Source organism: Amphritea atlantica, assembly GCF_018860855.1.
GTDB lineage: Bacteria > Pseudomonadota > Gammaproteobacteria > Pseudomonadales > Balneatricaceae > Amphritea > Amphritea atlantica_A.
The window spans coordinates 115,344-230,686 of record NZ_JAHKQE010000023.1 but is presented as its reverse complement, the minus strand read 5'-3'; the positions used below and the strand labels follow the sequence as shown (position 1 = coordinate 230,686).

Below are 115,343 nucleotides of genomic sequence, written 5' to 3'. Positions count from 1 at the left end.
CGTGCTGCGGCAGTAAACAAAGCAGTTAGTTTTTGCTTTCGTTCAGCGCGCTTTTCAGCAATGCGTGTTTGTTCCATTTCATAAGCCATACGCATAAAGTATTCACGCTCAGACTCAGGACGGTTTTGCATCTGTTTGTTGTAAAGGTCGATATAGTAGTAAGTAGTTAACATGGTTTTATTCCAATTAATGCACTAATTTAGTGCTTTTTAGATGCGGTCATATTGGCTTTGCATCTTGTTAGGTCGTTTTTGAGTACGCGCGCAGATTATCTAGAAAGTGAGTCTCTGACAAAGTATAGTTTTTCACCTTTATGATGAGTTTTTCTAATCTATTGTGGAAGTTGTTGATTAAGTAATAGCTTTGGATCTACCGGTTTTAAAGCAATCGTTAATATTTTGGTTAATTATTGTGCTGAGTATTATTTTTAGGTGACTTTTTCTATTTTTGCACTAAGTTAGTGCTTCATTTTTTTGTTTATCAGCTAAGACTGGTTTTTTGACTGAGTTTGAGCTTTAGGCTGAGTGCTTGCTCGGTATGCTCGGTAAAAGTGCAGAGAAGACCTCAACGAGGTTGAGGTCGGTTTTGTATTTTTAGATGACGGGCTAGTTATGCCAGCTGACATCCGTGGTGAGAATATAGCCTACGCCATAAATGGTTTTGATAATTTCAGGGTTTTTCGGGTCCTGTTCAACTTTTTTGCGTACTCGGGACATTCTGACATCAATGCTACGGTCAAATGGTCCGGTGCTATCGCCCATTAATTGGTCGCGAGACAGTATCGTTTTGGGGGTTTTCAGTAGCTTTATCAGTAGTTCATGTTCCGCGGAGCTGAGTTCAGCTTGGCGTCCGTCGGTGCGGGTTAGGCTTAATGTTTTGGGATCGTAACTTAGGTTGGCAAACCGAGCGGTACGGGTTTCGTTTTTGGCTTGCGTTTCGGTATTGGTAATACGGCGGACTAAGCTGTTAACCCGTGCAACCAGCTCGCGAGGAATAAAGGGTTTAACAATATAATCATCAGCGCCAAGCTCCAGCCCTAGCACCTTGTCAGGTACGCTGTTGCGCCCAGATAGTATCATGATGCCAATGCTATGTAGCTCGCAGAGCTGCTTAACCAGCTCCATGCCATCCATATCGGGAAGGCCTAGGTCAATGATGCAGAGTACCGGTGGTCGGGTACGTATGGCGTGGCAAGCTTGTGCACCGGTGGTAAAACTACGAACATGATAACCAAACTGCTCGAGCTCTTGGCTGACTAGTTGGCAGATATCTTTTTCGTCATCAATGACGTAGATGATTTTATGGTTACTCACATATGTCTCCGTCTTTCGAAAAGAGGGCTGGGTTGCCGGACGGCCCACTTATCATGTCGATTATCTCTTTTCACTATCTTGAAACTCCTTTTTCAAGGCGGCTAAGTCAAAGGGCTTGTTTAATAAAGAGAAAGCCGGATTAATCGGTTTCTCTCTGCTTTGAGAATAGGAATATCCACTGATCAGAATGATCCTGCAATGACTATTTTGTTGGAATAACCAGTTAGCTAGTTCAATACCATCAAGGTCGCCAGGTAACATCACATCCGATACGAGACCATAGAGTGATGGCAGCAAGGGGATTAGACGCTTAGCTTCTTCGCCGCTATGGGTATCAATGACATCAAAATTCAGCGTTATCAGTTGTTGTCGCACAATCGAACGGACATCAGGGTCATCTTCTACTAAGCAGATTAGCTTGCGGTGATCACTTGGCAATGGCTGAACGTTATCATTGTGTTGCTGCAAGGGGGTCGCTTCTGTTGCCTTTTTGGCTGGCAGTAATAGTCTGATGCAGACACCTTGGTCGGTATTATTTTGAATAGTGATATAGCCTTGTGACTGTTTAACAAAGCCGTAAACCATACTGAGGCCTAGACCTGAGCCTGCGCCGTTGGTTTTACTGGTAAAGAAGGGTTCAAAGCACTGTGCGAGTGCTTGATCAGTGAAGCCCGATCCGCTATCGCTAATGCGTATTTCACAATACTGTCCGGGTTGCACCGGTTCATCCATGATCAGACGATCTGTTACCTCGAGGTGTTGTGTTATGAAACTAAGTTTACCGCCTTCAGGCATCGCGTCACGGGCATTAAAGGCGAGATTAACCAGAGCATCTTCGAGTCGGCCAGGATCGGCAAACGGCCACCACTCAGCGGTATTATTATGTAGCTGAATAGTGATGTTCTCTGGCAACGAGTTGGCCAGTAGCTCGATAGTATCAGAGAGTAGTTGCTCAAGGTCGATCAGCATAGGTGACAGCGGTTGTCGCCGTGAGAACGATAGCAGTCGGCTAGTGATATCTGCGCCTCGGCGAGTTGCTCGAATGGCGGGCTCAAGATAGTGGTGCAGTTGATCATCATCGGCATAACGATCACCAACGGAGTACAGGTTGCCGAGAATAATGGTTAGCAGATTGTTGAAATCATGGGCTAATCCGCCAGCCATCTGACCGACGGCATTCATCCGTTGGGCTTCATTTAATTGTCGTTCGGCATCTTTTTCGGATGTGATATCAAAGGTCAAAATAAGGATGCCGTTAACGGTATTGGCCTGATTAAAGCAAGGAATCAGAATCCGTTTGCAGATCACCGGTTGTTGGTCATAGCTTTCGCTATATTCACCGGTACTGGGTTGGCCCTGCTGTGCTTTGTTTAGCTGCCATTGGATGTCGGTGAAACGAGTCTTACTCATCACCTCGACTAACGACCTGTTCATCATAGAGGCTTTGTTTTGTTGATAAGTCTCGGCAAATAATTGGTTTACAAACAAAATATTGAGTTGCGGGTCGAGATAGGCAATCTGAGCTGGCAGGGCATCTAGAATCTGTCGTTGGCGCTGTTCTGATTCGCTGAGTGCTTCTTTCGCTTGAGTCATTGAGGTGGAGGCGAGCATGAGCTGTTGGTTTTTCTCGGCCAGTGCGTGGGTGCGTTGGGCCACTTTGCTGTCAAGGTTATTGATCGAATCCCGTAAGCGTTCCACCATAGTATCGAAGGCATGGGCTAACACGCCGACTTCATCATCACGCCGAATACCGCTGGTGGCGGATAAATCGCCGTCGGATACCCGTACTGCTGTGTCTGCCAGCCGTTTAATCGGTTGGCTAATCCACTGGCTGAATAGAAACATCAACAGGAGTGCGATAAACAGTGCGATCACGGCGATGGTGATAATACGTCCAGCGAGTAATTCAGCGCTACTGCGCAGTTCATCGACATAGACTGAGGAGCAAATGTACCAGTCAAAACCGGGCAGGTAGCGTACCAACGAGAGCTTTTCATATTGATAGTTGCCGGGATCGTCAGGCCTGTCCCATTTGTAGTACAACTCTTTACCTGTATCCGCCACCCGAATTAAGTCTTTGGCAATCGCATTGCCGGTGACTGGATTAATTAATTCTGGAAAGTTGCTCCCGGCGATATTGGCATTGGGGTGGATGAGCATATTGGTTTTGGCATCAAAGACGAATAGATAGCCGGTTGAGGCAATTTTAATCTCTTGGATACCTTCGCGCAGCTCTTTTAGGGTTTCATCACGAATGCGCTGGATATCAGCATCCAGATCATCGAGATAGACTCCTGAACCGATGACAAAGCCCCATTGTGGATAGTTTTTTACAAATGAAATCTTCTCTAGTGGCTTCTGCGAATCGAAACGATTCCAGGGGTACTGATAAAAGCCTTCACCCTGTTTTAATGCTCGGTTGATCACCTCATGCACTTCTGAGGTGCCATTATTGTGGCGAATGTTGGCGGTATCTTGGCCTTGATAGCGAGGGTCAGGGTGGGAGATTAAAATACCGTTATAGTCAGCCACCCAGATATAGTCATTATTGCCATATTTGAAGTTTCTCAACTGTTCAAGGACATATGTGCGCGCTTGCTGTTCGCTCATGCCGCGGTCAATGGCTTGCTGTAATGAACTGGCAAAAAAAGAACCGGCGAGGCCGACGACCGTTTGCAAGCGTTTCTTGTGAGACTCGAGTGCTTGGGTTCGATATTTTTTGGTATCGGCATACATCTTGTTGGCGAGAGAGAACACGCTATTAAGGGCAATACCACTCGCGTTGCGTTCAATATCAAAGACTTTTTGCTTAATCATCGGTACGGAGTAAACATAGACCGCGGTAAAAATCATGGAGATGATGAGCAGCAGCGTGATAAAGAATCGCTGCATTAATTTAGATCTGAAAAGCATATCAAGTCATCTAGTGGGTTGTTTTTATAGTGTCATCATTCTCATTGACGTAAGTCGATGACTGTATTGTTACATTTCGTTATATTTCAGACAAATTACAGCAATATTTGAGGGCTCTACTATGACTGAAACACAGAAAAAATACTGTGATATATAACAATAATAATGCTGACCGATAAGCAAAGGTCGAAAGAGAGCAAAGATCCTCCCTATTTCTTCAGAATGATTGTCATGCCGAACGTCGCCGTTCAGGTCTAGTCATGATCTTCTGTTTTTGGATCCAGCTCCTGTAGTTTCGTGTAATTTATCCTTCCCGTTATAGCTGTATCGGTTTAATTCATTATTGCTAGATTTAACCGAAATGAGCTGCTTTAGGTTCATTCAATACTTTATCAAAGTGCGAGCTAGGTTGCCGATGGGTAGCCGGTCGATAAGTAAGTACAGGGAGTAACAATGTCTGAACAATTTAACGTTTATAACCAGTCACTCGAGCAGAATCAGGCGAACTTTGTTGCCTTGAGTCCGCTGAGTTTTCTTGAGCGTACCGCAAAAATATACCCTAACCGTCCGGCAACGGTATATGGCGATGTGTCTCGAAGCTGGGCAGAAACGTATCAACGTTGTTGTCAGTTAGCGAGTGCACTGAAGAAACGAGGCATTGGCCGAGGCGATACCGTTTCTATTATTGCACCTAATCTCCCCGAACATTTTGAATCCCATTTTGGGGTGCCAATGAGTGGGGCGGTACTCAACTCTATTAATACCCGATTGGATTCAGAAGCGATTGCCTTTGTGCTGCAGCATGCTGAAACTAAAGTGCTGATCACCGAACGTGAATTTTCTGGCGTGGTGAAAAAAGCGTTAAAAATGATCGGTAAAAAAATTCTGGTGATTGATATTGATGATCCGACCTATGAGGAAGGTGAGTTGATTGGGGAAATGACCTATGAAGCCTTTTTGTCCGAAGGTGATGCGAGCTTTACCGGCTTGAAGCCAGACACTGAATGGGATGCGATCACACTAAACTATACCTCAGGTACGACTGGTGATCCAAAAGGGGTGGTTTATCATCATCGCGGCGCCTATCTGAATGCCGTTAGTAATATTGTTTCTTGGGATATGGGTAAGCATCCTGTGTATCTGTGGACCTTGCCGATGTTCCATTGTAATGGCTGGTGCTTCCCTTGGACTATAGCGGCGGCTGCCGGAACCAGTGTGAGTTTACGTCATGTGCGGGCGGATAAGATTTTTGAGCAGATTAAAGCGCAGCAGGTTAACCATTTCTGTGGTGCACCCATCGTGTTGAATATGTTGAATTCGGCACCTGAAGAGATGAAAGCTGGGATTGATCATCAGGTTAAAGTGATGGTGGCAGGGGCTGCGCCACCGGCGTCTGTGATTCAGGGGATGGAAGAACTTGGTTTTAAAGTCACCCATGTGTATGGATTAACCGAAACTTATGGCCCATCCGTATTATGCGCTTGGCATGAAGAATGGGATGAATATGATGAAGAGAAAAAGGCGCGCCTGAAATCTAGACAGGGGGTGCGTGCACCGATGTTGGATGGTTTGATGGTGGCTGATCCGGATACATTGCAGCCGGTGCCACAGGATGGTGAAACCATTGGTGAAATCTTTATGCAAGGCAACCTAGTCATGAAAGGCTATCTGAAAAACCCATCGACAACGGATGAGGCATTTAAAGGCGGTTGGTTCCATTCGGGCGATCTAGCGGTGTGGCATGCGGATGGCTATATCGAAATTAAAGACCGTTCGAAGGATGTCATCATCTCGGGTGGTGAAAATATCTCCAGTATTGAGATTGAAGATGTCTTGTATCGCCATCCAAAAATTCAGGATGCGGCGGTGGTCGCTCGGCCTGATGAGAAATGGGGCGAAACCCCTTGTGCGTTTATTACCACCAGTGAAGGAGAAACGGTGACCGAACAAGAGATTATCGATTTCTGTCGCGAGAATATGGCACACTTTAAAACGCCAAAACGGGTGGTTGTGGGTGACCTACCAAAAACCTCTACCGGTAAAATTCAGAAGTTTTTATTGCGAAACAAGGCTAAAGATCTGCAATAATTATTGAGTCATATTAGGGGGGAGTCGCTCTTTACCTCCCCCTAAACAGTCAGACGGGATAAAAATAATGAAAATCGTCGTCATACTAACACCTAATGCGAGCGGTGGCGTTGCTTGTCGGCTATTGAGTCCGCAGGCACAGGCTAGCATTAATGAAGCGCTTAAGCTGCAACGCAGTGGACAAGCCTCTGTTGTAGAAATTGTCGTAATAGGACAGCCGCTAGATGATTCAGAAAGACTAAGATTACTGCATCAAGGGGTGACTTACCGCTATATTCAAGCGGGTGAGCGAAAGCCAGATGCGATGGAACTTGCTGAGCTATGCGTTGATATTGTTCGCATCGACACCCCTGATCTTATGTTTGTTGCGCATGGAGGCGTGGATGATCAATGTCCGTTGGCTCAGCTTCTGGCCGAGTTATTAGCATTTAGACAGGCCCATCATGAGTTGAGTGATGATCGCGATGACCGAACCTTGGTGATTCGTGAAATCGGTAGTGGCATGCAGACGGTTTGTTTATCGGCATTACCTTCTATCGATAATATACCGACCTATTCACGGATTTAGTGGGTTGTGTCGTGGTTGGCGGATTGAGAAATGACTTGAAAGCGGTGGGTGAATAGTTTTATTGTGGTTCTAGCGCCTTATCGTTGTGGCTTCTGTTCTGGCGAAGATGAGAGGTTGCTTGGGTACACTTTATCTTATTGTGCATCGGCGCAATTTTTTTGTTGTATGGATCGGATAAAAAAACCGATTCTGCTCTTTAACAGAACCGGTCGGAAATATTGATTCGCAGGGTAGGAACCAACTCGCTATCAACAGACCAAAACGTTATTGGTCAGCTTAGGGTGCAATAGATTATGGTTTCTCGCGGCTGATTTGGCGATAGCATTTAGAGTCAGTGTTTTGTTCTAATCGGACAGTCAGTACTTAAGCATATTAATGACGAGTATCAATGTTGATTACCGGCTGAGGTGTAGACTTATTGTTAGCCTTTTGATTTACGATAGGTGCTAGGGGAGATGCCTGTCCAGTGCTTAAAGGCCCGAGTGAAGGCGGCCGATTCGGCAAACCCCAGCATCCTAGCAATACGGGAGATCGGCAAGTTAGGCTGGCTGAGCAGGTGAATTGCCTCGTCTCGGCGCACACTGTCTTTAAGCTCTTGAAAGCTGGTGCCCTCTTCATCGAGCTTACGACGCAGAGTTCGGGTGGTGGTGTGAATCTGGCCGGCAATATCTTCCATGCTGGTATCGGCCATAGAGTCGGAACTTTCTAGATAATCGATCACTTTACGGGTGTAAACTGGATAATAAGATTGTCGCTTAAACCAATCTAAGGGTGCCCGACGCAGATAGCTACTGAGGTTCTGTTGGGTTTGTACCACCGGCGCACTGAGAATTGAACGGTCGAATGAAAAGCTATTCTCAGGTTGATCATAGATCGCAGGGCAGGGGAACATCAGGCGATATTCCTCAAAGTGGGCTGGTTTTGAGTGACGAAAAGTTACCTGTTTAAGCGGGATGCGCTGGCCAATCATCCAACTAGGGAATCGATGCCAGAGTAACAGTAGAAAATCGAGCAATGCAAAATCGGGGTCTTTGCTTGGGTCTGTCAATGTTAGCGTAAAGGTAGCGGTGTCACCTGACTCCGTAAAACTTAGGTGAGAGGCCGGTACCACTAGGTTGTAAAAGTGAACCGCATGCTTATATACCTCTCTAAGGTTAGTGCTGTGGATCACGAGTTTGGCCATCACCCCGAATACTCCATTACGAGAGGGTTGGCTACCGAGGCAGATATAATCATCATCGCCGTGCCGTTGAATAGCCTGTACTAGTCGGCTCAGCTGCATAGGTGTGATGCGGACTTCCTGGTTGCTCAACAGTTCGCGGTTGAGACCAGATTCCAGCATCAGCTGTTGCTCATTAAGGCCCTTTAAGCGGGCGCCTTTGAGCATGGCATTGGCAAAATGGATTGAAACTGAATGGTGGCTATAGCTCATCTCAAGAGTCCGGCATCATTGTGATGACTGTCCTATAATGGTTTTGTTTTTCCGATATTAACAGACTTGTCCGAAATTGAACGGGTGTATGTGTCCGAAAATATCAAATTTAAGGCTTTTTTTGTTATTGTTGTTATTAGCTTGCAGAGGCAAACTAGAACGCAATAAAACCTCAACATAAACAGTGAGTGCTATGAAAATACTTGTCCCGGTAAAACGTGTAATCGACTACAACGTTAAAGTACGTGTTAAGTCAGATAACAGCGATGTTGATCTGGCAAATGTTAAAATGGCGATGAACCCATTCTGTGAAATCGCAGTTGAACAAGCCGTTCGCCTGAAAGAAGCAGGTGTCGCGAGTGAAGTGATTGTTGTTTCTATGGGCGATAAGAGCTGCCAGGAACAGATTCGTACCGCCTTGGCACTGGGTGCTGACCGTGGTATTCAGATCGAAACCGATACCTTACCTGACTCACTATCAGCGGCTAAGTTACTCAAAGCTCTGGTACAGGAAGAGCAACCACAGCTGGTGATTATGGGCAAACAGTCCATTGACACGGATAACAACCAGACCGGTCAGATGCTGGCCGCGTTGTTGGATTATCCACAGGGCACTTTTGTGTCTGAAATGAGTGTTGAAGGCGATAAGGTGCAAATTACCCGTGAAATCGATGGTGGTTTACAAACCCTTGAACTGGATCTACCCGCGATTGTAACAGTTGACCTGCGCCTGAATGATCCTCGTTATGCTTCATTGCCGAACATTATGAAAGCTAAGCGCAAGCCATTGGCGGTCAAAACTCCCGCTGATCTGGGTGTTGAACTGAACAATAAAGTGACTCTGGTCGCGGTTAACCCGCCAGAAGAGCGTCAAGCAGGTATTAAAGTGGCCTCGGTATCGGAGCTGGTAGATAAGCTGAAAAACGAAGCGAAGGTTCTTTAAGGAGACGACTGATGACTATTCTGGTAATTGCAGAACACGATAACGTAGCACTTAAGCCTGCTACTCTGAACACCCTAGCGGCAGCACAGCAAATTGGTGGTGATATTGAATTGCTGGTGGCGGGTTTCAACTGTCAATCCGTAGCTGATGAAGCGGCCGCGATTCCGTCAGTAACTAAAGTATTGTTTGCCGATAACGCCGTTTATGAACATGAGCTGGCTGAAAATATGAGCAAACTGATTGTGGCGCTGGTGAGTGGTCACAGTCATATTTTGGCTCCGGCAACAACAAACGGTAAAAACTATCTACCACGGGTAGCAGCACTGTTGGATGTTAACCAGCTGTCGGAGGTGGTTGCTGTTGAATCTGCCGATACTTTCCAGCGTCCTATCTATGCCGGTAATGCGATTGCAACCGTTAAAACCGATGATGTTGTTAAACTGCTGACCATTCGTGGCACTGCATTTGATGCGGTTGTTGCTGAAGGCGGTAGTGCGACGATTGAAGCCGTTTCTGAAGTGTGTGATAACAGTAATGTCCGTTTTGTTAAAGAGGAGTTGGCCAAATCTGATCGTCCTGAGTTGACTACGGCATCGGTGATTGTTGCGGGTGGCCGAGGCATGGGTAACGCTGAAAACTTCGAGATGCTTTATGGTCTGGCAGATAAGCTGGGCGGTGCTGTGGGTGCATCCCGTGCGGCCGTTGATGCGGGCTTTGTACCTAACGATCTGCAAGTGGGTCAAACCGGTAAAGTGGTTGCGCCGGATCTGTATATCGCGGTCGGTATCTCCGGTGCTATCCAGCATTTGGCGGGAATGAAAGATTCAAAAGTAATAGTGGCAATCAACAAAGATGAAGAAGCGCCAATCTTCTCTGTTGCTGATTATGGACTGGTAGCCGATCTGTTTGATGCGCTGCCGGAATTGACTGCTCAGATCTGAAAAATGGAAAATACAGGTAACGATCATGAATGATTATAAGCACCCCCTTACCGACGTCGAATTTGTACTGAATGAACTGGTTAAGTTTGATGAGCTTTGTGCTGCAGCCGGACTAGAAGATGTTAACACCGAACTGGCTTCCGTGGTTTTGACCGAAGCCGGTAAGCTCGGCACGGGCGTTTTAGCACCGCTCAACCGCACCGGTGATGAAGTTCACCCCGTGATTGTTGATAACGGTGTGAAAGAGACAAAGGGTTTCGCCGACGCCTATCAGGCGTATGTTGAGGGGGGCTGGGCCACACTAACGGCGGCCGAAGAGTTTGGTGGACAAAATCTACCTAATGTTTTGGGTACCGCTGTCAATGAAGTGTGGCAGACCTGTAATTTATCGTTTGCACTCTGCCCGCTGTTAAGTCAGGGGGCGATTGAATCAATCAGCCATCACGGTAGTGATGAGTTGAAAGAGCATTTTCTGCCAAAATTGGTGAGCGGTGAATGGACCGGCACCATGAACCTGACCGAAGCGGGTGCGGGTACTGATCTGGCGGCTGTGAGTACTAAAGCGGTAGCCAATGGCGATCATTATTTGATTACCGGTCAGAAGATCTTTATCACCTGGGGCGATCATCAGATGACAGATAATGTTATCCATCTGGTGCTGGCACGCCTGCCAGGTGCTCCAGCTGGGGTGAAGGGTATTTCGCTGTTTATCGTGCCTAAGTTCCTGTTGGATGAAAATGGTAACCCGGCTGATCGTAACGATGTTTATGCGGTATCGTTGGAACACAAAATGGGTATCCATGGTAGCCCTACCTGCGTCATGAGCTTCGGCGATAACGGTGGTGCTGTGGGTTATCTAGTGGGTGAAGAGCATAACGGCCTCGCGTATATGTTTACCATGATGAATCATGCCCGTCAGGGCGTTGGTTTGCAGGGTCTCGGTGTATCTGAAGCCGCTTATCAACTAGCGGTACAGTTTGCTAAAGATCGTATCCAGGGCACCAAAAAAGACGGTAGTCGTTATCCTATTATCCGTTTTGCCGATGTTCGTCGGATGCTGATGCAGATGAAATCCGGTACTGAAGCGATGCGGGCGCTATGTCTTGTGGCAGCCGCTGAAGCTGACCGGAAAAATACGGCACGGCAGGAACTATTGACGCCCATCGTTAAAGGTTGGGTGACCGAATTTGCTCAAGAATTAACCTCGCTGGGTATTCAGATTCACGGCGGTATGGGCTTTATCGAAGAAACCGGTGCCGCTCAGTATTATCGTGATGCCCGTATTCTGCCAATTTACGAAGGTACTACTGCGGTTCAAGCACTCGATTTGGTCGGCCGTAAAACGCTGATGAATGGTGGTGAGTCACTGCAGTCACTCTTGGATGAAATGGCCGTTGATATCAGCGCTTTTGAAACGCTAGGTGGTGATTTTTCACTGGCAGCGGAACAATGCCGCACTTCACTCAATAATGGTATTGCTGCTCGCCAATGGTTGCTGGATACTAAAGCGGATCGAAACGCATCGGCGAGTGCCTGTGTTAACTTTATGATGCTGTTTGGTTTCCTTTGCGGTGGTTGGCTGATGGCGAAGAGCGCGGTACAGGCACAGGCTAAACTGACGGCTGGCGAAGGCGATCCTAAGTTTTTACAAGCTAAGCTGATCAGTGCGCGGTTCTATTGTGAACATATGATGCCACGTACCCAGTCCTATCTCGCTTCTGTTATTGCCGGTGGCGAGAGTATTATGGCGCTGGACGAAGAGCTGTTTTAATACCGGTAATCGAGGATAAGAATAATGCAAAGAGAATCGATGGAGTTTGATGTCGTCATCGTCGGTGCCGGACCGGCCGGATTGTCGACCGCCTGTCGCCTGATGCAACAGGCGAATGAGGCTGGCCAAGAGCTGATGGTCTGCGTGGTTGAAAAAAGCGCAGAAGTTGGCGGACATATTCTATCCGGTGCGGTGATCGAATCTCGCGCGTTGGATGAGTTGTTCCCTGATTGGAAAGAGCAGGGCGCGCCGTTGAAAACGGAAGTCACTGAAGATCAGGTTTACCTGCTTCGTGATGCTGAAAAAGCGATTAAACTGCCAAACTTAGTTGTGCCAAAAACAATGCACAACCATGGTAACTATATCGCTAGTGTCGCGAATCTTAGCCGTTGGTTGGGTGAGCAAGCGGAACAGTTAGGTGTAGAGATATTCCCAGGTTTCCCTGCGTCTCATATCATCTATGGTGATGATGGCCAAGTGGCCGGTATTGGTACCGGTGATATGGGCTTAGATGCTAATGGTGAAAAGAAAGATACCTATATGCCGGGTATGGATCTATTAGCCAAGTACACTATTTTCTCTGAAGGTTGCCGTGGTCATCTAGGTAAAGAGCTGTTAGCTAAGTTCGAGCTAGATAAAGATGCTGATGCGCAGCATTACGGTATCGGCATCAAAGAGTTGTGGGATGTCCCCGCTGACAAACATCAGCCTGGTTTGGTGTTACACGGTGCGGGTTGGCCGTTGTCCGAAGCGAATGCTGGCGGTGGTTTCTTCCTCTATCACGCGGAAGACTGTCAGGTGATGCTAGGTTTGATTACCGATTTGAACTATTCAAATCCACATCTGAGCCCGTTCGATGAGTTTCAGCGGGCCAAGCACCATCCAGTCATCGCTCAGTATTTGGAAGGCGGTAAGCGGGTCTCTTATGGCGCTCGAGCCATTACCAAGGGTGGCTTTAATGCGCTGCCTAAGATGAGCATGCCTGGCGGTTTATTGCTGGGTTGTGATGCGGGTACACTGAACTTTGCCAAGATCAAAGGCACGCATACTGCGATGAAAACGGGTATGATCGCTGCTGAAACAATTTTTGCGGCGTTAACCAGTGGCGATGAGGGTGGTAAAGATCTAACCGCTTACGGTGAGAACTTTAAAAATTCATGGGTTTATGAAGAGTTGTATCGCAGCCGTAACTTCGGTCCTGCGCTACACAAATACGGCACCTTTATTGGTGGTGCTGTTAACTTCATTGATCAGAACCTCTTTGGTTTGCCGTTCACACTGCGTGATAATCATGAAGATTATGCACAGATGAAGTTAGCTTCTGAATGTGCCCCTATTGTCTATCCTAAGCCTGATGGTGTGTTGAGTTTTGATAAGCCTTCCTCGGTGTTCCTATCGAATACCAATCATGAGGAAAACCAGCCTTGTCATCTTAAGTTGAAAGACAGCACTATTCCGTTGATGCAAAACCTGCCGAAGTTCGATGAGCCGGCGCAGCGTTATTGTCCAGCGGGTGTGTATGAGATAGTCGATGATGCTGCGGGTGAAAAGGTATTCCAGATTAACAGTCAGAACTGTGTTCACTGTAAAACCTGTGATATCAAAGACCCTGCTCAGAACATCACCTGGGTGACACCGGAAGGTGGCGGTGGGCCGAATTATCCTAATATGTAAGTGCATCTAACATGATAACGGGGCTATACGCCCCGTTTTTTTGTCTGGATTATAGTGAGTCTCGCTTTATGTCAGTAACAGACAAGGCAGAGGTTCATATAAAAAGTGCCGCATTTATTATATGAACCCAAGGGGCATCGTCAAAATAGTATGGTGAAACTCTTCACTGATGGGGTGAAAGTTAATGCCGGCTGTGAATATTCAGTCTCCTAATGGCCGCCCCAGCGCTATCGCTTGCATTGTTTTCAGGCCATCTCTAGCCTAGAGTTTCCATTTTTTTCCTTGCTATTGAGGTTGAGTCTGCGTAAATTTCCATTTCGATTATCTGTTCCCGTGCGTTAATTTAATATTTAGCGGGTGACTCTATTCAGCTTTGTTTCAGCTAACGGGGTTAGGCTCAGATTCCCGCTCTGTTAATGATGGGTTTCGGCTGATTGGCCAGAAAGCAGTATAATTATCGTTTAACTATTAGTTAGAGGCAGACAGTGGCGAAAAGGCTTTTATGGGTAATCTGTATGTTGGCGGTGATGACCGCACAGCTATACAATGCCGCCTTCGCGATGCCGATGCAACATACTACGATGTCTGCGCAAACCTCTGATACGGTTATGAGTCATGCTCAATATGATGAGCCTGACGAGATGATGAATTGCTGTCAGCCGTTGGCAAATAATGGTGATAGCGGTTGTCATAGTGCTGATCTTAACTGTGACAGCCAAAGTCACTGTGCCCAATCCCATTGCCTTAGCTCGATTGGCGTTGCCGCTAATCAATATCTCTTTTCCCTCGATGCTGCGACGACAACGGTGGTGGCTGCCGCTGAGTTAATGCTGCCGCAGAATCGTGGTTCTTTATACCGTCCTCCTATATCCCACTAATACAGACGCCGTTAATCCGGCAATTGGTTAGCGGGAGATCTCCGTCAATGATGAGTTAACACTGTTACTTGTTCTGCAGGCTATCAGCTTTTCATCAATCTCCCGCTCTGTATGGAACCTGTCAGTGATTACGTTATGTGATACTGATCTGTGTGGGTGTATCTATGTCACCAGTTTTATTTCTATTTAAATCACCTGATGCAAGGGTGGTTTCGACGCCGTTTGGGGCCGCTTTAACGCGTTTTGGTTGTTTAATTAAGCCCTGTTTACTCATCCTGTGTTTACTTGGTTTGTCCAGTTCATTGACTGTAGCCGTGGCAGAAGAGCAACCGTTAACCTTAACGAAGGCGCTAAGTGTCGCGTTGCAGCATGACCCTTGGTTAACCGGTAGCCAACTGACGCAGCAGGTGGCAGAGGCGCGAGCTGAAGCGTCCTATCAATTACCTGACCCTAAATTTTCCTTTGCATTAGCCAGTTTACCGACCGATAGCTTTGCGATTGATCAGGAAGCGATGACCCAGTTGGTTGTAGGGGTTTCGCAGATCTATCCCCGAGGCGATAGCCGCCGTCTAAAACGGCAACAAGGTTATCAGCAAAGTGCGCGGCAGCCGTTATTGCGCCGGGAACGTGAAGCCAAGCTAACATTGACGGTAACGCAGTTGTGGTTGGATGCTTATCGGGCGAGGGAGAGTATTAAGCTGATTGAGCAGAACCGAGGATTGTTTGATCAATTAGTGGATATCTCGATGGCGAGTTATACCTCTGCTTTGGGGCAAACTCGACAACAGGATTTGATACAGGCTCAGTTAGAGCAGCTTCGGGTCTCTGATCGCTTGACTGAGCTACGGCAAAAGCAGGATATGAGCGAACAGCAATTGTTGGCCTTGTTACTACCGCTGGACGTCTTCGATTCGGCGACGTTGCCTGTGTCTGGTTATAGCGAAACACTGCCGCAACTACTGACTGTTGAACACGCGGCATTACTGTCACAGCCGTTGTCGAATCAAGCGTTAGCGAGCTACCTTGTGCATCATCCATTGGTGCAAGCGTTGGAGCAAAGCATTAGTGTGGCCGGCACCGCGGTACAGTTGGCAAAGCAGCAATATAAGCCCGAATGGGGCCTCAGCGCGAGTTATGGTTATCGTGCCGATAGTGCGGATGGCATTGATCGAGCGGATCTATTCAGTGCTGGTGTGACGGTGAGTCTGCCGTTGTTTTCATCGGTCGGGCAGGATCATGAGGTGGTTGCCGCGACCGCCCAGCAGGAAAAGATACGTACCGATCGAAGTCTTATGATTCGACAAATGATCGCTTCTTTTCGTTCGGTTCAAGCGCAGCTCACCCAGCTGGATCAACGTCAGCAGTTATATCGTCAGCAACTTCTACCTCAGGTTAACCGTCAGGCACAGGCGGCACGGAAAGCTTATGAATCGGATAATGGCAGTTTTGCCGAAATGATCCGTGCGCGCATCAGTGCGCTTAACACGCAAATTGATTACCTCGAGATTCAGGTCGCACGGCAGCAGCAAATTGCTCAGCTTAATTATGTACTAACAACAACCTCGACGTTATCACAAACCGTATCTGGCTACGCATTAGATAATCCGCAGCTCAAACACACAGGAGTGACACCATGAACGGCACCGCTAAAAATGTTGGATTAATCGTGCTGGGCGTCGCGGTCGGTGTCGCAATCGCCGGTTTAGGGCTTAGTGATAATAATATGGCCGCTTTGAGTGGGTCTGCGGTTTCCGCTGCGCAGGTTGATGAGAATCCTGAACCGCTATATTGGGTGGCGCCGATGGATGCGAATTACCGACGGGACAAGCCGGGCTTGTCCCCGATGGGGATGGATCTTGTACCGGTTTACGCCTCTGAAAATAATGGCGTCGATGCAGGGCCGGGCACGATATCGGTGTCACCGGAAGTGGTTAATAATCTTGGGGTTAGAACCGCCGTGGCGTCACGACAGTTGATGCAGTTTGAGGTGCGTACCGTAGGGTATGTGGGCTATAACCAAGATGACATTAGTCTTGTTCACCCCCGTGTTGAAGGTTGGGTGGAGAAGGTTTATATCAAGGCAGAAGGTGATCCGGTGGTTCAGGGGCAACCCCTGTATGACCTCTATTCGCCCACCTTGGTGAATGCTCAAGAGGAGTATCTGTTTGCCTTGTCGCAGGGTCATCGGGCATTGATTCGTGCTGCCGAGCAGCGGTTAGCGGCACTGCAGTTACCGCCGCAAGCATTAGCGGTCCTTAAACAGACTCGCCGAGTCAGTCAAACGGTGACCTATTATGCGCCGCAAAGTGGCGTGGTGGATAATCTGGCGTTACGGCAGGGAGGGTTTATTAAGCCGGGACTGACGTTGCTGTCGATTGCGGCACTGGATGAAGTCTGGCTCGAGGCAGAAGTGTTTGAGCGTCAAGCAAGCTTAATCTCGATTGGCCAAGGGGTCTCTATACAGCTGGATTTCCTGCCCGGAGAGCAGCGTGAAGGGGTTGTGGATTATATTTATCCCACGCTGGATGCTAAAACGCGCACGCTTAGAGTGCGTATGCGATTTGCCAATCAGGACGGTAAGCTGAAACCGAATATGTTTGCTGAAGTGGTGATTCATAAACAAGCCGAGCAAGCATCACTGACGGTTCCTAAAGAGGCGTTAATCCGTGGCGCTGATAGTAACCGGTTAGTACTGGCGCTAGGAGAGGGACGTTTTAAGTCGGTTAACGTTAAGGTCGGTCGCAGCAATGGTCAGCAGGTTGAAATTTTGTCTGGGGTTCAGGAGGGTGAGCAGGTCGTCACATCGGCACAGTTTTTGTTGGACTCTGAGTCGGGTAAAACGTCTGACTTTAAGCGTATGCATATTCCTCCAACGGCTGCTGATAGCATGACGATGAGCGATATGAGCATGGATGACATGAGCATGGACAGCATGAGCATGGATGCAGTTGAACAGCAGGATAAGCCTATCGACTCTATGGGGCCCGTTATGATCCCCGCGCCTATGAACGCTACGCCTATGAGTATGCCTATGCCCAAGTCTAGGCCAAATTCGCAGCAGGATTCGTCAGATGCGGGTCATGCTGATGCAGGTTTATCTAATCCTGTCGCTATTGAAGCTTTAGAAACCCAAACCTTATGGATTGCAAGGCAGGTTCAGAGTGACAGTGAAGCACAGGCGCTAGTAACAGCCATATCGAATCATCGGTACGCTCTCCACTCCAAGGTGATCTTATGATTGAGTCGATTATTCGCTGGTCAGTTGGCAATCGTTTCTTTGTACTCTTGGCTGCCGTGGTATTGGTGGGCGGTGGGTTATTTTCGTTGAAGAATACGCCGGTGGATGCAATTCCTGATCTGTCGGATGTTCAGGTGATTATTAAAACCAGTTATCCAGGGCAAGCACCGCAGGTGGTTGAGGATCAGGTGACCTATCCGTTAACCACCGCCATGCTGTCCGTACCCGGTGCCGAAACGGTGCGCGGTTACTCTTTTTTTGGTGACTCTTATGTCTATGTGATCTTTGATGAAGACACCGATATGTATTGGGCGCGCAGTCGGGTGTTGGAATATCTGAGCCAGGTGGCTCCTTCATTACCTGCGAATGCCCGACCTCAGTTGGGGCCGGATGCGACCGGTGTTGGCTGGGTTTATCTCTATGCGCTAGTGGATAAAACTGGGCAGCAGGACATCAGTCAGTTACGCAGCTTACAGGACTGGTTCCTTAAGTATGAGTTGCAAACGGTGCCCGGCGTGTCAGAAGTTGCCTCTATCGGCGGCATGGTGAAGCAGTATCAGGTACGGGTGGATCCCGACAAGTTACGGGCTTTTAATATGCCGTTATCACATATTCAAAATGCTATTCGCCGAGCCAATCAGGAGGTCGGTGCTTCGGTGGTGGAGATGGCTGAGGCTGAATATATGGTGCGGGCGACCGGCTACATTCAGGGCGAGGAGGATCTAGGTAATATTCCTCTCGGTCTTAATGAGAATGGCACGCCGATACTGTTACAACATGTGGCGGATATTGGTGTGGGGCCTCAGATGCGTCGAGGGGTGGCGGAGCTTAATGGTGAAGGTGAAGTGGTCGGCGGCGTAGTGGTGATGCGTTTTGGTGAGAACGCACAGCAAACTATCGACGGAGTTAAAGCGAAACTAGAGACCTTAAAGCAAGGGTTGCCGGACGGTGTTGAAGTCGTAACCGTCTATGATCGTTCTGGGCTGATCGACCGAGCAGTTGAGAATCTTTGGCATAAGTTACTCGAAGAATTCATTGTGGTGGCGCTGGTGTGCGTGGTTTTTCTGTTTCATGTGCGTTCATCGCTGGTGGCTATTATTACCCTCCCTGTGGGTATTTTAACGGCGTTTATCATTATGAATGCCCAAGGTATTAACGCCAATATTATGTCATTGGGTGGTATCGCGATTGCCATTGGGGCGATGATTGATGGGGCGATTGTGATGATCGAGAATATGCACAAGCATATGGAGCGAACGCCGCTGACGAAAGAGAACCGATGGCAGGTGGTTGCTGCATCCGCCAGTGAGGTCGGGCCGGCACTGTTTTTTAGTCTGTTGATTATCACCGTGAGTTTTGTCCCAGTATTTACCTTGGAAGCTCAAGAAGGGCGGATGTTTGCACCGTTGGCCTTTACTAAAACCTATGCGATGGCGGCGTCGGCTGCGTTGGCGATCACCTTAGTGCCGGTGCTGATGGGGTATTTTATTCGCGGTAAGGTGTTGCCTGAGCATAAAAATCCGGTAAACCGTTTGCTGACTGCGATCTATATGCCGACGCTGCGTAAAGTGCTTAGCTTTCCCAAACTGACGTTGGGGTTCGCGTTATTGGTGCTACTGGCGGGCTTATGGCCATTGGATAAGCTGGGCAGTGAGTTTATGCCACCACTGGATGAAGGTGATCTGATGTATATGCCGACCACCTACCCGGGTATCTCTATCGGGCAGGCGCGTCAGTTGTTGCAACAGACCGATAAGCTGATAAAAACAGTGCCTGAAGTTGCCACGGTCTTTGGCAAAGTGGGACGGGCTGATAGTGCCACTGATCCTGCGCCACTCACCATGATAGAAACCTTTATTCAGCTAAAGCCACAAGATCAGTGGCGGGAAGGGTTAACGAGCGAAGATCTTCGCAAAGAACTCGATAACTTGGTTAAGCTGCCGGGGGTGACGAATGCCTGGGTGATGCCGATTAAAACTCGCATCGATATGCTGGCAACGGGTATCAAAACGCCGGTAGGTATTAAGATTGCCGGACCTGACTTGCAGCAGATTCAGCAGATTGGTCAGCAGTTGGAAAGCATTCTTAAGGATGTACCGGGTACCGCTTCGGTGTACTCCGAACGGGTCGCCGGCGGACGCTATATTAAGGTGGATATTCAGCGTCAGCGTGCTGCGCGTTACGGCCTTAATATCGCCGATGTTCAGCAGGTGGTGGCGTCTGCGATCGGTGGTGTCAATGTCTCGCAAACGATCGAAGGGTTAGAGCGTTATCCAATTAATGTCCGTTATCCACAAGACTATCGGGATTCTCCTGAGCAATTGGCGTTACTGCCTATTGTTACACCGATGGGGCAACGTGTGCCGTTGGGCGATGTCGCCAATATCTATATCGAGGATGGCCCACCGGGGATAAAGAGTGAAAATGCCCGTTTGAACGGCTGGACCTTTATCGATATTGAAGGGGTGGATATTGGGCGTTACGTGGCCAATGCGCAGCAGGTGGTGGCTGATCAGCTGATCTTGCCGGCAGGTTATTCGGTTGCTTGGGCCGGACAATATGAATATATGCAGCGTGCCAAAGAAAAGCTGACGTATGTAGTGCCGTTGACCTTGTCGATTATCGTTTTCCTGTTGTTTCTTAATTTTCGCAATGTTGTCGAAGTGAGCATCATTATGGGAACACTGCCGCTGGCGATGGTTGGTAGTGTCTGGCTGATGTATCTAGAGGGCTTTAATTTCTCGGTGGCGGTGGGCGTTGGCTTCATTGCTTTGGCTGGGGTGGCTGTCGAGATCGGCGTGATCATGCTGGTCTATCTGAATCAGGCTTATCAGCAGATGTTGACGCAGTGTGAAAAGCAGGGAGTTACTCCCAGAGAAGAGGCTTTACGTCATGCGGTATTGCAAGGCGCAGGGTTACGTGTCCGTCCGGTGATGATGACGGCTGTCGCGATCATTGTTGGCTTACTGCCGATTCTCTACGGCACGGGGACCGGCTCAGAGGTGATGAGCCGTATTGCAGCGCCGATGGTTGGCGGTATGGTCAGCGCGGTATTGTTGACCTTACTGGTGCTGCCCGCGGTGTATTTCTTGTGGCGCAAACGTGGTCTTGCCCGCTTGGCGTCCGAACAGTAATGCTGTACTCGGTTGGGAGAGAAGAGTCTCTCCCACCAATGTCATGATAATCAGTGAGAGATGAATATGAAACTGAATAAAGCGGTGCTTGTCGGCACCTTAGGTGCGATTGTTTTAAGCGCAGGTGTTATGACTGGCGTTATGGCGGATGAGAGCAGCCATGGCCATGATGACTCGATGGCTCAGCAGGGGATGCCTGAGAGCGGGATGTCTCATGAGATGATGGATAGTCAGATGGGACAGCATCAAATGTTCCTAGAGAAAAAAGATATTGATGGCTATACCGTTAGCTTTCATGTGATGGCCGCTGAGGAAGGTATGAGCCACGGAGGGTCACACAATCTAATGATCAGAATCGATCGGGATGGTGCGTTGGTCAACGGTGTGCAGGTTAACTCTAAAGTGATTTTCCCGGATGGCTCACAGCAGACTAAACTGCTGATGACGATGGGGGAATGGCAGATGGCGGGTTATGACCTGAAGGCCAGCGGTAAGCATCAACTGATGGTGCTGTTTAAAACCGCCGACGGTAAAAAACATTTCGGTGGGCTGTATTACGGTCAATAGATGATTGGTACAAGGGCCCCATAGGCGGCCACTTTGCTCTATCTGTTTGGCAATGCATAGACTGCTAGAAGCTAAGGATTGAGCTAACGATAGCGAAGTGGGCGTTTAACACGGAAGTGGGTGAAATAACGCATGTATTGCCTAGCCATATATGACACATCAGAGTAAGCAATATAACTGTCTAGCTTGAAAATTTTCCCATGTAGCCAGTCGCTGCCTGTGGTTGTGTGAAGCCAACCCAAGGTTGAGATATTCAGCAGCAGGGTTAACCAAAAGGTGACGCGAAAACTTTTCTTTTGAGTTTTATGTCGCAGGGTTTGCTGGGCGATAATCGCGCCAGGCCAACCGCCCAGAAGTGCTAACAGGTGCAATCGGCTTTCTGGGGTGCGCCAAGCGCCTGCTACCGCCGCTGATTTGTCTTTGTAATAGATCGCCAGAGTCAGCAGACTGACACTAACAAACAGGGCTGGGATCAGTAATGGCGTGTAACCGGCATAATAGGATAGTCCCAACAGCGGGATCAATATGCAGATGGGCAGGTAGTGTTTTTTCATCGGCTAAGTCTAGCAAAAGGGTGAGAGGGGCAATAGATAAACGCGGAGAATAACCGTATATCAGGTAACAGAGAGCAGCGTTTTTTAGCTTTATTTGTGAGTATTTAGGTGAGGGCATAAAAGGAAGGATGTTGCAGGTTAGATAAAACGAATTGCCACTATAAAAAATAGCCGGGGGGGACTGAATTAGAGTTTCAATACGACTACACATTATCCAACCTGCAGCGGCATCATGACAAAAGAGAGTACTGTTTACAATGAAGACAGTCGAGTGGATTACCCATTCTGGGTAATCGGTGTAGAGCTGAAAATTAAGGTATCTGATTGAGGCGGAATTTAAAGGGAGTCATACGCTCCCTTTGCTGCTATTGAAGGTTAAGAGACTGGCTTTAAAAGCCTTTAATGAGCTGAGTATAACTATCGAGCCGGTCGGCCTGACTATAGGTGACCGCTACGGTGGCGATCTCATCACAATCAAAAGCCTGCGCCAGCTGATGGATCTCGTCGCTACACTGCTCGGGTGTGCCGACGGTATAGCCGTTGAGAATATGATCATATTGCGCTTGGTGGCTGGCAGGAAATTCCTTATAACGATCTTGTACTTCCGATGGTGTTAAAAAGGCTTCGCGCATACCGAGTTGTGCCGCGAGTTTACGATAGACGGCGGTGCCTGCACGGAGTTTAGCTTCGGCCTCGGTTTCAGCACAGATACAGGCAATAGCGACCATTTTATTGGGTTGTTGCGGGTGTCCTGCCTGCTGCCACTGTTGTAGATACTCACTGAAAATCGATGGGTGGCAGTTATCCGGATCAATAAAACGTGCTAGAGCAATGTTATACCCTAAGTGTCCCGCTAAACCCGCGCTACCACCGCTTGAGCCTAGCATCCAGAGTTCTGGTTGCGGGCTGCTGTCGGGCAACACTTTGATCGCGCTGAACGGGTTATTGTCTGGCAGGTTTCCTTCGATAAAGCCTTTGAGCAACTGTGCCTGATTGGCATAGCGGTCGCCGTGATGGGGTTGATGTGGATAGGCGAGGGCTTGAGAAGTGAGACCGGTGCCGCCGGGAGCACGGCCAATACCCAGGTCGATCCGTTCGGGAAAGAGTGTCGCCATCATTTTAAAACTTTCAGCCACTTTCAGCGGGCTGTAGTGGCTGAGCATCACGCCGCCACTACCGACGCGGATATTTTGTGTCACGCTAGCGATGGCGGCAATCATAATTTCTGGGCAAGGGTTGGCAAAATGAATACTGTCATGATGTTCCGCTACCCAGTAACGGTAGTAGCCTAGTTGATCGCACAGTTGGGCTAATTCGATCGAAAGGCGCGGGGCGTCAATGGCGGCATGGGAGCCGTGCACGGGTGATTGATCGACAACGGACAGTTTTATACTCATTAGAATCTCCTGGAATTATTAATATGTTAAATATTTTTCACAGATAGATCAATGATCGGAATGGGGCTTATGAGCGGCTATTGGTTTTTTACCACCGGTATTGGCTTTAAGGTTAGCTTTGATGTTCGGTTTAGCGCGCGGCTGAGATTTACATATCCGTAATATTCGTTGGTTGGCAAAGCGAATGGGAGCCATGATGAGCAGGTTCAATAACAGACCGACGATCACGCCAAAGGTGATGCCTTCGGTACTCAGGGGGATGCCGGGGGTAAAGTTATCGAGGGTCTTTTTGAGGTAGTGATAGCGTGAAGGTGCGGCCATATAGAGGGTTTTACTGATCAGATTACCATTGGTAAATAGGGTGACGCCCTGTTTCAGCTGCTCAAACTGTACCAGCGTGGCGAGCTTTTGTTCGGCATCGGCACGCACGCTTGGGACACTGTTTTGCCGATGATGCTGAATCATGGCGTTGGCATCGGGGTAGCCAAAGTTTTTTGCAGTATGGTTGTAGCCTTGAACCTGCCAGTGGGTGGACTCATAGAGTCCGGCGAGAAACTGCTGATATTGATCCGCCAGTTGCGGCACTTGTAGGGCTAGGAATAGGGTCGCTGCGAAGATGAGTTTATCGATTAGCCGTCCAATCAAAGGATTATCCCGAATATGCCTGAAGCTGCGTGATAGGGTATCTGTGCACAATGCTCATGGCGGAAAAGTCGCATTAATGAAGGAGAAGGTTAGCACATTTCTGGGGGGAGCACCTCGCGAGTCGTTAGGTATCTTACAGATGTAAACTTATAATTAAACGCAGATGTGAAGTTTGATATTCATAGAGCGATGAAATGTTAATAGAGGTTGTTGATTACTCATCGGTATCACTATTGTATTTCTTTAAAAAAGGTTGATCAGGCCAAATGCTGGTTAAATCTATTGAATGATAGCGCTATGATTATGGCTTAGGATTTGACTGTTATGGACAGACTCTGTTTCGGCCATAATTTTTGGCAGCATAGAGTTGCTTATCTGCCTGTTTATATAAGCTTTCAATTGAGTTGTGTTCTTCGTTGAGCTCAGCAATACCGATACTGATCGTTATTTTAATAATGGTATCGTTATAAATGAAATTGCTCTCTTCTATCATTGAACGTAGTTCTTCGGCAATGATTTTTGCCATATCAATAGGCGTATAATTAAGCAGTATAGTGAACTCTTCACCACCGATTCGGGCAAATATATCACTTTTTCTAATTCTATTATTTATTATCTTAGCAAAATTTTTCAAAACAAAATCGCCAGTCTGATGTCCATAGCTATCATTGATCTCCTTGAAATGGTCGATATCAATCATGAGTAGTGATGCTTTTTTATTCTCTCTGGTCGTTATTAAAATTAGATCGTGGGATACGGCAAAGAAATATCCTCTGTTATATATATTAGTTAAATTATCGATTGTTGATAGTTTGTGTAATTCATCGGCTTTATTTTCTAATTTTTTATGTACTTCAATACTGTAAAGACGGCTATTAAGTATGGCTTTGGACAATAGTAGGATTGCGGGTATATAGATAATAGTGAATATGATTATACTGATATGTTGATGCTCGCCATAATAAAGCATAATCATCATTTGAGGGATAATCATAGAGAAGAAAAAAACTAAATAGGCTGTGTAGAGTGACGACATAGATAAAACAGCCGCAGTGATAATGCCTATAATCATAATGAAGCTGACTAATTCAAATGGTTGAGGGGCATAAATCGAAACCAAAATTGAAGAGGTGGTCCACATGAAAGCTTGGAATATATTTAAAGCTATAAAGATATTTCTATTGTGCTTTAATTCTTTACTATCCTGTTTTTTTAAGCATGATTTAAACATTATTATGTTATAAAAACGAAGTGCCGCCAACAGTATTTGAAAGGAAAACCAGATGGTTAAAGTGATAAGAGGAATGTATTTTATAAATATAAAAGCATAAGCAGAAGATACGATGAGCATCGCTATCATAGCGCGAGGCGTTTGGTCAATAACGATTTCGATCAGTTTAGGGTGAATAGTTGGCATCTTTATTCCTTGTCGACTACATTTCGGCCCGAGTAGATCTCCTACTTAGTAGTAGCTCCGATTAATCCCTATCGAGAGTTTAGTTTTCCAGTATCTAACAAAATGTATCACTAACATTTTAATCAACTTTTAGGTGAATGCAATGTAGAACGTTTACAAGCATGCACCCATATTCAGCATTGATGTCTATCGTAAATGGTCTTGTCTAGCTGTGACTAAAGAGCTAGGGGAATTTCCCAGCTAAAGCTGGGTATCTTGAGCTCGAATCAATCAGCAGAGTAGGCTTCAGTGTTGAATTCTCAGTCCTCTATGTTGGCTGAATCATAACCAAAGGTCGCAGATCTTATACATACTCGTTCTGGGACAATGCATACTGGTAAAAGTTGTGATTTTCATATTCGTTGACTATGTTCTATGGGTAGTCGTTGATGATGATCGAGAGATATACCTATCATTTGGCGGAATAGCCTTAAAAACTGTGAATTTAACTGGTGAATATGCATGAAGTACGATTCAACTATTCTGTATATAGAGAATGATGATGACACTCGTAAAATTTACGCTGATCTTTTTCGTGGAATATTTTCAACGGTTTTAGAAGCGTCGAATGGTCGTGAAGGAATATCCAAATTTATTACCCACAGGCCGAGTCTGGTTATAACAGAAATTCAGCTGCCTAGCATGAATGGGCCTGAGTTAATACAAGAAATTAGAAAAACAGATAGTAAGACTCCCATTATTGTTTTTAGTGCATACATTGACGAAGATTTTATCTTAGATACGATTAAAGACCAGATTAATGGGTTTATTAGTAAGCCCGCCGATAATAAAAAATTAGCACAGGTCATCGATCAAGTTTTATCGGTTGGAAAACATGAAGAGTCGGTAGGCAAAGCTAAAATATTAGGGGATAGTTTAACAGGGTCTTATGACCCAGAAGAAGACCGTGCCCAAGATCCTAATAGCTTGATGGTCGTAGGTATTGGATCGAGTGCGGGTGGTTTAGAGGCACTGACTACGCTGATAAAAGGGTTACCGCGAAATAATAATACGGCTTATATTATTGCCCAACATCTAAGTCCCAAACATAATACGATGCTCGTTGAGTTGCTTTCGAGAGAAAGTACTTTAATGATCAAAGAAGCAGAGCATAATGAAACGCTTGCAAGTGATGTTTTTTATATAACACCACCCAATAAGAATGTCGAAATAAACAATAATAATCAGATTATTTTATCTGCCCCAGAAAAACACTCTTTTTTACCTAAGCCTTCAGTCAATCAACTTTTTATCTCTATCGCTAAATATAAAAAAGAAAAATCTGTTGGTATTATATTGTCAGGAACCGGTTCTGATGGTTGTCAAGGTATGCGAGCCATCAACTCCGAAGGCGGGATAACCATCGTACAGGAGCCTAGCACGGCAAAGTACGACGGTATGCCGATGGCTTCTATCAATGGCTCAGTTGTTGATATTTTAATTGAGGCAGACAAAATTGGTGAGGAATTAGTCGCTCTATCCAACTTTCCAAGAAATAAGGTGCTGAAGAAGCATCAAGTTACACCGGCTAATGACCATATATCGATCATCTTCGCTTTGCTGCATAAAATTAAGCATGTGGATTTCTCTGTTTATAAAAAAGCGACGATTGGCCGACGTATTGAGCGAAGAATGGTTGCGCTTAAAGTAACAACATTGAGTGAGTATGTTGCGTTAATTGAACGAGATGAGCAAGAAGTTGAATTGCTTTATAAAGACATTCTCATTGGCGTAACTAGCTTCTTTCGAGACAGAGATGCTTATGACTCACTGGAAAATCTCTTAGATAAATATCTTGATGAACGTTCCGACGCAAAAGAACTAAGAATCTGGATGCCGGGCTCATCGACGGGTGAAGAAGCCTATTCTGTTGCTATTATTGTTAATGAGTTGCTGAATGATCGACAGCATTCACTCGATTTAAAGATCTTTGCTACCGATATTGATGAACATGCTTTAAAAATTGCTCGTCGAGGGATTTATAGCCAAGCCTCGATGACAGAAGTATCTGATTCTTATATAAAAGATTATTTTACGATTGCGGATAACGAATTTGAGGTCAAGAAAACCTTAAGGCAAAATATTGTTTTCTCATATCATAATCTGCTGTCTGATCCTCCCTTTAAAGACTTAGATCTTATTGTTTGCCGTAACTTGCTTATTTATTTTAATCTTGATGCGCAAAAGTGGATTATGCCCGCATTTCATTATGCTCTCAAAGAAAATGCGTTGTTGTTTTTAGGTAAGTCTGAAAATGCGACTAATTTTGAGCATCTGTTTGCTCCGGTTGATAAACCTAATAAGATATTTAAAACAGTATCCTATTCAAAGAAAAATTATTCGGCCATTACGGTTAGGCCTCCTAAGTATGTAAATTATCCTGCGGAAGAGCAGTCTAAGACATCAGAAGACACCCCCTTACAAGAAACCATTGTTACGGAAGCTGCAAAGCTTTTAATGCCCAACATCATTGTGACTAATGAGCAATTGGATGTGGTGTATAAAAAAGGCAATCTTGATTTTGTATCGATTCCCGAAGGTTATGTTTCATATAACCTATACAAAATAGTGGATTCTCGTTTAGCGATTGATTTAAGAAAACTGTTTAGTGAAGCTAAACGAGGCTCGGGTGTTAACTCGAGTAGCTATATACCGTTGCCGCAAAAAAATGGCGAGGCTAGATTGATCAAGGTTCATTTAGTGCCTATTCTAAATGGGCGTAACCAGATGTACCTGTTTTATTTTCAGAGTATTTCGGTTCTAGATTTGCCATTAATTAATTCAAATTCTAATGATGTCGTGGTGTCTTCCTCAACCCACGAGTTAGAGTTTGAATTGCAACGTACGAAAGAGCATATGCAGACGCTGGTTGAGGAGTTAGAAACCTCGAATGAAGAGCTGCAATCATCCAACGAAGAGCTGCAAAGTGCCAATGAAGAGTTGCAGGCGACCAATGAGGAGATGGAAACCAGTAATGAAGAGCTTCAATCGACCAATGAAGAGCTTCAGACTGCATACGCAGAGCTTAAAGAGATGTTTAATGAGAATACCACCATTAAAGAGAAACACGGTGCCCTCAATCGTCGTTATGAATCTGTTTTAGAAAATATACATGACGGTGTCATTATTACCAATTTACAAGGTATGATTCTGAAAACGAATCATGCGATGCAAACTTATACCGGGCTAACAAGAGAACAATTGTTAGTTAAAAACTGGTTTGACTTATACCCTATTGAAGATAGTACCCGCTTTTTAAATCGGCAGAAGGAACTGACTGAGAAGGGAACCTTCGGCCCTTATATTATAGAACTCACATCTGATGAAGGCGTTACGACGATACTCAATGTAGAAGATTATCTCAGCCGAGATGAGTTAGGGCATACCCAAATATGGTCTTTTGCCTCAGATATATCGAAAGAGAGGCAAGCGCTCGCTGAACTATCATTGAGTCAGCAGAAGTATAAAGCAACCTTTGATAATGCCAATATTGGTATCGGTCATGTTTCTTTAGATGGTACCTGGATTTCTGTTAACAGCGCGTTATCCCATATGTTGGGATATACCCAGGAAGAGTTGTTGCCTCTTACTTTCCAAGATATTACTTATCCCGAAGATCTAAAACAAGATTTAGAACTCGTGCAAGAGTTGATCAGTGGTAAACGTAATTCATATAAAATGGAAAAGCGCTATTACAAAAAAGATGGTGAGCTTTTCTGGGCAATGCTGTATGTCGCTATTGTTAGAGATAAAAACGAACCCTTATATTTTATCTCAGTAATTGAGGATATTAACAGTCAGAAGCAATCAACCTTAGATAGTGCTCAAGCCAGAATGGTTTTCAATACCACTCAAGAAAGTATTGTTATAACCGATAAAACAACAAGAATTATTAATGTTAACCCTGCATTTGAAAATATTACAGGCTATACCTTTGATGAAGTGAAAGGGAAAAAGATTGGCTTGCTAAAATCTGATCAACACAGCTCTGAATTCTACAGTGAGATGGAGCGGTCATATAAGCAGAGTGGATTTTGGTCCGGCGAAGTTATTAATAAAGCTAAAAACGGTGATCTGTTTCCTGTTTTTCTTAATATCAGTGCCGTTAAGGATGAAAGTGGATATATCGTCCAATATATAGGTGTTATCACTGATATTTCGGTCATTAAGCAATCACAGGATAAGATACAGTATCTTGCTAATCATGACTCGTTAACAGGCTTACCTAATCGTACGCTGTTAGCGGATCGACTTGAACATGCTTTGCAGGAGTCGCGTCGCTCTAAAAAGCAAATAGCGGTTTTGTTTGTTGATTTGGATCGTTTCAAAGTGGTTAACGACGGCATGGGTCATAATGTTGGTGATTCTGTCTTGATTGAAGTCTCTAAGCGATTGTCGAGTGTTTTACGTTCAGGTGACACCGTTGCTCGAGTGGGAGGCGATGAATTTATTATTATTATTCAGGACTTAGATTCTGCCTTGAATGCCTCGAAAGTCGCGCTTAATCTCATTCAGTCAGTTAAAGAAGAGATCACTGTCGACGAACATAAAATCACCGTTGGTGCGAGTATTGGTATTAGTATCTATCCAAACGATGGTCATTCCGCTGACGAGTTGATTCGTCAAGCTGATATTGCCATGTATGATGCAAAAGAGAATGGTCGAAATATGTACCGCTATATTTCGCAAGAGCTTTCCTCCTTTGCGTTTGAGAAGGCTTCTATGGAAAGCTCCATCAGAGAAGGATTAAGCAATGATCAGTTTGAAGTTTATTATCAGCCAATTATCGATTTAGAAACGATGAAGGTTTCGCACCTTGAAGCGTTAATCAGGTGGAATCACCCTAAACTTGGCTTAGTACTGCCGAATAAGTTTATTCCTCTGGCTGAAGAATCTGATCTGATTACTGAGATTACCAAGTATGTCGTCTTTAAAGTGATGACGACCATTAATGATTTGAAGATGATAAATCATTATAAATGCAAAATTGCGATTAACTTTTCTTTGAAAGATTTAGAATCTGATTCGTTGTTTTATACGTTTAAAAACTACCTGCAGCAGTTCAAAATTGATGGTAGTTCGATTTCGCTAGAGATTACAGAAAGAAAGGTTATTTTGTCGAATGATAAAAACCAAAAGCATTTAGAGCGATATAAAAAGTTAAACGTCGCTTTTTCAATGGATGATTTTGGTACGGGTTATTCAAACTTAGGTTATTTGATTAATAAGCCTTTCGATATATTGAAAATAGACCGTTCCTTTATTTCTAGAATCGGCGAGGTCGATAAATCGGAAGAGGTTGTGAAGGCAACTATTTCCATTGCCAGAGCATTAGGCTTAAAAACGGTGGCTGAAGGAGTCGAAACAAAAGAGCAATTTGATTTTGTCGCGAAACATAACTGTGATTTTGTTCAAGGGTTCTATTTCAAAACGCCTGAACCTATCGGTAAAATAGTCGATTATTTGCAGTTGGATGATAAGAGAGTCGTCGAAGATTAATACAATGAAGGTTATTGGGTATCAAGGCGATTTTTATTATCCTAAGTTGTTTTTAATAAAGAGAAGATAAACAGCTATTTCAACTGTATTGATCGTTTTATCGTGTGTTCGAATTTTCTGCCATTAAAAGCCCAGCTAGTTGCTGGGCTTTTTTATATTTCTTGTTGATGGTCTATCAGACTATTTACTGCTGTCAGGCTCGCGTTTTTCTAAGGCAAGATAGTTATCGATGCCCTTAATTTTATCTTCGGCATGGTGGTTAACATAGAGCACGGAAGTTTCGCTGCCAGCGCAGATCTTCTCGATCAAGGCGAGCACCAGTTGGCGGTTCATATCATCTAGGCCTAGGCAGGGTTCATCCAAAATCAACAAGGGTGGATGTTTTACCATGGCTCTGGCGATGAGTAAGAGCCGCTGATCACCGTAGGATAGCTTGTTGAACGGGGTGTCGGCTCGATCGCTCATGCCCAATAGTGCCAACCATTCATCGGCGATCTGCTTCTGCCGATCGGTAGCTTTAGTGTATAGACCAATGCTGTCATAGAAGCCTGAAATAATGACATTTCGCAGGCCGGTGCCCACTTTGTACTCCCACTGTAAGGCGGTTGAGACATAGCCGATAAACTGCTTTATCTGCCAGATGCTTTCGCCGTTGCCGCGCTGAAAACCGAAGACAAAAATATCGTTTACATAACACTGAGGATGGTCGCCGGTAATCAGTGACAGCAGGCAGGTTTTGCCACTGCCGTTAGGGCCGCTGAGTTGCCAATGTTGATTGGGCTCGATGGTCCAGTCGAGTGAATCGATAATACGATGACCGTCGTAAGTTACATTAATTTTATTCAGTCGCACTAGGGGCTGGGTTGGGTCAAGCGGTGGTAGGGCGGTATCACTGTCGGTGGGCGGCACTTGAAGTTCGGTGGTTTTCAGGTGTAACAGATGATATAGCTCGTTATAGGCTTGTGAGTCATGGCGATCGATCTGGTGTTGTAAGCGGCCCTGATCGACATAGGCAATATGGGTGATGAAATCGGGAAACTCATCAAAGCGGTTAAGCACTAGGATCATCGGGACGGTTTCGACTAAACCGAGCAGATACTGTTGCAGCATCTCTAGGGTATGAGCGTCGAGTCCGTCGAAGGGTTCATCGAGTATTAATAGGTCTGGCTCACTAGCTAACGCCCGAATCAGCATCACCTTGCGGGATTCACCGGTGGATAACTTACGGAATGCACGTTCGAGCAGAGATTCTAGCTTGAACATCGTGACCAGTTGTTGGATCAACGCTGGATTGCGGTCGCCTTCATGAAGTATCTCATGCACTGGTGTGCCTTCGGCGATAACATCCATAATATCGGCGTCGTCTTTTTTGCGTTCCCGCTCAATGAGTTCCGCCTGTGCTTCGAAGGATACTAGGCCTACTTTCGCTGGAATGCCGCTCATTGAACCGCTAACGATATCGCCAGCGCCCGCTAAAATAGCAGCCAATGCTGATTTACCCGCACCGTTTGTGCCGGTAATCACCCAGTGCTGGGTATCATCCAATTGCCAGTTGATCTCATCTAGCTGAAAGCGGTCATCAAAGTTTACGGTGAGGTTATCGAGGCGAATATTCATAGCGATCCGAAGTCTGTGTTGGGTTGTTTTTAAACGCTAAAAAAAAGGCCAGGAGATTAGTCCTGGCCTTCATCTACCTGTTATTCATCACAGGTGAGGTCGTTATTAAACGATCTTCTTCATGTCAGCCATGTGGCCACGCAGAACCGAACCGATCGCTTCAACCGGGTGTGAACGCAGGGCAGCGTTAACTTCGATCAAGCGAGCGTTGTCGACGCCAGTGTCGTCCAGTTCCAGACCTTTACCGATAACGTCGGTTTTAATGTCTTTCATGAAGTCAGCCAGCAGTGGCAAGCATGCGTGGTTGTACAGGTAGCAGCCGTATTCCGCTGTATCAGAGATAGTCGCGTTCATCTCGTACAGTTTCTTACGGGCAATGGTGTTAGCGATCAGCGGTGTTTCGTGCAGTGATTCGTAGTAAGCGGAATCAGGGATGATGCCTGCAGCCGTCATGGTTTCGAAAGCAAGTTCAACACCCGCTTTCACCATAGCAACCATCAGGATACCGTTATCGAAGTATTCTTGCTCGGAGATCTCTACATCGCCGGCAGGCGTTTTTTCGAACGCTGTTTCAGCGGTTTCTGCACGCCATCCCAGCAGGTTCTTATCATCATTAGCCCAGTCTTCCATCATAGTGCGAGAGAAGGTGCCATCGATGATGTCATCTTGATGCTTGTTGTACAGCGGACGCATGATCTGTTTCATCTCTTCAGCCAGATCGAATGCTTTGATTTTAGCTGGGTTAGACAGACGATCCAGCATGTTAGTTACGCCGCCGTATTTCAGCGCTTCAGTGATGGTTTCCCAACCATACTGAATCAGCTTAGATGCGTAACCCGGATCAATACCTTCTTCAACCATTTTGTCGAAGCAAAGTAGGGAGCCTGTCTGAAGCATACCGCAAAGAATCGTCTGTTCACCCATCAGGTCAGACTTAACTTCAGCGATGAAAGAGGACATCAGTACGCCCGCTTTATGGCCACCGGTACCAACGGCATAAGCCTTAGCCAGTGCTAAGCCTTCACCTTTAGGATCGTTATCTTCGTGAACAGCGATCAGCGTCGGTACACCGAAGCCACGTACATATTCAGCACGTACTTCAGAACCAGGGCACTTAGGTGCAACCATGATAACGGTCAGGTCTTCACGGACTTTCATACCTTCTTCAACGATGTTGAAACCGTGAGAGTAAGACAGGCAAGCGCCTTCTTTCATCAGAGGCATAATAGCGTTAACAACCGGCGTGTGCTGCTTATCAGGTGTCAGGTTAAGCACAACATCAGCGGTAGGGATCAGTTCTTGATAAGTACCTACAACAAAACCATTCTCAGTCGCGTTTTTCCAAGACTGACGCTTTTCAGCGATGGCTGCTTCACGCAAAGCGTAAGAAACATCGAGGCCACTGTCGCGCAGGTTTAGACCCTGGTTCAGGCCTTGAGCACCACAACCGATAACAACCATTTTTTTGCCTTTCAGAGCGTCAACGCCATCGCTGAACTCGTCCATAGACATGAAGCGGCATTTGCCCAGTTGTTCCAGTTGCTCACGCAGTGGCAGCGTGTTGAAGTAGTTATTAGACATATCTGATAGTTCCGGTTAATTAAGTCATAGCCGAGGGCGGTGACTGAAAATTCTGTTCATTTACCTAGCAGGTACAACATTTCCGGCAAGGCTCAAAATCAGGCAGGCGGACATTATACAGACAGCCCGACTGAAATTTAATAGGGCTACTCTATAGAAAAACCAATCTTGCGTATATTGATATATATACATCACTACGTTGCAAAAAATGGGATGTAGGCCGTTGGCTAATCAATCTTCATTTTATAACTCTCGATTGCCTGTTGTTCGAGTGGTGGAGCCTGCTATAAAACCTTTTTGTCTGCAGGGACTGTGCGCTTTTTGTAAGCGCCGCTCGCGCTTGTGTGGCATCAAGATGATGCCTTTAGATGCATCGCTCAGTCCAAACTGTGCTACAAGGCACCATATTGGGGATGTCTACGCCATAGTGCAGAGAAGTTAGTCTAAAATGTAAGGTTCAAATCTAATTGAGTACCGCTAGTAATGAATGTTTCCAGAAAGATGAGCTGGATTGTTATCTTAAGCTCATTAGCGGTATTACTGCCCGCATTATTAACTTTTTACTATGCAGCGAAAAAAGAGCTGTTAGCAACAGAACTAGCGCAACATCGGGATTATATTCAGATTACCGCCGATAATTTTTCGTCTGATTTATCGATCTTTGCGACGAATCTGGCGAAGCTCGATCTGCTTATTAATCGGCAACTGGTGGATGCGGGTGATAAAGAGATCGCTCGATTCGATAAACGCATGGCTATTTCAGCCGATGGTGCGTGGCGCAATAATAAAGATACCTATGACGGTAGTATCGACGCGGGCCTATTTTTACCGCCGAATTACCCTTTAACCGAAGAGAGCAAACGTTTTTATGGCCGGTTGTTCAATATATTCGAATCTTTCGGCGTGGCGACGCATAGTGAAAAAACCTTCAGTAATATCTGGTTTTTAGGTCCTCAACGCAGTGAGCTGATTTTTGATCAGTATTTTCAAAATTTTGTCTATTTGATGACGCCCACAACGGATTACACGATGACCGAGTGGATGACGCTGGCATCGCCTGAGCGTAATCCCGAGCGGAGCATAAAGTGGACCTCACCTCTGTTTGATCCCGTGTCAGGGGCTTGGATCGTAAGCGCCGTTCATCCATTAGATATTGATGGAGAGTGGGTTGGTACATTGGGACAGGATGTACAGTTAAACCGGCTATTTACCCTGATTCAAGGTATGGGGGACCGGTTTGAGGGAGAGCAACATATATTAAGGGATAACCAAGGGGGCTTTATCCTAGCGGGGCCGTGGCAAGAGGAGTTAGAGGGGAGTGTGGAGCAGTTCTCAATCGATCCACAAGAATCTGGCTTATTAGCCTTGCTGTCTCGACAGATGACCGATTCGGCTAGCCTGATGGGGGAAGTGACACTGCAGGGAAAGTCCTATCAGGCGATAGGCTTATCACTGCAACCAATGGATTGGGATTATATCCACTTAATTCCTACCGATGACATGTTAAAAAACTTGTTGAAAGTGGTTTATGTTGCGGCACTTTTCTTTGTGCTCACGGCGATAGCGATCAGTTTAGTTATTAATACTGCTGTACGAAAAGTGATCTCCAAGCCCATTGAGCAGTTAGTGTTACGCACACGTCTTTTTGCGATTGGGCTTAAGCCTGAGCCCGTCGCCAATTGGGGAAGTCATGAGATGACTGAACTCGCACTGGCGTTAGATATGATGAATGACGATTTAGAGCGAGAAACGAACCGTTTAGCCTTTATGGCAACCCATGATGATTTGACTGGGCTACCTAATCGAAGCTTACTGAATGATCGTTTAGAGCAGGTGATTGCCGATTCTCGGCGTAATAACACTAAAGCGGCGGTGCTGTTTCTCGATCTAGACCAGTTTAAGATCATTAATGACTCATTGGGGCATTCAACGGGCGATAAGCTACTTCAGATGGTGGGCGAGCGAATCTCCTTTCAACTGAGAGAAGATGACGTGGTGTCTCGTTTTGGCGGCGATGAGTTTGTGGTGGTTATCTCTGATTTTGAACATATGCTTGATCTGTCGAATATTGCTGAGAAACTGTTATTTATTATCAAACAGCCTTACATCATCGATGGTTATGATCTGAGTATTACCAGCAGTATCGGCATCAGCATTTGTCCTGAAGATTCAGACGTGGCTGAAACGCTCATTCAAAACGCGGATAGCGCTATGTATCAGTCTAAAAACCTTGGCCGGAACGCTTTTCAATTCCATACCAAGGATATTCGCGATCAAGTGTTACGTAAACTACAGCTCGAGGAAGCGTTACGTAAGGCGCTCGAAGAACAGCAGTTTCTACTCTATTACCAACCTAAAGTGAATCTTAAAACGAACGAAATTTATGGCATAGAAGCATTGATTCGTTGGCAACATCCAGAGATGGGGATCGTTTCGCCGCTTGAGTTTATTCCTCTGGCGGAAGAAACTGGGTTGATCATGGATATCGGTGAGTGGGTCATCGAGGAAGCCTGCCGGCAGATGAAGCAATGGTCAGAGCAGTATCCTTGGTTGAAAAATATGGCGATCAACCTGTCGGTGCGACAGTTTCAGCAGAAAGATCTTTGTCAGCAGATTGAAGGCATTATGCATGAGCAGAAAGTTGATAGCGCTAAGATCGATTTTGAAATAACAGAAAGTATGATTATGGGCGATGTTGAAGCGGCTATTCGTGTGTTGGCACAGCTTCGAGCCTTGGGTGTGTCGATCAGTATTGATGATTTTGGTACGGGTTATTCCAGTTTGAGTTATCTGAAGCATCTGCCGGCGGATACTTTAAAAATTGATCGAGCTTTCGTGAATGACCTAGTGAATGATAAGAACGATCAAGCGATTACAAAATCGATTATCGCGCTCGCAACCAACTTGAATCTAAACGTGATTGCTGAAGGTATCGAAGATGCTGAACAGGCGGCTATGTTGACGGCGATGGGATGCCACTGTGCGCAGGGTTACTATTTTAGCCGACCTCTACCCGCTGCAGATTTCACGCTGTTATTAGCGGAACAACATAACAGTTAAGACCTTGAGTGAACCTAGATAACGCTAAATTTGGGGGGCGATGTGAGCCGAAAGGGGTGAAGATTAAGCAGAGTAACCAGGGGCATGATTACTCTGTTATGAGCGTTACCATCAACGGATGGGTTGATGGTAAGTGGAACAATTCTTCTTAATTAAGGCCGGCCAGCAGTTCTTTCCATTCAGTATGCAGAAAACCTTCATCCTTCATAAGCGTCTTAAAAGAGGTGCTTTGTTGACGGATTTCGAGAAAAACTTTATTTGCCTGCTGTAGTTTTTCTTTTATCGGTTGCTCTGAGGTAAATGGGCGCATGGCGATGCGGTTACCCGAGTGAGTCTGGCCATTTCTGGTGTAAGCGATGGTTGGGGTCAAAGGGAAAGCTTGATTATCAATCCACAGGGTAGCGCTGTTAATCGAGTGGTATTCACCGCTCACTGCCAGCTTCAATGTTCTAGGGCGGTCGTGATCAATATACAAAGCGCTGCAGACATTATACTGATTGCAGGAGAGGGGATGAATAATCTCATCTGACAAGTTATAGGTCAGATTATATTCTGGTTGGTTAAAGAGGGTGCTACAGCCTGTTAATAGCGCAAGGCAGAATACGAAGGCGTATTTCATGCGTGTGTCCTTTCCGGAAATAGGTAATGGGTGGTCGGCTCATTATAGCGGGGATTATTATTGCTTCAATGAAAGCGATCTTTGATTATTCAATATAATTGAGTGGCACTGCGGTTGTATCAACAATCTTACGCATAATAAATGATGATTTAACGCCGCTAACACCATGAATGCGGGTGATTTTTCCCAATAGAATATCGTGATAGCGATCCATATCCGGCACAGCGACTTTGAGCTGATAATCCGCATCGTGCCCCGTAATTAAATAGCACTCCATGACTTCGGGAAAGCCCGTGATGGTGTTTTCAAAGGTCTCAAATCGTTCTGGGATATGCTTATCCATACTGATATGAAGGATCGCCATTAGGTTAAGGTCGACCGCCCGTTCATCCAGCCGCACCACTCGTTCACGAATAATCCCACTGTCTTCTAATGCTTTGACTCGGCGTGAGCAGGGCGCGGCGGTTAGGCCGACTTTCTCGGCAAGGTCTTGGTTTGATAGCCCACCATTACGTTGCAGTTCGCGCAATATTTTCAAGTCAAAATGGTCAATGTGGTGGTTTGATTTCATGCTTTGCTCTCTTGGCGCAATTTTATGTAATGATTTAGTTTATTTTATTTATTTTAATTGCGCAATTTTGTTTATTTTTTATTATTTAGCGCGGTTATTGCGCAGCAATCCCTTTAAACTTTGCTCTATTGATCGCTGCCGTGATCGATGTTGCCGAGAGCCACCAAAGCATGCCGTTATCAGCGGATGTGGATGACAGCACCAAAAGTGTTTAATCAGGTTTAAGCGCCAGTCTACCGGGCTGATAGAGGCATACCAAAAGTATGCCAGAGAGCGATTTGATCCCGCGCCTTGTTGCGCGGGATTTCAATTCAAATGAAACGTTAATAATTTATAACGATTTTAAACCCGATACTGCCATTGGCAGGACTTAGCAGGACGAGACTATGTTCGATCATCGTAAATACAAAGCATTTGAACCGATCCGTTTGACTGACCGTACTTGGCCAGACAATACGCTCACACAGGCACCTGACTGGTGTAGTGTTGATCTACGGGACGGTAATCAGGCGCTCGTAAATCCGATGAGTGTTGAACAGAAAACGCGTCTTTTCGACCTGTTAGTGAAGTTGGGCTTTAAAGAGATTGAGGTTGGATTTCCATCGGCATCGAAGCCTGATTTTGATTTTGTTCGTAAGCTGGTGGATGAGCAACGCATTCCCGATGATGTCACCATTCAGGTGTTGACTCAGGCACGTGAAGAGCTGATTAAACGTACTTATGAAGCGATGGCTGGGGTTAAAAAAGCGGTTATTCATGTGTATAACTCCACTTCGACGGTACAGCGTGAACAGGTGTTTGGTCAGTCTCGAGAAGGGATCAAGGCTATTGCGGTACAGGGGGCTAAATGGGTGCAGCAGTATGCACAGCAGCATCCTGATACACAGTGGTCGTTTCAGTATTCGCCCGAAAGTTTTAGTGGCACTGAGATGGATTATGCCATTGAAGTCTGTGATGCCGTGATTGAGCAGTGGCAGCCAGAGAGTGGTCGCGACATTATTATTAATTTGCCAGCGACCGTCGAAATGTCCACCCCGAACCGTTTTGCGGATCAGGTTGAATATTTCTGTCGTAATTTAGTCAATCGCCAGCATGTGCGTATTAGTCTGCATACCCATAATGATCGTGGTTGTGCGGTGGCTGCAGCCGAGTTGGGCGTGTTGGCGGGGGCGGACCGTATTGAAGGCACTCTGATGGGCAATGGTGAGCGTACCGGTAATATGGATATTATCACCATGGGGATGAACCTGTATTCTCAAGGGATTGACCCAGCATTGGATTTCTCCAATATTATGGAGATTAACGAAGTGGTAGAAAGCTGCACCGGTATTCCGGTTGGGGTGCGTCATCCTTGGGCTGGGGAATTAGTCTATACCGCTTTTTCCGGTAGTCATCAGGATGCGATTCGCAAGTCCGTGAACTATCACACTGAGCACAATAAGCCACATTGGGATGTGGCTTATCTGCCGATTGATCCGCGTGATATTGGCCGCGAATATGAAGAGATTGTGCGCATCAACTCGCAGAGTGGGAAAGGTGGCGTGGCGCTGGTATTGGAGCGTGATTATGCGATTAGCCTGCCAAAATGGATGCATGCATCATTGAGCAGTGTGGTTCAGTCGGCGGCCGAGGAAAGCGGTGTCGAAGTATCGCCTACTAATATTAAACGACTGTTTGATGAGCATTTTATTTCGGTGCCAACACAGTGGCGGTTGGAAGACTATGATCTGCATACCGACGAACATCATGTCAGCGCTCGCTTTCGCATAGGACATCAGCCGTTCAATGGTGAGGGGGCCGGTGCGCTTGAAGCGTTGTGTTCGGCGCTAACCACGGCGTTTAACTGCGCTATTGAGGTGGTGCAGTTTGATCAACATGCGATCAGTGGTGGTACTGACGCTAAAGCGCAAGCGTCGATTGCGGTACAGATCAATGGTGTCGAATATTGTGCTGTCGCGGTGGCCGGCGATACATCGGCGGCGACCTTGCAAGCGATGTTGACTGCTTTTAGCCGTACTGGGCTTGAAGTCACACAAGCTGCTTAATGTTATGAATAGGCAAAACTCGGTCTGAATTGCCGGGTTTTGCTTATGCTCCATCTCTCTGTGGCTGCTTCAGGTCGTTCGTTTAACCTCAATAGCGTTACTCTTCTCCGTTCAATTATTCCTCGCTTTACTTCTATTCCTTCGACTATTGATACCGTAGGCTGAGTTTTCAGCTTTAGATGCCTCGATTGCTGAAACAGGTTTGCTGAAATAATTTTAACTCGGTATGGTTTTAACTCAGTGGTACGGGGTATTAGCCGCCGTGCAGGGTAACGACGCAAATCTGTCAGGGTGTGCCTTAGTTGAACAATATAGGCTATCCGTTGCGGATCTCTTTTAGTGGGTTAACAACATAATGCAGACGAATATTTTGCTTCGGATTCAGCCGATTCTCTTCTCTATCTTCGCGGTAGCGGTAAGTCATAATCTGTTTTTTGTGATGTTACCTATTCGGCTTAAAGAGGGCGGTTTTGCATCGTCTGATATCGGTATGGCGATGAGTATGTTCGCGGTTGGCGCGATTATGGCCGGTATTTTTGGTTCTCGAGCCGTGTTGAGGGCGGGGCATATACGGGCGTTTTCCTCCATGGCTGCGATGTTGGCAATTGTTTCCGTGTGTCACAGTTATTTTCTTAATATCTGGATTACCGGCGGTTTACGTATGGTGGCTGGATTTTGCTTTGTCACTAGCTTTATAACGCTGGAAAGTTGGCTTAATGTGCTCAGTGATAAGCGCAATCGAGGAACCGTATTTAGTACCTATCAGATCTGTTTTGCGATTGGCTTTGGTTCTGCGCCTTTTCTGTTCAGTCTCTCCAGTGAACATGATCCCCGCTTGTTCGGTTTGATCGGTGTATTTCTCTGTATCTCGTTGATTATCATGTCGATGAGTCGCTTACCTCTGCCTGAACTGCCTAGTCGCCCCCGGGCGATGTCTCCCAAACGGTTATGGGGCTATTCGCCGTCGGGTACGTTGTCATGTTTTTGTGCCGGCTTAATTAGCGCGGCGAGTGTGTCGCTAATCTCTCTTTATGCCTACGACCACGGCATTACCGGTATCTGGTTATCACTGGTATTAGGCTCTTATCAACTGGGTGGTTTACTGACTCAGTATCCGGTGGGTTGGTTGGCCGATCGTTATGATAAACGCTCGGTCGCCGCTGGCTTGATGGTGTTGGGAGTGGTCAGTAATTTACTGATTGTTGCAGAAAATTTTGTGGCGATGCCGATCGAAATGCTCGTGGTACTGTTTTTGGTTTCAGGTGGTTCAGGGGTTGCACTCTTTCCATTGGCTGTGACTCAAGTGTTTGATCATATCGATACTAAAGAGGCGATATCAGCTACCAGTACCATGCAGATCTTGCTGGGCTGTGGCGGGGTGCTAGGGCCTATTATTGCTGGTTTTTTGATGACTCAGTTCGATAGTGTTTGGTTGTACTACTATTTAGTGGCGGTTCACCTCTTGGTGGGCATCTTCTTAATCGTGCGTAAGCTCTATGTGCGAACCGAAACCCTCGAGAGCCATTCGAAGTATCAGATCAGTATGCAGACATCCGTCGGTACATCGGTGCTTGATCCTCAGCTCAATTATAACTTGGCTGAAATTGGTGATCCTGAGCTCAAACTGCTGTTAGTGGCATTGGGGCAATATCCGAAAGATCCCGGCATTTTGATTAGTACCGCGCTGGAAGGGTCTTCCTTGAAACCTCAGGATGTTGCTATCCATATGGTATTGGCGTTGCCCAAAGGTTCGGGTGAATTGATTAAGCGATTAGTGCAGTTATTTCCTGATGATCGGTTAGCGATTGCTTATTCATTGCGTGATCTGTTTGTGCTGCGTAAAGAGCGGATCAATGCGATGTTGTTGGAGGCGCTGGTTGATGGCGCTGATGATCTTGAACGTACCGAGATTGATTCGATGATGGAGCATATTATCCGCGAGCAGGATGAAGAAGATGAGTTGGTTGCCGCCTCGGCGACTTAGAGTGAGGATAAAACAGAACCTAAAGTGTGTCAGTCAGACAAACAAAAGCCACCGTTGGGTGGCTCTTGGACGTCGTACTTAAGATCTGCGCGTTAACACAAAAAGTTTAAGCTTTAGGTTTTTTCGGCCCACGACCGACCCGTTTCTTGGGCGATTTTTTCTGTGACGCCGCCTTTTTAGCGGCCGCTTTAGCAACCGCTTTTTTGTTTTTCACTTTAGGCTTTTTCGGTTTGGCTTTGCCGCTGCCTTTGCCGGGTTCTGGATTTTTCGGTGCGAGGCCGGGAAAGGTTGCTCGGGTTAATTGATCGCCAATAAAACGCTCGATTTTGCCCAGTGTTGCCCAATCTAACGGTTCAACAATCGACCAGACGGTACCTTTGGCGCCGTCACGACCAGAGCGACCCGCGCGGTGAACATAACTATCGGCTTTCATCGGCAGATAAAGGTTAATAACATGGGTCAGATCGGGTAGATCGAGGCCGCGGCCAACCACATCGGTAGCGATGATCAGTTTGATCCGTCCGCGACGCATCTCTTTAATCCGCTGAGTACGTTCGCTCTGGCGCATATCGCCATGTAGGCCGTAACAGAGCATGCCTGCATTACGGATAATGGTAACCCACTGCTCAACCTGTTTACGGCTGTTAACAAAGATAATCCCTTGTTTGAGCTCTGGCTGATGAATCAGCGCTTTAAGTAGGTATTCTTTGTGCTTTTCGTTGTCGGCTCGATAGACCGTTTGTTCGATGTTCGTCGGGATCTGCCGAGGCTGTTCGACGGCGACAATCTGTGAATCTTCGTTCAGCAGGTCAGCGGCGAATCGCTGAATCTTTTCACCTTCAAGGGTGGCCGAAAACATCAATGTTTGACGTTCCAGTGGGAGAACGTCGGCAATCTGCTTGATGTCGTGGATAAAGCCCAGATCGAGCATTCGGTCGGCTTCATCGATAACCAGCATATCTACCGTCGATAGATCGAGCCATTCCTGAGCATTCAGCTCCAGTAGGCGTCCGGGGGTAGCGATCATAATGTCGATCGGTTCAGCCAGCATCCCTTTTTGCATACCAAAGGGCACACCACCGACTATCAGGCAGCTTTTAATGCGGTTGGTCTGGGTTTGTAGCTGAACCACCTGATAGATCTGTTTTGCCAGTTCCCGAGTCGGAGCCAGAATCAATATCTGTGGTGCACTGCTGCGATCTTGCTCGCTATCGAATACCTTCTGTAGTGCTGGCAACACAAAGGCGAGTGTTTTACCTGTTCCCGTCGGGGCAGAGGCCAACAGATCGAAGCCTTCCAGCGCGACAGGGATTGCCTGTTGCTGAATCGGACGGGGGCTGAGGAAATTGTTGTCAGCCAGTGGGCCCAGAATTTCAAGATCCAGGTTTAGGTCGATAAAGAACATCGAAGAGTACTCACAGATTTAAAGGCGCAAGCATACCTTATTTTTGTCAATTCTGATATTTGGCAGCGTGGTGAATAGTGCCTTTATGGGGACTATTTAACGAATATTTTCCTATATTGGCCAGTGATTGAGATTGCGCCTTGAGGTAGACCTCCACAACGCCTATCATTCCGCGCTGACCGGTTAAAATTGGCGATGGTTTTGAAATATGCATTTATATTTCGACTATCGTCATTTACGGGTGTCGTTTCTATCGTATTCTGTTTGAGAGCTGTCTTTTGTCTGAATTTATTCCCGGCCAACGCTGGATCAGTAATACCGAATCAAATCTGGGGCTGGGGTTGGTAACCAGCGTATCGAATCGTCGTGTTGAAATGTTGTTTCCTGCCGTCGAAGAGGAACGTACTTATGCGGTTGATAATGCACCGCTGAGTCGGGTGATCTATCCGGTAGGCGAGCAAGTACGTAATGCCGCCGGTGTAAAGGTCACCATTACGGCGCAACAAGAACTGAATGGCTATATGGTCTATCAGGCCGAAGATGCGCAGGGCGAAGTACTGGTATTGGAAGAGCGCGATCTCGATAGCGCAGTCCATTTCAGTAAACCCCATGACCGTCTGTTTGCCGGGCAGGTTGATAAGCTTTCACAGTTTAGACTGCGGGTTGAAACCCTCAAAAATCAGTTTAATCATCTGCAATCTGAGAGTTATGGCTTACTCGGCCCTCGGGTGCAATTATTACCTCATCAGTTGTATATCGCTCATCAGGTCGCCCAACGGTTTGCGCCACGGGTGTTGCTGGCGGATGAAGTGGGCTTGGGTAAAACCATTGAAGCGGGGCTTATCCTGCATCAGCAACTGATTAGCGGTAAAGCGTCTCGGGCATTGATTGTGGTGCCGGACAGCCTAGTGCATCAATGGCTAATCGAGATGCTGCGACGCTTTAATCTGCGTTTTACCATTCTTGATGAATTACGTTGTGAAGCGTTAGAGCTTTCCGATGAAGGCGTTAATCCGTTCGATACGGCTCAGTTGGTATTGTGCAATCTCTCTTTCCTCAAATCGAGCCCAGACCGCTTAGTACAGGCGTTGGATGCCGGTTGGGATATGTTAGTGGTCGACGAGGCCCATCATCTGGTTTGGTCTGAAGAGCTGTCTAGCCCAGAATATATCTGTATTGAAGCCTTGGCTCGTGAAGTGAAAGGCTTATTGCTGCTGACGGCAACGCCTGAGCAGTTGGGTGTCGATAGTCACTTTGCCCGCTTGCGTCTGCTCGATCCGGATCGTTATTACAGTCTTGAGCAGTTTCGCTCCGAAGAGGAAAGCTATCAGCCGGTAAGTCAGTTGGTGGCGCAGTTATTGGCCGAAGATGCCCGTGAACAGCTGCAGGATGCGCCGGAAGTCTTTTCACAGTTGCGCCATTACCTTGGCGATGAGGTTGTCCAGCAATTGCAGGATGAACTGTATAACGATTCTCTCGATCAGGCTATTCAAGATGCCGTGGCGAGCCTACTGGATCAACATGGCACCGGCCGAGTCCTGTTCCGTAATACCCGTGATGGCGTGAGCGGTTTCCCGAAACGAATCCTGCATAGTTATCCGTTAGCCGAACCCGATTTCTATTTGGAGAGTGAGCGGCAACTGATGGCGCAAGCGGATCTGGAGGAGCGACTTCATCCCGAGCTGATATTGGCGGACCGTTGGTTGGAGGCCGACCCTCGGGTTGAGTGGTTGGTTAATTGGTTAAAAGAAAACCGAGATCAGAAAGCACTGGTGATTTGTGCCTATGCGAATACGGCGAAATCCTTGGAAGCGCATCTGCGTTTGTATGAGGGGATTCGTTCATCGGTTTTCCATGAAGGTATGAGCCTCGTTAACCGCGACCGTGCAGCGGCCTATTTTGCGGATGAAGATGATAGTGCTCAGGTATTGATCTGTTCTGAGATTGGCAGTGAGGGGCGTAACTTTCAGTTTGCCAGTCATCTGGTGTTGTTTGATCTACCGCTGAACCCCGATCTGTTGGAACAGCGGATTGGTCGTCTGGATCGGATTGGTCAGCGCAACGATGTGCAGATCCATGTGCCGCACTACGAATTCAGTGCCCAATCTACTTTGTTGGATTGGTTTCATCGCGGCCTAAACTGTTTTGAACGGGCTTGCCCAGTGGGGCAGGTGTTGTTTGATCAGTTCCTAGAGCAACTGATTCCCGCGCTGTTTGATGAATATGATGAAGCGAATATCGAATCGTTGATTGCTAGCACCCGTTTGGAAGCTGACCGTCTGTTAGAGCAGTTGCAACAGGGGCGTGATCAATTGTTGGAACTTAATTCCTGCAATCCAGAAAAAGCGCAAGCGATTGTCGAAAGTATGGAAGTGACCGGCAACAGTATTGAGCTGAGTCGCTATATGGAACGTATGTTCGATCAGTTTGGTGTCGAACAGCAGGTGCACAGCAGTCAGAGCATTATCCTGAGCCCGGGCGAACATATGCACTATGAAAGTCTGCCAGGTTTGCCCGAGGATGGTATGACCGCAACCTATAGCCGTGCGTTGGCGTTAGGGCGGGAAGATATCCAGTTTATGACTTGGGAACACCCGCTGGTATTAGGCACGATGGATATCGTGGTGAACGGTGATTTTGGTAATACGGCGGTTTGCTCGATCAAACTGCCGCCGTTGAAGCCCGGAACACTGTTGCTGGAAGCTATCTATACCCTGCATTGCGCCGCGCCGAAACCGTTGCAAGTGCAGCGTTATCTGCCCCAGACGCTGAGCCGTATTGTCGTTGATACCAATGGTACCGATCTCAGCGCCATTTTGACCGAAGCGCATATCAATAATCTGGCTGAGCGAGTCGGTCGGCGTCAGGCGGTTGAAATTGTGAAGCATACCCGACCTGATATCGATAAGATGGTTAAGCGGGTAGAAGGTATTGCTGAAACCCAGTTACCGGCGATGTTGCTTGAGTCGAAGCAGAACGTTGATAAACTGCTGGGTGCTGAGCAGGAACGCTTGACCGCGTTGGCGGCGGTGAACCCTAACATTCGGCAGGAAGAGATCGATTATCTGGCCGAGAACCGTGCAGCATTGGAGCATCATCTGGATAGCGCTTCACTGAAGCTTGATGCGATTCGTGTGATTGTTGCCACTTAATGTCTGCTAATATTGCTAGCAATGTACAGATGAATTTAGCCTAACCGGAGCAAGCTTTGTCCAACGCTGAAAACTTTACCGATCTGGGGCTTGATCCTCGGCTCAGCACGATTCTTGATCATCAGGGGATTTCCGAACCGACGGAGATTCAGGCGCGGGCAGTGCCAACGGCGATTACTGGCCATGACCTGATAGCCTCATCCAAAACAGGCTCCGGTAAAACACTGGCTTACCTGTTGCCGACGATGCAGCGGTTGATGCGGCAAAAGGCACTGAGTAAAAAGGATCCGCGGGCGCTGATTCTGGCGCCAACCCGCGAACTGGCGAAGCAGGTTTATGCACAACTGCGTAGTTTGATCAGTGGCACGACCTATAAAGCGGCGTTGGTGCTGGGTGGTGAAAACTTCAACGATCAGGCGAAAGCGTTGGCGAAAAACCCCCATGTGGTGGTTGCTACGCCAGGGCGCTTGGTGAATCATCTGGATGAACGGTCGCTGTTTTTAGATGGCCTCGAGCTATTGATTCTGGATGAAGCCGATCGGATGCTCGATCTAGGTTTCACCGAGCAGTTGAATCGGATCAATCAAACGGCCAGTCACCGCCTGCGTCAGACGCTGATGTTTTCTGCCACGCTAGAACACGCCGCGGTGAATAGCATGGCTAAAACCTTGCTGAAAGCGCCTAAGCGGATCGCTATCGGTGCAGCGAATGCTGAGCATGCGGATATTGAAAAACGTTTTTATCTCACGGATCATCTCGATCACAAGCAGGCATTGCTTGAACGAATTCTGGAAACAGAAACCTATCAGCAGGTAATTATTTTCACCGCCACCCGCCCCGATACCGAGCGGTTATCGCAATTGCTGTCGGCTAAAGGGTTAAAAACGGCCGCTTTAAGCGGTGATATGAGCCAAACCGATCGTAATAAGATTATGGATAGCTTCAGCCGAGGACAGCAGCAGGTGCTGATTACCACGGATGTGGCGTCCCGTGGTTTGGATCTGTTGCAGGTTTCGCTGGTGATTAACTTCGATATGCCAAAACAGGCAGAAGAGTATGTTCACCGTATTGGTCGTACGGGTCGCGCCGGCGCAAAAGGGGTGGCTGTTTCATTGGTCGGCCCGAAAGATTGGGATGCCTTTCGACGGGTTGAAAGCTTTTTGCAGCAGTCGGTCAATTTTAGCGAATTGGACGGTCTGAAAGGCAAGTTTAAAGGGATTAAAGATGCCCCTGCTGCCAAGGCTAAGCCCGAGAAAACGCTGGTGGCACGTCGGCCTAAACGGGTTGTTAAAGCACCGCAGGATCGCAAAAACCGCCGACAAGCGAATCGAGAGATTGTGTCTGATGATGGCATGGCGCCGTTGAAAAAGAAAAAAACGGATTAACGTACCATTTAATAACAAAGCCAGCGCTTGCTGGTTTTTTTTCGCTCTTATTTCAAATAGTTGGCTGTTTTTAGTAAATTTTCAATCGATATCTGATCAAAACCGACCTCTCAAAGTGATGACTGATTGCTTTGTCATACATCATTCCTCCTGTTAAACATAGAGTACAAACGCTCTTAATCCTGCATTTTTCTAGCAAAATGACAAATGCGTGATAAATGAAAAATTAAAGCGGAGTGGTTACTCATTTTGAACAAAATAGATCTATGCTTACTTTATTGATTTAAACCTTAAATGAATAAATCCCAAGATATCGTATGTCTTTGGAGTAAGCCCATAAAGCATGAACATGGTGATCGGATTGATCACTCATATAAGACCTCAAGTTGAACCGTCTTTGCTGCTGGAGAGTTGGATGCTCAGAATGGCCCCATGGCTAGCCCTTGTAATGAGTTTTTTTTGGAGTGCATTGGCCTCTGTGCCGAGCTATGCCGCTGATGAATCAAAGGATACCTTTGCGTCTTGGCGTGAACAGAACTTGACGTCAGACGAGATCGCTTGGTTAGAGCTACATCCTGTCCTTAAGCTGGGTATTGATCCTAAGTTCGCCCCCTATGAGTGGATTGACAGTGAGGGCGTTTATATAGGGATTGCTGCCGATTTCTTCCACTTACTGGAGCAGCGGTTAGGGGTTTCTTTTGTTCCTATCGCGGATAAAACGTCATGGAACGCTGTGCTAAACGCCGCTCGTGAAGGCGAATACGATCTGATTTCCTGTCTTGTTAAAACCGATGAGCGAAATGTTTACCTAGCGTTTAGTGAGCCTTACCTTTCCAGTACCGCGGTGATTGTTAGTCAACAAGGCCCCTATGTCGGCACCTTGGATAAACTCAAGGGTAAAACCGTTGCTATTCACAAAGGGCATTTTACCGATGAGCTCTTGCGTCGCGATTATCCAGATATCAATATTATCAATACGGTCGATATGGGCTCTGCATTGCATCTGGTGTCTGAAGGGCAAGCCGATGCGTTTGTCGGAGATGCAACGGCGGCGAGTTATGTGATGAAGAAGGAAGCGATTCTTAATCTTAATTTTTCGGGGCATACTGATTATAAGAGTGACTATCGTATCGGTGTTTATCGGGAGAATACATTACTGACGGGGATTATTCAGAAAGCGCTGGATGATATTTCTGAAAATGAGCGTAATCAAATTCTGGATCACTGGAGTCAACTGGAATTTCCTCAAAGTATCGCGTTGCACAAGATCGTTAAGATCAGCGTGGTGATTACGCTGATCTTGCTGTTTTTTATCTATTGGAATTATCGCTTACACCGCTCAGAAGCGGCCTATCGTCTTAGTGAACAGCGGTTTAAAAACCTAGTCGAAACCTCCGATGGTATGGTTTGGGAGGTCGATTATCATACCAATGATATTATCTATATGAGTGAAAACGCGGTCAGAATTCTGGGCTACCCGATCGACAGTTGGCTGCAGCCCGGCTTTTGGCCGGAGCATATCCATCCCGATGATCGTAATAGGGCGGTTAATTATGCCACGCAAGAGGCGGCCGCGATGCGAGATTACCTGTTTGAATACCGTTTCTTAACGGTCAACGGTGATACGGTTTGGATTCGGGATATGGTTAGGGTTATCAGTGAAAAAGGCAAACCCCGTTGGCTGCGTGGGTTAATGCTGGATATTACTGATCAGAAAAAGGCCGAGTTGCTGATGCAGGAAAGTGAATCTCGGTTCCGTGAATTGATTGAAAGTCTGCCGGCGATTGCGGTGCAGGGCTACGATGAAGAACGTCGCGTGATCTATTGGAATGATGCCAGTGAAATGCTCTATGGCTATAGCCGTGAAGATGTTCAGGGGCGGCGTTTAGAAGAACTCATCATTCCCCCACATATGCGTGAGGGGGTGGTTGAATTACATCGAGCTTGGTTGGATGAAGGAGTACCGATTCCGGCCGCCGAGCTAGAGTTACAGCGTAAAGATGGCTCGATGGTGCCGGTGTTCTCCAGTCATGTGATGCTGACAGCGGCGGATAACAGCCAGAATATGTATTGTATCGATGTTAACCTGATCGAGCAGAAACAGGCCCGCGCGGAATTAACTCAGATGGCGCACTATGATCCTCTGACATTGCTGCCAAATCGCCGTACTTTTACGGATCGTTTGCAGCAGGTAATGAAAAGCTCCAAGCGAGAGGGTGAGCAGGTTGCGGTGATGATGATCGATCTCGATCGCTTCAAAGAGGTGAATGATACCCTCGGTCATGATTATGGTGACTTACTGCTTAAAGAAGCGGCGATACGTTTAACTAGCTGTATTCGAGAATCTGATACGGTTGCCCGTTTAGGCGGGGATGAGTTTCTGGTGATTCTCGGGCATATCGATGATGTGGTTGTGATTGAGCGGATCGCTAAAAAAATATTAAAACAGTTAAGCGATCCTTATGAGTTAAATGACAACCTCGCTTTTGTGTCAGCGAGTATTGGTATTACGCTGTACCCCGGGGATGCGAAATCGCTTGAGATGTTGATGAAAAATGCAGATCAGGCGATGTATGCCGCGAAAGCTGAGGGGCGTAATCGGTTTCATTATTTTACTCCCGAGATGGAAGAGGCCGCTCAGCAGCGTAGGCAGATGCTGAATGAACTGCGAGAGGCGATTACGCTGCAGCAGTTTGAAGTCTATTATCAACCGATTATTGACCTGAGTAGCGGCAAGGTTGTTAAGGCTGAAGCGTTATTGCGCTGGAATCACCCCAAAGGCCAGGTACCGCCGCTGGAATTTATTCCTTTAGCCGAAGAAACCGGCTTAATTGTTGATATTGGCAACTGGGTGTTTGCCGAAGTTGTGCGTCAGGTATCCGTTTGGAAAGCGAATTTCAATACCGATTTACAGGTGAGTATTAACACTTCCCCCGCTCAATATCTGGATGAAAGTTTCTGTAAACCGGATTGGTTCGGCAATATTATGGGTAACGGATTAGCGAATGGTTTGAACCCCGCAAACCTGTGCATCGAAATTACCGAGAGTTTGTTAATGGAGGCCGGCAGTAGTATCACCGATAAATTGCTCCAGTTTAGAGACCATGGCATAGAGGTGTCATTGGATGACTTTGGTACCGGTTATTCATCTCTGTCTTACCTGAAACAGTTTGATATCGATTACCTTAAAATTGATCAAAGCTTTGTGTCGAACTTGTCGCCGGCATCTCAGGATCTTGTGCTCTGTGAAGCGATCATTGTGATGGCACATAAATTGGGCATTCGAGTGATTGCTGAAGGGGTCGAAACTGAGCTCCAGAGACAGCTGTTAACGGCTATTGAGTGTGATTACTGTCAAGGGTATCTGTTTGACCGTCCATTGCCTGCTCAGGCGTTTTCAGATCAGTGGTTGACGATACCCAATGCCCCTAGGGAGGAAGATTGATTCACGGATATTCGTTAACGCCATCGACCTAAAGGTGGCAGGTCTGAGAGTCTTAAACTCATCGCTACTGAGTAGCGCTAGCAACTTAGTTCTTCAAAGTTTATCTCAATTTTCTTCAGATTTTTTAAAACTTGATCAATATCAAGTAAATGGCTGTGCCACGTTGTTATCATCGCGGTGTGACAAATTGTCGCACATGGATACTGAATTCTCGCGCATGGATACTGCTTGGAGCCTGATATGTTTTTCACAGCTAAATACTCACCTGCAACATTAGCCGTTCTTTTCTTAGCCTTGGTTGTCTCCTTTATGCTAAGCCCTTCAAGTCGTGCTACCGAGATGGCGCATCAGTCCGAGCATCAGCATTCAGGTATGAATATGAATGAGATAGTCGATGAAGTCGTTGTCGTCGGTGTCATTAAGCGCATTTTACCTGAATCAAACCAGTTGATTGTGCAGCACGAGCCTATCCCCGAGTGGACTATGTCAGCTATGCAGATGAAGTTTAATTTGGCTGATGGTTTATCTGCTACCGATTTCAAGCCGGGTCAGCAGATCCGTGCTCGCTTAAAGCAAGAGCATATGATGACGTTTACGATCACTCAGTGGTTGAAATAGTCGCCGTTAGTATCGGCTAGGTTTAGCGAAACCACCTGATACGACAAGTTGTTATAGATTCTGATTCACCTCGTTTGCAAGTGAGGATATAAAAGTGCGATTTATTGACCGATTGTTCCCCCAGTCTCTTTTTTCACGTGTTTGCCTTATCGTGGCGATCGTTTTTTCATCGGTGGTTGGCGCAATGGTACCGGTGACCGAATCTCAAGCGTTAGATTCCATTAAAGAGGTTTTTTCGCAAGCGACTTCCATTGGTGAAAAGTTGCCCGTGGCGGAAGGTAAAGCGTTGGCTTGGACTGTCTATAACGGCGAAGAGGTACTGGGTTACGCCTTTGAAACCAACGATGTGGTGAAAATTCCCGCCTATTCAGGTAAGCCGGTAAATACGCTGGTGATGATGGATGTCGATGGCAAGATTCGTGGCACTCGGGTGCTGGAACACCATGAGCCTATTTTGCTGGTGGGTATTCCAGAGCAGAAACTGTTTGATTTTGTGGCCGCTTATATCGGGTTGAATGTGAGCGATCAGGTACGTGTCGGGGCGGGTAATAATAGCGATGCTGTTAACGTTGACGTTATTTCCGGCGCGACAGTGACAGTGATGGTGGTGAACGAATCCATTATGCGTTCGGCGCGTCGGTTTGCTCAGATTATGGGGCTGGCGGGAATGTCAGAACAGGCGGCAACACCTCCGGCAACGATAAAGCCCGATCTGTTTGTACCAGCCGATTGGCAAACACTCACCGGTGACGGCTCTATCCGCCGCTTAATGTTAGTGGAAGCGGACATCGATAAAGCCTTTGAGGGCACTGCGGCGGCGACACAAGGAGAGCCAGATCAAGATCGTCAGCAGCGCATGTTTATCGATATGTTCTATGCCCCTCTGAATATTCCCACTATTGGTCGCAACCTGCTCGGTGATGAGCAGTATAACTGGCTGATGGGCGAACTAGAGGAGGGTGATCAAGCGCTGGCAGTGATGGGAGAAGGGCAGTACTCATTCAAAGGTAATGGTTATGTCCGTGGTGGCATTTTTGACCGGACTCAGTTGCAGCAGTCTGGCAAGGTTATCAGCTTCCATGATACGGATTATTACCGCTTAGACGATGTCTATATCGATGGTTTCCCAGGCTTTAGGGAGATGGCGATCTTTATTGTGCGTCACCAGTATGATTTTGATCTTGGAACACCTTGGCAGCTTGAGTTATTAGTGCGCCGTCAAGTCGGTGCGTTAGACAGTATTTTTACCAGTTTTCATGCGGATTATCTGACCCCTGAGAAATATCTCGATCGGCCAGCGCCTATTGTTGAACCCGAGCCTGAAGCGTTATGGGTATCTATTTGGAAAGAGCGCGCTTTTCAGATTGGCGTGTTATGCGTGGCGCTGGTGGTTCTGTTTATCGTGATCTTTATTCAGGATGTGTTGGTGCGTTATCCACGCTTGATGCACGGTATTCGTCGGGTTTACCTCGTATTTACGGTGTTCTTTATTGGTTGGTATACCCTCGGTCAACTATCGGTGGTGAACGTCTTTACCTTTGTTCATGCGCTCAAAGATGATTTCCGCTGGGATCTGTTTTTGCTGGATCCGATGCTGTTTATTCTCTGGGGATTCGTGGCGATGACCATGCTGCTGTGGGGACGGGGGATCTTTTGCGGTTGGCTCTGCCCGTTCGGTGCCCTGCAAGAGCTGATTAATGAAGTCGCTCGATTCTTTAAAATTCGACAGTTCGAGATTCCATTCGCAGTGCATGAGCGGCTGTGGGCGTTGAAATATGTGATTCTGCTGGGGTTATTTGCGGTGTCACTGGAGTCTCTCGCTGAAGCCGAACGCTATGCTGAGATCGAGCCATTTAAAACCACGTTCTTGCTTAAGTTTCAGCGTGATTGGGGTTATGTGTTCTATGCCATCTTCCTGTTAGTCATCAACCTATTTACCCGCAAAGTGTATTGCCGTTATGTCTGTCCTCTGGGGGCTGCGCTGGCGATTCCTGCTCGACTACGTCTATTTGACTGGCTGAAACGTCGTAAGGAGTGTGGTCAGCCCTGCAAGGTGTGCGCTAACGAGTGTGAGATTCAGGCAATTCATCCAGATGGCCATATTAATGCCAACGAATGCCACCAGTGTCTTGATTGCCAGGTGACCTATTATCGGGATGATAAATGTCCTCCTCTGGTGGTTAAAAAACGTAAAAAAGCGAAACAAGATGCTGCTTTAAGTGACATTCCTGTGGTGCAAATCCAGTGATGTCGATTAACGGCCAGCCGCGGGTTGGGCGTTTAAATTAAATCCAGTCCAGAAATGAATTCTGGCGTATATTGTGTGGAGATCAACACCATGATAGATCCAAAAGATAAGAATCTTCCGACTATCGATACTGAAGATCCGCAGGCTTCAGAGCATGTAAAGCTAAGTCGTCGTTTGTTCCTCGGGGGCTCCGCTGCTTTGATGGGGGCTGCTGGGGCTATGGGTGCAACCATGGGTGGTGCTTTGATGCCCTCTATGGCACATGCGTCATCCGATAATAACCATTCGGTTGGACCGGGTGAGCTGGATGAGTACTATGGTTTCTGGAGTGGCGGTCATTCCGGTGAAGTGCGTATTTTAGGTGTGCCTTCGATGCGCGAATTGATGCGTATCCCGGTGTTTAATATTGATTGTGCAACCGGTTGGGGTATGACCAACGAATCGAAAGCGATTCTAGGGGAAAATGCGCCATTAAACGGTGATGCTCACCACCCGCATATGTCGATGACCGACGGTCAATATGACGGTAAATATATCTTCATCAACGATAAAGCGAACACCCGTGTGGCGCGTATCCGCGGTGATATTATGAAGACCGATAAGATTACTACCGTGCCTAACTGCCAGGCTATTCATGGTTTGCGGGTACAAAAGGCACCTTACACTAAGTATGTTTTTGCCAATGCGGAGTTCCGGATTCCCCATCCTAACAATGGCTTGAATATGGATGATATCGAGGGTTACTACACCCTATTTAACGGTATCAATGCCGAAACAATGGAGGTCGATTGGCAGATTATTGTCGATGGTAACCTTGATAACACCGATGCCGATTACACGGGTAAGTATGCGTTCTCTACCTGTTATAACTCGGAAGGTGCGATTGATCTGCCGGGCTCTATGCGTAATGAACGTGATCATCTGGTTATCTTCAACATCGAACGTATCGAAGCGGCGGTTAAGGCCGGTAAATTTACCACTTTCCCTGGGTCTGATGTGCCGGTTGTAGACGGCCGTAAAGGTTCGGATGTCACCCGTTATGTGCCTGTGCCTAAAAACCCGCACGGTATTAATACCGCCCCCGGTGGTAAATACGCGATCGCTAACGGCAAGTTGTCACCGACCGTCACCGTGTTTGAGCTGGCTAAGTTTGATGATCTGTTTGCCGATAAAATTAAGCCGCGTGATACGGTTGTTGCTGAAGTCGAACTGGGGCTTGGGCCTCTGCATACGGCGTTTGATAACCGCGGGCATGGTTATACTACGTTGTTTATCGATAGTCAGATCTGTAAGTGGGATATCGATAAAGCGATCCGTTTTTATAACGGTGAAAAAGTAAACTACATCGTGCAAAAGATGGATGTGCATTATCAACCGGGTCATAACCATACGACTATGGGTGAAACCAGCGATGTGGATGGTAAATATCTGGTGTCACTACAGAAATTCTCGAAAGACCGCTTCCTTAAATGCGGGCCGTTGCATCCAGAAAACGATCAGTTGATCGATATATCGGGTGATGAGATGAAGCTGATCCATGATGGCCCTGCATACGCCGAGCCACACGACTGTATCATGGTGCATCGCTCTAAAGTGAAGACTCGCAAGCTGTATGATCGTAAAGATCCGATGTTTGCGGCCACCGTTGAGATGGCCAAAAAAGATGGCGTAACCTTGGAAACCGATAGCAAAGTGATTCGCGATGGGAATAAAGTGCGGGTGTATATGACGTCGGTTGCCCCTAGCTACGGCCTGAATGAATTCAGTGTGAAGCAGGGTGATGAGGTGACAGTAGTGGTCACTAACTTGGATCAGATCGAAGATGTGAGTCATGGTTTCTGTATGGTGAACCATGGGGTGCAGATGGAGATCAGTCCGCAGCAGACTTCATCCATTACCTTTATCGCCGACAAGCCGGGGGTACATTGGTACTACTGTAACTGGTTCTGCCACGCTCTGCATATGGAGATGCGCGGGCGGATGTTGGTGTCTCCAGCATAAGCTAAACTGGATGGGCTATAGGGTGAGATCATGACCTTATAGCCCCTATCTCTTTTCACTCAGCAAGTATCGCTGAGTGATACTGCGTTTTAAGACGCCTTGTCTTTGCCGTGTCTGCTAGTGTCGTTAGTTTGTCAAAGCGAGTGCTGGCTGAAGGTGATTACTTAGCTCTGCGTTGTTCTTAAGGAGTGGTGTATGGCTTTTCGTTCTGCCTGGATATGGGGGCTTGTGGGCCTCTTTTTGGGGCTTTCAGCTCAGGCAGCGGTGATTAATGTAGCACCGTCTGAAAACCTACAACAGTATTTAAATCAGGCCCAGCCCGGTGATCAGCTCGTCTTAGCGGCGGGCACCTATCAGGGCAACTTTATTATTTCGCAACCAGTCGAACTTAGCAGTGATGGTGACGCTATCCTCGATGGTAACCATCAGGGTCATGTACTGAAAATCGATGCGGCCGGTAGCTATATTCATCATTTGAAAATTCAAAACTGGGGTGTCAATCTGACCACCCTAGATGCCGGTGTGTTTGTCTCCCGTGCGGCGAAAAATACCCGTATTGAACATAATTATTTACAAGGCGGTGGGTTTGGTATCTGGGTTGATGCAACTGCCGGTACCCAGATTGTTGCTAATAGAATCGAAGGTGATCAGGCTATACGTTCCTCAGATCGGGGTAACGGTATCCATCTCTATAATGTGACCGGTACGGTCGCCCGGGATAATGAGGTGTGGCACACCCGCGATGGTATCTATATCGATACCAGTAATAAGAATGAGCTGGTGGGTAATTACCTGCACGATCTGCGCTATGGCGTGCACTATATGTACTCTTATCATAATCTTATTGAGAATAATGTGACTCGCAACACCCGTACCGGCTATGCGTTGATGCAGTCTAAGTATCTGACGGTTATCGATAATCGCTCTGAAAATGATGCCAACTACGGCATTTTAATGAACTACATCACCAACTCTCTGCTTCAGGGGAATCAGGTGGTCGGGGTACAGAATGCCCACAATCCTCACATGCAGCAGCAAACCAATTTAACCGGCCTCGAAGGCAAGGCGCTGTTTATCTATAACTCGTTATTTAATGAGGTGCGCGATAATTTATTTGCCCAGAGTGATATCGGCATTCATCTGACCGCCGGTTCAGAACAAAATATTCTTAGCGGCAATGCCTTTGTGAGTAATAAAGAACAGGTCAAGTATGTGGCAACCACCACGCAAGATTGGTCTGATGTAGGGGTAGGGAATTTCTGGAGTGATTATTTGGGTTGGGATATGGACAGCGATGGTATTGGTGATGTGGTGTATGAGCCGAATGACAGTGTTGATCAGCTGTTATGGAAGTTCCCCTCGGCCAAGTTGCTGCTTAATAGCCCTGCCGTGGAAACTTTGCGTTGGGTGCAGCGTCAGTTTCCGGTGCTGAAATCTCCTGGGGTGTTGGATAGCCACCCGTTAATGACGATTCCGGCCTCACTTGCCGCTCCTACAGCGGTTAGTTCAAGTGTGACACCGGTATTAAACCGCGAACAGTGGGTCGAGAATTGATATGAGAAGTGCAAATAACATTGTTGAACTGCAGCAGGTTGAGAAGCAATATCAGGGCGTAAGTGCGTTGAGTCAGCTTAATTTAACATTACGTCAGGGTGAAGTTCTGGGGCTGTTTGGTCATAACGGAGCGGGTAAGACCACCACTATCAAATTGATTTTAGGCTTGATTGAAGCGAGCTCCGGTCAAGTGAGAGTGTTTGGTGAAGATCCGACCCAATCAGAAGCCCGTAATCTGCGCCGTAAATTGGGTTTTCTACAGGAGAATGTGAGCTTTTACGATCAGCTAACAGGGCTTGAGGTGTTGCAATATTTTGCTCGGCTCAAAGGTGTCGCAAAGCAAAACTGTCAGGGCTTATTGGCGCAGGTAGGGCTTGAACAGGCGGGTAAACGTCGAGTAAAAACCTACTCTAAAGGGATGCGACAGCGCTTGGGGTTGGCACAGGCATTGTTGGGTGAGCCTAAACTGTTACTGCTGGATGAACCCACCGTGGGCTTAGACCCGATCGCTACCCAAGATTTTTATCGCCGGATAGAGCAGCTGAAACAGCAGGGTTGTACCGTTATTTTGTGCTCCCATGTATTGCCTGGGGTCGAAAAATATATCGATCGGGCGCTGATTCTAGGGCAGGGTAAACTGCTGGCTGAAGGTAGTATCAACGATCTGCGGCAACAGGCAAATTTGCCCGCCATCTTTCATGTGCAGGGTGAGGGGCTAACACTTCCTGAGCATCTAACGGCTAGCGCAAAACAGGATGGTGATGGCACCAGGCTGGAGGTTCCGCTGCCCGAGAAAATGGCCACGATGCAACAATTGATCGGGTTGCCTGGATTGCAAAACCTCGATGTGCAGCTGCCTTCGCTGGAAAATCTGTATACCCATTTTATTACCTCCCATACCCAAACGGGTGCGATATCGACCCAGGAGTTTGTCCAATGAGAGCTATTCTGACGGTTGCGAATAAAGAGTTTCGCGATGGTTTACGTAATCGCTGGGTGTTATCGATCTGTATTATTTTTGCCGTATTGGCGATCGGATTGGCTTATTTTGGCGCCGCTGCAGCGGGTAAAGTCGGCTTTACCTCCCTGTCTTCTACCATTGTCAGTTTGGCGAGTTTAGCGGTATTTATCATTCCGCTGATTGCGTTGATGCTGGCCTATGATGGGGTGGTCGGTGAAGATGAAAATGGCACGCTACTGCTGTTAATGACCTATCCCTTATCCCGTTGGCAGTTGCTGCTCGGTAAAATGATGGGGCAGGGTGCCGTGATGGCCTTTTCAACACTGGTGGGGTTTGGCTCATCGGCGATTATGATGGGGGCTTTCTCCGGTACGACCCGTTGGGATGAGTTGATTGGTCCCTATGCGGTGTTCATCTTCTCAGCGATGCTGCTAGGGTGGATTTTTATCGCCATTGCTTATGTCATTAGTGTATCGGTTTCGGAAAAGTCGAAGGCCGCCGGTATCGCGCTAATCACCTGGTTTGTGTTTGTGCTCGTCTTTGATCTTGGTCTGTTAGGGGTGCTGGTCACGACTCAAGGCAATGTGGATGAGACGCTGTTCCCCTATCTCTTGTTATTAAATCCAACGGATATTTTCCGCCTAGTGAATATTACCTATTTTGCCGATCAGAACCTAACCGGCTTGATGGCTATCGCCCAGCAGTCGCAATTCTCAATTGGGGCGTTATTGGCTGGCCTGTTGGTATGGCTGGCATTACCGGTGGGGTTAGCGATGGCGATCTTTAATAAGCGAGGCTTATAATGAAACATTGGTTAAAACTGTTGCTGATTATGCCGTTGGCCTTCCTGAGCGGTTGTGGCGACGATGAAAAAGAGCGGATGGTACATCAGGTTATCGCTATTGAAAGCGGTGCTGAGTGCCATCTGTGTGGCATGATTATTACTAATTTTCCCGGCCCGAAGGGGCAGCTTTATGCTAAAGGACATCATGGTAATATGCGTTTCTGTTCCACTCGAGATATGTTTGCTTTTATTGTCGATCCTGAAAATCAACACAATATTCAGGAGGTCTTTGTGCACGATATGGCGGTGACACCTTGGGATCATCCCGAGGATGAAGCCTATATCGATGCCAGAAAGGCTTTTTATGTGGTCGGTCACGGTAAGCGTGGTGCGATGGGGCCAACGTTGGCGAGCTTCTCAACTCAGGCGGATGCGGATGCTTTTGCCGCCTCACAAGGGGGGAAGGTCTATCGTTTTGACGAGATTACCTTGGATCTACTGGTGAGTATGAATAGCATGAGCACCGATGCTTCACTGCCGGGGATGTCGGGCAACGCGCACTGAGCGAATTACTCACTAAAAGCCAGTCAATAAGATTGTCGGTTAAACAAAAAAAGCCAGCTCGATTAAGGGCTGGCTTTTTCGTAAGTGGGTTGCCGCCTGTCGTATACCAACAAGTGCGGCTCAATTGAGCTGGATCAGCCGGCAATACCCTGTTTCTTCAGATACTCTTCATAACCACCATGGAAGTCGGTCAGGCCGTCTTCTTTCATATCGATAATACGGGTGGCCAGGGAAGAGACGAACTCACGGTCATGGCTGACAAAAATCAGCGTGCCATCGAAGTTCTCCAACGCAAGGTTCAACGCTTCAATCGATTCCATATCCATGTGGTTGGTCGGCTCATCCATCAGCAGAATATTGGGCTGTTGCAGGATCAGTTTACCCAGCAGCATACGGCCTTTTTCACCACCGGAAAGTACCTTGACGGATTTTTTAATCTCATTTTGAGAGAACAGCATCCGGCCCAAAGAAGCACGAATAACCTGTTCGTCTGAGCCGGATTTAGTCCACTGGGACATCCAGTCAAACAGGTTGCTCTCTTCGGCAAAGTCGTGGGCATGGTCCTGAGCATAGTAACCAATGTTACTGTTTTCAGACCATTTGACTTCCCCAGCGTCCAGCTCAAGCTCACCCTGTAGGCTCTTCAATAGGGTGGTTTTACCGATACCGTTAGGGCCGATAATTGCGATGCGTTCACCCACTTCGACCATCATGCTGAGATCTTTGATTAATGGCTCGCCGCCATAACCCTTGGTGAGCCCTTCGACTTCAAGGGCTAAACGGTGCAGCTTTTTCTCTTGATCAAAGCGGATATAGGGGCTTTGACGACTGGACGGTTTAATATCGTTCAGTTCGATTTTTTCAATCTGACGCGCCCGCGACGTGGCCTGTTTGGCTTTAGAGGCATTGGCGGAAAAGCGGCTAACGAAACTACGCAGTTCGGCAATTTGGGCTTTTTTCTTGGCATTATCCGATTGCAGACGCTCCTGCAGGGCGGTAGAGGCGATCATATAATCGTCATAGTTACCGGGATAAAGTCGTAGCTCACCGTAATCCAAGTCAGCCATATGGGTGCAGACTGAGTTTAGAAAGTGACGGTCGTGGGAGATGATAACCATGGTGCTGTTACGGTCGTTTAATACGCCTTCCAACCAACGGATGGTGTTGATATCCAAGTTGTTGGTAGGTTCGTCGAGCAGCAGAATATCGGGATCGGCAAACAGGGCCTGAGCCAGCAATACTCGTAGTTTCCAGCCGGGCGCCACTTCGCTCATCGGGCCGAAATGCTGTGCGGTAGGGATATCCAGACCGAGCAGCAGTTCGCCGGCGCGGGATTCGGCGGTATAACCATCGAGCTCGGCAAATTCAACTTCCAGTTCGGCAACTTGAATACCTTCCTCTTCGGTCATCTCAGGCAGGCTATAGATGCGATCCCGTTCCTGCTTAATCTCCCACAGTTCGGTATGGCCCATGATGACAGTGTCGATCACGCTAAACTCTTCAAACGCGAACTGATCCTGCCGCAGTTTACCGATCCGTTCGTTCGGATCTTTGCTGATGTTACCCGCGGAGGGTTCTAGATCACCCCCGAGGATTTTCATCAGGGTGGATTTGCCGCAACCGTTCGCTCCGATCAGGCCGTAGCGGTTACCCTCACCAAACTTAACAGAGATATTTTCGAACAGTGGCTTGGCACCAAACTGCATAGTGATATTAGCGGTTGTTAGCAAAACAGGAACCCATCAGTTTAAACGTTGAGATAGAAATTTAGCGGCGCATTATCCCATAAATCACCCTTAAAGTGTGTGAATAGAGTGTTTCTTTTTTACCCTTTAATGGCGATACTGCAGCGGTTGAGTCATAGGTGGATATATGGATAAACAACAGCTAATAGTGCAAATTATCGATAAGCTTCAGGCAGATCTTGCCGTGATGGTGGCGGCCGCTAACGATGCCCATGATGCGGCCACCCATGAAGAGAGCGTGGCGGAGAATCAATATGACACCCTTGGTCTTGAAGCGTCCTATTTAGCCCACGGGCAGTCTATGCGAGTGCAGGCACTCGAACATGATATCGCCGCCTATGGGCAGATGCCGGTTAGCGCGTTCAACGAGGATAGCCCCGCGGGGTTAGCGGCACTCATTACCCTAGAAGACAGTCGTGGCGTAGAAAAACAGCTATTTATTGGGGTCGCCGGTGGGGGAATGAAAATTGACTTCGACGCGTCTAAGGTCACGGTCATAACGCCGGAAGCCCCCTTAGGAGCCGCACTAATAGGGCGCTATATCGGTGACCAGATAAGTTTGCCGCAGGGTGAATTTGAGATTACCAATCTACGCTGATGCCGTATAATCAGCGCCAATCGTTTTATGAGCTGTTTAATCGCTCAGTCACTTAAGGAATTACCATGAGTATTACCAAAGACAAAGTTGTTCAGTTTCATTACGCGCTGCACGATGCTGACAAAACGGTTGAAGAAACCACCCGGGGTGGCTCTCCTATGGCTTACCTGCACGGCCATAATAATATGATTAAAGGTCTCGAACAGGCGATGGAAGGCAAAGCGGTGGGCGATACTTTTTCCGTTACTCTCGCGGCAAAAGACGCTTATGGCGAACATCAGCCCGATTCGGAGCAACGTATCCCAGTTAAACATCTACAGGGCGCAAAAAAATGGCGGCCGGGTATGGTGGGCACCGTTCAAACTGAACAGGGGCAGCGCCAAGTGACCGTGGTTAAGGTCGGTAAATTTATGGTGACTGTGGATAACAACCACCCGCTGGCCGGCAAGGAGCTGACCTTCGATATCGATATTCTTGATATTCGCGATGCAACCGCCGAAGAGGTCGCCCATGGTCACGCACACGGTGCGGGAGGTCATCACCACTGAGGGATACCGATCAGTCGGTTGTTCTAATTTATCTTACCAATCTGCTCCATAGCGAAAAATAAATAGCTCATCGCCTCTGTCTGATTAATACTTAGTATCGAAGACAATTGAGGAAGGTGCTATGAAAACGGAACGTTTAGAGTTTACTGGCCATGATGGCTCGTTATTAGCGGCAAGATTGGATCTACCGGTGGGCAAACCGGCAGCCTATGCGCTGTTTGCCCACTGTTTTACCTGTTCGAAAGATCTGCAAGCTTCCCGCCGAATTGCTCAGCGTTTAGCCTCTTTAGGCATTGCGGTATTACGCTTTGATTTTACCGGTCTGGGGCATTCCGAAGGTGAATTTGCCAATACGGGATTTAGCTCCAATATGCAGGATCTGCTGTTAGCCGCGGATTTTCTGCGTGAGCATTACGCCGCTCCTCAGTTGTTGATTGGTCACTCGTTTGGCGGAGCAGCGGTGCTGGCGATTGCTAGCCAAGTGCCTGAGGCGAAGGCGGTGGTGACCATCGGTGCTCCGGCTGATCCAAAACATCTACTGCATAACTTTGATGAGCATATCGATACCATCTGCGCGGAAGGTGAAGCTAATGTTAGTCTTGGCGGGCGTCCATTCACCATTAAGCGCGAGTTTCTTGAAGATATCTCATCGGCGTCACTAGAAAAAGCCGTCAAAGGGTTACGTAAAGCATTATTGGTGATGCATGCACCGTTAGATGAAACGGTACCTGTGGATAATGCTGCGCAGATCTTTCAAATGGCTAAACACCCTAAGAGTTTTGTTACTCTGGATTCTGCCGATCATCTTCTTAGTCGACAGGAGGATGCTGACTATGCGGCGGAAGTGATATCGACTTGGGCGCAGCGTTATATCGATGTACAGCTATTACCGAAGTATATTAATGCGCCGGAAGGGGTTATTCGGGTGAGTGAGGCTGATCCGGATAGTTTTACTCAAGATATTAGTGCCGCAGGGTATCACCTGATCGCTGATGAAATGGTTAGCTACGGTGGCAGCAATCTGGGACCTAGCCCCTATCAGTTGGTGGCTGCTGGACTAGGCGCCTGTACCTCAATGACGATTAGAATGTATGCGCGACTGAAAAAGCTACCTTTGGAACATGTGCAGGTGGATGTGACCCATGACAAAGTACATGCTCAGGATTGTGTTACTTGCGAACAACGTAGCGGCAAGGTCGATCAGTTTGAGCGGCGCATCACCCTTACCGGCGAGTTAACCGAGGCGCAGCGGCAACGCCTAATGGAAATTGCCGACCGTTGTCCTGTGCACCGAACCTTGGAAGGCGAGATTAATATCGTCACTCGATTAATCGAGTAAATCTAATCTTGGCGGTTATTCAAAACCGCTAACTAAATCGACCGGATAGCTCAGCCTTGTGTTTGTGGCCATCCGGTTGGTTGTCGCATTGATGATGTTCAGGGCCATTACTTTATCGTGATGTTGTTACTCTTCCGCTATTTGATCTGTTTGACCGAGATGACTTCGAGTGACTTGAGGCTCATCCACTTAGATTTGTCGATGTAAGCGATCATAACCATTGATGTTTCATCAATATCTTCTTGAAAAAGACAATTTCCAGTTGCCGCATAATCGCTTTATCGAGAAATAACTCAATAAAAACAGATGGTTATCAATAATTATCTCATTCTTTGAATCGTTGTGGATATTGGCTGTATAGCCGGCATGAAATTGAAGTGATACTTTTGGGATAACAGCAAGATAACAAGAATAATGATTATTATGAGGTTGGCCCATGATCGAAATTGAACAGATACATCATGTAGCGTATCGCTGTAACGATGCCAAAGAAACGGTTGAGTTTTATAAGAATGTTCTGAATATGGAATTTTTGGTGGCGATTGCTGAAGATCGGGTGCCTTCAACTAAAGAGCCTGATCCCTATATGCATCTGTTTTTGGATGCCGGCAATGGCAATATTTTGGCTTTCTTTGAACTGCCGACTAAGCCGAAAATGGACAGAGATCAGAATACCCCTGCATGGGTGCAACACATCGCTTTTCGGGTGAAAGATGAAGCCGCGTTATTGGCCGCGAAAGCCGATATTGAAGCGAAGGGCATCGATGTTATCGGGCCGACAGAGCATGGCATTATCCGTTCAATCTACTTTTTTGATCCCAATGGTCATCGCCTCGAACTGACCCATACTAAGGGCAGTGAGGCGCAGATGGCTGAGTTGAAAAGAGTCGCGCCGTTGATGCTGGAAGAGTGGTCACGTACTAAAAAGGCACCTAAACATGCAGCCTGGTTGCATGAGGGCGAGTTTAACGGGCTGGATTAAAATAAGACGGACGGCGTTAAAGCGGAGAGTTTTCTCCGTTTTAACTTTTTTGGCTGTCTGTTGGCGGTTTACGTCGTTCTAGCCATTTAACATTGTAATGGCAATGGGGGCAGCGATCGTGAAGCACCGAATCAATCTCATTACGTAATTTATCCATATCCCGTTCTAGGTGTTTTTCCATGCTCCGGCTAAGGCTGCTATGCATAATATTGGCAGCATCTTCTTTACTAATACCGAGAGCCTCACGCATCTGATTCAGCGCTTTTTGCTCGATGGAATCAACGACCCCATCCTGAATGGCCATATGAACCATCTTTTCATAGGTTCTGCGCCGTTCTCTGATCGCCTCGTTAAAGCCCGATGCCAGTATACCGGCGGGGAGGGCGACGATACCTAAACTCATAATGCTAATGATAGATGCCATTATCTTGCCCATGACAGTGATGGGAATAACATCGCCGTATCCCAAAGTAGTCATGGTGACAATGGCCCACCACATCGCCGCCGGGATGCTACTGAAAACCTCGGGTTGAGCGCGGTGTTCAGCATAGTAGATCAGGCTAGAAGCGAGGATGATCAGCATCAAAATCATAAACAAGGCAGCCCCAATTGATCGGGCTTCGCGCCGTAACACCTGTAATAACAGCGACATGGAGGCTGAATAGCGAGTGAGTTTGAACACCCGCAGTAAACGTAATACTCGCATAAAACGTAAATCGACGAGCATCATCATGCTGAGAAAAAACGGTAGAATAACTAAGAGATCGATCAGTGCCAGTGGTGTCAGCATATAACGTAGCCGGCTCCATAGTGGGTGGCCATGCTTAATATCTTTGTTTTCGATGCTGCTCCAGACTCGGGCCATATATTCAATACTGAAAATAATAACGGAGAAAACCTCAAACTGATCAAACCAACGGTGTTCTTGGATATTGTTGGAGGGCATGGTTTCCAAAATGACACAGAGGACATTGAGCGATATCAAGACGATCAGAAAAATCTGAATGGCTTTTCCAAGGAGGTGTTGATTGCTACCGATCTCAAGGATTTCGTACGTCAGTTTACGTATAGAGCGCATGGCCAACCTGATTATTATTGTGCGAATAATCAATAGTATCGGCAAAAGGGGTTGATTATAAAGTCATTTCTGCGAGATGTGATGTCATGAAAAACAAACAGGAGAGGCTGCCTGTTGAATTATTCAGGCAGCACGGGGAGTGTCAACTTGGCGTTAAAAAGCCTTACACCATTGCTCAGTTTTAATGGGGTCGAGCTGTTTGCTAAGTAACGCTTGGGAAATAATGCTCTGTGCACCATCAACCGTCAAAGCGGTTTTTGGTATTTCAATGAGTTTATAACCGTGACTGTTATCTCGGTTGCAATATTCAATATAGAGAAACAGTGTATCCCGTGCTTGGCGTTTACCTTCAGCCATCCAGTAACGAACATTACACTGGTAGATATTGTGCCAGCAGTTTGCTGGGGTGTTCGGTTTTACAGAGCGGTGGTTTAAGTCTGCTTCCGGACTAGCCGCTTCTGTATAAATATGTGCTTCAAACATGGATCTGCTCCCATTTTCATGAGAGCTGACGTTGTGCGTGGGGGTTCCCTGATTTTGTCGGTAGTGACCACATCGTTTTGCGATAATCAGCAGCAAAACAACCACCTTACCCAAGCGGGCAGGTTGGCGAGGACGTCAGCCCTTCTCTTGATGTTGAAATAATGTATAAAAACGAACTTAACGACAAGTTTAAGGCAATGATTCGTTGGGTGCAAGCAAGCCAGTGAAAGATAGGGATATTAAGCGCGTGATCAGCGTTTGAGTGTTAGCGTATTACCTCGCTGAGTCAATTCGAGGTGCTGCAAAAAACTCATGCCCAGCAATACCGTATCACCTTGCATATGGGGGTTAATATGAGCCGATACCTGATTAAGTGAGAGACCGCCCAGTGCGACTGAATCGAGCGTGGTCTGATAGACTTTAATGGTGCCGTTAGCGGTGCTGGCGTATGAGGCTCTGCCCGGTTTCAGGTTGAGTTGATCTGCCAGTGTGCCGGGAATGCTGATATCCGTTGCGCCGGTATCGAGGAGGAAACGTACGTTCTGGCCATTTATTTTGCCGGGGGCTATATAGTGGCCCTGACGGTTACGTTGCAGCACGACCGGTGCGTTGTTTGTAGCGCTCATCAGCCCATGATTGGGATCATTTTGTTGCAGCCATTTATCCTGAAAGAATAGATAAAACAGCCCCAGTATGATGACCCAAGTTAGATGGGTAAAGAGGCGAGCGACGAAACGTCGGCTGCTATCTTGTTTCATAATGCTCCTATTCTTTTGGGTAGACGTTCGATGTTAATCTGATGAGCAGGGCGCGAGTAGTAGACTCCGCGTTACCGCTGTTTGTGATCTTATCATGGTGTTTTCATTTAACGAGGTCAGTGGTTGAAAAGTTATCTTAATCTCAGAGGGTTGAAGTGGGAAATTTTTTTAGTGCGATGAACGTAAGGAATTGATGGGCTTGGCAGCGATCAGACACCGCCGTCGCGAGTTTCTATGGGCCTATTAATGGTTGTTTTCTAACCATCTTTAAGCGTTGGTACTATTAGTTTTAGGTCGCGGCGACAATCGGGTTTGCATCTATCGAACAGGCTGTTATACTGCCCGCCTGTCTCGTTCGAGACGACCTTAATGGTCACGTTATGGTGGCTCCATTGGTCCTCCCGCAACGATAAACCGTGAACCTGGTCAGGCCTGGAAGGGAGCAGCCACAGCGGTGGATTCGTGTGCCGGGATGTGGCTGGTGGGGCTACCACCCAATACCGCATCTTATTGTTTTATCTATATCATCATTCTATCTAGTTTGAAGATAAGGCCGTTTCTGCGTTATATCGCGATTTTTTAAGTATCTTTCCTGCAACCGTTTTAAGTTTGTCTGTCTCGATATCTGTGGATGCCTCGAACGCCTGCATTTAAAGGGTCGCTCGCCAACGTTCACTCTACGGTTGAAAGACGATGCGGGCATAGGTTCCTTTGGTTGGCGTATGTTCCAGCGTGAATCTCCATCCCAGTTGTTCACAGATGAGCGTGACAATATAGAGGCCTAGACCATGGCTTTCTTTTGCATCGGTCACTAATGTACTGTCCAGCTTGTTGATGGCTAACCTTTCGGCCTCATCCCACACCTCGATGAATTGATCAGAGATGACGACAATGACTTTCCCCTCATTGTGGTTAAGCCCGTTATTGATGAGGTTGCTCAGCAGAATTCTTACAATGTTACTATCCGCTTCGATTAAGCTATCTCCCTCCAATGGCTGAATGTCTATCCGCTCTTTTGAGCTGGGGGTGGCATCAATAATGTTCGCGGTCACATCATTCGCAAGTGCTAGCAGCGAGAAGGGTTCATTCGCTGAGGAGTCTTTTGTCTGCCGTACGATGGTTAAGAGTGCTTTGATATTGTCAGACATGATGGCCGCTGAATTGATGATTCTCTTTAGCGTCTTTTGGTCGTCAGCCTGTAACTGCTGTCTATGTTCAATGACCTCAGCAGCCCCAAGAATAACCGCGACGGGGGTTCTCAGTTCGTGACTGGCCATTGTGATGAGCGAGCGTTCTCGTTTGATCAGGGCATCGATCTTACTCAGAAAGGCATTGAAACAGGCGGAGATTCGGTTTAATTCTGCATCTTTATAGGTAACGGGTAGGTATGTGAGGTGACTGTCGATAGCCTGAATATCTTGTGTCAGCTGTGTAACGGGACTTGAAACCATACGGCTTATGATTATCGATAGGCCATACCCCAATAGAATGGCTATCACCAGTAGGCTCAACAGGACAGATATCATCAGGGCTTCATATTGACCAAAGAGCGACTGGTCTTTTGCAAGAAAGAAAGTACCCCCAGGGACCTTATCGATAATGACCATATACTCTTTGTCTAAAAATTCGACTTCACCTTCATAAGGGATGGGGAGGTTGCGAAAAATGATAGGGAGGTTTTCTATTTCAGACGTATGGGTTGGCAGGTAGGTTAGGGTTAACATCGCTGATTTTACCTGTACCACCTGATCCGTATCGTGACGACTCAGTAGATGCTCTATTTCCGACTGCTTGTCCATTCTCATCATGGTGTCTTCCATAAATTCCAGAAAGAGCCAGGCGGTGAAGAGTACCACTAAGACGCTGAGCGTATAGGTCCAGAAAAACAGTTTTTTAATGCGGCTGGAAATTGAACGTTCCATATAGCTACCTATGCGCTAGGCGGGAGCAAGGCAATACCCGCGTCCGTGAAGTGTTTGGATTATGTCTTGACCATAAGCGTTTTTTAAGGTTTTTCGTAACACATAGACATGGGTTCGAATGACATTAATATCCCCATCTGGATGACCCCAGATATCCGTACTGAGGTGTTGATAATTAACATAGTCGGGATACTTTCTCATTAATGCTTCAAAGATGGTTGCGGCATAACCTATTAATCTCAGCTCGCTTTGATCCGGCAGTTTGACGGTTAAAGTGCCTGGATAATAGCGAATATTTTTAGCCGTTAAACAGTCATGATTAGCTTGCTGACGACGACATAACGCTTGTATGCGCAGTTCAAGCTCTTTCATATGAAAGGGTTTGATTAAATAGTCATCGGCGCCGTTATCAAATGCTTCTGTCTTATCTTCAATCGAGTCTCTCGCCGTGAGCATTAATACGGGAACCGAAGAATTAAGATCTTCTCTTATTCGGCGACAAATGGTTAACCCGTTTACCCCCGGCAGCATAATATCCAGAATGATTACGTCATAGGTATGACTCGCCAATAAGTGGAGTGCTGTTAGACCATCGGCGGCGTAATCAAGCTCATATTTATCCTCGCCTAGATACTCAAACAGGTTTTCCGCCAGTCGTTTATTGTCCTCAACGATGAGCAGCTTACGTTTAGAGTTGATCGGCGGTGTCATAACGCTGTCCGTATGGGTAAATATTTGGGTAAGTTCATATAGGCCAGCGGTAATCTGCATTCAGGCGCTGAGATGTTCTTATAGCATATTAAGGCGCGGCTGTACGGTGGCGAAACAGCCAGTGATAGCCTGCTAGAGCCGTATACCAGCAGATTGCTAATGTCCAAAGGTCATGGGAGAGGAAGTGAGCGCCGCGAAACTGTTGCGACAGTCCGAACGCCATACCCAGTAATAAGCTAAAAGAAAGCGCCGCCATACGCCATTGTGGCTTATAAAGACGACAAAAAAAATAAAGTGCTACCCAAGCATAACCACCACTGGCATGTCCCGCAGGGAAACAGCGCACAGTACTAGAGCCAAAGAGAGTATTCATAATGGGGGCATAAAGCTGATCGCCCCCATAGCGCTGAAAATCCCATGGGCAAGCAATATGGGTAATGCCCTTCAAACCAGAAATGAGCAGAAGAGAGATTATCACCGCAGCCAATAGATAGCCTAAGCCTGCCCGATAGGGCCGCATTCTTTGACTTAGCCAAGTGCTGGCTAGCGCCCCTAGATTTAAAAGAATGAGGACGCCAACGAGTATTCGCCCCCCTTTATGTATAACCGTTTCTAATAGCCAGCTACTCTTGAAGTTCCAGCTGTCTCCCTCGAAGGCGTAAATAGCATCGGCTAATTGTAAATCAAAGCCACGACCATCTAGCAGGTAGGTCGCTATCAATAAGAGAGGCAGAGGAATGATCCAGTGATAATAGAGCGATCTGTTCATAGAATGATTAATATCCATGTCATGAGCATAACGATTAATGCAACAAAAACCGCAGCCGAGCCCATATCTTTTGCTCTACCGCTCAGTTCATGGAGTTCGACGCCGATACGGTCAACGACCGCTTCGATCGCTGAGTTCAGCAGTTCAACAAGGATCAGCAGTAGAACACTGCCGATCAATAAAATACGCTCAACTGAATCTTGACCAAGATAAAGCGCCAAGGGAATCAGTACCAGTGCACCGAGTGTTTCTTGTCGAATCGCGGCCTCATGCTGCCATGCCGCTTGAAAACCTTTGATTGAATAGCCTGTGGCTAACACTAACCGCTTGACGCCTTTGATACCTTTAAAGGCCGATGCGTCTGTGGTTAGCGGTTGTTGTTCAGTTTTTAACATGATGACTCTTCTATTCATGGGATGTGGCGGCAATGGTTGATGCTTGGTTAATGGATCGACAGCTGCTGAAAATATCCATTTCTGGACGGTAAGCGTCGGTCTGCACATCTAACAATCCTAGCATGGAGTCAAACAAGTTATCGTGGCTAAAGTGGCGCTTGCGTTTGTCGTCTAAGCAGTTTTTATCGATCGAAAAACGATTAGCGAAGCCGTCATCCATCCAGAAGAGAAATGGCACCTCGGTTTGTTCATGAGGTGCCAACATGTAGGGCACACCGTGCAGATATAAGTTGTTTTCGCCAAGTGATTCCCCGTGATCAGAGAGATACAGCATGCTTGAGTCATATTGATCACTTCTGGATTTTAGAAAGTTGATCACTTCTGACAGAAAATAATCGGTGTAGAGAATGGTGTTGTCATAGGCATTGATGATTTCCTGCTGGCTGCACTCTTGCAGTTGGTTCGTGTCACAGACAGGTGAGAATTTTCTAAACGCCTCAGGGGTACGCAAAAAATAGCTAGGGCCGTGGCTACCCTTTTGATGCAAGACAATGACCGCATTGTTATCTGATGCATTAAGCGTCTGCTCAAGCTTTTCGAGTAGAATCATGTCGTAACATTCACCGTCATGGCATAGATTCGGGTTATCGGCGTCCATTAAATTGATACTCTCAACACGGTTGCAAACACCTTTGCAGCCGGAATTATTATCTTCCCAGATAACGCTAAGCCCCGATCGTTGTAATACATCTAATAAGTTGTCGGAATTGATCGCTTGATCATGCTCATAGTCAGAGCGGTCCATGTTCGAAAACATACAGGGTAAAGAGACCGCTGTAGATGTTCCGCAAGAGGAAAAATCACTAAAGCTGATAATGTTTTGTTGGCTTAAATTGGGCGTCGTTTCACGGGGGTAATCGTAGAGTGAGAAATTGGCTCGACGAGCCGTTTCACCCACCACAAGAATGGTGACCACTTTTTTCTGAGCATTACCCTGCCAGCTTGATCCAAGATGTGCATCGGCACCAACGGTTTGAAATTCGCGTTTGTTTTTCGGCAGAAAGTGTTTCGCATAGGACTGCAAAGAGTAGACATAGTTGACAGGGACGATCAGGTCACGCACATACCGGTGGTTACGAAAAAGTGAGGCGTAGTCCTGATAGAAAGTCACTGCGATAAGACCAACGACAAGGGAAATGGCCACGAATGTCGTGATTTTCGTTAGCAGGAACCTCAACGGCGAGCCATAGTTGATCTGTACATGCCAAACCCATAGGGCAGGCAAGACGCCCGTCAGAGTAACGTAGACCAATAGACTGAGACTGAATAACTCGGTGCTTTCTTTAAGGTCGGTCTGCATCATATTCATGATCATGGTTTTATCGATCATGATGTTGTACGTCTGCATGAAGTAAGTCGCCACTGATGCGCTGATCAGCAGCGTAATAATCACCGGTTTCAACACCCAGGGAAGCGCTAATAACGTTAAAAATAAATTAAAAATAGCCATGAAGAAAAAGAACAATCCCACCATAAATAGCAGGTCTTTGAAGCTGTTAACGCCATGAATATCGTAGACAGTGGATAAGAAATTCGTATTGAACATCGCCATTAAATAGGTCGATACCAGTAGCGTCATTAGCCAACTGGAGCATTGGTTAGGCAGTTTCTTAAAGATTTTTTTAATGGCAAACGACATAGCTTGAAAACCCACATTCATGGTTGTCTTACCGCAAGGGTAAGGTTGGAAGTGGGATTATCGAAGAGCTACCGTCATGTCAGTATCAAGGAAACATCAAGGAAATATCAAACTGTGAAGGTGATGGGCAATTAGCGATAGTCGTTGGGTGTCGCTGTTAAATGCTTCGCTGGCTATTCAATAGGGTGTTTCACTAGATCATAGTTTTTTGTTAGGTGAATCTATTGTTATAACTCGTTTAGGAGTATGGTTTGAATGCTAATTTAGAGTATGCTAATTTAAATTTCTGTTCAGGTCTGCCTATGTCACTGACATTTTAGTCACTGACACTTTATGGGGGTTTGGCCGTTACTGTCCCCATCGTTGACTGAGGTCGATGAAATTATGGGCGGTTCGTTTATACTATTTAACATTACTCAATCGTATGGAGTAATGGCTTAAGTTTGTTTCAGGTCAGGATGACAGTATTAGGGGCTCTCGGGATTGGTTAGCTTTTTCGATGAAACGACAGATTAAAACCACCGTGCATACGATGGCTACTGCCGAGCGCACAACGTGCCCCTCCTTGACGCTTAAATAGACTAACAATGGAAGTACAGTACAGACATTGCTGACCACAGATAGGTAAAGCGGCTTTGTCGTTATCAGTTGACGATGTTTGGATAATGGAGAATAACGTGAAGCGAGTCATAATCGGTGTGTGTTTAATACTGGCCGTTGCCGCAAGTTGGTTGCTGTGGCAGTACTTTCAAGCGCCTAGCTTACCAACGGATATCGCTTCGGGTAATGGGCGAATTGAAGCGGTGCAAATGGATGTCGCAACTAAAATTGCCGGCCGTGTAGAAACGGTGTCGGCGCAGGAGGGCGATCTTGTTCAGCCCGGTCAGACGGTTGCGATGATCGATACGGCGCAGTTACGCGCACAGTTATTGCGGGCCGATGCTGAGATTGCCAGTGCTGAAAGTCAGGTGGCCGCCGCCGAAGCGTCGATTGCGCAGGCTAAGGCTAAACTGGTTTTAGCGCAGCAAGAGTTGACTCGGGCGAGCGAACTACTCAAACGGGGCCATACCAGTAAGGAATCATACGATACGAATGTGAGTACCGTGGCGGTTGCAAAGGCCAATCTTAAGGCTGCTGAGGCGACTCTGGTATCGCGGCAACGTAATGTGGATGCTGCGCGGGCGGATGCTCAAGGTATTCAAACACAGATTGATGATGCAACACTGGTTGCTCCAAGTATTGGCCGGGTGTTATATCGTCTCGCGGAGCCGGGTGAAGTATTGGGTAGCGGCGGCAAGGTGCTAACACTGATTAATCTAGCCGATGTCTATATGGAAACTTTTTTACCGTCATCCCAAGCATATCGTGTTTCTATCGGTGCCGAGGCGCGGGTTAAACTGGATATTCTCGATGTGGCTATTCCCGCCAAGGTTAGCTTTGTTTCACCGGAATCACAATTTACCCCGAAAGAGGTCGAAACCGCGAGCGAGCGGGAAAAACTGATGTTCCGGGTTAAGGTGCGGGTGCCGGAAGCCTTGGTGCAGGCCTATATTGATCGTGTTAAAACTGGCGTGCGTGGGGTGGCATATATTCGTCTGGCACCGCTGCCGGGTGAACAGCCCTCGGAGTGGCCAGAATTTCTTCAGAAGCTGCCCACAATGGTCAATTCAGCTACCAGCAACAACTAACGGGTGCCAATGATGGCTCAACAAGATCGCCCGATCGCTCGGCTTCAAGGTGTTACGCACACTTATAAACAGGTTGCCGCTGTCGATGATATTACTCTGGATATTCCCGCTGGTTTGATGGTGGGTTTGCTAGGGCCCGATGGTGTTGGCAAATCGACCCTGATGGGACTTATTTCTGGCGCGCGCAAACTACAGCAAGGGCATCTTGAGGTGCTCGGTGGCGATATGGTGTTAACTGCGCACCGTGATCTTGTCGGCCCAGGGATTGCCTATATGCCCCAAGGGCTTGGTAAGAATCTTTATGCCGAACTCAGTGTTAAGGAAAACCTCGATTTCTTTGGCAAGCTTTTTGGCCAAGGGCCGGCTGAACGTAAGGCTCGTATCGCGAGGTTAACCCAAGCAACAGGGTTAGATCCGTTCCTGTCACGCCAAGCGGGCAACTTATCAGGGGGTATGAAACAGAAGCTGGGGCTTTGTTGTTCATTGATACATGACCCTGATCTGTTGATCTTGGATGAGCCAACCACCGGTGTTGATCCACTGTCTCGACGGCAGTTTTGGCAATTGATCGCCGCCATCCGTGAAGAGCGGCCTAGCATGAGTGTGTTGGTGTCCACCGCCTATATGGATGAAGCGGAAGGCTTTGACTGGCTGGTTGCGATGGATGCCGGGCGAGTTCTGGATACCGGTACACCGGCAGAACTTAAGGCGCGTACGGGGGCCGATGATTTAGAAACCGCCTTCGTGCGTATGCTGCCTGAGGATAAGCGCGGTGATATGATCGAACTGGTCATCCCTCCGCTGGAAAAAAGTGAAGCAACCCCTGCCATTGTTGCTAAAGGGTTAACTCGCCGCTTCGGTAACTTTACCGCGGTGGATAACGTCAGCTTTGAGATTCAGGCTGGCGAGATCTTTGGTTTTCTCGGTTCGAACGGCTGTGGTAAGACCACCACTATGAAGATGTTAACCGGCCTGTTACCGGTATCCGAGGGTGAGGCTTTTCTGTTCGGCAAACCGGTGAATGCCGGTGATTTAGAAACCCGTAAACGGGTCGGTTTTATGACCCAGGCTTTTTCCCTCTATGGTGAGCTGACGGTTGCGCAGAACTTAATCTTGCATGCACGGCTATTTCACCTGCCGTCGGAAAAAGCCAGCGAACGTATTGCCGCCCTCGTTAAACGCTTCAGCCTAGGTGAACATATGGACGCCTTGGCCTCGTCATTGCCCTTGGGGATGCGTCAGCGACTTTCATTGGCGGTAGCGGTGATTCATGAGCCGGAAATGCTGATTCTTGATGAGCCAACATCAGGCGTCGACCCTGTCGCCCGAGATAGCTTCTGGGAGCTACTGGTTGAGTTGTCACGAAAAGATAAGGTGACGATCTTTATCTCGACCCACTTTATGAATGAGGCGTTGCGCTGCGACCGTATCTCTCTGATGCACGCCGGTCAGGTGCTGGTCTATGATGAGCCACAGCATCTGGTGGAAGCCAAAGGCGCGGCCTCATTAGAAGACGCATTTATTAGCTACCTTGAAGATGCTATTGCGAAGAAGGGGAGCACAGTCGTTGAGCATGGTGATGAAGCCAAGACCCCGGTGCTAACGCAGGACGCTGGGCAGGATGCCGGCGTGATGGCATCTCGGCCCGCGAATGCGAAAATTCATGGCTTCAGTCTTAATCGACTGCTGGCGTACAGCTATCGTGAGATCATGGAGGTGATGCGTGACCCCGTGCGGATGGCGTTCGCATTTCTCGGTAGCTCGATGCTGCTGATCGTGATCGCCTACGGGATCTCTTTGGATGTTGAAAACCTCACCTATGCGGTGCTGGATAACGATCGTACCCCAGAGAGTCGCGAATATTTGAGTAACTTTGAAGGTTCGCGCTACTTTAGTGAACAACCTGCGTTGCAGAGTAAAGAGGAGCTTGAGCGGCGTTTGGTCTCCAATGATATTACCCTCGCGATTGAGATACCGTCGGGCTTTGGACGGCAATTGAAAAAGGGTGAGACCCCCAGTGTTTCCGCGTGGATCGACGGGGCCAATACCACCCGGGCCAGTACCATTGCTGGCTATGTCAGTGGGGCTCATGTTCACTACCTGACCCAGTTAGCAACCAATGTCGGTATCGATGCCAGTGCCGTGGCGAATGTCTCGCAGGAGTCTCGCTATCGTTACAACCCATCCTTTAAAACTATCTACTCAATCGGACCGAAAACACCGGCTATGTTGTTGTTATTGTTTCCCGCGATTCTGATGGCGGTGAGTCTGGCGCGGGAGAAAGAGATCGGTACCATCACCAATTTCTATGTGACCCCGACTAACCGATTTGAGTTTTTAATTGGTAAACAACTGCCTTATATCGCTATCGGCATGGTTAACTTTGTGATTCTTACGTTGCTGGTGGTCTTTCTGCTCGATGTGCCCCTGAAGGGAAGTTTGGCCGGTTTAACGCTAGGCGCGTTGCTGTATGCCTTTACCTCAACCAGTTTTGGTTTGTTGGTATCAACGATCACTAAATCTCAGGTTGCTGCCGTGTTTGCCACCGCGATTCTGTTAATCATGCCGTCCATTAACTTTTCCGGCTTAGTGCAGCCCACCTCGACCCTAGAGGGTGGCGGCTATCTTATCGGTGTCTTGTGGCCAGCGACTTATTATATGCACCTCAGTGTCGCTGCCTTTACCAAAGGCTTGAGTTTTACGGAGTTGATGGGGGATATTATGGTGCTGGCGCTGTTAGGCCCTATTTTGGTGGTGGTTGCGGCGGCATTTCTGAAAAAGCAGGAGGTCTGAGTGATGAAAACTTGGATCAACATCTTCTGGCTTGGCACTAAGGAGCTACGTAGCGTTTTCAGCGATGTGGTGATGGTAGTGCTGATTATCTATTCGTTCAGCTTGGCGATCTACTCCCAAGCGACCGCAACCAGTGAATCGGTCAATAACGCGTCGATTGCGATCGTCGATGAGGATCATTCGGCGCTCTCGCGAGCCATCGCGAATGCGCTCTATCCGCCCTATTTTAAAACGCCGGTATTGATCTCGCCTGCCGAGCTAGATGAGGGGATGGACTTAGACCGTTATATGTTTGTGCTGGAGATTCCGCCAAACTTTGAAGAGGATGTGCGCCGCGGTCGCCAGCCCAGCGTGCAGATCAATATTGATGCGACCGCAGTTACTCAGGCAAGCCTAGGTAATAGTTATATTCAAAATATTGTGGTCGATGAGGTTAATCACTTTATCAATCGTTCGGACGAAACCAGCGATTATGCTGTGACACTGGTTCAGCGCCGAGCTTTTAACCCAAACGGCACGGGGATGTGGTTTGGGGCGATCAATGCGCTGATCAATCAGATCTCGATGATTACCATTATCCTCACCGGAGCTGCGCTGCTGCGGGAGCGGGAGCACGGTACGATTGAACACCTGTTGGTTATGCCTTTGAGCTCCTTTCAGATTGTGATGTCAAAAGTATGGGCTAATGGGTTGATTATTCTGGTCGCCTTTGCCTTGGCGATGTGGTTTGTGGTGGAAGTTATTCTTGATGTGCCGATCAGTGGCTCACGTTTATTGTTGTTGGTGGGGACGACTCTGTATCTGTTTGCGGCGGCGGCCATTGGGATCTTTTTGGGCACTATCGCCCGCACGATGGCGCAGTTTGCGCTGTTGATGATCATGGCGATTGTGCCCATCATCATGCTTTCCGGTGGCTTAACGCCTATCGAGAGTCAGCCCGAGGTTATTCAACCGTTAACCTGGTTTCTGCCATCGCGGCACTATATGTCATTCGCTCAAGCGGTGGTTTTCCGGGGGGCCGATCTCAGTATCGTCTGGCCTGAATTGTTGAATATTCTGGGGCTAGGATTGGTGTTTTTCAGTGCCAGCCTTGGACTGTTCCGTCGATCGATTGCCGTCAGCCACTAAGCCGTTTGAGCTACTTTTTAAGCGTCCATTGATTATCGATAAACATGACCGGTGTGACCTTGTATTGCTTTAATAGGTACTAGAGTCTTGATTTATTCTGTTTGTATTGGCGTATCAATAATTTATGCTGCTATGCACAAAAAAATAGTAAAGTAAGCAGTAAAAGTTCTATTAAAGCTAATCTATCTCAATACTGCACTGCAACATTTGAGCTATACTGAAAACATTAAAGAGAATAATTCATAACATTATTGTGAGAGGGATTTAGGATGGAATCGCAACCCTTAGAACATGCAGATAATAATCAAACTGATTCAGTTGATGTGCATGAAACAAAAGCACTACCGTCCCCAGTTAAACCACAGGCAAAAGCGGCTGCCCCATCTCAAGGGGTACAAACGCTCAAGTTGCCAGCAAGCGTGGCTGAGTACTTAACCCATCTGTTTGAACGGGATACATCAACGCCTGTTTCACTACATGAAACGGTGGATAGGACGGTTAATGCGACCATGGCCCATTTTACCGGAGGTTTATCGCCGGGTGGCTTGGCTGGAGCTTACGCGGATTGGGCATTACACCTTACATCGGCCCCCGGTAAACAGGCTCAACTGCTTGAGAAAGCGATTAAAAAAGCGCTAAACCTTGCTAATTATGCGAGTTTTTGTGCCACGGGTTTGGCAAAAGATGCCTCTATGCCTTGTGTTGAGCCTTTACCACAGGATAAGCGGTTTCGTGGCGAAGCTTGGCAGCGCTGGCCGTATAATGTTTTTTATCAGTCCTTTCTGCTTAATCAGCAATGGTGGCACCATGCAACAACCGGCGTACGGGGTGTGACTCAACAGCATGAAAATGTGGTTGAATTCGCGACACGCCAGATGTTGGATGTGTTGTCGCCATCGAACTACCTGCTGACTAATCCGGAGCTGCTTGAGCAAACCGAAAGAGAGGGGGGGTTGAACTTACAGCGCGGCATGGAAAACTTTATTGATGATTTTCAGCGAACGCTTAATGGTCAAAAACCCGTAGGTACTGAAGCGTTTCAGGTAGGTAAGAACCTGGCGGTTACCCCAGGTAAGGTGGTTTATCGTAACCATCTGATTGAGTTGATTCAGTATGATCCAGTCACTGAGTTCGTTCATCCAGAACCTATCCTTATCGTACCTGCTTGGATCATGAAGTATTACATTCTTGATCTGTCACCTGAAAACTCACTGGTTAAATACCTCACCGAGCAGGGCTTTACTGTTTTCATGGTGTCATGGAAGAACCCTGACGTTGATGATCGTGACTTGGGTATGGATGACTATCGTACTCTCGGCATTATGGATGCACTGGATGCCATCGGAAAAATTACGGATCAGCGGATACATGGCGTTGGTTATTGTTTGGGTGGTACGTTGCTGTCTATTGCGGCGGCGGCGATGGCCCGTGATGGCGATGAACGCTTAAAAACCTTGTCATTGTTTGCCGCACAAACCGATTTCACCGAAGCCGGTGAGTTGATGCTGTTTATCAATGAGAGTCAGGTCACTTTCCTTGAAGATATGATGTGGGAAAAAGGTTACCTCGATACTAAACAGATGTCGGGTGCTTTTCAGTTATTACGTTCCAACGATTTGATCTGGTCTCGTATGGTACATGACTACCTGATGGGCGAACGGGCTAGCATGAATGATCTGATGGCTTGGAATAGTGATGCGACCCGTATGCCTTACAAAATGCATTCACAGTACCTGCGTCAGCTGTTTCTTAACAATATGTTGGCTGAAGGGCGGTATACCGTCGATGGTCGGGCGATTGTTGTATCAGATATTCGCGCACCTGTTTTCATGGTGGGAACAGAGCGGGATCATGTCGCGCCTTGGCGGTCGGTTTATAAGCTCAACCTACTGGCGGATACTGAAGTTACCTTCCTGTTGACCAGTGGTGGCCACAATGCAGGGATTGTCTCTGAGATTGGACACCCTCGTCGCCGCTATCGTATCGGGACTAAAAAACATGATGACCGTTATCAGGATCCTGATACTTGGTTTGCTGAACATGACACCCAAGAGGGTTCATGGTGGCCTGAATTTGTTGGCTGGTTAAAAAGTCGCTCAGGTGAGCAAACCGCTGTGCCAGCGGATGCTGAAAAAAGTGGGCTGAAGCCTATCTGTGACGCGCCTGGAACCTATGTTTTGCAGGATTAAGGGGAACAAAAGATGCTTAATGATGCGAATACAGTCCCTGATGCCGAACAAGGTAATGGGCTTTCTTCTGAGGAGGCTGCGCGTCGGCTGTCTGAGCAGGGGGCTAATGAAATTATTGAACAGCGAGAGAGTCCTCTTAAGAAGATTCTCTCCTATTTCTGGGGGCCGATCCCTTGGATGATTGAAGCCGCGGCGATTCTTTCGGCGTTGGCTCAAGATTGGCCTGATTTCTTTATTATTCTGACCATGCTGGCGGTCAATGCAGGGGTAGCCTTTTGGCAAGAGCGTAAGGCCGATAATGCGGTTGAGTTGCTAAAGAAAAAACTTGCGACTCGCGCGCGGGTATTGCGCGATGGTGCGTGGCAAGACCTGCCAGCCCGTGAGCTGGTTCAAGGGGATGTGATTCACCTGAAACTCGGTGATGTGGTGCCGGCTGATGTTGAGCTTTTGAGGGGGGCAGGCCTTTCAATTGATCAGTCGGCGTTGACCGGTGAGTCACTTCCCGTTGAGAAGAGCGCCGCTGATCCAGCCTATTCAGGCTCAATCGTACGGGTTGGCGAGATGACGGCCGTTGTGACTGCAACGGGTATGCGAACCTATTTTGGTAAAACCGCAGCCTTGGTTGAGCGGGCTGGTGCGCCATCGCATTTTCAGCAGGCGGTATTGAAAATTGGTAACGCCCTGATTGTGGCCACCCTAGTGCTGGTGGCAGTCATTTTGGTTTACGGTTGGTTCCGTGGTGACCCACTGCTCGAAACGGTGCAGTTTGCCTTGATTCTAACCATCGCGGCGATCCCTGTGGCGTTGCCTGCGGTATTGTCGGTAACACTGGCGGTTGGGGCTATGACGCTGAGTCGTCTAGGTTCGATTGTGTCGCACCTTGCCGCTATTGAAGAGCTGGCAGGGATTGATGTGCTCTGCTCGGATAAAACCGGCACCTTGACCCAAAACCGGTTGGTGGTGGGGACGCCGGCGCTTATTGAAGCAAAGGATACTGAGCAGGTGTTACTGGCGGCTGCCCTGGCTTGCGAGCCGGAAAGCAATGACCCGATCGATACCTCGATTTTGGCTGCTCTTAAGGGGGTCGATAACTTAGCACGGGCACAGATTGATAAGTTCACTCCTTTCGATCCGGTAAGCAAAATCGCCGAAGTGGAGGTGACGCTAGATGGTCAAGCTCGGTATATCGCTAAGGGTGCTCCACAGTCAATTTTAGCTTGGGCTAACGCGTCATCGGAGACTCAGGCGGCCGTTGAGGTGCAGATTGATACCTTAGCCGCTGGCGGTTATCGTGCATTGGCGGTGGCTGAGCGTATTGGTGATCAGCCTGCTGAAGTGTTGGGCTTGCTGCCATTGTATGACCCACCGCGTGAAGATAGTGCGGAGACGGTTTCTGCGCTAAGGAATTTGGGTGTGTCTGTTAAGATGGTGACCGGTGACCATATCGCTATCGCTCGGCAGATTGCTGGGGAGTTGGGGATTGGATCTAACTTTATCACCGCCGATAAAGCGTTCGCCAAAGAACACAAAATGACTGCCAGTGAGATTCTTGAGCGGGATGGCTACGCGCAGGTTTTTCCTGAACATAAGTTCGAGATCGTCCAAACGCTGCAATCCAGTGATCATCTAGTGGGTATGACTGGAGATGGTGTGAACGATGCCCCCGCATTACGTCAGGCGGATGTCGGGATTGCGGTTAGTGGTGCCACCGATGCCGCACGGGCGGCAGCGGATCTGGTGTTAACTGAGCCGGGACTGGGGGTTATTCGCAATGCGGTAGAAGAGGCACGCCGTATCTTTGAGCGCATGACGGCTTATGCCATCTTCCGTATCAGTGAAACTGTGCGCGTGCTGTTGTTTATGACGCTATCCATTCTGGTATTTGATTTCTATCCGGTCACGGCGGCAATGATTGTGTTGTTGGCGTTGCTGAATGATTTTCCCATCATGATGATCGCTTATGATAATGCTAGACCTGCACCACGACCGGTACGCTGGGATATGCGTCGGGTTCTTATTTTGGCGAGTGTGTTGGGTACACTGGGTGTTATCTCTAGTTTCGGGATGTTCTGGATAGCAGAATCAATCTGGGAATTACCCCGTCCGACTATTCAAACGTTGATCTTCCTGAAGCTACTGGTTGCTGGGCATCTGACTATCTACCTGACCCGTAATGATGGCCATTTCTGGGATCGTCCGTTCCCTAGTTTGAAACTGTTTATTACGACGGAAGCAACCCAGGTTGTCGGCACCTTAGCCGCCGTCTATGGTTGGTTTGTTGAGCCGATTGGCTGGTCACTCGCCCTGATTGTTTGGGGTTACGCGTTGTTCTGGTTCTTAATTAACAATATGGCTAAACGACTGGTTCTGCATTACCTTGCAAAGCAGGCGCGAGTCGACGTTAAATAAACGGATTAATAGTAGCGTTATTATTAGCGCTATATTGAAACGTTAACTCTGTGTTTTATGACGCCGCGAGTGGATATTCTTCTACTTCGCGGCGTTGTGCTATCTGATCCATCGATGGCTATTCCCGCGTTGGGTTTTAAGCGTAACAGCGTGGCTGTACAAAGTATTATCCAGGTTGTATTTGACGGTTATTATCAGGGCTGCTTTTCGACTGGTTTAGAATGGGTGCAGAGTTTGTGAGCGGTGATGGATATCAGAGAGGGATAGATGGGAATGCGTATTTAGGACGGATTTGATCAATAAAACCCAATCTGGCGATCTGTTGTTAATACCAACAGTCGCCAGTTGGATTGAAGGCGGGATAGGTTATCGTCGCAAGATAAAGTTGGGCTCAATCAGCTCAGCTTCTCCTGTCAGAATAGTCGCATAGGAGATTTTTGCGGTGGTCCGTAACACTTTCACGGTCGCAATCTGTTCTTCTAACTGGCCCAGTGATTCCTTGGTATAGGGATCAAACATCTCATCGCCAAGCAGGAAAACATTCAGTACATCCTCTTTCTTTAAGGTTTTGCCTCCCTGATTGATGACCACGGTTTTACCTTTGACGGCCACGACCCGCATGGGGTAAATATTCGCCAAGGCTTGTTGTGCCAGTTGTTCTGCCAGTTCTGCGGTGATACCCGCTTGAGATGAACCATATTTTTTCAACATAGCGCGGATGTCGCGGTCGCTGAACTTCAGGTTGATTGAATCAGACCATTTTACTTGGCGGGTCGAGGCCAGAATAATTTTGTAGTCCAACTGCGCGCTGCCGCTATAGCTGACGATGGTTTCACCGGTTAGCTGCAAGGTTTTCGCATGTCGAGTACTGCGTATATTGCGAATATTTCCCACAACGATGTAATCAGCTCCTAGAACGTTACCGATCTTGGCTTTTTCCGCCAGTGCGGCATCATCACTAAGCCAGAGCGCTTTCTCCTGTTGAAACTCGGCACCAAACTCACGATCCAACACATTCATCTTGCGGGACTGAATAAACTGATCCAGCGCGCGGTTACGCAGTTCTGATTCTATTTTAGCTGCGGGAGTCCGGTCTCCCAGCAGTGAGTAGCTATGTTTATCGCTGTGAAAGGGCATTATTGCGAGTGTACGGCGGCTATCGGTAGGTAGGCCGGGTTTGTCGTACTTGAGCACATGTAGACTCACATCGGCGCGGTAGTTGCCATCCGTTTCCTGCTCTACCGAATGAACATCGTAGCGTGATACCAGTCCCTTGGTTTTAAGGCTGAGATCGCCACGATGGGCGACCTCAAATAAGCTGCTGGACTGTTCACCTTCGTTGTTGCTGCTACTGGCATGAGCCGATAAGGTTTGCATAACCTCACGGCTGTCGATACTGACACCCGTGGCTTGGCGCAGGCCTTGTACTAAGGCATCGCTGATCGCCTGATTGCGATTGCTGCCATACCCTACGGCATCGACCACCTGTTCAGCGGAGAAACTTAAACAGCTGCAGAGCAGGGCGGTCAATGCCAGTAGTGTTTTCAGTAATGGTTGCATATTTCTATCCTTAGAAATCATCGGCCGACATCAGATCACGGCTTTGAGTGGTACCCGTCGCGTGAGTCTTGCTGTGCTGCTCCTGAGACTTAGCCTGATCCTGATGTTTAGGTTTGAAGTTACGCATATCGCGGGCGTTTTGCTCTGAAACCGGATGCCAGACATAGATAACACCATTGATTTCATTACCGTATTGAGGGTGTTTAGCCGTCCAGCGCAGTAACTGACGAGTGCCTGCTAGGTCTGAGATACTGCCGCGGGCCGAGATCTCATTGTTGATCGCTTTTACCATCTCAATGCGGTTTTCTTCGGATGTTATTACACCGTCTTTCTCGGCTTGTACGATGCCTTCAGTCACATTCGTGCTTTTTTTACTCGTGCTCAATTCAGCATTGCCGACGGCGTTCAGCAGGTAAGCAAAGTTGGCGTAAGCATCTGCTTTTGCGTAGAGGAAGGCACCTTTGCGGGCATTCATTTTACGGTTGAAGTCGGAACCGTTATAACCCGTTCCTGCTTGACCAAAGGAAACCAATACGGGATAACCGTTTTCATCATACATTTTGCGGATGCCGAACTCATGAATTAGGGCGGCTTTATTCTCTGAGAAACGCTCACGCAGGGATGGCCCGCCCACTTTTTTAGGGTTAGGGGCTAGGTCGCCTTTGCTCTGTTTCATGTCATAAATAAATTGGCGCATCTTATCCGAGGCAACCACCATGACAGCGATCGCATGACGGCCTTCGGCATCATTGGCTTCAAAGGTTTTAACGGGCACTAGGCCTGTCAGGCTAGCACGTGCTCGTGTTGTAATTTGTTCGCTGATGGAGTTCTCAAATAAGCGGGCACGTTTCGCGGGAGGCGCGGCATTAAATTCATCTGGATTAATGCCCAGTTCATTAAGTTGCTCATCTAACTTACCACCGGCCAATGCGACTGCTTTATTCAGTACCTCTTCGAGCTTGTTCGAGCTCTGTAATTCTTCAGGTGAGAATGAAGGCATTTTGCTCTTATCTTCAAACAGTTTGCTGACGGTTTCGGCTCGTGAGCTGATGCCTTCAAACTCGATAAACTGTGCTTGTGCGTTCATCAGCGCTTCTTTATACGCCAATAAGCGGTGGTCAGCCCAGTCAGCAGCATCCGGCGTCACTTTTACAAAGGAGGTCCCTTCCGCCATAAAAATATCGCCATTTTCAGCCCGTTGAGACAAACTCGCGCCCGCGCCGTGTTTCCATTCTTCGATCTGATCCATCAGCATCATGCCAGGATCGACCGGTGCTGGTTCAGCCGCTTCTGCCACTGCAACATCAATTGCTTCAGCCTGATCCGTAGCGGGTGCTGTTTCTACTTGGGTTGCTGTCTCGGCTTCTGATTGGTTAGCGTCGGTTTGTGCTTGAGTGACGACCGCTATGCCACTGATGGCTAACGCTAGCGCGGTTTGTTTGAATAGCATTTTCATCTTCGTATTCCTTTACGTTGCTTACCAAGAGGTTCCTTTGGCACTGCCAATTTTGCGAATAGGTGTTTCGCCTTCCCACACCGCTAGACCATATTGCAGATCGGTAAGTGTCAGTTGGAAGTAATATTCAACCAGTTGGCGGTCGTCATCGACACGATTGTTACGTTGAATGATCTTGCCGGAAAGACTCATGTTTGGCGCTGTAAAGGCTTGTTTAACCAGACTTGTACGATCCACTTTTTTAGACTGGCTTAGTTCGCCGTAAGCTGCGTTCATTTGGTCTTCAGCGCCATTTAAGCCGATGGCAGTCGTCGTCATCACTTTGCCGCTGCGTAACAATTCAATGCGGATTTTCTTGACCAGTTGATCGGTGTCGATGCGCTGCATGGTGTCGTTAATAATAGAAGAGACCACCATGATGTTCTTTTTCCCATCGTTACGGTCAACTGCGCCAGATGACAGCATGGATTGTACGGCGTCAACGGAGGCTTGCTCAAAGTCTTTGCCACTCAAGCCCATCGTAATGGGTTCATCTACCGCACCCGGCGTTAGCATTTGAGTTTTTGGCGTACAGCCGCTAGCGATGAGCACAACGGCAGATAGAGCAATAACTTTGGTTGTTTGAGCTGAGAATAGGGTTCTCATCGGTTGTTTCCTTGAGGTTGAGGGGATGAGGCGTGAGCGTCAGATAGAAAGACTTTATAAGCGACGGCTTTCGGGCTGGTGGCTATACGCTGAATGGAAATGGGTTCTTTCGGGCCGATTTCTAAAGCTTCCCAGCGTGAGGTAAGGCTGTTGATTGCAAAGCCGTTTTCATCAAACCAGGTGAATTTGTAGCGTAGAGTTTTGTTACTGCTTGCGGTATTAAAAGCTTGAATGGAGACCTGCAATAACTGTCCTGGCGTGTAGCCATCGGTCACGGACTCAATCGCCACAAAGCTTTTCGCGCCTTGACCAAAGGTTAGCTGAGGATAATCGGGGGATTTGACTTGCTGTGTTTGGCAGCCTGTTAGTAGGAACAATGGCAGCAAGGTAGTCAGTATTAATTTCTTCATGGGAATCCTTCTCATCAGGCATCGAAACTGGTGAGTTTATAAATGGGTGTGCTACCCGGGGTTGTTGCTTTCACGTAAATCACAGTAAAACGGCTATCAGGCAGGTCGATTTTTAACGGGGTAGGGAAACCAGGCGCGCTGATATTTAAGGTGTTGTTTTTGGGTTTTCTGATTCTGGCTAGTTGAACTTCTTTGGGGAGAGAGCTCCAGCTTCGGGTATCTGCGTGAGTCGTAGCCGCCTGATAAAGTGCGGCTACTAATCCGCCCATCGCACCGCCCTCTTTTTGGGCTTTATATTGAATTAATGCTTTTGTGAGTGAGCTGCTAATGGCTTCAGTGACTTTTAATGGGAACTCTTTTTTAAATTCAGTTTGAATAACGCGATCGATATCGGCTAATTGAGTCGTTTTACCTAACGACTTATTACCATCAAAAATTTCAAGGTAAGGGTAGGCTTTTGCACGATGATTGAGTTTTGGTAATGCGATCTGGGCGTAATCGACTTTCTTACTCACGAGAAACAGAGGGATAGGAATCAAGGTTTCTTTGACCGTTGGGGCTAGGCCATTTTCAAAAATAACCCAAACGGCGGGACTTAGCCGTTTTTTGCTCCATTCCCCACGACGTAATTTATCAGCGACTTTTAGATCTGTTTTGACCGCTCGGTTGTTAGGATTCATGCCTGCGACTCTGCGCATTGAGGCCCGAGCTTTACTCAGGTCTGATTTATCCTGACTGGAGAGCATGAAGTAAAGGCCATGTAGATAATCGGTATAGGGGTTTACATAGTCAGGGTAGGCTTTCCACTCTTTAAGTTCGGGGTATTGCTCATAGACAGCGGATTCGGACTGGACGCTGCTTTTTTGGAGATCGAAAGGGTTACTCTTGTTCGCTGCAGTGACTTCTTTCTTCGCTTCGGCTTCCTTTTCAGCGAGTTCTTTCTGCTTTTCAGCGAGCTTCTTTTTGAATGCCTCTTCAGCTCGCCGTTGGCGGTCTGCTGCGCGGTTAAACTCAATCCTAGCGTTCTGAAAGTCATGTAAAAACATGTTATTAACGGCTTTATACGTATTTGTCATCACGCCGTCGTAAACGGTAGGGGAGTAGCGGTTTAGACTGTTGTTGACGAGAACGGACGTCACCATTTCAAGGCCTTTGCGCCCCACGTTTTCTGTATCTTCTGCTTTCATCATTGATTCAGCAGAATCAAACACCTTGTTACTAAATTGATATTGACCAGCGACACTTAATGCGGTGCCACTTTGAAGCGACCACAATAAGCTACTGGATTCGCCATCGGGGGTTATATCGCCTGCACTCAAGGCGGTATCTGCCGCTGCTTGAAACTGACCGGCTTCAAACTGCTTCTCGAAATCGGTTGCTTGTTGTTTCGTCTGTATGGCATTACAACCTGTTAACGATATGGCTGTAAAAAGGAGGAGTGCGGACTTTTTTGACTCTTTGATTCGCATAATAAATCCCTTTAGCGAAATAAAATCTGTTTTATATCAACAGTCTAAGAGACGGCGAGGGTATAGATAAGCGAGTGATCTGCCTATAGGAAAAATTCTTACTTTTAACCGAGATAAGGCTGAAAGTACCCAAAATGACATTTTTGATCTTTGTCTATTCGCACCGTCATGAATAGCGGTTTTTTATGGTTGGCGGTTTAAGCGAACAATAGGATGAAAGTGTTGTCCTGCCGAATTCTTGTAACGTGGTACTTTTTAACTATCGGTAGGGCGCCGGCACATAAAAAAGTTTTATTATTGTCAGGCGTTTTAGTGAATTTGACGCGGCTATTGCTCGTGCTGAGAAAAGGCTTTTAGGTAGGTCATCAATAGATGCTGAACATATCGCATGCAGGTCCATACCTGTGTTGAGGTCAGCGCCTGATAGGAACTATATGAGTGCACCGGTATATGGCTTGAAGCGCCATATCCGGTGCGTATTTGAAGCGATTAATGTGATTTTATGTCAAGGATTTCGAGTGAAATCATGTCATGACTGACGGTGATCCATTCGATCGCCTCTTCGGTGAGGATCTCGACAGGGCAGTGTTGATCCTGAAAATGAATGATTTCGTGTTGCTCAATCAGACGATGACGCCTGACGGCATAGTCGGGTGCACTTTTTGCTTTTTCCATCTTCTTGTCCTCGTCGGTGGAAGATTGTTGTTGTCTATGTAAGTTAGATCATTAATGCTGAGTTTGCTAAGAACTGTTTTCATGTAAAAGATGATGTGCATGAGTCATCGCAATTTAGTTACCACTAAATAGGCGGTTTCGCTGGCGATATCAGGCGGTTACCGTTAGCATTGGTAGCCATGAATAAACACCCCTCTCATATAGATTTGCAGCGATGAGTTATCAGGTACTGGCGCGTAAATGGCGTCCCGCAAAATTTCAGGAAATGGTCGGTCAGGAGCATGTGCTCAAGGCGTTAGTGAATGCGCTGGATGACGACCGTTTACATCATGCTTATCTGTTTACTGGTACCCGCGGTGTCGGTAAAACGTCGATTGCACGGCTGTTTGCGAAATCACTTAACTGTGAGAAAGGTGTTTCATCGACACCTTGCGGCGAATGCTCTGCCTGCCGTGAAATCAGTGAAGGTCGCTTTGTTGATCTGATCGAAGTGGATGCGGCGTCGCGCACCAAGGTGGAAGACACCCGCGAGCTGATGGAAAATGTTCAGTACGCGCCGACCCATGGCCGCTTTAAAGTGTATCTCATCGATGAGGTGCACATGCTGTCCACGCACTCCTTCAATGCGTTGCTGAAAACACTGGAAGAGCCACCGCCACATGTTAAGTTTTTGCTGGCAACCACTGATCCGCAGAAGCTACCGGTTACTATTCTGTCTCGCTGCTTGCAGTTCAATCTAAAGAATATGATCCCTGAACGGATTGTTGAACATCTGTGTCGGGTGTTAACAGCGGAAAATATTCCGTATGAAGAGCCTGCCTTATGGTTGTTAGCCCGATCTGCTGATGGTTCGATGCGCGACGCGCTGAGTCTAACGGATCAGGCGATTGCCTTTGGTGCCGGTGCCGTCGTTGAAGCCGATGTGCGGGCGATGCTGGGCACGATCGATCAACGATTAGTCTATAGTTTGGTGGATAACCTCGCGGCTCATAATGCACGAGCCTTGTTAGCCACGGTGGACGAGTTAGCCCGCTATTCACCGGATTACAGTGCGGTGTTGGGCGACCTGATTAGTTTAATGCATCGTATCGCACTGGCGCAGATTGTGCCGGAGGCAGTGGATAACGGCTTGGGCGATCGAGAACTGGTGCTGGATCTAGCAGGCAAATTAACCGCTGAAGATGTGCAACTGTTTTATCAGACGGCCTTGATGGGGCGCAAAGACCTGCCCTTTGTGCCGGATGCTCGGGAAGGGCTTGAGATGACGCTGATGCGGATGTTGGCGTTCCGCCCAGTATCGGTGAGTCATCAAGGGTTGAGTCAGCCAAATGATGATAGCAAACCTGCTGCGCTGGCTGCACCGGCCTCTGAGCCAGTGTCCGCTGTATCCCTGCCTGAGGAACTTGTTGCAGTAGCGGATGAACCGCAAAATCATGGTGCAATGACCTCGGTTGAACAGACCGTTAATAATCCTGCGAACGCTTATCCGGATGCGCCACCACAGCATCAGGCATCACCTCCGGATTATGATGAATCTTATCTTCAGGGACCTTCTGAGGACCTCCCCGGAAAAAAGTCTGACGCTGATTCTGAACCGCGAAGGGCTGCGGGGTCGACTGCTGTAACGCAAACCGCGCCGGTTGATCTGCCTTGGGAAGATAATACTTCACCGGTTCCTGCTAATGACCGGGATACGAATCAGCCGTCGGCCGTGAGTTCGCATGCTGATCTGAATCGGCCACAGCCCCGAGTGGCAGCCGATCACCTTGATAGCCGCAGTAGAGAAGATCAAAGCGCAGCGCCACAGCGCTCGGAAGTCGTTGGCTCAGTGACACAACAGCCTGAGAAAAAGAATTTAGAGCGACAACACGGCGATAGCCAAAACCCTATCGCCAACAATAACGCCCAGCAATCTGCGGTGATGACGCCGGCGAGTGGTGCCGCTGAGGCAGTGATTGAACCGGCAGCGAACGTCAGCTCGGATATTACTCAGTTTACCCCCGATCAGTGGGTGCTGTTAGTCGAACTGATCGGACTCAGTGGTATGACGTATAGCATTGCCTCGAATACCTCACTCGAAGCAGTAGGGGATTGTTGGCGTTTCCACTATATGCATGAACAGAAAGCATTGGTGAACGAAACGCATATTGGGCGGATTCGTGACTCGATTGGTCATTATTTTAATACGCAGGTTGAGGTAGAATTCAGTCTCGGCCGTTATAGTCGTGAAACACCCAGTCAATACCGTGACCGGAAACGGGCAGAACGTTTGGCTGAGGCAGTGAACTCTATTCAGAATGATCCGGTGGTACAAACCGTGATTGAGCGGTTCGCTGCGAGAATCGATTTAGAATCGGTGCAGCCGATTGATTAAAGCGCCGCAATAAAGCCGTTTAGCGGCAAGATTTTTAGTCGGACTTGAATGCTGTTAACGTCAGTTTTAGGTTCGTGCTGTCACAAAGATAAGGAGCACTATGATGAAAGGTGGTATGGGTAACCTGATGAAGCAGGCCCAGAAGATGCAGGCTGATATGCAGAAAGCCCAAGAAGAGATTGCTAAGGCTGAGGTCAATGGCGAGTCGGGTGCTGGGTTGGTGAAAATTGTGATGAATGGACGTCATGATGTTCGTAGTGTTGCCATCGATGATAGTCTGATGGAAGAGGATAAAGAGATCCTTGAAGACCTAATTGCCGCAGCGATCAACGATGCAGTGCGTAAGGTTGAGAGCACAACACAGGAACAGATGGCTAAAGTGACCGGCGGTATGGGTATGCCACCGGGCTTTAATATGCCGTTCTGAGGCGGTTGACACTATGTCGTTTAGCCCGCTCATTCAGGATTTAATTGATGCCTTTCGTGTGTTGCCAGGGGTTGGGCCAAAAACGGCCCAGCGGATGGCATTTCATCTGCTCGAACGCGATCGTAATGGCGCGAATACGCTGTCTGCGGCGCTGACACTCGCAGCAGATAAAGTTGGCCATTGTGCCTGCTGTCGTACCTTATCCGAAAATGAACTGTGCGAGATCTGTGCCGATAATCGTCGGGATGAAACGCAGATCTGTGTACTCGAATCGCCGGTGGATATGCTTGCTATCGAGCAGACCGGTGGGTTTAACGGAGGCTATTTTGTGCTGATGGGGCATCTATCGCCGATTGATGGTGTCGGGCCGGATGACCTCGGGTTGGATCAGCTGTTTAAGCGGCTTGAATCTGGGGTGGTTAAAGAGATGATTTTAGCCACCAATCCGACCGTTGAAGGTGAGGCGACAGCACACTTTATTGCCGAGCAGATAAAACATCTTGATATCCGGGTGACCCGTATCGCCCATGGTGTACCGGTAGGGGGCGAACTTGAATATGTTGATGGTGGCACCCTGGCCCATGCCATGGCGGGTCGCCGGGTAATGAACTGAGGGAACCATGACTGACGCGTATAACTGGCAACGATTGGAAGCCGCTGCAGATCAGCCGATCTGGATTACGGATGATGAAACTTTGGCGCGTTACTGTCAGCAGTGGCAAGCGTTGCCGTTGATTGCGTTGGATACTGAGTTTATTCGGGTTGATACCTTTTATCCTATCCCCGGATTGATACAGGTCGCGGATGATCAGGCTTGTTATCTGATCGACCCTCTGAAAATTGAAGACTATGCACCCATGGTGCAATTGTTTCGTGACCCTTCCGTGCTTAAAGTACTGCACGCGGGTAATGAAGACTTAGAGCTTTTTCTCTATATGTTGGGTGAGTTACCTGCGCCTATCTTTGATACTCAAATAGCGGCCGGTTTTTTGGGCTGGGGCTTTTCGATGGGGTATCAACGGTTAGTGGAGTATGCGCTGGACGTAAAACTGGAAAAAGGTGAAACAACCTCAGATTGGTTGCAGCGTCCTTTAACCACCTCGCAGGAACACTACGCCGCACTGGATGTTGCTTATCTGCCGGTGCTCTGTCAGCAGCAAATGGCCGAGTTAGCCGAGCGAGGCATGAGTCGTTGGGCGGAGGAAGAGACGGCGCTGTTGCTGACGAATATACCGGATAGCGATCCTGACGGTGTTCATTATTACCAGCGTTTTAGTCAGGCATGGAAGCTACCGCCGGAAAAAATGGCGGCGTTGCGTGATCTGACTGCCTGGCGGGAGCGTATTTCTCGTCAACGGGACGTGCCTCGTAACCGCGTATTGAGAAATCATGCTTTGTTAGAGGTGATTAACCGCTGGCCTAAAGATGCCCGTGAACTTGCCCGAGTGCCCGAAGTTAGGATGCAGCAGGTGAAGCAGGATGGCGATGTCATCCTTGGCTATCTGAAAACCGCGGCCCAATCTGCTGAGGCTAAGCCACCTGAGTCTATCCATCGACCTTTAAGTTACCAGTGGAATAAGCCGCTTAAAGTGTTGAAAGCGATGGCCCGCAGTAAAGCGGAAGAGCTGAATATAGCACCGGAAATATTGTTACGTAAGCGAGATCTCGATGCTCTGATTAGAACGGAAGATCAGGGTCAATTCAGCCTTCCACCAAGCCTATCAGGCTGGCGTAAAGAGGTAATCGGTGATGCATTGCTAGAAAAGCTGCAGAGCCTGGATATTTAAGCAGAGTGTCTATGAAAAAGATTTGTAGTGTGTTTCGCAGCTCAAAAAAAGATGAAATGTATCTTTATGTTGAGAAAACAGAAAAGATGAAGCGTGTGCCTGACCCTCTGAAAGAGATGTTTGGTGCGCCGATACATGTGTTTGATATGTTATTAACCCCTGAAAAAGAGTTATCACGGGTTGATGCGATCAAAGTATTGGCAGATATCCGTGAGAAGGGATACTTCTTGCAGATGCCACCACCAAAAGATGATTATCTGCTTGATCTTTTTAAAGACCGTCCGCAAACGGGTGTACGTTAGTGGCTGATCAGGTATTTTGGCGTTCTAAAACGTTGCAGCAGATGTCTGAACCCGAATGGGAATCACTTTGTGATGGCTGTTCTCTGTGCTGTTTGCATAAGCTAGAAGATGAAGATACCGGTCAGGTGCACTATACCAGCGTGGTTTGCCACCTGTTGGATATGGAAACCCTGTACTGTACTCAGTATGAGAAGCGTTGTTCGTTGGTACCTCAGTGCGTCAAACTGCATCCGGAAGATGTGCAGGAGTTTCACTGGTTACCACCGAGCTGTGCCTATCGTTTAGTGCATGAAGGTAAGGATCTGCCCGAGTGGCATCCGTTGGTCAGTGGGCGTCGGGAATCCGTCAAAGAGGCGGGGGCGTCGGTGCTAGATTGGTATGAGATTACCGATGATAAATTGAAAAGTGATGATGAGTATTTTGATTATCTGCTAGATTAAATCTCATCAAATAACAGATGGCGATGTCTACAGTGATCCGTTTTGGCTGATAACGATAGGTGCTAAATACAGCTGAAAGGCCTGCCTTAGGTACTGTAAAAACTGTTAAATGTTAAAAGTAAGAGATTCAAAAAGGAGCGCTAGGCGCTCCTTTTTTTGTTTGTTGCTAGCTTGGCTAGCGGCTTATTTCTTACCCGCTAATTGGGCCTTAATGAGATCACCAATGGTGGTTGGACCTGCGGCATCAAAGGGAGCATCTGCGATCGCTTTGATCGCTGCTTTCTCGTCAGCCTGATCTTTCGCTTTGATTGATAGGGTGATGGATCGATTACGACGATCTAAGTTAATGATCTTCGCTTCTACTTCTTCGCCGACTTTTAGAACGGTGGATGCATCGTCAATACGATCAATACTAATATCCGCGACTCTTAGATAGCCTTCGATACCCTCAGCGAGTTCGATCGTCGCACCTTTTGCATCAACAGACTTAACGGTACCTTTAACAATCGAATTTTTAGGATGTGCCAAGGTATAGTCGGAGAAAATGTCTCCTTGCAGTTGCTTGATACCGAGAGAGATACGCTCTTTTTCCGCATCAATCGAGAGGATGACGGCTTCAACCGTATCGCCTTTTTTGTAGTCACGTAATGCGGCTTCACCATCGTTATCCCAAGAGATATCCGACATGTGTACTAAACCGTCTAAATCATTCTCTAGGCCGATAAAAATACCGAAGTCGGTAATGGTTTTGATCGCACCGGTGATCTTATCGCCAGCGGAGTATTGCTTGGCGAAGTTAGTCCACGGGTTAGCGGTGCATTGTTTAATCCCTAGAGAGATGCGTCGACGCTCTTCATCAACCTCAAGAATCATCACATTTACGTTATCGCCGACCTGAACGACCTTAGAGGGGTGGACGTTTTTGTTTGTCCATGACATTTCAGACACGTGAACCAAGCCCTCAACACCATCTTCGATCGACGCGAAACAGCCGTAATCGGTCAAGTTAGTCACAGTCGCTGGAACGATAGCACCTGCAGGGTAGCGTGTTTTGATAGATGACCACGGGTCTTCGCTCAATTGTTTTAGGCCAAGGGATAAGCGGTTTGTTTCTTTATCAAACTTAATGATCTGAACGGTGATCTCATCACCAGGTGTCAGCATATCGCTCGGATGCGCGATACGCTTCCAAGCCATATCGGTGATGTGTAATAAGCCGTCGACGCCGCCGAGATCGATGAAAGCACCGTAGTTCGTTAGGTTCTTAACATAGCCTTTAACCTGTTGTCCCTCTGTCAGGGTGGCCAGCAGTTCGTCCCGTTGTGCGCTATTCGCTTCTTGCAGTACGGCGCGGCGGGAGACCACGATATTGTTGCGTTTGGGGTCCAGTTTGATCAGTTTGAATTCGAGCTCTTTACCTTCTAAGTGGTCAATATCTCGTACTGGGCGAACATCGACTAGCGATCCCGGTAGGAAACCTTGAATATTATTGACATTAACGGTGAAGCCACCTTTAACCTTACCGTTGATATAGCCTTTAACGGGTTCTTCAGCATCAAAGGCGCTCTGCAACACTTCCCAAGCTTCAGAGCGTTTAGCTTTTTCACGGGATAAACGGGTCTCACCGTTGCCGTCTTCTACACTTTCTAATGCAACTTTAACCATGTCGCCGACTTGAATTTCAAGTTCGTTGGCATCGTTGAGAAATTGGCTACGTGCAATAATTGCCTCAGATTTAAGGCCCGCATTAACAGTCACCCAGTCGTTATCGATATCGACAACCTCACCCATCACGAGGGTGCCTGGTTTCATATCGATATGGTGAAGGGATTCTTCGAATAATTCAGCAAAGCTTTCGGACATATGTATTCCTATAGGCTGACCCCAAGGAAAGGGGTGGGCGCCGTGTTTACACCCGTACCATCAGCCCGGTACAGGTCCGGTTTTGGTTATCCTGATGAGCGCTGTAATGGCTGATAAAATGAGCGGCAGGCAAGAGGACAGGGCGCAAATTATAACGATTTTTCGTTGAAGGGAAAAGAGTGAGGGTAAAGGTGGGGCGTCGAGAGCCTCTGTTAAGGCTGCTAGGTGGTGATTAATATTGAGTGATAGGTTAGGGGGTTAGGTAAGCGAGTCGTTCCGCTAAGAGCTCTTGGCAGGGTTTAATAATGGCCTTAAGGTCGCTTTTTAATCGACTGGACATGAGTTCCGTTTTGGATGTTTTAAAGTATTCCACTACTAGCAGCTCCTCTTCACGGTTATTCGCCGCGATATCCATGCCGTCACCAATACAGTATGCATAGGCTGATAGGTGGTTGTTGACGATCGTGTCGATCTGATCTTGGTCGAGGAGTAGCTTATGTATGGTTAGATAACGTTTGTACTCTTGTGCGGCTGCGGCCGCCATCCCTTTGATTTGGGTGCTGGTGAATCGTTTGGATTCTGCCTGACTGCTCAGTAATTGCTTCATCCGCGCATGAACGGTGGACACTTCCTCATTAAATGTATGAGGCGCGTAGCGTTCATTGGTGCGTTTATAACGTTCGAGTTCGGCAACTTGTGCTTCTAAGCTGTTAATTTTATCCTGCATCACCACCGTTTTTTTCAGCAGTTCGCTGCGTTCATCTTTGAGGGTGATGATGATTCGCTGAGTGGGGGATATATTCTCTTGTGTGATACTTGGGTCGGTCGGCGATGATGAGGCGGACGCATCCATTGGTATGACTAACTCACCAAAGTTTTCAACTTTTTTACGATTTTCTGCCTGTTGAGCACTGATGGTGGAGTAGATGAAATACCCCACCAGTGCGGCAATAATCAGCATTAACGGCGCGCCGATAAAAAGCATCAGTTTTAGCTTGCTTAGCTGCATCGAATCGTCTCTTTACCGATCAGTTTTTAACGGCGACATATTTATTGGTGAGTTCAATCATATCGAGTAAGACATTACCGGTTTCGCTGAGTAGGGCTTCCTGTGATGGGCTAATGGTGCGGCCTTGCGAATCTTTTTCCAGCAGGTCGTCTAGGTCAGACAGTTCACTGATGGTTGATAGGTTTTTCGCTTTCCGACGTTTGTTTTCTTGATCTAACAGCCACTGCTCAGAGGTTTCTCGTTCCGTTTTAATGGTTGCTTCGTTCAGTGATACCTCTTTATCCTGCTTATCCTCATGCATTCGCTTAATTTGTGCATTCATGAAGAGGAAGTCGGGGTCGAATTTGGTCCGCTCTTGGTGTCGACTCGTTAGCGCTGGCAGGATTGATTTAAGGTTAATGTAACGCTGATGAGGAATCTCAGACACTGTGTCCCAAGGCAGGGCTCCATCAAGCGCACTCTCACCAATCTGATCGGTGTCATAAATGGTTGGCAGGGCAACATCGGGTATCACGCCCTTATGTTGGGTACTCTCACCAGAGATGCGATAAAACTTAGCATGGGTCAGTTTAATTTGACCATGATGGAGTGGTGATAGAGTCTGCACAGTCCCTTTACCGAAGGTCTGGCTACCGACAATGAGGCCGCGTTGATAATCTTGAATAGCGCCGGCAAATATTTCTGAAGCGGAGGCGCTAAGACGGTTAACCAATACCGCCATAGGGCCGTTGTAGGCTACTCGAGGATCAAGGTCCGCCTGAATGTTAACGCGGTCCAATGGATCTCTGATTTGCACTGTTGGGCCTCGGCTGATAAATAAGCCGACTAGGTCGTTGGCTTCACGCAGAGAACCACCGCCATTATTACGTAGGTCGATGATCAGACCGTCAATTCCTTCGGCTTTCAATTCGTTGATCAATTTAGCGGTATCGCGGGTGGTACTTTTGTAATTCGGGTCGCCGCGCTGTAGGGCGGCAAAGTCGATGTAAAAAGCAGGGATGCTGATCACGCCAAGTTTATAGGGCTTGCCTTCATGTTCAAGCTTAATAATCTTGCTTTGTGCTGCTTGCTCTTCAAGCTTAACTTTATTACGGGTGATTTTAATCACTTTTTGCTGTGTATCATCGCCATCCGCAGGAATAATGTTGAGTCTCACGACGCTATCTTTTGGGCCACGGATTAGGTCAACGACTTCATCTAGACGCCAGCCGACCACATCTTCAATCTCGCCATCTTCTCCTTGGCCGACACCGACAATCAGGTCAGCGGGTTTTAGCTGGCCAGCTTTATCGGCGGGGCCTGCCGGTACCAGACGGACAACTTTGGTATTTTCATTTTCGCTCTGTAATACTGCACCGATACCTTCCAGCGAAAGGCTCATATTGATATTAAAGTTTTCCGATAGGCGGGGTGAAAAGTATTGTGTGTGTGGGTCAAACTGTTTGGTTAAGGCGTTGGCGAAGTTTTGGAATACATCTTCGCTGTTGGTTTGCGTGGCGCGTTTTAGCTGGCTTTTATAGCGTTTAATCAACAGCTCTTTGGCTTCGTCGATGGATTTGTCGGCAATTTTTAGGCCCAATAATGCGCTTTTTAACCGTTTACGCCAAAACTCATTCATCTCTGCTTCGTTGGCAGGCCATTGACTATCTTCGCGATCGATTTGAATGCTTTCATCGATACTGAAATCTACTTTATAGTCAGGGTTTTCAAGCGTGGCGACCAGTTTTTCCAGCCGATCCTGAGAGCGCTGCTGGTAGCGATTGAAGATGGCATAAGCTGCCGTCAAGTCACCTTGACGGATTTCATCGTCGATCAGTGTTCGGTACTGCTCGAAGTCTTCAATATCCGATTTATAAAAGAATGCTTTAGATGGGTCTAAACTTTCTAAATACTGATCCAGTACTTTACTGGAGAGCGCATCATTCAAAACGATACTATTATAGTGGTCCTGATTGAGGGAGGTGACAATATCAGCGATGGTTTGCTGATGAATTGGCTCCGGTTGCAAAGCAGTTGTCATGGCGCTTGTTGGAAGCGCTATCAGCAGGCTCAGAACAAGTGAAGGGGCGAGCATGTGACGTAATTGGCGGGTATATTTCAAGCTGTATGTTCCTGATTTGCGACTACATATAGTATCTGAGACAGACAAATGACCAGCTTGGTTCCGTAACTCAGAAAATCTGAGTGTAGTCTTGTCGCGTGCTGATGTAAAATCAACAGCTTAACTCTTGTTTATTAATTGAAGCGGGTACTGCTATTGTGATTATGCGAGTTGTGAGTGTTGTATTTTTATCGCTGTTAGTCACCCTTATCAGCGGTTGCGGTAAAAGTGAAGAGGAAAAGCAGTTTCGTCAGCAGTTGTTAGATAAAGCACTGAATGATGATACGAAGAAAGCGGGTAATCGTTTTCTGGCAGATAATGCCCAGCGAGAAGGGGTTGTTGTAACCGATTCAGGGTTGCAATATGAGATATTACAGCCGGCACAAGGGCCAACACCTCGGGTGCTTGATCGAGTTAGAGTACGTTATACCGGTTGGACTGTTGATGGCGAAGAGTTTGAAGGGTCAGCGCTAAAAGCGGAACAACCGGTCTTTACCATAAAGGATGTGATAAAAGGGTGGCGCTTGGCGCTGCTTAAAATGTCACCGGGGGCGCGTTGGAAAATTTACCTACCGTCCGAGTTAGCCTACGGTGCCCGTAGCCCCGGTGGTATGGTGCCGGCTAATTCAGCCCTTATTTTTGAAATTGAGTTGTTAGAAATCCTGCCTGAGGAAAAGGCTGATAAATGATGCAAAAACAAGAGTTTAATAATCAACTATTTGAATTTCTAGCGGCGTCGCCGACCCCTTTTCATGCTGTTTATGAAATGCGTGGACGATTACAGGAAGCGGGTTTTATTGAGCTTCAAGAGCAGGATGTCTGGAACGTCAGGCCCGGTGGACGTTATTTTATTGTGCGCAATGAGTCATCTATTATTGCTTGGAACTTAGCGGTAAATGCCGATTTGACCCACTCGGGTATTCGCATGGTGGGCGCTCATACCGATAGTCCCTGTTTGAAAGTTAAGCCGAATCCCGAAACTGAAAGTCAAGGATGCTTGCGTGTGGGAGTCGAAGTTTACGGCGGTGCACTGCTTAATCCTTGGTTTGATCGGGATCTATCGTTGGCGGGGCGGGTTAACTACCTCAGTACGGATGGCTCTTTGCGCAGTGAATTGGTGAATTTTGAACGGCCAATTGCGGTGATTCCGAATCTCGCCATTCACCTTAACCGAGATGTAAATCAGGGACTGAATGTTAATCCACAAACGGATCTGCCACCGATCATGGCTCAATTGCAGGGCGATGCTAAGATCAAACTGCGTGACGTTCTGAAAAATGAGTTATCCACTAAGCATATTGATGACGTAGCGGAAATTCTTGATTACGAGCTGTGTTTCTATGATGTGCAGAAGCCCGCTTATATCGGTTTAAATAATGAATTTTTTGCCTCGGCTCGGTTGGATAACCTTCTGAGTTGCTTTATTGGTATGCAGGCGTTGATTGAGTCCGATTCTGAACAGAGCTGCCTGTTGGTTTGTAACGATCATGAAGAGGTGGGCAGCATGAGCGCTGCAGGCGCGCAGGGACCGATGTTGAAACAGTTGCTCGAACGTTTACAACCGGACCCTGAATCCCGTAGTCGAATGATTGCCAACTCGATGATGGTGTCGGTGGATAACGCCCATGCGGTGCATCCTAACTTTGCCGATAAGCATGATGGTAATCATGGCCCACGGATGAACGCCGGTGCAGTGATTAAGATCAATGCCAATCAGCGCTATGCCACCAACAGTGAAACTGCTTCGTTGTTTCGTCATATAGCTCGACAGGAAGCTGTGACATTGCAGTCCTTTGTTGTTCGCAGTGATATGGGCTGTGGTAGCACCATTGGTCCAATTACCGCTGCCGAGATCGGCGTGAAAACGGTTGATATTGGTGTACCACAATTGGCGATGCATTCCATTCGTGAACTGGCCGGTAGTGATGACCCTGTCAGCTTGGCGAAAGTGTTGAAGCGTTACTATCAGCAGGAGCGGGTATAAACTTTTTACATTCCCCGTTAAATCTCGGGCCGGGCTATAGCGATATAGTCCGGCCTGTTGCTATGAGCGTCCGATCTACCTGCTGCCTCGTGTTCTAACGGACGTTGAAATAAACCGTCTGTCATCGTTTACCCTCATCTTGCTGCCTCTAGCCTCTGAATTGTTCAGGTGAATGAATTTTGAGTTGACGTGAATTAATTTATTTAAGCTTCTCTGCGCGGTTTTGATAGAATCCCCGCCACTAAATTGTCTGGTAAAAAATACCTTCGACCTTTACCAATGAGGTAATAGGCGAGGGCAAGCTGATGTGTTGGGTCGTATTAACATGAAGAACTATTTTGCGCGTATGAAAACCAAAGGGCATTGCCCTCCGCGTAAACCGCTGAAAAAGATTGTTTGGTCCTGGGTTGGGGCTTTTATGGGTATTTTAATTATCTCGGTCATGGGACGCGAACTGCACCATCTAGGGATGGATAATCTACTGTTGATTGGTTCATTTGGCGCCTCTGCCGTACTTATTTATGGCGCTCCGCTGGCTGAGTTCTCTCAACCTCGCAATATTGTTGGCGGCCATGTGGTATCGGCGTTGATCGGTGTAACGATCTATCTGTTCCTAGGGGATCAGTCGGTGTTTGCGGCTCCCTTGGCGGTGTCTTTAGCGATTGTTGCGATGCATTTTACCCGCACGCTGCATCCTCCGGGTGGCGCAACCGCTCTGATTGCTATTATCGGTGGTGACAGTATCCATGCGATGGGCTATCTGTATGTCGTCTCACCTATCCTATCTGGGGCAATGGTTATGTTGCTGGTTGCCCTGCTGGTTAACAATATGTCGCGCAATCCAGGACGACATTATCCCGTCTATTGGTTTTGATGCTGTAGCGCTAGATTAGCGAGCGGCAGATACCCACATAATGGAGTATTCTATAACCATGCAGCTTGAAATAACCGCGCCGATATTTAAATGCCTAGCCGATGAAGAGGCTTTTTTTCTGCGTCTATCAGAAATTGATGGCTGCCATAAAGTGGTGGCGAGGGCGGCATATGTCAGCGTAACGGTTCGTCATGCTGGTAAGGAAACACTGACGGCAATACAGAACATCTGTGATATTTGGCACGTATCCTATAAAGTTGTTAGCGATTAAGTCGAATAATGCAGTCTGAGGGATTTATGGAACAACTGTCTGATCAGGTTATGGCCTTTATTCCGTTGTTTGTCACGGTTGCACTGGTTGTTCTGTTGCTGCTGGCGCTGCACTGGTTATTGTTAGCGCGTCATCCTGAGATGGGTAATGAGCGTCGGTTGCCGCGGCAGCTGATCATGCTGGTACTGAGCTTGGCGGCGACGGTGTTGATTGCCATTGCATTGCCGGTGAGCGAGAGTACTCGAAACCAGGTGATAGGGTTGATTGGTGTGCTGGTATCCGGCCTGATTGCCTTTTCCTCAACGACCGTGACCACCAATTTAATGGCGGGGTTAATGCTGCGTAATACGCGTCCCTTTCGGGTGGGTGATTTTATCCGGGTAGGGGAGCATTTTGGCCGGGTGGCCGAACGAGGGCTTCTGGATACCGAGATTCAAACAGAGCATCGTGAGCTAGTGTCACTGCCTAATACTTATTTGATTACCAATCCTGTTGAAGTTGTTCTCTCCGATGGTGCGATTGTTTCCGTGACTCTGTCTCTAGGGTATGACCTGCACCATGGGCAGGTAGAAAATCTCCTGATCGAAGCGGCGGGAGAAGCCGGTTTAGCCGAACCTTTCTGTCAGATCGTCGAACTGGGCGATCACGCCATTACCTATCGGGTGAGTGGCTTGTTAAGCGAAGTGAAAAGTCTGCTGACAACCCGCTCTAATCTGTATCGGGCTATCCTTGATACATTGCATGGCAATGGCATCGAGATTGTCTCTCCTCGTTTTATGAATCAGCGGCAGCTGTCCGAAACAACAAAAATAGTACCTGCCTCCGTGATTAAAACAGCCAGCACGGAGCTATCTAAGCCGGAAGAGATTGTCTTTGATAAAGCGGAACAGGCACAGGCGCGGGAAGAGAAAAAAGAGGAACTGAAAAGTGAGATAAAGGCACTGGGGGTGCAGATGAAAAGTGCTAGAGGCGATGATAAACAGCACCTAACCGAGGTGATTAGCGAAAAAACCGATCAAATGACATCCCTTGAACACCCCGAACAGGATGTGGATAGCGAGCAGCAGGGCAGTGCGCGACAACCATCATCGCCCAAGTGAACAGGGCTAATGTTCCATGCCTTAACTTATCAGCGCATTTGACCTCACCGTCCGGCCATGGTGGGCCGGTTATTCAAATCAGCTATTCATTTCAGCTGTTCTCAAGCCTAAAACCAACTTTTAGGGTGACCTGAAAGTGCCCAATATGGCCATTCTCTATATGGCCTCGGGTTTCAATGACTTCGAACCAGTCCATATTTTTGATTGTTTCACTGCATTTGGCCAGTGCATTTCGAATCGCATCATCAGAGCTGATGGGTGAAGAACCGACTATCTCTATCTTTCTGTAGGTATGATGATTAGACATAGTGTTTGTTACCCTTATAGTTTATATCGATTAGTTTAAGGGTAGCTTAAAAGTAGCGATAGGGCAGATGCCGAATGATAAATCAGTCTGCGTGGGGTGTATCAGCGGCAGTCTGCCCGTAGTGAATGATATTGTGAAAAACAGCCGCGTGATCAGTGCTGTTGCGATAACCATGGGGTTGGTCCGCCGCAAAACGTATCGCCTCCCCTTGGGTTAGCGTTAGCCATTCATCGTTAATAAGCAGCTGGATCGTGCCGCTAATGACCACCACATGTTCTGTTACGCCGGGGCGGTGAGCCTCTGAGAGTCGTTCGACACCCGCATCAAGGATGAATTCAAACATCTCAAATCCAAAGCGGGGATCATAGGGGAAAATCGGCGGTACAGGGGCATTATCATTGGCTAGGTATTTATGTTGTGCCAGCACTAGTGGAATGACCGTTGCATCGCTGCTTGCCGTTGGCGGTTCAATCAGACTCGATAGTGAGATGTTAAATCCACTGGCGATTTTCCACAGCGTGGTAATGGTTGGGCTGGATTCCCCTCGCTCAATTTGCCCGAGCATCGCTTTACTCACACCGGTTTCACTGGCGGTTCGATCGAGGCTCCAGTTTTTTTGCTGACGCTGTTGCTTCAAGTGTTTGGCGAGGTTCTGATTAATCTCTTGCACCGATTTATTTCCAATTGAGGCGATGGCTATATTTTGGTTGTGCGCTATAGCGCACAATGATACGCTTTTGGTCTTGGACGTTATAGCGCACAAGTAATAAATCAAGTGTAAGGGGTTGTTCGGATGGGATCAATAATGGGTCGCTCAAAACGCAGTGGTTTTTTCAGCCTGTCGCATATATCCGCTGGTTTTGTCGCGGTTTTGGTGGGTTATACCAGTTCGGCGGTGATTATCTTTCAGGCCGCAGGGGCTGCGGGTGCCTCAGCGGCTGAAATGAGTTCTTGGTTATGGGCGTTAGGTATTGGCATGGGATTGACCAGTATCGGTTTGTCTCTCTATTTTCGTACCCCTATTTTAACCGCGTGGTCGACTCCCGGAGCCGCGTTGTTGGTCACGGCGTTATCCGGCGTGCCGATCAATGAAGCGATCGGGTTGTTTATGTTTAGCTCTGCGTTGATTCTGGTATGTGGTATTACCGGTTGGTTTGAAAAGATCATGCATCATGTGCCGATGCCGCTAGCTGGGGCAATGTTGGCAGGGGTGTTACTGCAGTTCGGTCTTGATCTATTTACGGTGATGGGAACTAACCTATTACTCGTGGGGCTGATGTTAGCGGGGTTCCTGTTGATCAAGCTTACCTTGCCTCGTTATACGATTCCGCTAGTGTTATTGATTGGTACGCTGGTGGCGTTTTTTCAGGGGCAGTTGAATCTAGAGGTTCTACAGTGGCAGTTATCGACTCCCGTTTGGGTAACGCCGGTATTTGATCTGCAAAGTATCATCGGTATCGGCATTCCATTATTTATTATCACCATGGCCTCGCAGAACGTCCCTGGTGTGGCGGTGATGCGGGCCAACGGATATGACACCCCTATTTCACCGTTACTGACCTGGACCGGTTTAACGGGCGTGCTCTTAGCGCCTTTGGGTGGTTTTTCCTATAACTTAGCGGCGATCACTGCAGCCATCTGTATGGGGAATGAAGCGGGGCAGGACCCGAGCAAACGTTATTTGGCCGCGGTCTGGGCGGGCGGTTTTTACTTGCTGACGGGCTTGTTTGGTTCGACCATTGCCGCTTTGTTTATGGCTTTTCCTGAGGCATTAGTGATGGCGGTTGCTGGGTTGGCGTTGCTGAGTACTATTGGTAATAGCTTGTCAGGGGCGTTGGCTGAGCCGTCTGAGAGAGATTCCGCCCTGTTAACTTTCTTAGTGACTGCATCGGGGATGAATCTGTTGGGTATCAGTAGCGCCTTTTGGGGGTTGTGTATCGGTCTCATCGCTTACTATCTACAGCGTGGCGACGGGGCTTAGCTGGAGAGGTGGGCGAGCGATTAAAGTCGAGAAGGGCGGCTAATGCGAGTCGCTCGTCGGATGAAGATTGTTCGCCATTATGCTTGAAATACGCTGAAATTCCGTTAGTTCTTCTGACGTAAGTCCTTCGGTCATTGTCTGAACCGTTTTGGCATCAATAGCGATAATCTCTTTGATAACGGCAATCCCTGTATCCGTAGGACATAAGTAATGACTGCGTTTGTCATTCGGGTTGGGCATTCGGGAGATAAACCCCCGTTCAATTAAGGTGTTAACCAAGCGTGTAACCTGGGCTTTGTCGCGTCCGAGAAAGCTGGCGATATCGATGGCGGTGCAGGGCTTTTTGCGGTGAATAATCTTGATGACACGAATATGCATGGGTGTGATACCCAAATCTAGTTGCTCGGTTTGTTGATGTAATTGACGCTTCAATCCGTGGACTAAGTGAAACAAGCTTTCTAATGATGATTGATCAGACATAATGAACCTCTGTGTAAATGGTTGACAAAGTCAACTAATACAAATATAGTTGCCATTATCAACTATATTTGTATTTGTATCAAGACAGGAGAGCTATCTTGAGTGCACACACCGATTCAATATCGAAAACACCACTGATCTATAAGATGCTGGTGGTACTCAGCATCATGAGCGTTATGGGCGGTTCATTAACCGGTGTAATGACCTATATGAATGTCGGCTACGCAGATACTTTTTATAGCGATTGGCTGAGTTCATTTTTAGGCGCCTTTATGCTGATGCCTGTAGGGTTTCTGCTGATGGGGTTGATCACAAAGCTTGTTGTACAGTGGCTGCCAAACACAGATGCCCATGCCCGTAACCTCGTTGTCGGCGGGGTGATGGCTTGCATCATGGAGTCGATGATGGCGTTTAGTACCACCGCCAACACCCTTGGTTTTTCCAGTTCTGCTGATTTTTTAACGGGCTGGTTATTCAGCTTTTTAGCGGCACTGCCTTTAGGGTTAACCTTAATGGTCGTTATGTCGCTGACGGTTAAACCTAAAATTGAGCGTTATTTAACGAGTTGAGTGTCAGTTTAACCGAAGTATTAAACCATGTTTATTGAAGTGTGAGCATTTATTTGCCCGCTTTGCCGTGACGAACGAATAGAGATAACGATGATGAAGAAACAACACCTGTATAAAATAAGCATTGATCACATTCAAAACGCGGATGGTTCTGTGCCTGACGATGACATTTGTGAATTTGAATTTTCAAGCCATGATGAGCTGTTTGAGATTATCGAAAAACTAAAAAGCAGAGCGGATGTTGGCCCTGAAAAAGCGGCACCGCTGGGGCTTGGCATTAAGTTATTTGGCGGAATCATGTTGGCCAATAAAAAGCAGGATCTATTTGTTAATTTGATGCCACATTTCGCCGCCTTTATGAAAAATCTAAAGCAGAAAAAGGCATAGCGGTCGTTGGGTGTTTGAAATAGGGGAGGGCGAATCCCGCTTTGGCAGCAAGGAGGCGCTGGGTATTATATCGAGTGGTTAGGTCGTTTGGTCGTGACCGTCAAAATCAACGGTGACTTGATAACAGCCTTGAATATCAGCGACCTTATACAACCAGCCGTGACGGTTAATGATTTTTTCGCTCAGTTGTAGGCCTAAACCATAGCCATAGCCTAGTGATACTTCTTGAGTGTCTATTTTAGTTACCTGAGCGGATTCTTTATCGCTTTCGTGACTGTTAGTGATAGTGACGCGGCTGCCTTGCTGTTTAATCTCGATTAGCCCCTGTTGCGTATGTTGGTAAGCATTTCGAATAAGGTTGCTGAGCACAATGTGGCAAGCGGTTGCTGCGACATTCACACGCGCTTCGTCAGTCTCTATTTTAACGGTAACGTTTTTTGTATTAAGTAGATAATTAAGCTCATCGGTTAGCTGTTTAACTTTTTCATGTAGATTTATCGGCACGAGGGCGATGTTTTGCTTATCTTTATGACTAAGCCACAATAATGTTTCAGTTAGGTCACTCATGGTGAGACCTGCACGTTGAATTCGCTGTAACGTGAGTGCTTGTTTGTCGCTGAGAGGCGATGTTTCACTGAGTCGCTTAAGCAAATCCACATTGCTACGAATAACCGCGATAGGCGTTCGTAATTCATGGCTGGCGTAGCTTAAAAATTGCTGCTCACGCTCTAAACTTTGATGTGCCGATACTAAGCTGTTTTGAACTAATGAGGCTAAAACATTGAGTTCGTTATAAGAGAAATCGGGAGGTGGAGTTTGTGTATTCTCTTGGGTCAGTGATTTAGCCCAGTTTTTTAAAGATTCAATTGGCTTAGCTATTTTCTGCATGATCATAACCAAGCAGAAGGCAAATAATGCGATGGCTGCTAGTGCAGTAAAAAATGCCCAATATAAACGGTTTTTGGGTTGTTTCGCCGCGTTCGCATCGAGACGGTTTCTCTCGAGGATGACCTTCGAAACAAATCTTTTTTCCCCTGATGGTGTGTAAGTAAGAACGACAAAATAGATGTTCTCAGGAATAGAAAAGATAGAGGATTGATCTTTTAATTTCTGTAACTGTCCAGCCTCCGTTGGCGGAGATACAAAATTTTGCTGAATAATATCAGGCGTATCTTGCCAACGACTAGCGATATTAAAGCCAATAAGGTCAATGGGTTGTCCATCTTCGACTTCTGCTGTTTTCGCGATATCCTTCATCACGATATTTAACCCTTTATCGAGTCCATTAATAAAATAATTAACGCTTAATAAAGAAAAGCCGATCGCCATGACTGAGCCAAGCAGCACGACACTGATAAAAAAATACAGTTTGAGGCTTGGCCTGATTTTCATTATGAAGATCCTACCCTGTGTTCTTTAATAACAAAACCAATACCCGAAACGGTATCAAGTTTAATGTTGCATATTTCTACATCTAGTTGTTTACGTAGATGGTGGATATGGACTTTTAAGCTATTGCTGTCAGGTTGCTCATCCCCCCAGACGGTTTGCATAATTTGCTGGCGGCTCAGGGGTTGAGGGCTAGCGCGCACGAGCGCCTCTAATAACTTAAACGCGATAGGGGATAGTTTGAGTGTTTGCTGTTTTAACTGTGCCGTATGCTGAGTTAAATCGAGCGTTAAATCGCCTAATACGAGACGCTTTACTTCACCACTACGGCGTTTAGCAAGCACTTGCACACGGGCTACCAGTTCTTGCATATCAAAGGGTTTGACTAAATAGTCATCACTACCTGCTTTAAATCCTTGTAGCTTATTCTCGAGACCATCGCGAGCAGTCAGCATGAGTATGGGAATATCCATGCCTTTTTCTCGCAGTGTATTACACAGGGTTAAACCGTCCATTTTGGGCATATTAATATCCAGCATGATCATTTGGTAATGATTGCTTTGTATTAAATTCAATCCCATTAGACCATTACTGGCGTGATCACATTGAATGGATTCAATCTCAAGATAATCAACAATGGTGGCTGCAAGATCAAGATCGTCTTCAACCAGTAGTACATTTACCATTAAGGTACCGTTCCTTCATTCCTAGCTGTGCTTGCTCGACATTAGCGTTTATCTCATGCCACGCGAGCGGTGCCGTTTAGCCTTGCTCAGGGTCACTAGCAAGGCCACCACCGAGTACACGATACAAGGTGATACGATTATCCAGATCTGTCTGCTGCGTGAGAATCAGCGACTGTTTTGCACTATACATTGTACGTTGAGCTTCTAGAGTATCTTGAAAACTATCCACTCCATTTTGATAGCGCGCTAATGATAGATCGTAATGGCGGGTTGCGGCAGCCACCAATGCGTTTTCGGCATCCAGTTGCTCCTGTATTGTCGCCCGCCGTGCAAGTGCATCGGCGACTTCTGAAAATGCGTTCTGTATCGCATATTCATAAGCGGCCAGTGTTTTTTGTTGTAACGCTTCACTGTAGGCTAAATTGGCATCGTTCGCCCCACCATCAAAGATGGGGAGGCTGAGAGTGGGAGCGATGGTCCAAATAGAGCTGGCACCGCCAGTGAAAAGATCTGATAGCATCGTGCTGCCTATCCCCCCTGTTGCGGTTAATGACAGGGATGGGAAAAACGCGGCCCGCGCAACACCAATATTGGCATTGGCTGATTTTAAGTTATGTTCGGCGGCTAATACATCGGGGCGTTGTAGTAATACCTCTGATGATAGGCCTGCGGGGACATCGGTGATCAACGTGTTGCTATCAGGCAAGGCGTTGGGCAGCAGGTTGTCATTCAACGGTTCGCCGACCAGTAAGCTAAGGGCGTTAATATCTTGCGCCACCTGGGTTTGATAGAGAGCGGTATCTGAGCGAGCGCTATGATAAATCGTTTCAGCGCTAACTAAATCGATCTGTGAATCGACACCTAGGGTCAAGCGCTTCTGAGTAATCTCCATCGCTTGCTGGGCATTGTTCATAGTTTCTTTAGCGAGGGTTAAAGCGCTTTGATCCGCTGCGAGGGTTAGCCAAGCATTCGCTATTTCACTGATGAGTGAGATTTTAGTGGCTTTGGCTGTTTCTTCACTGGCTAAATAGGCTTCCATTTGAACAGCCGTGAGGCTGCGGTTTTTACCAAATAGATCAATTTCATAATCGCTTAACCCTGCTTCTGCTTGGTAGGTCGAGCTGACCTCCCCTGATGACCGGCTGCGACTGCTACTTAAATCCGCATCAATTGGGAGATATAGATCCGCTCGTTGAATACGGTAAGTGGCGCGCGCAGCTTCGACATCGGCGAGGGTTTGGCGCAGGCTTCTGTTGCTATTAAGTGCTAACTCAATCACCTGTGCTAAACGTGGGTCTTTAATGAAACTTTTCCACGGCACCTGCATTGCTTGTTCGGCTGATAAGCCTTGAGCGCCGGTATTAAGCGTGTTCTGCCAGTCATTGGCTATTGGCATCTCCGTACGGGAGTATTCCGGCGCCATTGAACTACAGCCCGCCAGCAATATGGCGAAAGATAGGGGTAATAACCTAGCGCTGCGTGTCGTTTTTACGCTGAACTTAAGCATGATTACTTTCCTCCTTTTTAGGCTCGTCATTATAAACAGGGCGTCTTGACGGGAATGCACCACGGATTAACACAAAGAACAGAGGGACAAGGAATATTCCCAATAGGGTTGCGGTGAACGTACCGCCAACAATGCCGGTACCGATCGCGATACGGCTATTGGCGCCAGCCCCTGATGAGATGGCGAGCGGTAGTGTACCGAATATAAAGGCTAGCGAGGTCATAATGATGGGGCGCAAACGAAGTTTGGCTGCTTCGACCGCTGCGTCTACTAATGACATACCCTGTTGATAGGATGTTTCTGCAAACTCCACGATAAGGATGGCATTTTTTGATGCCAAACCAATGGTTGTCAGCAGCGCAACTTGGAAGTAGATATCGTTTTCTAGCCCACGAATGGTGGATGCCAATACGGCGCCAATAACACCTAAAGGAATAACCAAAATAACGGCAAGTGGCACTGACCAACTCTCATACAGGGCCGCTAGCGCAAGGAACACCACCAAGATTGAAATAGCATAGAGCATCGAGGATTGTCCGCTGGAGATCTTCTCTTGATAGGATAAACCACTCCATGCGTAGGTGAGTTTGCCTTGGCCGACCTCTTCAGTCAGACGTTCCATCTCAGCCATCGCTTGACCGGAGCTAACCCCGCTAGCCGATGCCCCCTGTATCTCATAGGATGCAATGCCATTGAAGCGAGATAAGCTTTGCGGTGTGCTTGACCACGAGACAGAGCTAAAAGCTGAAAACGGTGTCATAGCGGTGTTGCCGTCAGCATCTTGACCGCGAACATGCCACTGGTTTAAATCCTCAGGCTTTGAGCGGAACTCAGAATCGCCTTCCACGTATACTTTTTTCACGCGACCATCATCAATAAAGTCATTGACATAGGATCCCGCCCAAGCAGATGTTAAGGTGTCGGCCACATCGGATAATGACACGCCGAGCGTGGTCGCTTTACCGTTATCGATATCAATCTTAAGTTGTGGGGTTTCACTCAAGGCACCTTCTCGGATGGCTGTCAGTAGTTCGCTCTGTCGAGCTTTGGTTAACAGTTCATTTTTTAAGGCGGTTAACTCCTCACGGGATGTGCCCGCCGCTGCCTGTAGTTCAAAGGTAAAGCCGTTACTTTGACCTAAGCCTCGGATCACCGGTTGCGACATGGAAAAAATACTGGCATCACGAATGGAGGATAGGTTTTTATTCATGCGTTGAATCAGCGCATCGGCACTCTGGTCATCGCGAGGGCGGTCATCCCAAGGCTTTAAAGCGACAAAGCCCATACCTGCATTTTGTCCACTACCTGAAAAGTTAAAACCAGAGATTGAAAAGGCACGAACAACACTGTCAGTTTCTTCTTCAGCTAAGTATTGCTCTACTTGTTCAGCCACGGCTCTAGTACGCTTGATCGATGCACCGGCTGGCAAGCTTATTTGGAACATGGTGCTACCTTGGTCTTCTTGCGGTAAAAAGCCGGTCGGCATGCGAACGATCAGTACGCCAAGAATCGCGACAATGATGCCGTATAGCAGTATCCAGCGAAGTTTACGGCTGATGATGCCTTGAACATGGCCGGTGTAAGAGCTTGTTATGCGGTCAAATAGACGGTTAAAACCGGCAAAAAAACCTTTGTTGCTACGACTATGATCTTCTTTAATCAACAAACTGGCGCACAGGGTAGGGCTTAGCGTCAACGCCACGATAACCGAAAGAATCATCGACGAGACAATGGCGATCGAGAACTGTTGATAGATAACCCCAGTTGAACCGCCAAAGAACGCCATCGGTAAGAATACTGCCGATAACACGACGGCAATACCCACAAGGGCACTACTAATTTCGGACATCGACTTTATGGTGGCGTCTCGCGGTGACAGGTTTTCTTCACGCATCAAACGTTCAACGTTTTCGACCACTACGATGGCATCATCAACCAGCAAACCAATGGATAGCACAATACCGAACATGGTTAAGGTGTTAATTGAAAAGCCGAACGCAGAGAGCACGCCAAAGGTACCTAGCAAGACCACCGGTACGGCTATGGCTGGGATTAACGTTGCCCGCCAGTTTTGTAAAAAGAGCCACATCACCAATACGACCAAGACGATCGCTTCCACAAGGGTTTGTACGACTTCGCTAATGGATATTTTAATAAACTCGGTGCTGTCTCGGGGGAAGGTCACTTCATAACCGTCAGGCAGATTTACTTCCAGTTCAGCGACCTTATCTTTTACACGAGTGGCGGTATCCAATGCGTTAGCGCCGGGTGATAGCATAATGGCGATCCCTGATGCGGGGTGGCCATTCAAACGAGGAATGACATCGTAGCTTTCACTACCAATTTCAACTCTAGCAACGTCACTAAGGCGTACATTCGCACCGGAACTATCATGTTTTATGATGATATTACGAAACTGCTCCGGCGTTGACATCATCGATTGGGCGGTGACGGTCGCGTTAAGCTCTTGGTTTGCGGGAGCAGGTACAGCACCAATTTTACCAGCGGGTACCTGTACGTTTTGCGCGGCTAAGGCGCTGGTAATATCAGAAGGCATTAACTCATAGGCAGCCAGCTTGGTTGGGTCTAACCAGATCCGCATTGCATATTGTGCACCAAACACTCGGACATCACCGACGCCTTCTATACGCGCTAAGCTATCTTCCATGTTAGAAGCAATATAATCAGAAATATCAAAGGCGTTCGCTTGGTCGGTGGAATCGTACAACGCGATGACCAATAAGAAATCGGAATTCGATTTTGTGACAGTCACACCTTGAGACTGAACAGAATCAGGCAGGCGAGAGTTAATCTGCTGGACTTTGTTTTGTACTTGAACTTGAGCGTAATCGGGGTCTGTACCTTCTTCAAAGGTAATATTGACCTCTGCAGAGCCATCAGCGGTACTGGATGATGAAAAGTACAATAGCCCATCGAGTCCCGTCAGTTGCTGCTCTAATATTTGTGTGACACTGTTTTCAACGGTGATCGCATCCGCACCGGTATAGGAGGTTTTTATTTTGATAACGGGCGGGGCGACGCTGGGGTACTGTGCCACGGGTAGCGACATAATTGAGGCGATACCGGAGAGCATGATAATAATCGAGATAACCCAAGCAAATACTGGGCGGTCGATAAAGAAACGAGCAAACATAGGTTACGCTCCCTCTTTGGTGGCATTGGTCTCGTTGGACTCCATCACGGTTACCATCGATCCATTGTTGTCCATTTCGACGTGTACTGGTTTCACTTCACTGCCTGGGCGGATCTTGTTAGATCCTTCGACCAAGAGTTTGTCATTGGCAGATAAACCACTGGTAATCACCCATTTGTTATCAACGGCACTCATTGTCTGTACGGTGCGTCTTTCCACGCGATTGTCATCACCAATTACATAAGCATAGGCAGTGCCATCAGCACTGTGGTAAATACCTTGCTGGGGAACGAGGAT

The 115,343-nt window shown here is 47.4% G+C and carries 88 protein-coding genes, 1 other RNA gene and 1 riboswitch (2 of these 90 cut by a window edge); of the genes, 50 read left to right on the top strand and 39 right to left on the bottom strand.

Features of this window, described 5'->3' with window-relative positions; genetic code table 11:
• The 3 genes from KO512_RS11235 to KO512_RS11225 all read right to left on the bottom strand — a co-directional run.
• On the bottom strand, positions 1–173 hold the 5' portion of the coding sequence (locus KO512_RS11235) for a hypothetical protein (protein ID WP_215952437.1). It extends 52 nt beyond the left edge of the window; the window shows 173 of its 225 coding nt (coding positions 1–173); the start codon lies at positions 171–173; its stop codon lies beyond the left edge, outside the window.
• Positions 174–605: 432 nt separating this feature from the next.
• On the bottom strand, positions 606–1,313 hold the full coding sequence (locus KO512_RS20485) for a response regulator transcription factor (RefSeq protein ID WP_303492606.1): 708 nt from the start codon (positions 1,311–1,313) through the stop codon (positions 606–608).
• A gap of 60 nt (positions 1,314–1,373) precedes the next feature.
• A complete protein-coding gene (locus KO512_RS11225) occupies positions 1,374–4,205 on the bottom strand; it encodes a cache domain-containing protein (protein ID WP_215952436.1) in 2,832 nt (943 codons plus the stop codon).
• 474 nt (positions 4,206–4,679) lie between these two features.
• On the opposite strand from KO512_RS11225, the gene KO512_RS11220 reads away from it, so the two are divergent.
• Together KO512_RS11220 and KO512_RS11215 are read left to right on the top strand one after the other, a co-directional pair.
• Positions 4,680–6,314, top strand: coding sequence for an acyl-CoA synthetase (locus tag KO512_RS11220; RefSeq protein ID WP_215952435.1), 1,635 nt, complete (start codon positions 4,680–4,682; stop codon positions 6,312–6,314).
• 67 nt (positions 6,315–6,381) lie between these two features.
• Positions 6,382–6,882: a hypothetical protein gene (locus KO512_RS11215; RefSeq protein ID WP_215952434.1), complete on the top strand. Its 501-nt coding sequence runs from the start codon at positions 6,382–6,384 to the stop codon at positions 6,880–6,882.
• 421 nt (positions 6,883–7,303) lie between these two features.
• Here KO512_RS11215 and KO512_RS11210 read toward each other — a convergent pair whose 3' ends face one another.
• On the bottom strand, positions 7,304–8,314 hold the full coding sequence (locus tag KO512_RS11210) for an AraC family transcriptional regulator (protein WP_215952433.1): 1,011 nt from the start codon (positions 8,312–8,314) through the stop codon (positions 7,304–7,306).
• A 193-nt stretch (positions 8,315–8,507) separates the two neighbouring features.
• Between KO512_RS11210 and KO512_RS11205 the strand changes: the two genes are divergently transcribed.
• The 9 genes from KO512_RS11205 to KO512_RS11165 all read left to right on the top strand — a co-directional run bounded on the left by KO512_RS11205 (position 8,508) and on the right by KO512_RS11165 (position 21,460).
• Positions 8,508–9,257: an electron transfer flavoprotein subunit beta/FixA family protein gene (locus tag KO512_RS11205; RefSeq protein ID WP_215952432.1), complete on the top strand. Its 750-nt coding sequence runs from the start codon at positions 8,508–8,510 to the stop codon at positions 9,255–9,257.
• A gap of 11 nt (positions 9,258–9,268) precedes the next feature.
• On the top strand, positions 9,269–10,198 hold the full coding sequence (locus KO512_RS11200; protein WP_215952431.1) for an electron transfer flavoprotein subunit alpha/FixB family protein: 930 nt from the start codon (positions 9,269–9,271) through the stop codon (positions 10,196–10,198).
• A gap of 25 nt (positions 10,199–10,223) precedes the next feature.
• Complete coding sequence (locus KO512_RS11195; protein WP_215952430.1) at positions 10,224–11,969, top strand: acyl-CoA dehydrogenase; 1,746 nt, start codon at positions 10,224–10,226, stop codon at positions 11,967–11,969.
• 24 nt (positions 11,970–11,993) lie between these two features.
• A complete protein-coding gene (locus tag KO512_RS11190; protein ID WP_215952429.1) occupies positions 11,994–13,643 on the top strand; it encodes an electron transfer flavoprotein-ubiquinone oxidoreductase in 1,650 nt (549 codons plus the stop codon).
• Positions 13,644–14,158: 515 nt separating this feature from the next.
• Positions 14,159–14,521 (top strand): hypothetical protein, encoded by a 363-nt coding sequence (locus tag KO512_RS11185; protein WP_215952428.1) that lies wholly within the window; start codon positions 14,159–14,161, stop codon positions 14,519–14,521.
• A 164-nt stretch (positions 14,522–14,685) separates the two neighbouring features.
• Positions 14,686–16,158, top strand: coding sequence for a TolC family protein (locus KO512_RS11180; RefSeq protein WP_215952427.1), 1,473 nt, complete (start codon positions 14,686–14,688; stop codon positions 16,156–16,158).
• On the top strand, positions 16,155–17,759 hold the full coding sequence (locus tag KO512_RS11175) for an efflux RND transporter periplasmic adaptor subunit (protein ID WP_215952426.1): 1,605 nt from the start codon (positions 16,155–16,157) through the stop codon (positions 17,757–17,759). Before KO512_RS11180 ends, KO512_RS11175 begins: the two co-directional genes overlap by 4 nt.
• On the top strand, positions 17,756–20,893 hold the full coding sequence (locus KO512_RS11170; RefSeq protein ID WP_215952425.1) for an efflux RND transporter permease subunit: 3,138 nt from the start codon (positions 17,756–17,758) through the stop codon (positions 20,891–20,893). The genes KO512_RS11175 and KO512_RS11170 overlap by 4 nt, the downstream gene beginning before the upstream one ends.
• 66 nt (positions 20,894–20,959) lie before the next feature.
• Positions 20,960–21,460 (top strand): hypothetical protein, encoded by a 501-nt coding sequence (locus tag KO512_RS11165; RefSeq protein ID WP_215952424.1) that lies wholly within the window; start codon positions 20,960–20,962, stop codon positions 21,458–21,460.
• Between the two features lie 83 nt (positions 21,461–21,543).
• Here the strand turns inward: KO512_RS11165 and KO512_RS11160 are convergent, their stop codons facing one another.
• The 4 genes from KO512_RS11160 to KO512_RS11145 all read right to left on the bottom strand — a co-directional run bounded on the left by KO512_RS11160 (position 21,544) and on the right by KO512_RS11145 (position 25,473).
• Entirely contained in the window at positions 21,544–22,014 is a 471-nt protein-coding gene (locus KO512_RS11160; RefSeq protein WP_215952423.1) for a DUF1294 domain-containing protein, read from the bottom strand.
• Positions 22,015–22,403: 389 nt separating this feature from the next.
• Positions 22,404–23,411 carry an MsnO8 family LLM class oxidoreductase gene (locus KO512_RS11155; protein WP_215952422.1) on the bottom strand — a complete coding sequence of 336 codons (1,008 nt, stop codon included), beginning with the start codon at positions 23,409–23,411 and terminating at the stop codon, positions 22,404–22,406.
• 48 nt (positions 23,412–23,459) lie between these two features.
• Entirely contained in the window at positions 23,460–24,056 is a 597-nt protein-coding gene (locus tag KO512_RS11150) for a DUF2937 family protein (RefSeq protein ID WP_215952421.1), read from the bottom strand.
• 322 nt (positions 24,057–24,378) lie between these two features.
• Positions 24,379–25,473: a GGDEF domain-containing protein gene (locus tag KO512_RS11145; RefSeq protein WP_215952420.1), complete on the bottom strand. Its 1,095-nt coding sequence runs from the start codon at positions 25,471–25,473 to the stop codon at positions 24,379–24,381.
• Between the two features lie 501 nt (positions 25,474–25,974).
• Between KO512_RS11145 and KO512_RS11140 the strand changes: the two genes are divergently transcribed.
• Positions 25,975–31,011, top strand: coding sequence for an EAL domain-containing protein (locus KO512_RS11140; protein WP_215952419.1), 5,037 nt, complete (start codon positions 25,975–25,977; stop codon positions 31,009–31,011).
• 180 nt (positions 31,012–31,191) lie between these two features.
• Here the strand turns inward: KO512_RS11140 and modF are convergent, their stop codons facing one another.
• Both modF and ilvC read right to left on the bottom strand, forming a co-directional pair.
• Positions 31,192–32,628: a molybdate ABC transporter ATP-binding protein ModF gene (modF, locus tag KO512_RS11135; RefSeq protein WP_215952418.1), complete on the bottom strand. Its 1,437-nt coding sequence runs from the start codon at positions 32,626–32,628 to the stop codon at positions 31,192–31,194.
• Between the two features lie 105 nt (positions 32,629–32,733).
• Entirely contained in the window at positions 32,734–34,209 is a 1,476-nt protein-coding gene (gene ilvC, locus KO512_RS11130) for a ketol-acid reductoisomerase (protein WP_215952417.1), read from the bottom strand.
• 501 nt (positions 34,210–34,710) lie between these two features.
• Here ilvC and KO512_RS11125 point away from each other — a divergent pair.
• Positions 34,711–37,269, top strand: coding sequence for a putative bifunctional diguanylate cyclase/phosphodiesterase (locus tag KO512_RS11125; RefSeq protein WP_215952416.1), 2,559 nt, complete (start codon positions 34,711–34,713; stop codon positions 37,267–37,269).
• Between the two features lie 148 nt (positions 37,270–37,417).
• Here KO512_RS11125 and KO512_RS11120 read toward each other — a convergent pair whose 3' ends face one another.
• Both KO512_RS11120 and KO512_RS11115 read right to left on the bottom strand, forming a co-directional pair.
• Positions 37,418–37,888, bottom strand: coding sequence for a hypothetical protein (locus tag KO512_RS11120; RefSeq protein WP_215952415.1), 471 nt, complete (start codon positions 37,886–37,888; stop codon positions 37,418–37,420).
• Positions 37,889–37,973: 85 nt separating this feature from the next.
• Positions 37,974–38,459 carry an Lrp/AsnC family transcriptional regulator gene (locus KO512_RS11115; protein ID WP_215952414.1) on the bottom strand — a complete coding sequence of 162 codons (486 nt, stop codon included), beginning with the start codon at positions 38,457–38,459 and terminating at the stop codon, positions 37,974–37,976.
• A 386-nt stretch (positions 38,460–38,845) separates the two neighbouring features.
• Here KO512_RS11115 and leuA point away from each other — a divergent pair, with 386 nt between their 5' ends.
• Together leuA and KO512_RS11105 are read left to right on the top strand one after the other, a co-directional pair.
• Complete coding sequence (gene leuA, locus KO512_RS11110) at positions 38,846–40,504, top strand: 2-isopropylmalate synthase (protein WP_215952413.1); 1,659 nt, start codon at positions 38,846–38,848, stop codon at positions 40,502–40,504.
• Between the two features lie 355 nt (positions 40,505–40,859).
• The gene (locus KO512_RS11105) at positions 40,860–42,488 is read left to right on the top strand and encodes an MFS transporter (protein ID WP_215952412.1); all 1,629 of its coding nucleotides are present in this window, start codon (positions 40,860–40,862) and stop codon (positions 42,486–42,488) included.
• Positions 42,489–42,594: 106 nt separating this feature from the next.
• Here the strand turns inward: KO512_RS11105 and KO512_RS11100 are convergent, their stop codons facing one another.
• Positions 42,595–43,893, bottom strand: coding sequence for a DEAD/DEAH box helicase (locus KO512_RS11100; RefSeq protein ID WP_215952411.1), 1,299 nt, complete (start codon positions 43,891–43,893; stop codon positions 42,595–42,597).
• A gap of 278 nt (positions 43,894–44,171) precedes the next feature.
• Here KO512_RS11100 and rapA point away from each other — a divergent pair, with 278 nt between their 5' ends.
• The 10 genes from rapA to KO512_RS11050 all read left to right on the top strand — a co-directional run bounded on the left by rapA (position 44,172) and on the right by KO512_RS11050 (position 60,605).
• Positions 44,172–47,045, top strand: coding sequence for an RNA polymerase-associated protein RapA (gene rapA, locus KO512_RS11095; protein ID WP_215952410.1), 2,874 nt, complete (start codon positions 44,172–44,174; stop codon positions 47,043–47,045).
• Positions 47,046–47,101: 56 nt separating this feature from the next.
• Positions 47,102–48,430 carry a DEAD/DEAH box helicase gene (locus KO512_RS11090; protein ID WP_215952409.1) on the top strand — a complete coding sequence of 443 codons (1,329 nt, stop codon included), beginning with the start codon at positions 47,102–47,104 and terminating at the stop codon, positions 48,428–48,430.
• 415 nt (positions 48,431–48,845) lie between these two features.
• A complete protein-coding gene (locus KO512_RS11085; RefSeq protein ID WP_215952408.1) occupies positions 48,846–51,875 on the top strand; it encodes an EAL domain-containing protein in 3,030 nt (1,009 codons plus the stop codon).
• Positions 51,876–52,115: 240 nt separating this feature from the next.
• Positions 52,116–52,493, top strand: a complete 378-nt coding sequence (locus tag KO512_RS11080) for a copper-binding protein (protein ID WP_215952407.1) — start codon at positions 52,116–52,118, stop codon at positions 52,491–52,493.
• Positions 52,494–52,587: 94 nt separating this feature from the next.
• Positions 52,588–54,741 carry a transcriptional regulator NosR gene (gene nosR / locus KO512_RS11075; RefSeq protein ID WP_303492578.1) on the top strand — a complete coding sequence of 718 codons (2,154 nt, stop codon included), beginning with the start codon at positions 52,588–52,590 and terminating at the stop codon, positions 54,739–54,741.
• Between the two features lie 90 nt (positions 54,742–54,831).
• Positions 54,832–56,742: a TAT-dependent nitrous-oxide reductase gene (gene nosZ / locus KO512_RS11070; RefSeq protein WP_215952406.1), complete on the top strand. Its 1,911-nt coding sequence runs from the start codon at positions 54,832–54,834 to the stop codon at positions 56,740–56,742.
• 195 nt (positions 56,743–56,937) lie between these two features.
• A complete protein-coding gene (locus KO512_RS11065; protein WP_215952405.1) occupies positions 56,938–58,296 on the top strand; it encodes a nitrous oxide reductase family maturation protein NosD in 1,359 nt (452 codons plus the stop codon).
• A gap of 1 nt (position 58,297) precedes the next feature.
• Positions 58,298–59,236, top strand: coding sequence for an ABC transporter ATP-binding protein (locus tag KO512_RS11060; RefSeq protein WP_215952404.1), 939 nt, complete (start codon positions 58,298–58,300; stop codon positions 59,234–59,236).
• Positions 59,233–60,060 carry an ABC transporter permease gene (locus KO512_RS11055; protein WP_215952403.1) on the top strand — a complete coding sequence of 276 codons (828 nt, stop codon included), beginning with the start codon at positions 59,233–59,235 and terminating at the stop codon, positions 60,058–60,060. Before KO512_RS11060 ends, KO512_RS11055 begins: the two co-directional genes overlap by 4 nt.
• Positions 60,060–60,605 carry a nitrous oxide reductase accessory protein NosL gene (locus tag KO512_RS11050; protein WP_215952402.1) on the top strand — a complete coding sequence of 182 codons (546 nt, stop codon included), beginning with the start codon at positions 60,060–60,062 and terminating at the stop codon, positions 60,603–60,605. Before KO512_RS11055 ends, KO512_RS11050 begins: the two co-directional genes overlap by 1 nt.
• A 134-nt stretch (positions 60,606–60,739) precedes the next feature.
• Here KO512_RS11050 and KO512_RS11045 read toward each other — a convergent pair whose 3' ends face one another.
• Positions 60,740–62,335: an ABC-F family ATPase gene (locus KO512_RS11045; RefSeq protein WP_215952401.1), complete on the bottom strand. Its 1,596-nt coding sequence runs from the start codon at positions 62,333–62,335 to the stop codon at positions 60,740–60,742.
• 142 nt (positions 62,336–62,477) lie between these two features.
• Here KO512_RS11045 and KO512_RS11040 point away from each other — a divergent pair, with 142 nt between their 5' ends.
• The 4 genes from KO512_RS11040 to KO512_RS11025 all read left to right on the top strand — a co-directional run bounded on the left by KO512_RS11040 (position 62,478) and on the right by KO512_RS11025 (position 65,817).
• The gene (locus tag KO512_RS11040; protein ID WP_215952400.1) at positions 62,478–62,948 is read left to right on the top strand and encodes a GreA/GreB family elongation factor; all 471 of its coding nucleotides are present in this window, start codon (positions 62,478–62,480) and stop codon (positions 62,946–62,948) included.
• A 65-nt stretch (positions 62,949–63,013) separates the two neighbouring features.
• A complete protein-coding gene (locus KO512_RS11035) occupies positions 63,014–63,496 on the top strand; it encodes an FKBP-type peptidyl-prolyl cis-trans isomerase (RefSeq protein WP_215952399.1) in 483 nt (160 codons plus the stop codon).
• Positions 63,497–63,617: 121 nt separating this feature from the next.
• On the top strand, positions 63,618–64,835 hold the full coding sequence (locus tag KO512_RS11030) for a bifunctional alpha/beta hydrolase/OsmC family protein (RefSeq protein ID WP_215952398.1): 1,218 nt from the start codon (positions 63,618–63,620) through the stop codon (positions 64,833–64,835).
• A 436-nt stretch (positions 64,836–65,271) separates the two neighbouring features.
• Entirely contained in the window at positions 65,272–65,817 is a 546-nt protein-coding gene (locus KO512_RS11025) for a VOC family protein (RefSeq protein ID WP_215952397.1), read from the top strand.
• Positions 65,818–65,857: 40 nt separating this feature from the next.
• Here the strand turns inward: KO512_RS11025 and KO512_RS11020 are convergent, their stop codons facing one another.
• The 3 genes from KO512_RS11020 to KO512_RS11010 form a co-directional block, all read right to left on the bottom strand.
• Positions 65,858–66,895, bottom strand: a complete 1,038-nt coding sequence (locus tag KO512_RS11020; protein WP_215952396.1) for an ion transporter — start codon at positions 66,893–66,895, stop codon at positions 65,858–65,860.
• A 153-nt stretch (positions 66,896–67,048) separates the two neighbouring features.
• On the bottom strand, positions 67,049–67,378 hold the full coding sequence (locus KO512_RS11015; protein WP_215952395.1) for a hypothetical protein: 330 nt from the start codon (positions 67,376–67,378) through the stop codon (positions 67,049–67,051).
• Between the two features lie 40 nt (positions 67,379–67,418).
• A riboswitch (SAM-I-IV-variant riboswitch) is annotated at positions 67,419–67,537 on the bottom strand.
• 92 nt (positions 67,538–67,629) lie between these two features.
• Positions 67,630–68,136 (bottom strand): retropepsin-like aspartic protease family protein, encoded by a 507-nt coding sequence (locus KO512_RS11010; RefSeq protein ID WP_215952394.1) that lies wholly within the window; start codon positions 68,134–68,136, stop codon positions 67,630–67,632.
• Between the two features lie 390 nt (positions 68,137–68,526).
• On the opposite strand from KO512_RS11010, the gene ffs reads away from it, so the two are divergent.
• Positions 68,527–68,623, top strand: an RNA gene (ffs, locus tag KO512_RS11005) — signal recognition particle sRNA small type.
• Positions 68,624–68,813: 190 nt separating this feature from the next.
• On the opposite strand, the gene KO512_RS11000 is transcribed toward ffs, so the two are convergent.
• The 5 genes from KO512_RS11000 to KO512_RS10980 are packed head-to-tail and all read right to left on the bottom strand — an operon-like array spanning position 68,814 to position 73,653.
• Complete coding sequence (locus tag KO512_RS11000) at positions 68,814–70,058, bottom strand: HAMP domain-containing sensor histidine kinase (protein ID WP_215952393.1); 1,245 nt, start codon at positions 70,056–70,058, stop codon at positions 68,814–68,816.
• A gap of 15 nt (positions 70,059–70,073) precedes the next feature.
• The gene (locus KO512_RS10995) at positions 70,074–70,829 is read right to left on the bottom strand and encodes a response regulator transcription factor (protein ID WP_215952392.1); all 756 of its coding nucleotides are present in this window, start codon (positions 70,827–70,829) and stop codon (positions 70,074–70,076) included.
• A gap of 28 nt (positions 70,830–70,857) precedes the next feature.
• Entirely contained in the window at positions 70,858–71,538 is a 681-nt protein-coding gene (locus KO512_RS10990; RefSeq protein ID WP_215952391.1) for a phosphatase PAP2 family protein, read from the bottom strand.
• A complete protein-coding gene (locus tag KO512_RS10985; protein ID WP_215952390.1) occupies positions 71,535–71,933 on the bottom strand; it encodes a diacylglycerol kinase in 399 nt (132 codons plus the stop codon). Before KO512_RS10985 ends, KO512_RS10990 begins: the two co-directional genes overlap by 4 nt.
• 10 nt (positions 71,934–71,943) lie before the next feature.
• The gene (locus KO512_RS10980) at positions 71,944–73,653 is read right to left on the bottom strand and encodes a phosphoethanolamine transferase (protein WP_215952389.1); all 1,710 of its coding nucleotides are present in this window, start codon (positions 73,651–73,653) and stop codon (positions 71,944–71,946) included.
• A gap of 656 nt (positions 73,654–74,309) precedes the next feature.
• Between KO512_RS10980 and KO512_RS10975 the strand changes: the two genes are divergently transcribed.
• From KO512_RS10975 to KO512_RS10950, 6 genes are all read left to right on the top strand, one after another.
• Positions 74,310–75,320, top strand: coding sequence for an HlyD family secretion protein (locus KO512_RS10975; protein WP_215952388.1), 1,011 nt, complete (start codon positions 74,310–74,312; stop codon positions 75,318–75,320).
• Positions 75,321–75,329: 9 nt separating this feature from the next.
• Complete coding sequence (gene rbbA / locus KO512_RS10970) at positions 75,330–78,113, top strand: ribosome-associated ATPase/putative transporter RbbA (RefSeq protein ID WP_215952387.1); 2,784 nt, start codon at positions 75,330–75,332, stop codon at positions 78,111–78,113.
• A 3-nt stretch (positions 78,114–78,116) separates the two neighbouring features.
• Entirely contained in the window at positions 78,117–79,241 is a 1,125-nt protein-coding gene (locus KO512_RS10965) for an ABC transporter permease (protein WP_215952386.1), read from the top strand.
• 269 nt (positions 79,242–79,510) lie between these two features.
• Entirely contained in the window at positions 79,511–81,430 is a 1,920-nt protein-coding gene (locus tag KO512_RS10960; protein WP_215952385.1) for a PHA/PHB synthase family protein, read from the top strand.
• A 12-nt stretch (positions 81,431–81,442) separates the two neighbouring features.
• On the top strand, positions 81,443–83,839 hold the full coding sequence (locus KO512_RS10955) for a plasma-membrane proton-efflux P-type ATPase (RefSeq protein WP_215952384.1): 2,397 nt from the start codon (positions 81,443–81,445) through the stop codon (positions 83,837–83,839).
• 69 nt (positions 83,840–83,908) lie between these two features.
• Positions 83,909–84,079, top strand: coding sequence for a hypothetical protein (locus KO512_RS10950; RefSeq protein ID WP_215952383.1), 171 nt, complete (start codon positions 83,909–83,911; stop codon positions 84,077–84,079).
• 126 nt (positions 84,080–84,205) lie between these two features.
• Here KO512_RS10950 and KO512_RS10945 read toward each other — a convergent pair whose 3' ends face one another.
• The 6 genes from KO512_RS10945 to KO512_RS10920 form a co-directional block, all read right to left on the bottom strand.
• The gene (locus KO512_RS10945) at positions 84,206–85,399 is read right to left on the bottom strand and encodes a hypothetical protein (RefSeq protein WP_215952382.1); all 1,194 of its coding nucleotides are present in this window, start codon (positions 85,397–85,399) and stop codon (positions 84,206–84,208) included.
• Between the two features lie 10 nt (positions 85,400–85,409).
• Positions 85,410–86,855: a DUF6844 domain-containing protein gene (locus KO512_RS10940; RefSeq protein ID WP_215952381.1), complete on the bottom strand. Its 1,446-nt coding sequence runs from the start codon at positions 86,853–86,855 to the stop codon at positions 85,410–85,412.
• Positions 86,856–86,876: 21 nt separating this feature from the next.
• On the bottom strand, positions 86,877–87,500 hold the full coding sequence (gene lpoB / locus KO512_RS10935; RefSeq protein ID WP_215952380.1) for a penicillin-binding protein activator LpoB: 624 nt from the start codon (positions 87,498–87,500) through the stop codon (positions 86,877–86,879).
• Positions 87,497–87,910: a YcfL family protein gene (locus KO512_RS10930; protein ID WP_215952379.1), complete on the bottom strand. Its 414-nt coding sequence runs from the start codon at positions 87,908–87,910 to the stop codon at positions 87,497–87,499. Before KO512_RS10930 ends, lpoB begins: the two co-directional genes overlap by 4 nt.
• A gap of 14 nt (positions 87,911–87,924) precedes the next feature.
• The gene (locus tag KO512_RS10925; RefSeq protein WP_215952378.1) at positions 87,925–89,379 is read right to left on the bottom strand and encodes a COG3014 family protein; all 1,455 of its coding nucleotides are present in this window, start codon (positions 89,377–89,379) and stop codon (positions 87,925–87,927) included.
• 489 nt (positions 89,380–89,868) lie between these two features.
• Positions 89,869–90,054, bottom strand: a complete 186-nt coding sequence (locus tag KO512_RS10920) for a hypothetical protein (protein ID WP_215952377.1) — start codon at positions 90,052–90,054, stop codon at positions 89,869–89,871.
• A 214-nt stretch (positions 90,055–90,268) separates the two neighbouring features.
• Between KO512_RS10920 and dnaX the strand changes: the two genes are divergently transcribed.
• From dnaX to KO512_RS10890, 6 genes are all read left to right on the top strand, one after another.
• Positions 90,269–92,428: a DNA polymerase III subunit gamma/tau gene (gene dnaX, locus KO512_RS10915; RefSeq protein WP_215952376.1), complete on the top strand. Its 2,160-nt coding sequence runs from the start codon at positions 90,269–90,271 to the stop codon at positions 92,426–92,428.
• 100 nt (positions 92,429–92,528) lie between these two features.
• Positions 92,529–92,855: a YbaB/EbfC family nucleoid-associated protein gene (locus tag KO512_RS10910; protein WP_215952375.1), complete on the top strand. Its 327-nt coding sequence runs from the start codon at positions 92,529–92,531 to the stop codon at positions 92,853–92,855.
• Between the two features lie 13 nt (positions 92,856–92,868).
• Entirely contained in the window at positions 92,869–93,468 is a 600-nt protein-coding gene (gene recR / locus KO512_RS10905; RefSeq protein WP_215952374.1) for a recombination mediator RecR, read from the top strand.
• Between the two features lie 7 nt (positions 93,469–93,475).
• The gene (gene rnd, locus KO512_RS10900; protein WP_215952373.1) at positions 93,476–94,642 is read left to right on the top strand and encodes a ribonuclease D; all 1,167 of its coding nucleotides are present in this window, start codon (positions 93,476–93,478) and stop codon (positions 94,640–94,642) included.
• A gap of 11 nt (positions 94,643–94,653) precedes the next feature.
• Positions 94,654–94,944: a YcgL domain-containing protein gene (locus KO512_RS10895; RefSeq protein ID WP_215952372.1), complete on the top strand. Its 291-nt coding sequence runs from the start codon at positions 94,654–94,656 to the stop codon at positions 94,942–94,944.
• The gene (locus tag KO512_RS10890) at positions 94,944–95,384 is read left to right on the top strand and encodes a YcgN family cysteine cluster protein (RefSeq protein WP_215952371.1); all 441 of its coding nucleotides are present in this window, start codon (positions 94,944–94,946) and stop codon (positions 95,382–95,384) included. The genes KO512_RS10895 and KO512_RS10890 overlap by 1 nt, the downstream gene beginning before the upstream one ends.
• 183 nt (positions 95,385–95,567) lie before the next feature.
• Here the strand turns inward: KO512_RS10890 and rpsA are convergent, their stop codons facing one another.
• From rpsA to KO512_RS10875, 3 genes are all read right to left on the bottom strand, one after another.
• Complete coding sequence (gene rpsA / locus KO512_RS10885) at positions 95,568–97,247, bottom strand: 30S ribosomal protein S1 (RefSeq protein ID WP_215952370.1); 1,680 nt, start codon at positions 97,245–97,247, stop codon at positions 95,568–95,570.
• 250 nt (positions 97,248–97,497) lie between these two features.
• Entirely contained in the window at positions 97,498–98,256 is a 759-nt protein-coding gene (locus KO512_RS10880; RefSeq protein WP_215952369.1) for a hypothetical protein, read from the bottom strand.
• Between the two features lie 19 nt (positions 98,257–98,275).
• On the bottom strand, positions 98,276–100,357 hold the full coding sequence (locus KO512_RS10875; protein WP_320135662.1) for a carboxy terminal-processing peptidase: 2,082 nt from the start codon (positions 100,355–100,357) through the stop codon (positions 98,276–98,278).
• Positions 100,358–100,521: 164 nt separating this feature from the next.
• On the opposite strand from KO512_RS10875, the gene KO512_RS10870 reads away from it, so the two are divergent.
• The 5 genes from KO512_RS10870 to KO512_RS10850 all read left to right on the top strand — a co-directional run bounded on the left by KO512_RS10870 (position 100,522) and on the right by KO512_RS10850 (position 104,586).
• Positions 100,522–101,046, top strand: coding sequence for an FKBP-type peptidyl-prolyl cis-trans isomerase (locus KO512_RS10870; protein WP_252734984.1), 525 nt, complete (start codon positions 100,522–100,524; stop codon positions 101,044–101,046).
• Positions 101,046–102,341: a M18 family aminopeptidase gene (locus KO512_RS10865; RefSeq protein ID WP_215952504.1), complete on the top strand. Its 1,296-nt coding sequence runs from the start codon at positions 101,046–101,048 to the stop codon at positions 102,339–102,341. Before KO512_RS10870 ends, KO512_RS10865 begins: the two co-directional genes overlap by 1 nt.
• Before the next feature lie 325 nt (positions 102,342–102,666).
• Positions 102,667–103,215 carry an HPP family protein gene (locus tag KO512_RS10860; RefSeq protein WP_215952367.1) on the top strand — a complete coding sequence of 183 codons (549 nt, stop codon included), beginning with the start codon at positions 102,667–102,669 and terminating at the stop codon, positions 103,213–103,215.
• A 58-nt stretch (positions 103,216–103,273) separates the two neighbouring features.
• Positions 103,274–103,486 carry a hypothetical protein gene (locus KO512_RS10855; protein WP_215952366.1) on the top strand — a complete coding sequence of 71 codons (213 nt, stop codon included), beginning with the start codon at positions 103,274–103,276 and terminating at the stop codon, positions 103,484–103,486.
• A 26-nt stretch (positions 103,487–103,512) separates the two neighbouring features.
• Positions 103,513–104,586 (top strand): mechanosensitive ion channel family protein, encoded by a 1,074-nt coding sequence (locus KO512_RS10850; protein ID WP_215952365.1) that lies wholly within the window; start codon positions 103,513–103,515, stop codon positions 104,584–104,586.
• Between the two features lie 91 nt (positions 104,587–104,677).
• Here the strand turns inward: KO512_RS10850 and KO512_RS10845 are convergent, their stop codons facing one another.
• Both KO512_RS10845 and KO512_RS10840 read right to left on the bottom strand, forming a co-directional pair.
• Positions 104,678–104,893, bottom strand: a complete 216-nt coding sequence (locus KO512_RS10845; protein ID WP_215952364.1) for a dodecin — start codon at positions 104,891–104,893, stop codon at positions 104,678–104,680.
• Between the two features lie 82 nt (positions 104,894–104,975).
• Positions 104,976–105,563: a helix-turn-helix domain-containing protein gene (locus tag KO512_RS10840; RefSeq protein WP_215952363.1), complete on the bottom strand. Its 588-nt coding sequence runs from the start codon at positions 105,561–105,563 to the stop codon at positions 104,976–104,978.
• Between the two features lie 123 nt (positions 105,564–105,686).
• Here KO512_RS10840 and KO512_RS10835 point away from each other — a divergent pair, with 123 nt between their 5' ends.
• Positions 105,687–106,874 (top strand): benzoate/H(+) symporter BenE family transporter, encoded by a 1,188-nt coding sequence (locus KO512_RS10835; RefSeq protein WP_252734974.1) that lies wholly within the window; start codon positions 105,687–105,689, stop codon positions 106,872–106,874.
• A 39-nt stretch (positions 106,875–106,913) separates the two neighbouring features.
• On the opposite strand, the gene KO512_RS10830 is transcribed toward KO512_RS10835, so the two are convergent.
• Entirely contained in the window at positions 106,914–107,354 is a 441-nt protein-coding gene (locus KO512_RS10830) for a MarR family winged helix-turn-helix transcriptional regulator (protein WP_215952362.1), read from the bottom strand.
• A gap of 98 nt (positions 107,355–107,452) precedes the next feature.
• On the opposite strand from KO512_RS10830, the gene KO512_RS10825 reads away from it, so the two are divergent.
• Both KO512_RS10825 and KO512_RS10820 read left to right on the top strand, forming a co-directional pair.
• Entirely contained in the window at positions 107,453–107,923 is a 471-nt protein-coding gene (locus tag KO512_RS10825; protein WP_215952361.1) for a DUF2798 domain-containing protein, read from the top strand.
• Positions 107,924–108,013: 90 nt separating this feature from the next.
• A complete protein-coding gene (locus KO512_RS10820) occupies positions 108,014–108,310 on the top strand; it encodes a DUF3861 domain-containing protein (RefSeq protein ID WP_215952360.1) in 297 nt (98 codons plus the stop codon).
• Between the two features lie 78 nt (positions 108,311–108,388).
• Here the strand turns inward: KO512_RS10820 and KO512_RS10815 are convergent, their stop codons facing one another.
• From KO512_RS10815 to KO512_RS10795, 5 genes are all read right to left on the bottom strand, one after another.
• The gene (locus tag KO512_RS10815) at positions 108,389–109,702 is read right to left on the bottom strand and encodes a sensor histidine kinase (RefSeq protein WP_215952359.1); all 1,314 of its coding nucleotides are present in this window, start codon (positions 109,700–109,702) and stop codon (positions 108,389–108,391) included.
• On the bottom strand, positions 109,702–110,385 hold the full coding sequence (locus tag KO512_RS10810; protein WP_215952358.1) for a response regulator transcription factor: 684 nt from the start codon (positions 110,383–110,385) through the stop codon (positions 109,702–109,704). Before KO512_RS10810 ends, KO512_RS10815 begins: the two co-directional genes overlap by 1 nt.
• Before the next feature lie 76 nt (positions 110,386–110,461).
• On the bottom strand, positions 110,462–111,892 hold the full coding sequence (locus KO512_RS10805; protein WP_215952357.1) for an efflux transporter outer membrane subunit: 1,431 nt from the start codon (positions 111,890–111,892) through the stop codon (positions 110,462–110,464).
• A complete protein-coding gene (locus KO512_RS10800; RefSeq protein ID WP_215952356.1) occupies positions 111,885–115,046 on the bottom strand; it encodes an efflux RND transporter permease subunit in 3,162 nt (1,053 codons plus the stop codon). The genes KO512_RS10805 and KO512_RS10800 overlap by 8 nt, the downstream gene beginning before the upstream one ends.
• Positions 115,047–115,049: 3 nt before the next feature.
• On the bottom strand, positions 115,050–115,343 hold the final stretch of the coding sequence (locus KO512_RS10795; protein WP_215952355.1) for an efflux RND transporter periplasmic adaptor subunit. The gene runs 894 nt beyond the window's last position; 294 of the gene's 1,188 nt are visible here — the last part of the coding sequence; the start codon falls outside the window, past its right edge; its stop codon occupies positions 115,050–115,052.

Coding starts and splice junctions, on each gene's coding strand:
- KO512_RS11225 (WP_215952436.1), bottom strand. CDS start 4,205: ATGCAGCGATTCTTTATCACGCTGCTGCTCATCATCTCCATGATTTTT.
- KO512_RS11220 (WP_215952435.1), top strand. CDS start 4,680: ATGTCTGAACAATTTAACGTTTATAACCAGTCACTCGAGCAGAATCAG.
- KO512_RS11215 (WP_215952434.1), top strand. CDS start 6,382: ATGAAAATCGTCGTCATACTAACACCTAATGCGAGCGGTGGCGTTGCT.
- KO512_RS11210 (WP_215952433.1), bottom strand. CDS start 8,314: ATGAGCTATAGCCACCATTCAGTTTCAATCCATTTTGCCAATGCCATG.
- KO512_RS11205 (WP_215952432.1), top strand. CDS start 8,508: ATGAAAATACTTGTCCCGGTAAAACGTGTAATCGACTACAACGTTAAA.
- KO512_RS11200 (WP_215952431.1), top strand. CDS start 9,269: ATGACTATTCTGGTAATTGCAGAACACGATAACGTAGCACTTAAGCCT.
- KO512_RS11195 (WP_215952430.1), top strand. CDS start 10,224: ATGAATGATTATAAGCACCCCCTTACCGACGTCGAATTTGTACTGAAT.
- KO512_RS11190 (WP_215952429.1), top strand. CDS start 11,994: ATGCAAAGAGAATCGATGGAGTTTGATGTCGTCATCGTCGGTGCCGGA.
- KO512_RS11185 (WP_215952428.1), top strand. CDS start 14,159: ATGTTGGCGGTGATGACCGCACAGCTATACAATGCCGCCTTCGCGATG.
- KO512_RS11180 (WP_215952427.1), top strand. CDS start 14,686: ATGTCACCAGTTTTATTTCTATTTAAATCACCTGATGCAAGGGTGGTT.
- KO512_RS11175 (WP_215952426.1), top strand. CDS start 16,155: ATGAACGGCACCGCTAAAAATGTTGGATTAATCGTGCTGGGCGTCGCG.
- KO512_RS11170 (WP_215952425.1), top strand. CDS start 17,756: ATGATTGAGTCGATTATTCGCTGGTCAGTTGGCAATCGTTTCTTTGTA.
- KO512_RS11165 (WP_215952424.1), top strand. CDS start 20,960: ATGAAACTGAATAAAGCGGTGCTTGTCGGCACCTTAGGTGCGATTGTT.
- KO512_RS11160 (WP_215952423.1), bottom strand. CDS start 22,014: ATGAAAAAACACTACCTGCCCATCTGCATATTGATCCCGCTGTTGGGA.
- KO512_RS11155 (WP_215952422.1), bottom strand. CDS start 23,411: ATGAGTATAAAACTGTCCGTTGTCGATCAATCACCCGTGCACGGCTCC.
- KO512_RS11145 (WP_215952420.1), bottom strand. CDS start 25,473: ATGCCAACTATTCACCCTAAACTGATCGAAATCGTTATTGACCAAACG.
- KO512_RS11140 (WP_215952419.1), top strand. CDS start 25,975: ATGAAGTACGATTCAACTATTCTGTATATAGAGAATGATGATGACACT.
- modF (WP_215952418.1), bottom strand. CDS start 32,628: ATGAATATTCGCCTCGATAACCTCACCGTAAACTTTGATGACCGCTTT.
- ilvC (WP_215952417.1), bottom strand. CDS start 34,209: ATGTCTAATAACTACTTCAACACGCTGCCACTGCGTGAGCAACTGGAA.
- KO512_RS11125 (WP_215952416.1), top strand. CDS start 34,711: ATGAGCTGGATTGTTATCTTAAGCTCATTAGCGGTATTACTGCCCGCA.
- KO512_RS11120 (WP_215952415.1), bottom strand. CDS start 37,888: ATGAAATACGCCTTCGTATTCTGCCTTGCGCTATTAACAGGCTGTAGC.
- KO512_RS11115 (WP_215952414.1), bottom strand. CDS start 38,459: ATGAAATCAAACCACCACATTGACCATTTTGACTTGAAAATATTGCGC.
- leuA (WP_215952413.1), top strand. CDS start 38,846: ATGTTCGATCATCGTAAATACAAAGCATTTGAACCGATCCGTTTGACT.
- KO512_RS11105 (WP_215952412.1), top strand. CDS start 40,860: ATGCAGACGAATATTTTGCTTCGGATTCAGCCGATTCTCTTCTCTATC.
- KO512_RS11100 (WP_215952411.1), bottom strand. CDS start 43,893: ATGTTCTTTATCGACCTAAACCTGGATCTTGAAATTCTGGGCCCACTG.
- KO512_RS11085 (WP_215952408.1), top strand. CDS start 48,846: ATGCTCAGAATGGCCCCATGGCTAGCCCTTGTAATGAGTTTTTTTTGG.
- KO512_RS11080 (WP_215952407.1), top strand. CDS start 52,116: ATGTTTTTCACAGCTAAATACTCACCTGCAACATTAGCCGTTCTTTTC.
- nosZ (WP_215952406.1), top strand. CDS start 54,832: ATGATAGATCCAAAAGATAAGAATCTTCCGACTATCGATACTGAAGAT.
- KO512_RS11065 (WP_215952405.1), top strand. CDS start 56,938: ATGGCTTTTCGTTCTGCCTGGATATGGGGGCTTGTGGGCCTCTTTTTG.
- KO512_RS11060 (WP_215952404.1), top strand. CDS start 58,298: ATGAGAAGTGCAAATAACATTGTTGAACTGCAGCAGGTTGAGAAGCAA.
- KO512_RS11055 (WP_215952403.1), top strand. CDS start 59,233: ATGAGAGCTATTCTGACGGTTGCGAATAAAGAGTTTCGCGATGGTTTA.
- KO512_RS11050 (WP_215952402.1), top strand. CDS start 60,060: ATGAAACATTGGTTAAAACTGTTGCTGATTATGCCGTTGGCCTTCCTG.
- KO512_RS11040 (WP_215952400.1), top strand. CDS start 62,478: ATGGATAAACAACAGCTAATAGTGCAAATTATCGATAAGCTTCAGGCA.
- KO512_RS11035 (WP_215952399.1), top strand. CDS start 63,014: ATGAGTATTACCAAAGACAAAGTTGTTCAGTTTCATTACGCGCTGCAC.
- KO512_RS11030 (WP_215952398.1), top strand. CDS start 63,618: ATGAAAACGGAACGTTTAGAGTTTACTGGCCATGATGGCTCGTTATTA.
- KO512_RS11025 (WP_215952397.1), top strand. CDS start 65,272: ATGATCGAAATTGAACAGATACATCATGTAGCGTATCGCTGTAACGAT.
- KO512_RS11020 (WP_215952396.1), bottom strand. CDS start 66,895: ATGCGCTCTATACGTAAACTGACGTACGAAATCCTTGAGATCGGTAGC.
- KO512_RS11015 (WP_215952395.1), bottom strand. CDS start 67,378: ATGTTTGAAGCACATATTTATACAGAAGCGGCTAGTCCGGAAGCAGAC.
- KO512_RS11010 (WP_215952394.1), bottom strand. CDS start 68,136: ATGAAACAAGATAGCAGCCGACGTTTCGTCGCTCGCCTCTTTACCCAT.
- KO512_RS11000 (WP_215952393.1), bottom strand. CDS start 70,058: ATGGAACGTTCAATTTCCAGCCGCATTAAAAAACTGTTTTTCTGGACC.
- KO512_RS10995 (WP_215952392.1), bottom strand. CDS start 70,829: ATGCAGATTACCGCTGGCCTATATGAACTTACCCAAATATTTACCCAT.
- KO512_RS10990 (WP_215952391.1), bottom strand. CDS start 71,538: ATGAACAGATCGCTCTATTATCACTGGATCATTCCTCTGCCTCTCTTA.
- KO512_RS10985 (WP_215952390.1), bottom strand. CDS start 71,933: ATGTTAAAAACTGAACAACAACCGCTAACCACAGACGCATCGGCCTTT.
- KO512_RS10980 (WP_215952389.1), bottom strand. CDS start 73,653: ATGAATGTGGGTTTTCAAGCTATGTCGTTTGCCATTAAAAAAATCTTT.
- rbbA (WP_215952387.1), top strand. CDS start 75,330: ATGATGGCTCAACAAGATCGCCCGATCGCTCGGCTTCAAGGTGTTACG.
- KO512_RS10965 (WP_215952386.1), top strand. CDS start 78,117: ATGAAAACTTGGATCAACATCTTCTGGCTTGGCACTAAGGAGCTACGT.
- KO512_RS10960 (WP_215952385.1), top strand. CDS start 79,511: ATGGAATCGCAACCCTTAGAACATGCAGATAATAATCAAACTGATTCA.
- KO512_RS10955 (WP_215952384.1), top strand. CDS start 81,443: ATGCTTAATGATGCGAATACAGTCCCTGATGCCGAACAAGGTAATGGG.
- KO512_RS10945 (WP_215952382.1), bottom strand. CDS start 85,399: ATGCAACCATTACTGAAAACACTACTGGCATTGACCGCCCTGCTCTGC.
- KO512_RS10940 (WP_215952381.1), bottom strand. CDS start 86,855: ATGAAAATGCTATTCAAACAAACCGCGCTAGCGTTAGCCATCAGTGGC.
- lpoB (WP_215952380.1), bottom strand. CDS start 87,500: ATGAGAACCCTATTCTCAGCTCAAACAACCAAAGTTATTGCTCTATCT.
- KO512_RS10930 (WP_215952379.1), bottom strand. CDS start 87,910: ATGAAGAAATTAATACTGACTACCTTGCTGCCATTGTTCCTACTAACA.
- KO512_RS10925 (WP_215952378.1), bottom strand. CDS start 89,379: ATGCGAATCAAAGAGTCAAAAAAGTCCGCACTCCTCCTTTTTACAGCC.
- KO512_RS10920 (WP_215952377.1), bottom strand. CDS start 90,054: ATGGAAAAAGCAAAAAGTGCACCCGACTATGCCGTCAGGCGTCATCGT.
- dnaX (WP_215952376.1), top strand. CDS start 90,269: ATGAGTTATCAGGTACTGGCGCGTAAATGGCGTCCCGCAAAATTTCAG.
- KO512_RS10910 (WP_215952375.1), top strand. CDS start 92,529: ATGATGAAAGGTGGTATGGGTAACCTGATGAAGCAGGCCCAGAAGATG.
- recR (WP_215952374.1), top strand. CDS start 92,869: ATGTCGTTTAGCCCGCTCATTCAGGATTTAATTGATGCCTTTCGTGTG.
- rnd (WP_215952373.1), top strand. CDS start 93,476: ATGACTGACGCGTATAACTGGCAACGATTGGAAGCCGCTGCAGATCAG.
- KO512_RS10895 (WP_215952372.1), top strand. CDS start 94,654: ATGAAAAAGATTTGTAGTGTGTTTCGCAGCTCAAAAAAAGATGAAATG.
- rpsA (WP_215952370.1), bottom strand. CDS start 97,247: ATGTCCGAAAGCTTTGCTGAATTATTCGAAGAATCCCTTCACCATATC.
- KO512_RS10880 (WP_215952369.1), bottom strand. CDS start 98,256: ATGCAGCTAAGCAAGCTAAAACTGATGCTTTTTATCGGCGCGCCGTTA.
- KO512_RS10870 (WP_252734984.1), top strand. CDS start 100,522: ATGCGAGTTGTGAGTGTTGTATTTTTATCGCTGTTAGTCACCCTTATC.
- KO512_RS10865 (WP_215952504.1), top strand. CDS start 101,046: ATGCAAAAACAAGAGTTTAATAATCAACTATTTGAATTTCTAGCGGCG.
- KO512_RS10860 (WP_215952367.1), top strand. CDS start 102,667: ATGAAGAACTATTTTGCGCGTATGAAAACCAAAGGGCATTGCCCTCCG.
- KO512_RS10855 (WP_215952366.1), top strand. CDS start 103,274: ATGCAGCTTGAAATAACCGCGCCGATATTTAAATGCCTAGCCGATGAA.
- KO512_RS10850 (WP_215952365.1), top strand. CDS start 103,513: ATGGAACAACTGTCTGATCAGGTTATGGCCTTTATTCCGTTGTTTGTC.
- KO512_RS10845 (WP_215952364.1), bottom strand. CDS start 104,893: ATGTCTAATCATCATACCTACAGAAAGATAGAGATAGTCGGTTCTTCA.
- KO512_RS10835 (WP_252734974.1), top strand. CDS start 105,687: ATGGGATCAATAATGGGTCGCTCAAAACGCAGTGGTTTTTTCAGCCTG.
- KO512_RS10830 (WP_215952362.1), bottom strand. CDS start 107,354: ATGTCTGATCAATCATCATTAGAAAGCTTGTTTCACTTAGTCCACGGA.
- KO512_RS10820 (WP_215952360.1), top strand. CDS start 108,014: ATGATGAAGAAACAACACCTGTATAAAATAAGCATTGATCACATTCAA.
- KO512_RS10815 (WP_215952359.1), bottom strand. CDS start 109,702: ATGAAAATCAGGCCAAGCCTCAAACTGTATTTTTTTATCAGTGTCGTG.
- KO512_RS10810 (WP_215952358.1), bottom strand. CDS start 110,385: ATGGTAAATGTACTACTGGTTGAAGACGATCTTGATCTTGCAGCCACC.
- KO512_RS10805 (WP_215952357.1), bottom strand. CDS start 111,892: ATGCTTAAGTTCAGCGTAAAAACGACACGCAGCGCTAGGTTATTACCC.
- KO512_RS10800 (WP_215952356.1), bottom strand. CDS start 115,046: ATGTTTGCTCGTTTCTTTATCGACCGCCCAGTATTTGCTTGGGTTATC.